Consider the following 115343-nt stretch of genomic DNA (forward strand, 5'->3'; position numbering starts at 1 on the left):
CACCGTAACCGCCACGATGGTCAACAGCGACGACAACCTGCTCGACCTGACCGTGCAAACCTCCCCCGGCCACACCTCGGTCCTCCACACCACCACCGAACACCCCTTCTGGGACGACACCACCCACGCCTGGGTCAACGCAGTGCAACTCACCCCAGGGCACGCACTCGAAACCGACAACAACGCTCACGTCGTCGTCACCGCCGTCCGCCCCGCCCCCGGCGCAGCAGACATGCACAACCTCACCGTCTCCCAACTTCACACGTACTACGTGCTGGCAGGGGTCACCCCGGTACTCGTCCATAATTCTCCTTGCCCAGTTGGACCGGGGTGGTTCCCGCATGGATCAGGAAAAATCCCCAACGAGTGGTCGGGCCCCAGTATGACCAGGAAGTTCAAGAAGAACGAGAGTAAAGAAGGTTTTGTGTGGCGTGCTCCGAAAGGACAGGACAGTGTCCGTATAGACAAGGGGGACCCCGGTTCGCAGTGGGGTAGCCAGCAGGTTGATCACGTCATAATTAACTCAGGTGGCAGGATCGTTGGCAGAGGGGGGCAGCTGCTTCCCGCTGGGGCAAGAATTCAGGATTACCCAGTGGAGGCTCATGTCCCCCTTAGTGAGTGGCAGACGTGGAGGAATTGGAATGCCCCGTAAAACCGCCAATCTGCAGACTCCCTGGATTCGTGCTCAGTTGATCGACTGGTTGATCAGGTTGAGTGACAGGGATTGGCAGGAGAAAAACTGGATGTCGAGAGATCAAAATAATTCTGGTCTCGATGATGTGCTAGATTTTTTTGATGACTCTGGCGTTCTCGCGGAACCGCGCGGGAGGCTAGGATTTGTGCTCATCGACGAGGAGGAAGTTGCAGCTATGCAAGCGTTGAATTCTGTGCTGGACCGTGCAATTTCTGTACCGTCATCGCGCGATTCGGAAATCATCCAAACGCACTTCTGGGACGATGTCGTTACCGCTGCTCATGGCGCTCTCGTCGCGATGGGCGAGGGAACTCGTTAGTTGGGTGCATGTACATCATTCTTATTTGCTAAAAGGTGAACCTATGCTGGCGACAACGCCAGCGGACGACGGCTGCCGCGAGTGGACTATCGTTGCTCTCTTCAGTGGGGTGTAGACATTGCTGGAGGCGGAGCCGGACGTGGGCATTGATGCCGACTGTGACGCCGATAAATCAGCGGGCTCAAGCGGCGAGAGGTTGTCGGCTTCCTCGTGTCGGGAGATTTTGAGGTCGGCCGCAGTGGCCGTCAGGCTCAGCGGTAGGAGCGTGGCGTAGGTGCCGGTTTGCTTGAAGCGGTCCGCAAACGGTCCGCAGGACAGTCGAAAACGGCCGTCGGAGGCCAACGCTGGCAAGCGGAGAAATGCCAGGTCAGCGCACACCTGGCGGCTTCGCCGCAGGTCAGGACGTTGTCGGATTGGTTCATCACCAACTCCGCCACGACCCTGGACCGGTCGCGGATCGACGTCTGATCTGCTGCCGGGCCGGGGGTCAGGGGGTTGTTGGGTTCTGGAGGGTGCGGCGGAGGCGGGCGGCGGGGGCGGGGCGGTCGGCGGCGGTGAGGAGTTCTATGAGGCGGGAGCCGACGCGGTGGTGGAGGGCCGGGCCGCCCTGGGGGGAGATCGCGTAGAGGTCCATGATCTCGGTGGCCTCGTCGAAGAGGGCGAGGGCTTCGTCGAGCCGGGGGTCGGCCGGGGTGACGCGGACTTCCGCGGCGATGAGCAGGGCGCCCGCGAGGCGGTGGAGGGCCAGGGGGTCCTTCTCGGTCAAGCGACGGCAAACCATGACGCACTCGTCGGCTGTGTCGGTGGCCTCGGCGAAGCGGCCCGTGACCATCAGCGCGCCGAGCAGGACGCCGAGAGCCTCGGCCAAGGTGTGCTGTTCGGCGATCGCCTCGCGGGCGCTGACGCGGCGGAGGATCGCGACGCTCTCGTAGGCCGCGGTCAGGCTCTCCTCCGGGCGTTGGGCGACGAGCAGGCGTACGGCGAGTCCGTTGAGCCCGTCGGCGAGTTCGCGCTCGTAGGCGGCGGGATTGACCCTAGCGAGGTCGCGGTAGAGCTCGACGGCCTCGTGGGCCAGCGGGACGCTGTCGGGTTCGCCGACACGTTCGAGGGCGGCGGCCAGGTGATAGAGGGCGTTGGCCAGGGACATGGCGTGGGCGGACGGGTCCTTCGCATGCAGACGGCGGCGCAGGGCGACGCTCTCCCGGCCGTGTGAGATCGCCGACCGCGGACGGTCGGTACGCAGGTGGCACACGCCGAGGGCGGCCAGGGCGGCGGAGAGGTTCGACTCGTGCTTGCCGGGCTCTTCCGCGGCCAGCGCGCGCAGGAGCGTCACGGACTCCTCCAGGGCAGCCGTCGCGTCGTCCCAGCGCTGCGCGTACGACAGATCCCGTCCGATACCGAGCAGGCCGCTCGCCAGGTCGGGACGGTACTGCTCGTCGTACGCGGCCAGCCTGCGCTGTACGGCGACGGCTTCCTCGGTGGCGGCCAGGGCCTCTGCCCGGCGTCCGACCTCGCCCAGGCGGTCCGCGTACGCCTTGAGGGCGAACGCCAGATTGCCTTCGACCACGGGGACGAGCGAGGGATTGGGGACGCCGTCACGGGCGATGGCCCGGAACTGGGCCAGGACGGCCTCGGATTCGGCCAGTGCCTCCTCCAGCCGACCGGCGTGGTGGAGGCGGACGCCGTGCTCGTGCCGCTCCGCGGCCTGGTCGTTGGGGTTTCTGGCGCGCTCCAGGCGGTGCGGGAGCAGCCGGGTGCTGACGGCGGCGATTCCGGGGTCCAGGTCGGGACTGCGCCGGTTGAACGGCGGGAAGAACATCGCGACGGCTTCGAGGAGTTCGGGGCTGATGTCGTCAAGGGCGGCGAGCGTGGCCAGCGCGGCGCTGCCCCCGACGACGGCGAGTTGAGGGGCCGTGCCGAGCAGCGGGAACAGGTGGAGGGGGCCGACGTGGGGCCAGCGCTGGGCGGCGGCGGTCAGAAAGACCACGGCGCGCGGCATCCAGCTTCCGGTGACCGCGTCGCTCACCACGTCGGTGCCGCTGAGCATGGCGCTGACGGTGCGCCCGGCCCAGTCCTGGGCCGGGTAGTCGGCCCGGTGGCCGGGAAGGGTCAGCGCCAGGAAGTCCTCGGCGAGCCGGTCCGGGTACAGCGGTTCCAGGACGGTGTCGCGGTCGGCCTCGGCCGGTGGGTAGCAGACCGCGTGATCCGCGAGGATGCGATCGGCCGGCAGCCGGACCGCGAGGTCGCTGATGGCCACCCGCCCCTCCTCCGGGCTGACCGGCCCGGTGAGCGCCGCGGTGAACACGGTGCGGTTCATGAGCGCGGGCGAGGTGCGGAACGCCGGTGCGGACGGGGCGATCTCGTGATCCGCGTCGCCGTACAGCCGCGCCCAGTGCAACTGCTCCCGGTCCAGCAGATAGCTGGACAGGCCCGCGAGGTCGGTGGGCGCGCGCAGCCCGTGGGCGTCGGCGTCCACGGCGACCAGGGCGGCCATGTGCACGGCCAGGGTCAGGCCGAAGGCCGCGTCACCGAGCGGAGCCGGTGCCGCGATGCCGCCGGGGGAGACGCCGTAACGCGCGGCGAAGCTGTCGCGGGCCACGGCGAACATCTCGGACCGCGGGGATGCGGCGGCGCCGTCACCGCCGACCTCGTCGGACAGCGGCGCGAGCCGTTGCAGCGAGGTCCTGGCCTGCTGGTTCGCGAGAGCGGCGCGCACACTCGGCCAGACCTCGTCGCCGCGGGCGATCAGCAGCACCCGGGCGCCGCGCCCGCTGTCGCGGTGCACCAGCGCGTTGCCGAACAGCCACATGAGATGGGTCAGCGGCCAGCGGTCGGCGTAGTCGACGATCAGCAGCACACCCGCGTCGCCCCGGTCGCGGAGGTCCTGACTGCCGGGAGGCGGCAGCACGCTCCCCGGTCCGTGGGTGGCGGTGACGACCTGCCAGCCCTCGGCCAGCGACTCCTGTGCGAAGCGGTCGGCGAGACGGGTCTTGCCCTGTCCGCCCGGCGCGCACAGCCACTGCACGGCGAGCGGACCGCCGCCGTCGCGCCAGCGCCGTAACGAGGTCAACTCGGCGGTGCGTCCGGTGAACTCCACGACCCGGAAACGCGCGTTGAGCATCCGGCTCGGTACATTCAGCAGAAAGCCGTCGTCCGGCAGGACCGGCGGCTGCCAGCGTTGCAGCAGGTAGACCGGGACGCCGTCGCCGAACACGTGAATGTCCGCGCCCACGACCCCGTAGGCGAAACCGCTCTCGGCGCGTACGGACTGGCTCACGCTCCCGCCTCCCCACCGTGCGGTGTCCGGCGCTCCACGTTCCGCTGGCCGAGATCCGACACGGTGCCCTCCCCGTTGTCCGACGATCCGATCGCCGGTCGCTGGAAAAGCGTACGCAGCGCCGCCCCCCGGACGCAGGGGATCCGCTCACCGGGCGGGCGCTCGGACCGATGCCGGACCGGCGCCGGAACGGCGTGGTCGCCCACAGCACGGGGGCGTTGGTGGAGGGGGCTCCACCCGGGGGTGGAGAGGGAGATTCAACCCCCGGTTTGATCCGCTGAGCTGGGGGTTTCCGTAGATTCTGAGATGTCGGCGAACCCGTCGGCCTCGTGGGAGTCGCTTTACGGAGGCGTCCGTCATGTCCGGTCTGATCGATGCGCTGGTGATCGTGGCGGTCATCGGTGTGGTGGTCACCCGCCAGCTGCGGCCGAGGAAGGTCACGGGCGGCCGGCGGTGGTGGCTGATACCGGCGGTGCTGGTGTTCATGGCGCTGCGGCAGCACGGGCTGATCGACCCGGAGCACCGGCAGACGGCGGTCGCGCTGCTGGCCGTGGAGTTGGTGGTCGCTGTGGGGATGGGGTTGGCATGGGCGTGGACCACGCGGTTGTGGACCGAGAGGGACGGGACGGTCTGGGCGCAGGGAGGGAAGGTCACCGTCGCGGTCTGGGCGGCGGGGGTCGCGGTGCGGATCGGGCTGTACGGGGTGGGTACGGCGATGGGGGTCCACCAGGACAGCGGCTCGTTCCTGATAGCGCTCGCGGCCACGCTCCTGATACGCGCCGGGGTGCTCGCCTGGCGGGCCCAGAGCGTGGCGCCGTCGTACCGTACGGCCTCATGAGCGGTTGGACGTCCTGGCCTTCGAAGGAGGCGCTGTCCCGCGAGAACCGGTCGTCCGCGCGGCGGGCGTTCGGCCGGGGAGTGCGGCTGCTCTTCGCCGCCGCGGCGCTCTGGGGGATCCTGGCCCGCACGGATCTCAACGGGTGGCTGACCGCGGCGTCCGTGCTGGGGCTGGCGGTGGCGGCCGTCGTGGTGTGGGCGTTCTTCCGGTTCACGCTCGCGCACCGGGCGGCGCCGTCCGTCGCACTGATCGCACTGATGCTGGGCGCCGCCTTCGGGCTGCACGCGGTGGGCGCCGATGTGCCCGCGACGCTGCTGTGGTGCGGCTGCGCGGTGCTCGGGATGGAGCGGCTGCCGCTGGCCGCGGCGGCACCCCTCACCGGTACGGCGCTGGCCGCCTACGCACTGGTCGGCGACTCCGGCGGCTGGCTGGTCACGTCGCTGACGGTGGCGGGGCTGGGGTTGATCGGGTACGTCGTGCGGCTGGACGCCGAGGCGCGGGGGAACACGCAGCGGCTGCTGGTCCAGGAGCGGGCGGCGCGGGCGGCGGAGGCCGAGTCGGCGGCGTTGGCTGAGCGGGCCCGGATCGCGCGGGAGATCCACGATGTGCTGGCGCACAGCCTGTCGGCGCAGACGGTGCACCTGGAGGCGACGCGGCTGCTGATCGAGCGGGGCGTCGAGCGGGACGTGGTGCTGGGGCGGGTGATCGCGGCCCGGCAGATGGCGCGGGAGGGGCTGGCCGAGACGCGGCAGGCGCTGTCGGCGCTGCGTGGGGAGATGGCATCGGTGGAGGATTTCCTGCGGGAGCTGGTCGCTTCGGAGGGGGCGGACCTGGAAGTGGAAGGGGAAGCGCGGTATCTGCCCGCGGAGGCGGGGTTGGCGGTGCGGCGGGTGGCACAGGAGGCGATGACGAATGTGCGCAAGCACGCGCCGGGAGCGAAGGTCGCGCTGCGGCTGGAGTACCGGAGTGAGGAGGTGGAGCTGGAGTTCCGGGACTTCGGGAGCAGGACGCCTGTGGATAACTCTTTGAGGGCATCCGGATCGGGCTACGGTCTTCTGGGGATGCGGGAGCGCGCGGAGCTGCTGGGCGGCGCGCTCGACGCCGGACCGGCCGAGGAGGGCTTCGTGGTGCGCTTGCGGGTGCCCGCGTGACGCGGGTGGTGGTCGCGGACGACCAGACAGTGGTGCGTGAGGGAATTGTGATGCTGCTGGGGCTGCTGCCCGACATCGAGGTGGTGGGAGCGGCGGCCGACGGGGAGGAGGCGGTACGGCTGGTGGGGGAACACCGGCCGGAGGTGGTGTTGATGGACCTGCGGATGCCGCGCTGCGACGGGGTGGAGGCTACGCGGCGGATCAGGTCGCGGTATCCGGGGACGCAGGTGGTGGTGCTGACGACGTTCGCGGACGACGGCTCGCTCTTTCCCGCGCTGCGGGCGGGGGCGCGGGGATATCTGACCAAGGACGCGGGAGGGGAGGAGATCGCGCGGGCCATCGCGGAGGTGACGGCCGGGCGGGCGGGGCTGTCGCCCGCGGTGCAGGGCAGGATGCTGGACGCGCTGACCGGGGCGGGCCCCGAGCGGCGGCCGGAGGGACGGGGGAGCGGACCGGGCGGACCGGGCGGGGCGGGAAAGCCAGGCCAAGGGGCGGCGGGACGGGGGGAGTTGCCCGACGGGCTGACGGCCCGGGAGGCGGAAGTGCTGGCCTTGGTGGCCGAAGGGCTGTCCAACGCCGAGATCGCCGCGCGGCTGCACGTGAGCATGGCGACGGTGAAGACGCACATCAACAACCTGTTCGCCAAAACCGGGGCGCGGGACCGTGCACAGGCGGTCGGATATGCCTACCGGCACGGCATCACCTGATGGGGTGAAGGTTTCTACTTGTTCGTTCTGGATCTTCCCGCTCTGTCCATGATTGGGCACATCGGCCGATCGGCCGATGGAACGAGGAGTGTTCGGTGGACAAGCACGACGGGGGCGACCCCGGGGCGCTGCGGGTGAACGACCCGTGGCAGGACGCGGCGGACGCCGGTCTCTGGGTCCCGGATCAGACGGCCCCCGACCCCGCGCCGGGGCGGACCCGGCCCGAGGGCACACCGCAGGCGGGCCAGGATGGACGGCCGGTGGACCGGTCGGCGGTGTATCTGGAGGTGCAGGGCAGCGCGGCGTTCCAGGAGGTGCGCGACCGGTACCGGAGCTTCACCTTCCCGGTGGTGGCGGGCTTCCTGGCCTGGTACCTGCTGTACGTGGTGGCGGCCACCACGGCACCGGGCCTGATGGGACATCAGGTCGCGGGTGACGTGAATGTGGCGATGGTGGCGGGGCTGGCGCAGTTCGCCACGACGTTCCTGCTGACGTGGGCCTACGCCCGGCACGCGCGGCTGCGCAGGGACCGGGCGGCGCTCGATCTGCGCTGGACGCTGGCGACCAGGACCGGGCAGGAGCGGGTGCGTTGAACAGCGGTCGGTTCAATGGCGGGTATCTGGCGGATTCGGCCGGGGAGCATCAGGGCCTCGCGATCGTGCTGTTCACGATCTTCGTGTCGGTGACGCTGGCGATCACGGCGTGGGCGGGACGGCGGCGGAGCTCGTCGGTGGAGTTCTTCGCCGGGGGACGGTTGTTCACCCCGATGGAGAACGGCCTGGCCATCGCGGGCGACTACATGTCGGCGGCGTCCTTCCTCGGCATCTCCGGGCTCATCGCGCTCTTCGGGTACGACGGCCTGCTGTATTCGGTCGGGTTCTTCGTCGCGTGGCTCGTGGTCCTCATGCTGGTCGCCGAGTTGGTGCGCAACTGCGGGCGGTACACGCTCGCCGATGTGCTCTCCGCGCGGATGAGACAGCGGCCGGTGCGGATCGCGGCGGGCACGTCGTCCGTGGTGGTGTCGATCCTGTACCTGGTGGCGCAGATGGTCGGCGCCGGGAGCCTGGTCGGGCTGCTGCTCGGCGGGCACGGCGCGGCGCGCACCTGGACGGTGGTCGGGGTCGGAGCGCTGATGGTGTTCTACGTGTCCTTCGGCGGGATGCGGGCGACGACGTGGATCCAGATCGTCAAGACGGTGCTGCTGATCGGCGGCACGGTGACGCTCACCGTGATGGTTCTGGTGCGCTTCCACGGCAATCCGGGGAGTCTGCTGCACGCCGCCGCGGCGGGCAGCGGGCACGGCAACGCCTTCCTGGCGCCTGGGCTGAAGTACGGCGGGAGTTGGGCGTCGAAGCTGGACTTCATCAGCCTCGGCCTGGCGCTGGTACTCGGGACGGCGGGCCTGCCGCACATCCTGTCCCGCTTCTACACGGTGCCCACGGCACGCTCCGCGCGGCGGTCGGTGGTCTGGGCGATCGGGCTGATCGGCGCCTTCTACCTGATGACGATCGTGCTCGGTTTCGGAGCGGCGGCGGTCGTCGGTACCGACACCGTCCGCTCGTCCAACGCCGCGGGCAACACCGCGGTGCCGCTGCTCGCCGAGATCCTGGGCGGCGGGGAGGGGACGACAGGGGGCACCGTGCTGTTCGCGGTGGTCGGCGCGGTGGCCTTCGCGACGATCCTGGCCGTGGTGGCGGGCATCACCCTGGCGTCGTCGGCCTCGGTGGCCCACGACCTCTACGCCACGCTGCGCCGCCGCCCCGTCGCGGAAACGCAGGCACGGCAGAACAGGCGCGCCAGGCGCGAGGCCGCGGCCCCCGGCACCGCGCGGGTCACCGCCGACGCGGTGGAGGAAGGGGCGATGGAGGAGGACGAGGTGCGGGTGGCCAGATTCGCGGCCGTCGGGATCGGCGCCGTCGCGATCGGGCTCAGCCTCTTCGCGCAGGACCAGAACATCGCCTTCCTGGTCGGCCTCGCCTTCGCCGTCGCCGCGTCCGCGAATCTGCCCGCCCTGCTCTACTCCCTGTTCTGGCACCGGTTCACCACCCGCGGCGCGGTCTGGTCGATCTACGGCGGCCTCGTACCGGCCCTGCTCCTGGTGGTGTTCTCGCCCGTCATCTCCGGCAGGCCCGACGCGCTCTTCCCCGGCGTCGACTTCCACCTCTTCCCGCTGGAGAACCCGGGCCTGGTCTCCATCCCGCTCGGCTTCCTCGCGGGCTGGCTCGGCACCCTGCTCTCGCCGGAGGAGGCGGACGCGGGCAAGTACGCGGAGACGGAGGTGCGTTCGCTCACCGGCGCCGGGGCCGCGTAACGGCGGTTCAGCCGGTGGCGGCCCAGGCGTAGCGGTGTTCGGGACGGCCCGTGTCGCCGTATTTGAGGGTGAGGCTCAACCGCCCCGCCTGCTCCAGGTACTTCAGGTAGCGCTGGGCGGTGGAGCGGCTGAGCCCGGCGCGTTCGGCGACCTCGTGGGCGGACAGCGGGCGGCCCGCCTCGTGCAGGACGCGGCGGATCAGGTCGGCGGTCGGCGCGGAGTGCCCCTTGGGCAGTTCGGCCGAGGACGCGCCCGCCGTACGCAGGGCGCCGAAGATCCGGTCGACCTGCTCCTGCCCGGCCTCGCCGCGCCCGCCCACCCCCTCCAGGGTGCGGCGCAGCGCCGCGTAACCGTCCAGCTTGGCCCGCAGACCGGCGAAGCTGAACGGCTTCACCAGGTACTGCAACGCGCCGAGCCGCATCGCCGCCTGCACGGTGGCGACATCACGCGCCGCCGTCACCATGATCACGTCCGCGTGGTGCCCGTGCTGCCGCATCCGGCGGACCAGCGTCAGACCCGTCTCGTCCGGCAGGTAGTGGTCGAGCAGCACCAGGTCGATCCGGGTGCGCTCCAGCACCGACAGCGCGTGCGCCGCGGTGTGGGCCCGCCCGGCCACCCGGAAGCCCGGCACCTTGCCCACATAGGCCGAGTTGATCTCCGCCACCCGGAAGTCGTCGTCCACCACCAGTACGTCGATCATCGCGCCGCCTCCCCAGCCGCGGAAAGCACTCCTCCGGCCAGCGCCCCACCGGCCAGCACTCCTTCGGCCAGCGCCTCGGGCAGCACCACCGTGAACACCGCGCCACCGCCCGCCCGCGCCGTCACCCGCGCCAGGCCCCCGTACCGCTCGGCGAGCCTGCGCACCAGCGCGAGGCCCAGACCGCGCCCCCGGTGCGGCGGACGTTCCTTCGTCGACCAGCCCTCGGTGAAGATCAGTTCGCGCGCCTCCGGCGGCACTCCCGGCCCCGTGTCCGACACCCGCAGCAGCAGGGTCGTGTCGTCCTCGGCGCGCAGTTCGACCTCCACGAAAGGCGCGGCGGACATCGCCGGGGACACGCGGTGCCCGGCGGCGGCGTCCAGCGCGTTGTCGATGAGATTGCCCAGCACCGTCACCAGATCGCGCGGGTCCACCACCCGGTCGGGCAGCAGCGTGCTCTGCGCGACCCGAAGCGACACCCCGCGCTCCGCCGCGATGGCGGCCTTGCCGACCAGCAGCGCCGACACCAGCGGATCGTGCACCCGGTCCGCGATCACCTCGGCCGACGCCCGATGGGTGTCGGCGACCTCCGCGACATAGCCCACCGCCTCCTCGTGCAGGCCCAGTTCCAGCAGGCCCAGCACGGTGTGCAGCCGGTTGGCGTGCTCGTGGTCCTGGGCGCGCAGCGCGTCCAGCAGCCCGTGGGTGGAGTCCAGTTCGCGGCCGAGCAGCTCCAGCTCCGTACGGTCCCGCAGCGTCACCACGGCCCCGCCGTCACCGGTCGGCATCCGGTTGGCGACCAGTACCCGCCCGCCGCTGACCGTCAGCAGATCCGCGCCCTCGACCCGCCCCGCCAGCACGTCCGTCGTACGGCCAGGCGGCAGCAGCTCGTCCAGCGGCCGCCCGGTGGCCGCGCCGTCACCGGCGCCGTCGAGCCCGAGCAGCCGCTGCGCCTCGTCGTTGACCAGCCGCACCCGCCCCTGCCGGTCCAGTGCGACCACGCCCTCGCGGACGCCGTGCAGCATCGCCTCCCGCTCGTCGAGCAGCGCCGATATGTCGGCGAAGGCCAGCCCGTGCGTGGCCCGCTGCAACCGCCGCGAACCCCACACCGCCGCCAGCACGCCCACGCCCAGCGCCGCGCCCGCGTACATCAGCAGACCCGGCACCAGGCCGATCGCCCGGTTGAGGATGCCGTCGTACCTGATGCCCACCGACACCGCGCCCACGATCCGGTGGGAGGAGTCGTACAGCGGCACCTTGCCGCGGGTGCTGCGCCCCAGCGTGCCGCGGTCGATCTGCATGATCTCGTCACCGGCCAGCGCCACGCTGGGATCGGTCGAGACGGGTTCGCCGATCCGCTTGGGGTCGGTGTGCGACCACCGGATGCCGTGGGTGTCCATCACCACGATGTAGAGGGCCTTCGTGGCGATCCTGACCCGTTCCGCCTCCGCCTGCACCGGGCCGTCCGGCGTCGGCCGGGACGAGACCACGGCCCGCGCGACCTCGGGATCGACGGCCACGGTCTCCGCGATGGCCAGCGCCCTGTGCATCGCCTCTTCGTCGAGCTGGTGGCTGAGCGGCGCCAGGAAGAGTCCGGTGGCGAGCGCCGTGACGCCCGCCGTGATCGCCAGTTGCACCAACAGGACCTGCGCCGAGACACGGCGCGGCCATCCGATCCGCATCGTGGGGCTCCTCCGCATTCCAACCGGTCCGCCGACAGTCGCGGCGGCCGACCCGCGTCCCCACCCCACGCGTACGTCGACAGCCCTGTCGTCAACGCAAGGTAAACCCCGCAGAGCCGGATGGGCAGACTCCGTTTCGCTTTCGTTGTGCGCGGGCGAGCAAAACGAGCAGAAGACCGGCTTGCGCGCAGAAGGCTCCTTGCGCCCACAAGACTGCCGCCGCCGTGGTGGTCGCTCCTAGCCTCCACCGCCATGAGCAGCGAAACGAGCCCCGCCATCGAGCTGCGGGGGGCGAGCAAGGCGTTCAGGACCCCGTCCGGCGCCCTGCACACCGCCGTGAGAGACCTGGACCTGACCGTGGAACGCGGTGAGTTCGTCGCGGTCGTCGGACCGACCGGCTGCGGCAAATCGACGACGCTGACCCTGGTCAGCGGCCTGGAGGAGCCCACGGAAGGCGAGGTGCTGGTCTCGGGAGAGGCCGTGAACGGCATCAACCCCGGTGTCGGCTTCGTCTTCCAGCAGGACGCCGTCTTCCCCTGGCGGACCGTGCTGTCCAATGTCATGGCCGGGCCGCGCTTCCGCGGTGTCGGCAAGGCCGAGGCCAAGGAGCGGGCCCGCGACTGGCTGGCCCGCGTGGGCCTGACCGCCTTCGAGGACCGCTATCCGCACCAGCTCTCCGGCGGCCAGCGCAAGCGCGTCGCGCTCGCCGCGACCTTCGTCAACGACCCCGACATCCTGCTGATGGACGAGCCGTTCTCCGCGCTCGACGTGCAGACCAGGGCCCTGATGTCCGACGAACTCCTGGAGCTGTGGTCCGGTACCGGGTCCTCGGTGGTGTTCGTCACCCACGACCTGGAGGAGTCCATCGCACTGGCCGACAAGGTCGTCGTGATGACCGCGGGGCCCGCCACCGTCAAGGAGGTCTTCACGATCGACCTGCCGCGGCCCCGCAAGGTCGAGGAGGTCAGGCTCCAGCCGCGCTTCGTGGAGATCTACCGCGAGATCTGGTCGTCGCTTGGCGAAGAGGTCCGCATCACCCGTGAGAGGAGCGTCGGACATGCCGCCTGAGTCCGCAGCCTCGGCCGCCCCCCGGACCGGGGCCGCCCCCGAGGACGCCGTCCCGGCCGGGCCCGGCGCCGGCACCCAGCGCACCGAGGCCCGCGCCCGCGCCGTCCGTAACCGCACCCTCCTGGTGTACGCCAGCCGCCTCGCCGTCCTCGTCCTCGTGCTCGGCCTGTGGGAGTGGTCGGCCCGCACCGGGGTCATCGACCCGTTCAACTTCTCCATGCCGTCCAAGATCTGGGACCAGATCCGGCAGTGGACGATGCACGGCACACCGCAGGGCCCCCTGGGCGAGCAGATCTGGTACACGCTCTACGAGGCGCTGTACGGCTGGGTCATCGGCGTCGCCGGCGGTGTGGTGCTGGGCATCGCGCTCGGCCGGATCCCCTTCCTCTCGGACGTCTTCGGCCCGTACGTGAAGGTGCTCAACGCGATGCCGCGCATCGTGCTGGCGCCGATCTTCCTCATCTGGTTCGGCCTCGGCCCGGCCTCCAAGGTGGCCTCCGCCGTCGTCCTGGTCTTCTTCCCGGTGTTCTTCAACGCTTTCCAGGGCGCCCGCGAGGTCGACCGCAATCTGGTCGCCAACGCCCGCGTCCTCGGCGCGAGCAACCGCCGCGTCACCCTCCAGGTGGTGATCCCGGCCGCCACGTCGTGGATCTTCACCAGCCTGCACGTCAGCTTCGGCTTCGCCCTGATCGGCGCGATCGTCGGCGAGTACATCGGCGCGACCAAGGGCATTGGCCTGCTGGTCTCCGCCTCGCAGGGCACCTTCAACGCCGCCGGTGTCTACGCGGCCATGGTGATCCTCGCCGTCGTCGCCCTCATCGCCGAGGGCCTGCTGACCTACCTGGAGAAGCGGCTCTTCCGCTGGAAGCCCGCCCAGCCCGGCGCCGAACGCTGAGCCGCGGTCGCCCTCCCCGAAATCCCGCGCCCCCCGCGCGCGCCCACCCTCCGCTCTCACAAGGACGTGACCATGCGCCAGTACGCCAAGCTCCCGGCATTCGCCCTCGCCGGGGCCCTCGCCCTCACCACACTCACCGCCTGTGCCAACGATGCCGCGTCCGGCTCCGGCTCGGATTCCACCGGGGACGCGGGCTCCACGGCCCCGGCGGCCAAGAACGCCGAGAAGGTCAAGATCATGGTCGGCGGCCTGGACAAGGTCATCTACATGCCCGCCATGCTCACCCAGAGACTCGGCTTCTTCCAGGCCGAGGGCCTCGACGTGACGCTGCTGAGCGAACCGGCCGGTGTGCAGGCCACCACGGCGCTGGTCTCCGGTGACGTGCAGGGCGCCGTCGGCTTCTACGACCACACCCTCGACCTCCAGACCAAGAACAAGATGATCGAGTCCGTCGTGCAGTTCGCACAGGCACCCGGTGAGGTCGAGGTGGTCTCAACCAAGGCCGCGGGCGACATCACCTCCGCCAAGGACTTCAAGGGCAAGAAGCTCGGTGTGACCGGCCTCGGCTCGTCCACCGACTTCCTCACCAAGTACCTCGCGGTGCACAACGGCCTCAAGGTCAGCGACTTCACGCCCGTCACCGTCGGCGCTGGCCAGACCTTCATCGCCGCCCTCCAACAGGGCTCCATCCAGGCCGGTATGACCACCGACCCGACCGTCGCGCAGATCCTCGACAAGGGCATCGGCAAGGTGCTGTACGACATGCGCACGCCCGAGGGCTCGCGGGAGGCGCTCGGCGGCCTCTACCCGTCCTCCAGCCTCTACATGAACACCGACTGGGTGAACGGCCACAAGGAGACCGTGCAGAAGCTGGCCAACGCCTTCGTGAAGACCCTCAAGTGGATGTCCACGCACACCCCCGAGGAGATCGCCGCGAAGATGCCCTCCGACTACGCGCAGGGCGGCGCCAAGCTGTACGCCGACTCCATCAAGGCCACGCTGCCGATGTTCACCACCGACGGCGTGATGCCCCCCGACGGCCCGGCCACCGTGGAGGCGGTCCTGAAGTCCTTCAACCCCAACCTCAAGGGCAAGAAGGTCGACCTGGAGAAGACCTACACCACGGAGTTCGTCAAGAACGTCAAGTAGCGCCCGGTCATGTAGCGCCCGGTCATGTAGCGCCTGCTCACATAACGCCTGCTCATGTAGCGCCTGCTCACGTAGCGCCTCGCCATGAGCGCCCGGCGAAGAGCCCTACGACGCGCGGCCCCCGGCCACCCGCTCGATCCCCGTGACCTCCATCCGGGCGGGTGTGCCGAGGGCCGCGCCGCAGCTCTCCGGGCGCGGCGGCAGCGACGCGACCTGCGCCACCGCCACCTCCCAGACGCGCCCGTCGACGTGCGCCACCCGCACCGCCCAGGCGCCGTCGCCGTCGCCCGAAGGCGCCGGGTCCGTACGCTCCACGGCCTCCACGACCACGGCCGCCGTACGGTCCTCACCGGTCAGCTCCCGTACGGCCAGATCCGCCGCCTGTCCGGGACGGTCCCACGCCGAGCGGCCCCGGCAGCCGTCCAGGACCATTCGCCCGGAGCGCGCCGCCTCCAGTACGTCCTTCGCGTGGTGCGCGTCCACCCGGCCGTACGTGTAGCCGAAGGGCAGCACGAGCATGGTCGGCGCGAAACGGTGTCCGCCGAGGTGGGTGACCTCCCAGACCTCGCTGCCGCCCGAGGCGGTCAGCTCCGCGGCGAGCGGCCGGCCGCGCACCGCGCAGCAGCGGTCCCGCTTGCCGTTGGTGCACACCAGGGCGAGGGGCGCGCCGTCGTACGCGTCGCCGAATCCGTTGTGCGCGCCCGCGCCCAGCGCGGTGAAGTCCAGCGCGGTCAGCTCCGCCGGGTCGGCGACCTCGGCGGTACGGACCCAGGAGGCGCCCGGCGCGGTGTGCGCGAGGTAGACCCGGTGCCGACGCGGAAGGTGCAGGTCGGCGTGTCTGCCGGGGCGGCGGATCAGGGCGACGCGGGTGCCGGTGCCGTCGGCGAGCCGTTCCAGTTCGCGGCCGGTCGCCGGGTCCAGCCTGCTCGCCCCCAGCGCCTTCGCCCCCCACGGGCCCGGCTGCTCGATCAGCAGCCACGTCCGTGCGGTGGCCGCGGTGGCGGCCACCGGTTCGGCGAGGGACGCCGAGGCGCTGGTGCAGGTGCTCACCCGGCTGAGCCTATTGCCTCCCGGCGGCCCCCGAATCCCGGGGCGCGGCGGCCCCCGCCACCGCGCCCGTATCCAGCGACCCGTACGACAGCCTGTACGACCGGCCGCACGACAGCCTGTACGACAAGCCGCACGCCCCCGTGCGACCGGCCCGCGTACGGCCCGGCGCTACACCGGTCCCGCCACCACCGCGACCGGCTTGACCAGCGGCACCCCCGAGCCGTCGCGGCGCGGGTCCTTCGGCGGCAGCTCGGCGGGAGTGCCGGTGGGCGTGGCGGCGCGGGCGGGCGCGGGACCCGCCCAGGCCAGCGCGAGACCGACCTCACCGCGCAGGAACCGCTGGCAGCGCACACCGCCGGTGGCGCGCCCCTTGCGCGGATACTGCTCGAACGGCGTCAGCTTCGCGGTGCCCTCGGTCGTGTCGTCCAGCGTGCCCTCGGCGCGCGCGACGGTGAACACCACCGCGTCCACGGCGGGATCGACGGCGGTGAAGGAGATTACCTTGGCGCCGTCGGCGAGCTTGACGCCCGCCATGCCGCCCGCGGGCCGCCCCTGCGGGCGTACCTGCGCGGCCGGGTAACGCAGCAGTTGCGCGTCATCGGTGATGAAGACCAGGTCCTCCTCGCCGGTGCGCAGCTCCATCGCGCCGACCACCCGGTCACCGTCCTTGAGGCCGATGACCTCCAAGTCGTCCTTGTTCGACGGGTAGTCGGGCACGACGCGCTTGACGACGCCCTGTTCGGTGCCGAGCGCGAGGCCGGGCGAGGACTCGTCGAGCGTGGTCAGGCACAGCACCCGCTCGCCGTCCTCCAGGGTGAGGAACTCCGACAGCGCGGCGCCGCCCGCCAGCGACGGCGCCCCGGCCGTGTCCGGCAGCATCGGCAGGTCGATCACGGTCAGCCGCAGCAGCCGCCCGGCGGACGTCACCGCGCCGATGTCGGCGCGCGCCGTGGTCGGCACCGCCGAGACGATCACATCGTGCTTGGCGCGCTTGGCACCGCCGTCGCTGAAGTCCTCGCCGTTGGTCGTACGGGCCAGCAGCCCGGTCGAGGAGAGCAGCACACGGCACGGGTCGTCGGCCACTTCGAGCGGCACCGAGGACAGCGGCGCGCCCGCCGACTCCAGCAGGACCGTACGGCGCTCGGTGCCGTACTGCTTGGCGACCGCGGCCAGTTCGGCCGAGACCAGCTTGCGCAGCTCCGCGTCCGAGTCGAGGATCCGGGTCAGCTCGGCGATCTCCGCGTTCAGCCGGTCGCGCTCGGACTCCAGCTCGATCCGGTCGAAGCGGGTGAGGCGGCGCAGCGGGGTGTCCAGGATGTACTGCGTCTGGATCTCGGAGAGCCCGAAGCGCTCCATCAGGCTTTCCTTGGCCGCCGACGAGTTGTCGCTGGCCCGGATGATCGCGATGACCTCGTCGATGTCGATGAGGGCCACCAGCAGACCGTCCACCAGGTGCAGCCGGTCGCGGCGCTTGGTGCGGCGGAATTCGCTGCGGCGGCGGACGACCTCGAAGCGGTGGTCGACGTACACCTGGAGCAGTTCGCGCAGGCCCAGGGTGAGCGGCTGCCCGTCCACCAGGCACACGTTGTTGATGCCGAAGGAGTCCTCCATCGGCGTCAGCTTGTAGAGCTGCTCCAGGACGGCCTCGGGGTTGAAACCGTTCTTGATCTCGATGACCAGCCGCAGGCCGTGCTCGCGGTCGGTGAGGTCCTTGACGTCCGCGATGCCCTGGAGCTTCTTCGCGTTGACCATGTCCTTGATCTTCGCGATCACCTTCTCCGGGCCGACCGTGAAGGGCAGTTCGGTGACGACCAGGCCCTTGCGGCGCGGCGTCACGTCGTCCACCGCGACCGTCGCGCGGATCTTGAAGGTGCCCCGGCCCGACTCGTACGCGTCCCGGATGCCGGTCAGTCCGATGATCCGGCCGCCGGTCGGCAGGTCGGGGCCGGGCACGAAGCGCATCAGTGTGTCGAGGTCGGCGTTCGGGTGCCTGATGAGGTGGCGCGCGGCGGCGATGACCTCGCCCAGATTGTGCGGCGGCATGCTGGTGGCCATGCCGACGGCGATCCCGGAGGCGCCGTTGACCAGCAGGTTGGGATACGCGGACGGCAGGACCGCGGGCTCCTGCTCCTGGCCGTCGTAGTTGGGGGCGAAGTCGACGGTGTCCTCGTCGATCGACTCCACCATGAGCTGGGCCGGGCCGGACATCCGGGCCTCGGTGTAACGCATCGCCGCGGGCAGGTCGTCCAGCGAGCCGAAGTTGCCGTGTCCGTCGACCAGCGGGAGCCGCTGCGAGAACGGCTGGGCCATCCGCACCATGGCGTCGTAGATCGACGCGTCCCCGTGCGGGTGAAGCTTGCCCATCACCTCGCCGACCACGCGGGCACACTTGACGAAGCCGCGGTCGGGCCGCAGCCCCATCTCGTTCATCTGGTAGACGATGCGGCGGTGTACCGGCTTCATCCCGTCACGGGCGTCGGGAAGCGCCCGCGAGTAGATCACCGAGTAGGCGTACTCGAGGTAGGAGGCCTGCATCTCGTCCACGACGTCGATGTCGAGGATGCGCTCCTCGAAATCGTCGGGCGGCGGGGTCTTCGCGGTGCGGCGGGCCATCTCGGCGGCTGCTCCTTCATCTGGACGGGCGGACAGGCGATCGGTCGGGCGGTCGGGCGGTCGGGCGGTGGCCGGTCGGACGATCGGACGGGCGATCAGCCGATCGGACGAGCGATCAGTCGAGCGATCAGTCGAGCGATCAGTCGAGCGGTCGGACGGGCACAAGGCTCGGGTGGGACGCCGACCATTGTGGACCGCACTACCGACATCGCGGACCACCACCCGGTACGAGCGTGCCGTGGACGGCACGTTCACCCACGACGCGACGGGCACGTTCACCCACGACGCGACGGGCACGTTCACCCACGGCGTGACCGGGAACTTCGCGGACGGTCGGCTCCCTTGCCTAGAGTGGCAGCACTCTACGCAGTCACGCAGCAGCGACCGGAAGGACAGCTTGCCCATGGGTCACACGGCCACGCCGGAGGCACACTCCAGCGGCCTGACAGCCACCGAGCACCGCCTGGCGAACGGCCTGCGGGTGGTGCTCTCCGAGGACCACCTCACTCCGGTCGCGGCCGTCTGCCTCTGGTACGACGTCGGTTCCCGCCACGAGGTCAAGGGCCGTACCGGCCTCGCCCACCTCTTCGAGCACCTGATGTTCCAGGGCTCCGCCAGCGTCAAGGGCAACGGGCACTTCGAACTGGTGCAGGGCGCGGGCGGCTCGCTGAACGGCACCACCAGCTTCGAGCGCACCAATTACTTCGAGACCATGCCCGCCCACCAGGTCGAACTGGCCCTGTGGCTGGAGGCCGACCGGATGGGCAGCCTGCTCACCGCGCTCGACCTGGAGAGCCTGGACAACCAGCGCGACGTGGTGAAGAACGAGCGCCGCCAGCGGTACGACAACGTCCCCTACGGCACGGCCTTCGAGCGGCTGACCGCGCTGGCCTACCCCGAGGGGCACCCGTACCACCACACGCCGATCGGCTCGATGGCCGACCTGGACGCGGCGTCGCTGGAGGACGCGCAGGCGTTCTTCCGTACGTACTACGCGCCCGGCAACGCGGTGCTGGCCGTGGTCGGCGACATCGACCCCGAGCAGACGCTGGCGTGGGTCGAGAAGTACTTCGGCAGTATCCCGGCCCACGACGGCAAGCCCGCACCGCGCGACGGCTCGCTGCCCGAGGTGATGGGCGGCCAGCTCCGCGAGGTGATCGAGGAGGACGTGCCCTCGCGCGCGCTGATGGCGGCCTACCGGCTGCCGGAGGACGGCACCGCCGACGGCGACGCGGCCGACCTGGCGCTGACCATGCTCGGCGGCGGCGAGTCGTCCCGGCTGCACAACCGGCTGGTACGGCGCGACCGCAGCGCCGTCGCCGCGGGCTTCGGCCTGCTGCGCCTCGCGGGCGCGCCGTCGCTCGGCTGGCTGGACATCAAGGCGTCCAGCGGGGTCGAACTGAGCACCATCGAGGCCGCGGTGGACGAGGAGCTGGCCCGCTTCGCCCAGGAGGGCCCCAGCCCCGAGGAGATGGAGCGCGCCCAGGCGCAGATCGAGCGCGAGTGGCTCGACCGGCTCGCCACCGTGGGCGGCCGGGCCGACGAACTGTGCCGTTACGCGGTGCTGTTCGGCGACCCGCAGCTCGCCCTCACCGCCGTTCAGCGGGTGCTGGCCGTCACCCCCGAGCAGGTGCGGGCCGTGGCCGCCGCGCGGCTGCGCCCCGACAACCGCGCGGTCCTCGTCTACGAGCCCACCGGCGGCGACGCGGCGGAGGACGCCACCGACGACGCCACCGACGAAGCCACCGACGAAGCCACCGAGCAGGAGGGCGAGCTGTGAGCGAGACCGCGGCCGTCATGACGTTCCACCCGCAGCCGCAGGCCGGGGAGCCCCGGCCGTGGGCGTTCCCCGCCCCCGACCGCGGCACCCTGGGCAACGGGCTGACGGTGCTGACCAGCCACCGCCCGGGACAGCAGGTCGTCGCCGTCGAGGTGCTGCTCGACGCGCCGCTGGACGCCGAACCCGAGGGTCTGGACGGCGTCGGCACCATCATGGCCAGGGCGCTGTCGGAGGGCACGGAGCAGCACACCGCCGAGGAGTTCGCGGCCGAGCTGGAGCGCTGCGGCGCCACGCTGGACGCGCACGCCGACCACCCCGGTGTGCGGGTCTCCCTCGAAGTGCCCGCCTCCCGGCTCGACAAGGCGCTCGCCCTGCTCGCGGAGGCGCTGCTGACCCCGGCCTTCCCCGAGGACGAGATCAAGCGCCTGGTCGCCAACCGGCTCGACGAGATCCCGCACGAGCTGGCCAACCCCGCCCGCAGGGCCGCGATGGCGCTGTCCAAGGAGCTGTTCGCACCGGAGCTGCGCTGCTCCCGGCCGCGCCAGGGCACCGAGGAGACCGTCCGCAGGATCGACGCGGCGGCCGTACGCGCCTTCTACCGGGCCCATGTCCGCCCGTCCACCGCGACCGCCGTGGTGGTCGGCGACCTCACCGGCATCGACCTGCCGCGGCTGCTCGACGACACCCTGGGCGGCTGGAGCGGCTCGGCCGCCAAGCCCCGCCCGCGCCCGGCGATCACCTCGGACGACACCGCGCGCGTGGTCATCGTGGACCGGCCGGGCGCGGTGCAGACCCAGCTCCTCATCGGCCGTACCGGCGCCGACCGGCACGACCCGGTGTGGGCGGCCCGCGTGATCGGCACCTACTGCCTGGGCGGCACCCTGACCTCCCGCCTGGACCGCGTGCTGCGCGAGGAGAAGGGCTACACCTACGGCGTACGCGCCTTCGGACAGGTGCTGCTCGGCTCCGCCGACGGTACGGGCGCCGCGCTGCTGGGCATCAGCGGCTCGGTGGCCACCGAGGTCACCGGGCCCGCGCTCGCCGACACCTGGCAGGTCATCAGGACGCTCGGCGAGGGCGGCCTGACCGACGAGGAGCGGGACGTCGCCGTACAGAATCTGGTCGGTGTGGCGCCGCTGCGCTACGAGACGTCGGCGGCCGTCGCGGCCACGCTGACCGACCAGGTCGAGCAGCAGCTCCCGGACGACTACCAGGCCAAGCTCTACGCGCGGCTGGCGGCCACGGGCACGGTGGAGGCGACCGCCGCGGTCGTCAACGCCTTCCCGCTCGACCGGCTCGTGGTGGTCCTGGTCGGGGACGCGTCCGTCATCGCCGGGCCGGTGGGCGAGTTGGGCATCGGACCGGTGAACATCATCACGTAGTACCGGACGGTCGGACCCGCGTCACGCGGGTCACGCACCACCCGGCGCGAGCGGTCGGCACCGCTCGCGCCACCCGTCCCCGGAACCCCGGCAGCCCCCTGCGGCGCCGGGGTTCCGGGCGTTCTGGAGCGCCGTGCGGGCGTTTTCGAGCGCCGTGCGGGATTTGGGGAGGGCTTGCGGGGGAGTGTCAGCGAAGTGTGGCGTACGCAACAAATCAGCTGATCTGTTTGGCGGATGGGCGAAACCGCGGTTAGCGTCTTCGCTCGTTGCCCGTCAGCAGCAGCCGCGTCCGGCGGCACGCGGGCACACATCGCCGAGTCCCCGTCAGGGGAGCCGGGGACCCAGCCCTCTCACGAGGGAGCAGTCCCTGGGGTGAATCGGGACCGACCGCCGAGCGGCGGCCGGACCCGTAGGAGACCTTCCTGCTCCGAACCCGTCAGCTAACCCGGTAGGCGAGAAGGAAGGAAAGGAGCGACGCCTCTTCATGGCGTTCACCGTTCTGCCCGCGCCCAGCGGGAAGCACCGCCGTCCCCGTCGCGGCGCCGCACGCACTGTCCGCGGTGGCGGCACGCTCGCCGGAGTCGCGGTGCTCACCGCGACCGGAGCGTTCGGGGCCACCTCGATGACCGCCACGGCCCACGCCGAGAGCGCGCACGACGCCGTCGCGAACACCGTCTTCGCCCGTACCGCCGATGTGACCGGCTCGCTCGCCGACTCCCTGGCCGCGCAGGCGGAGGCCCAGCGCAAGGCCGCCGAGGCCGCGAAGGCCACGGCGGAGGCCGACCGCAAGCAGGCGGAGGCCGCCGCCCGCGCCAAGGCGGCCAAGGCCAAGGCCGACGCGGCGGCCGCGAAGGCCACGGCGGAGGCCGCGGCCAAGGTCCGGGCCGCCCGCGAGGCCAAGGCCCGCGCCGACCGCGCCGCCGCCGAGCGCAAGCGCCTCGGCTCCTTCGTCCTGCCGGTCGACAGCTCCTACGTCTCCACCGCCTACCACTCTTCCAGCGGCCTGTGGTCCTCCGGCTACCACACCGGCATCGACTTCCACGCGGCCAGCGGCACCACCGTGCACGCGGTCGGCTCCGGCACCGTGGTCGAGGCCGGCTGGGGCGGCTCGTACGGCAACAACATCGTGATCCGGATGTCCGACGGGATGTACACCCAGTACGGCCACCTGTCCTCGATCCAGGTCTCGGTCGGCCAGAGCGTCACGCCCGGCCAGCAGATCGCCCTGTCCGGCGCGACCGGCAACGTCACCGGGCCGCACCTGCACTTCGAGGCCCGTACCGGACCCGACTACGGCTCCGACGTCGACCCCATCGCCTACCTGCGCAAGCACGGCGTCTCGGTCTGACCCCACGACCCCGCAGGGGTCCCGCCACCGCCCCCCTGGAACCACCGCACCACCCCCCTCAGCACGAAGGCCCCGGCTCCCCCCGCCGGGGCCTTCGTCCGTCTCGTGCCCGTCCCGCATCGGTCCCGTACCCGTCCCGCATCGGTCCCGCGCGCCAAAAGAAGTCCCATATTCGGGACTGTGATCGGAATCCCTGGTGTGCTGGAATAGGGTTACCGCAGAATGTGCGGAAAGAATGGGGTCCTGCGATGCGGAATCGGATGTGAACGGGACGGACGGCACGGGGCGGCGTATCTCCGCCCAGGTGGTGTGTACGGCCATCCGCGACGACATTGTCAGCGGTTTCTTCCCGCCGGGCGGCCGGCTGACGGAGGAACTGCTCGCGCAGCGGTACGGGGTGTCGCGCGTGCCGGTCCGCGAGGCGCTGCGCACCTTGGAGTCCGAGGGCTTCGTCCGCACCCGCAGGCACGCCGGCGCGTCGGTGGCCGAGCCCACCGAGCAGGAGGCGGCCGACCTTCTGGAACTGCGCGGCCTGTTGGAGCCGCTGGGCGCCGCGCGCGCCGCCCAGCGCCGTACCGACGCGCATCTGAAGGTGCTGCGCGGACTCGTACGCCTAGGTCAGGAGCGCGCGGTCCAGGGCCAGTTGTCCGACCTGCCGTCGCTCGGCGGCTGGTTCCACGAGACGCTGGCGCAGGCGTCGGGCAGTCCCACGCTGGCCGCGCTGCTCACGCAGCTGCGCCACAAGATCGCCTGGGTGTACGGCGACGACGTGCCCACCCGCGCGGTGGAGTCGTGGGAGGAGCACGCGGCGCTCGTGGACGCGGTGGCGCGCGGTGACGCCGAGCGGGCCCGCAAACTGGCCGCGGGGCACGTGGAGCGGAGCGCCGCGGTGAGGATTCTGAAACATCCCGTAAACGCGGTGCGCCGCCGCCATTAACAATCGCACCGTATACAAGTGCGTAGAATTGCGGCACCCGTAAATGCAATAAAGCGGGGCCGGTGCAATCCGGGTGGATTGTCCGGCCCCGCTGAATTCCGCTGTCCGGTGGCGGGACAAAGATCCCCGGACGTGTTCCGGCCACGCGAAGGGCGCATCGCGCGGCAGGGCGCACCGCCCGAAGGCCCGGTCGCGCGAAAGCGCGGCCGGGGAGGGCGGGCGCGCCCCGCCGCGTCTCAGACGGTCTCGGGAAGCTCTTCCAGGCCCTCGGCGACGAGCTTCGCCAGCCGGTCGAGCGCGGCGTCGGCGCCGTCGGCCTCCGAGGCGAGCACGATCTCCTCGCCGCCCTGCGCGCCGAGGCTCAGCACCGCCAGCATGGACGCGGCGTTCACCGGGCCGCCGTCGGCCTTCGCGATCGTCACGGGGACGCCCGCGGCCATGGCCGCGCGGACGAAGATGGACGCGGGGCGGGCGTGCAGGCCCTCCGCCCAGCCGACGTTGACACGGCGCTCAACCATGGTGCTGCCCTTCGGGTCGTTCCAGTTGTCTAGACCAGTTTCGCACGGCCGGAGCGCTGCTCCGGCACGTCGGCACGATCGCGGCCCCCACCAGACTGCCCCCTGCGCGTCGGCTCCGCGAGTGTGACGCGCCCGCCGGGCCACCCGCTTACGCTGGGGCCATGAGCGAGCAGACGGCGCATCCGTACCCCGTCCACTGGGAGGCGGACGTCGTACTGCGGGACGGCGGGATCGCCCACATCCGGCCGATCGGGCCCGACGACGCGGGACGGCTCGTCGACTTCTACGAGCAGGTCTCCGACGAGTCGAAGTACTACCGCTTCTTCGCGCCCTACCCCCGGCTGTCCGACCGGGACGTGCACCGCTTCACGCACCACGACTACAACGACCGCGTCGGCCTGGCCGCCACCGTCGGCGGCGACTTCATCGCCACCGTCCGCTACGACCGCACCGACGACGCGGGCCGGGCCGTCTCCGCCGACAAGGGCACCACCGGCACCCGCGCCGAGGTCGCCTTCCTCGTCCAGGACGCGCACCAGGGCCGCGGCGTCGCCTCCGCGCTGCTCGAACACATCGCCGCCGTCGCCCGCGAGCGCGGCATCCTGCACTTCACCGCCGAAGTCCTGCCCACCAACCGCAAGATGGTCAAGGTCTTCACCGACGCGGGCTTCACCCAGCAGCGCAGCTTCACCGACGGCGTCGTCCACCTCGAACTCGACCTGGAACCCACCGAGCAGTCCGTCCAGGTCATGCGGGCCCGCGAACACCGCGCCGAGGCCCGCTCCGTCCAGCGGCTGCTGCGCCCCGGCTCGGTCGCCGTCGTCGGCACCGGCCGCAGGCCGGGCGGCGTCGGCCGTACGCTGCTGCGCAACATCGTCGCGGGCGGCTTCACCGGCCACGTCTACGCCGTCAACCGCTCCTTCCCCGACGGCGGAACCGACATCGACGGCGTGCCCGGCCACCGCTCCGTCCTCGGCATCGGCGCGCCCGTCGACCTCGCCGTGATCGCCGTGCCCGCCGACCGGGTCCCCGAGGCCGTCGCCGACTGCGGCGCCGCGGGCGTCCAGGGCCTGGTGGTGGTCGCCGCCGGATACTCCGAGACCGGCGAGGAGGGCAGGGCGCGCCAGCGCGAGCTGGTCCGGCAGGCCAGGAGCCACGGCATGCGGGTGATCGGCCCGAACGCCTTCGGCGTCCTCAACACCGCCGCCGGGGTCCGGCTCAACGCCTCCCTGTCGCCCGAGATGCCGCGCAGCGGACGCCTCGGCCTGTTCACCCAGTCCGGCTCGATCGGCATCGCCCTGCTCTCCGGACTGCACCGCCGCGGCGCGGGCCCCTCCTCCTTCGTCTCCGCGGGCAACCGCGCCGACGTCTCGGGCAACGACCTCCTCCAGTACTGGCAGGACGACCCCGACACCGACGCCGTCCTGATGTACCTCGAATCCTTCGGCAACCCGCGGAAGTTCACCCGGCTCGCCCGCCGCACCGCCGCCGCCAAACCGGTGGTCGTCGTCAAGGGCGCCCTGCACTCCGGCTCCGTCCCGGCAGGACACGCCGTGCCCGCCACCCGCATCCCCGACTCCACCGTCTCCGCGCTCTTCCGGCAGGCCGGGGTGATCCGCGTGGACACCGTCACCGAACTGCTGGACGCCGGACTCTTCCTGGCCCTCCAGCCGCTGCCCGCGGGCGACCGGATCGCCGTCCTCGGCAACTCCGAATCGCTCGGCCTGCTCACCTACGACGCCGCGCTCACCGCGGGACTGCGGCCCGCCGCGCCCCTCGACCTCACCACCGCGGCCACCCCCGACGACTTCGCCGCCGCCCTCGGCGCCGCGCTCGCCGACCCCGGCAGCGACGCCGTCGTCGTCACCGCGATCCCGCGCGTCGGCTCCGAGGACGCCCCCGACCCCGAGTCCGGCGACGACCCGGCGCTCGCCGAGGCGCTGCGCCGTACGACCGCCGCCGCGGGCGGCGGCAAGCCGGTGGTGGTCGCCCACCTCGCCCTGGAGACCCTGGCCGACCGGCTCGGCGCGCCCGGCGACGAGGCCGCCTCCCGTATCCCCGCCTACTCCGCGCCCGACCGGGCCGTGCGCGCGCTCGCCGAGGCCGCCGCCTACGCGGCCTGGCGCGCCGGATCGGCGGACCCCGGCCGGATCCCGCAGTTCGACGACATCCAGGAGGCCGCGGCGGCCGACGACGTACGCCGCCTGCTGCCGCCCGGCGAGGCGCCCGAGGGCGGGATCGCGCTCGGCGACGCGGACACCGCGACGCTGCTCGGCCGGTACGGCATCCAGGTGCGCGGCGCGCTGCCCGCTCCCGACGCCGACACCGCCGTGGCCGCCGCCGCCCGGCTCGGCTACCCGGTCGCCCTCAAGACCACCGCCCCCCACCTGCGGCACCGCGCCGACCTCGGCGGCGTACGCCTGGACCTGGCGGACGAGGGCGACCTGCGGCGCGCCTACGACGAGCTGACCGCGCGGCTGGGCACCCCGCGGGAGCTGCTGCCCGTCGTGCAGGCGATGGCGCCGCGCGGGGTGGACACGGTGGTACGGGCGGGCGTCGACCCCGCCGCGGGCGCCGTGCTGTCCTTCGGCCTGGCGGGCGCGCCCTCGGAGCTGCTCGGCGACACCGCCCACCGGCTCGTCCCCGCCACCGACCGGGACGCGGCCGAACTGGTCCGCTCCATCAAGGCCGCGCCGCTGCTGTTCGGCTGGCGCGGCGCCGAGCCGGTCGACACCGACGCGCTGGAGGAGCTGCTGCTGCGCGTGTCGCTGCTGACCGCCGACCTCCCGGAGGTCGTCGCGGTCGACCTGGAACCGGTGGTGGTCTCCTCGCGCGGCCTGACCGTCCTCGGCGCGTCCGTCCGCCTGGCCAGGCCGCCCGCCCGCACCGATCTCGGGCCGCGGGCGCTGTCCTCGTTCTGACCCGGCGCCCGCTCCCGCGCCCGCCCGCACGCCGGGTCGCGCTCCGAGCACGTCGCGGTCGTACCTGGCCCTTAGGATGGTCGGCATGGCGAAGACCGGTACTACGACTCAGGGCCTGCGCACGGCCATCGAGCGCAGCGGCTACTACCCCACCCTCGTGGCGGAGGCCGTCGAGGCGGCGGTCGGACGCGAGCCGGTCTCCTCCTACCTGGTCCACCAGGAGACCAGCTTCGACGCCAACGAGGTCCGTCGTCATGTGACCGTGCTGGTGCTCACCGACAGCCGCTTCATCGTCAGCCACACCGACGAGCAGGCCGCCGACGACACCTCGCCGACGCCGTACGCCACCACGTCCACCGAATCGGTGAAGATCGGCCGGATCTCCTCGGTCGTGGTCAGCCGGGTGGTCGCGAACCCGGAGTCGTACACGCCCGGCACGCTGCCCCGCGAAGTGGTGCTCACCATCGGCTGGGGCGCGGTCTCGCGGCTCGACCTGGAGCCCGCCGCCTGCGGCGACCCCAACTGCGAGGCCGACCACGGCTACACCGGCTCCTCGACCGCCGACGACCTGTCGCTGCGGGTCAGCGAGGCGGGCGACGGCCCGGACACCGTCCGCCAGACCCTGGCCTTCGCGCAGGCGCTCTCCGAGGCGACAGCGGCCACTGACTGATGGTCCAGCCGCTGCACGGCGGGTACGGTTCCGCGCCGCTCGATCCGCGTACCGCTCCCGTACCCGACTACGGCACCGGCGCGCTCTGTGACGTCATCCCGGCCGCCGTCGCCGGATTCGCCGTCCCCGGCATGCCGGCCACCGGCCTGGAACTGGCGCCCGCCGACCGGGTCTGCGTCTTCCTGGTGGACGGCCTCGGCTGGGAGCTGATCCTCGCCCACCCCGACGAGGCGCCGTACCTCACCTCGCTGCTGCCGACCTCGCGCGGCGGCACCGGCCGCCCGCTGACCGCCGGATTCCCGGCGACGACCGCGACCTCGCTCGGCTCGGTCGGCACCGGGCTGCCGCCGTCCGCGCACGGCCTGGCGGGCTACACCACGCTCAATCCGGCCACCGGCGAGCTGATGAACCAGCTGCGCTGGCAGCCCTGGACCGCGCCGCACGTCTGGCAGCCGCACCCCACCGTCTTCCAGCTCGCCGACGCCGCCGGGATCGCCACCTGCCAGGTCTCCTCGCCGACCTTCGTCAACACCCCGCTGACCAAGGTCGCGCTGTCCGGCGGCACCTTCCACGGGCGCCTCACCGGCGAGGAGCGGATGGACCTGGCCGCCGACCGGCTCGGCGCCGCCGACCGCACGCTGGTCTACACGTACTACAGCGAGCTGGACGGCATGGGGCACCGGCACGGCGTCGACTCCGACGCCTGGCGCGGCCAGCTCATGATGGTCGACCGGCTGGCGCAGCGGCTCGCCGAGCAACTGCCGCCGCGCAGCGCCCTGTACGTCACCGCCGACCACGGCATGATCGACATCCCCTTCGACGAGCGGTCCCGGATCGACTTCGACGAGGACTGGGAACTGCGCGCCGGGGTCGCGGTGCTCGGCGGCGAGGCCCGCGCCCGGCACGTCTACGCGGTGCCCGGCGCCGCCGCCGACGTGCACGCGGTGTGGAGCGAGGTCCTCGGCGAGCAGATGTGGGTGGCGACCAGGGCCGAGGCGATCGAGGCGGGCTGGTTCGGACCGCCGCCCGACGAGCGGGTGTTCGGCCGGATCGGCGACGTCGTGGCCGTCGCCCGCGACGACATCGCGGTCGTCGCCCACCGCACGGAATCGGGGGAGTCGAAGATGGTCGGCCTGCACGGCTCGATGGCCGCCGCCGAGCAGCTCGTACCGCTGCTCGAAGTACGCTCCTGAGGCCCGCCCGCCCCCGCGCTCTCCCGCCCCGCGCTCTCCCGCCCCCGCGCTCTCCCGCCCCCCATCGAAAGGCCGTCGTCCTTCCCATGCCCGAGCTGGTCTTCTTCTCCGGAACGATGGACTGCGGCAAAAGCACCCTCGCCCTCCAGATCGTCCACAACCGCACCGCTCGCGGCCTCCAGTCGGTGATCTTCACCAGGGACGACCGCGCGGGCGAGGGCAAGCTCTCCTCGCGGCTCGGCCTGGTCACCGACGCCGTCGAGGTCGCGGACGGCATGGACCTGTACGGCCACGTGGTCGGCGTGCTCAGCCGCGGCGGCCGGGTGGACTACGTGATCGTGGACGAGGCGCAGTTCCTCGCGCCCGAGCAGATCGACCAGTTGGCGCGGGTGGTCGACGAACTCGACCTGGACGTCCACGCGTTCGGCATCACCACCGACTTCCGCACCCGGCTCTTCCCCGGCTCGCAGCGGCTGATCGAACTCGCCGACCGGGTCGAGGCCCTTCAGGTCGAGGCGCTGTGCTGGTGCGGCGAGCGCGCCACCCACAACGCCCGTACGGTCGACGGCGTGATGGTCGTCGAGGGCGCGCAGGTGGTGATCGGCGACGTCGACCGGTCCGGCGAGGTCGGCTACGAGGTGCTGTGCCGCCGTCACCACCGCCGCCGCATGACCAGCGCGACCGCGGGCGCGGGCACGCTCTCGCCCGACGTGCTGCCGGTCACCCACTCCTGACCGCGGCGGTCACCCGCTCACGACGACGGGCCCGGCCGGCCGCACGACGGCGGTCGACCGGGCCCGCCCGCCGGTCAGTTGACGCCGACCGGACCGAAACGCGCCACGACCGTACGGTCCCCGGTCACCGGCACGGTGACCGTCGGCCCGCTGTCGGGCAGTTGGGCGCCGTCGAGCGTCCAGCCCAGCAGTTGGAAGCCGGCCGCCGGTACGGCCGTCACGGTCGCGGTGTCGCCGCGCTCGAAGCGGCCCGGCTCCGTCTGGTTCCCGCCGACGGTGACCTTCCCGCCGCTCGCGGGCTCGGCCGTGGCCGTCACCGACTGCTGCACCATGTTGATCGCCATGATGCCCAGCAGCTTCGCGGGACCGGTGGACGTCGCGCCGTTGTAGCGCAGCACGTTGACCGCCGTGACGTCGGCCGAGGCGCCCGCCTTCACGGTGTAACCGCCGTCGCCGAGGTTGTCCGTGCCCAGGTTGAAGGCGCGGACGTCGCCGGAGGTGACCACCAGACCGTTGTGCATGCCGTAGCCGAAGACGTCCGAGACCGTCAGGCCGCGGGCGCCGTCGACATGCACCAGGTCGGTGTTCTTGCGGGTGAACCCGTCGATGGTCTGCGCGAACAGATCGCTGCCGAGGCCCCAGCCGGGAATGCCGAAGCCGGTGCGGTTCACCGCGTTGCCGTTGCTGAGCACACCGTCGACCAGACCGCCGCGGCCCGCGCGCGCCGTGACGCCCCGGTTGAGGAAGACCCCGGTCACCTTGTGCACCACGAAGCCGTCGTTGCCCTCGTCCACGGCGTTCCACGCGTTGGTCAGACCGACGTCGACCACATACGTGCCGCGGCCGGTGCCCCGGATGTCGTACGGGTAGGGGACGTAGCCGGTCGCGGGGTTGTTCTCCGGGTGGAAGACCCGCAGACCGCGCACGCCCGAGCCGTTTCCGGCGAGCGTGACGAAGGCGGCGTCGGTGTCGGCGTTCGCGGTGTTCCGGCCCGCGTAGGCGAACAGCACGGTGCCGCCGCTGGCGCCGTCCTCGTCGCGGTTCGGCGAGGACGAGGCGCCCCGCAGTTCGACACCGGCCGGTACCCGCAGCCGGCCCTCGACCCGGTACCAGCCCGCGGGCAGGTACACGGTGCCGCCGCCCCGCGCGCCCGCCCGGTCCAGCAGCCGCTGGATGCCCGCGGTGGCGTCGGCGGCGGGCTGGTAGCCCACCCCGTGCGGGACGGCGCCCGCCGCGTACAGCGCGTGCCCGCGAGGCGCGGGCAGGTCGGGTGCGGCGGCCTGGACCGGTACGGGACCGGGCATCGTCACGACCGTGCCGGAGGTCGCGCCGTCCAGCGCCGTGCCGGTGACCTTCACAAATCCCTTGGTGGCGTTGCGGATCGACGCGACGCTGCCCTGGAGCGTGCCCCCGGCCACCGTCATGCCCCAGCGGGTGTCGATGTCGTCCACCTGGAGGGCCACATCGGTGCGCACCACCCGGGTCTGCTGGAACGCGCCGACGAAAGCCGCCCGTTGGCCCTTCACGACCTGGATGCCGGTGCGGTAGTCGGACAGCGAGATCCGGGAGAACTGGTCCCACTCCAGGTCACCGAGGACGAGTCCCGTGCCGTTGGCCCGCGTCCACCGGTCGAGCGCCGACCGCGCGGGCGGGTCGTACGCCGAAGGCGCGTGCGCCCAGTAGGAGTTGGAGAAGGTGATGTCGCTCCAGGTGCCGACGTCCGAGCCGTTGTAACCGGTGGCCCCGGTGAACAGCACCGTCCCCTTGATGTCGGCGAGCGTCGCCGACTCGTGCACCTGGCCCTGCACCGCGGGCCTGCCGCGGTCGTCGGTCTTCGTGGAGACCCCGACACCCTTGTACGAGTTGAGCATCGTGACGTGCGCGACCGTGCTCATCATGAAATTCGCGTCGCTCTGCCAGGCCGAACCCGGAATCTCGAAGGTGTTGTTGTACGGCACCGGGTGGGCCGCGTTCTGCCGCGGGTAGTAGGTGGTCAGGCCCTGGACGGAGGCGCTGCCGCCGACCCGGAAGAGCACCGGCCCGTCGGCGCCCGGCGGCAGGTCGGCGCGGATCACCGTGCCGTAGCCGCCGGACCCGCGGTCCGGGTCGCGCCGGTCGCCGATCAGCGAGCAGAAGGCCGGGACCTCCACGGTGGTGGTGAGGCGGTAGGTGCCCGCGCCCAGCCACACCGTGCCGCCGCCCGCGTCCTGGCAGTCGTAGAGCGCGGACTGCACGGCGGCGGTCGCGTCCCTCTTCCCCGAGGTGTCGACGCCGTAGTCGCGGATGTCGAAGTCGGCGACGACCGGAGCGCCGGTCGAGTAGCGGGTGGTGACCAGCTTCGGGTGCGGTGTGACCACCCGCTGGTCGCGGACCTCGAGGACGGCGAGACCCACCTTGGTCTGGCCCGCGCTGTACCCGTGGATCGCCAGCCGGACGTACCGGGCGGTCGTCGGAGCGAAGGCGGTGGTGAACACCGAGCCGCCGACGGCCCCGGTGCGGCCCACATCCGTGAAACGCGTCCCGTCCGTGGACACCTGGACGGTGTAGTCGGAGGAGAAGGCGCCGGTCCAGCCGGCCTTGACCTGGTTGAAGCGCTTGGCCGCGCCCAGGTCCACGGTGAAGGTCTCGCCCGTCCCGCCGTCCCCGCTGACCCAGGCGCTGCCGCCGTTCCCGTCGATCGCCGCGGCCGGGGCGGACCCGGCGGCGGTGGACGAGGCGGTGGCGGTGCCCAGGTGCGCCAGGTCGGTGTTCACGGCGGCGGCGTGGAAGACGTCGAGCGCGGCGGCCAGCGCGTGGAAGGCGGTACGGGCCTGCTCGTCGGTGACGCCGGTGCCGTTCGCGACCGCGCGGGCCGCGTCGGCGGCCTGCTGGAGGGCGGCCTTCGCGCCGACCGGGTACTGCCCGTCGCGGGTGCCCTCGCGGGCCGCGAGGTAGGCCAGATCGGCCTGCGCCACAAGCTGCTTGAGGCCGGTCGTCGGGTCGAGCACGCGCGGCAGCGCGGTCACCGAGACGCGGGCGACCTTCAGTTCGGCCGGGCTGCCGCCGGTGGTGATGCGGAAGTCCGAGCCGTTCGAGCGGTTGGTGAGGATCGCGTCGTCCAGCAGGAAGGTGTGGGTCTTCCAGGTCCCCGAGTCGCCGTAGGTGAAGACCGGCGAGTTCTTGAACATCTCCGGGATCGTGTCGCCGGGGGAGTCGTACTGGAGCTGGATCGCTCCGTTGCCCCGGTCGAGGTAGTCGACGGTGACCGCGACCGGGTCGCGGTTGTCGTACAGCGCGGTGTCGTCCACGTTCATGTAGAAGAAGCCGGTCTCGGCGCCCGGGTGGCTCTGGTCGGTGCCCCAGTAGCCGCGGCCCGCCTCCGTGCCGGTCACCAGGTGCGTGTCGTTGTCGCCCGCCCGCGGCGAGATGCCGTGCGCGTCGACCGCGGTGCCGAGGTCCACGGACTGGCTCGCGGCGACCCTCACCGACGCCACCGTCACGTCGGCGGGCGCCCCGTCCTTCGTCCCCGACAGCCGCAGCTCACGGCCCGCCTCCGTCCCGAAGTCCGCCGGTACGGTGAAGGCTTCCGTCGTCCATCCGGCCGCTCCGGTGAGCGGCACGCTGCCGACGAGGTCGCTCGCGCCGCGCGTCAGCCGAAGCGTCGTCCCGTCGGGCGCGTCGTCGTACGTCACCGCCACGGTGACCTGGCCGGCGCCGCCGACGGTGTCGGTCCACTCCCGGTCCAGCGCCAGCTTGATGTAGTCCGTGCCGGCCGCCACATCGGTCTGCCAGTACGGCTTTCCGTTCTTCTCACCGGTGCGCAGGCCGTCGGCGGAGTCGCCCGCGCTCGCCGTCAGGCCCAGCGTGACCGGTTTCGGGCCGAGGTCGGCGCCGACGCCCAGCGGATACAGCGCCGCCGCGGCGGCCCGCGACGACGGAGGGAGCAGGAGGGCCGCGAGCAGCAGCAGTGCTAACGCGGCGGGGGGCCGCAGCCATCGTGCGAGGGTGGGTCTCATGTGGCTTCTCCTACGGAGGGTCGGTTTCCAGGGGGAAGGGCGGTACGCCAGGTCTTGAGAGGCGCGGGGAACGGTGCGAACAGCCACGACGGGCCTGCGGGGGCAACCGGCCCGCGTCGGGCGGACACTAAGGACGCGCCAGGCGGAGCGTCAGGATCTGGAACGGGCGCAGGTCCAGCGGGAAGGAGCCGTCCCCGGCCCGGGGGAGGGGAGCGGTGGGGCTCTCCAGGAGGTCGGTGACGTGCGCCGCGGCGACGGGGAAGCCGGTGTGCAGCGCCCCGCGCGCGCCGCCGCCGCGCGACTCGTAGAGCCGGACGACCACGTCGCCGCCGCGGTCGTCGGCGAGTTTCACCGTCTCCACGACGATGTCGGGGTTGTCGACGGTGACGAACGACGGCCCGGCGGCGGCCCCGCCGGTCGACGCCGAACTGCCCGGCCGCAGCGGCAGGTTGAAGGAGTAGCCGGAGGCGACGGCGTCGCCGACCCCGGCGCCGACCACCAGGCCGTAGGCGAAGGAGTGCCGCCCCCGGTCGGCCTGCGGGTCGGGGCTGTGCGGCGCGCGCAGCAGCGACAGCCGCAGCGTGGTGGTCGTACCGCCGTCGTCGCGGGTCAGGCGCGAGACGTCGTGGCCGTAGGTGGAGTCGTTGACGACGGCGGCTCCCCAGCCGTGCTCGCCCACGTGCACCCAGCGGTGCGCCCAGAGTTCGAAGCGGGCGGCGTCCCAGCTCGTGTTCTCGTGGGTGGGGCGCTGGACGTGCCCGAACTGGATCTCGGCGCTCTCGCGCTCCGCGTGCACGTTCAGCGGCCACGCGGCCTTGAGGAGGGTGTCCCGCTCCTGCCAGTCGATGTCGGTCCGGACGGTCAACCGGGCGCTTCCGGCGGCCAGTTGCAGGTCCTGCGTGAGGTGCGAGCCGCCGAAGGAGCGCGTGACGCGCACCGACGCGAGCAGCGGCCCGGCCTCGGTGACCTCGACGGCGTCGGCGGCGGTGAGGTCGCGGACGGTGTCCCGGTAGTAGCCGTCGATGTTCCAGGCGCTCCACCGGTTGGGGTCGTCCGGGTGGAGTTGCAGCAGATTGCCCGCCGCGCCGGGGGCGATCGCCTCGCGTCCGGCGCGCAGGTCGTACGCGGACCGCACGAGGCCGTCGGCGTCGATCCGTATCCGCAGCATCCCGTTGTCGAGGGTGATCCCGGTGGTGTCCTCGGTGACCGAGACCGGGGGCAGCGCGGAGCGCACGGCCTGACCGGTGCCGAAGGCGGGGGCCTCGACGAGGACGGCGGTACGTCCGTCGGACAGCGGCTGGCCGTCGGCGGCGGGGGTGCCCGCGGGCAGGACGGCCACCTCGCGGCGCGCGTAGGGCCCGGCGTTGTAGAAGACGGGTCCTGAGTCGGCGGGTCCTGAATCGGCGGGCCTCGAACCGGCGGGTCCCGCGCCCGTCCCCGCGCCCACCGCGGCCTCGATCACCTCGGCCAACTCGGCCTGCAACTCCCGGTGTACGGCCTCCGCCTCCCGGTGCACCCAGGCGATCGAGGAGCCCGGCAGGATGTCGTGGAACTGGTGCAGCAGCACCCGCCGCCAGATCGACTCCAGCCGCTCGTACGGGTAGGGGGCGCCGCCGCGGACCGTGGCCGCCGCCGACCACAGCTCGGCCTCGCGCAGCAGCGCCTCCGCGCGCCGGTTGCCGCGCTTGGTACGGGCCTGGCTGGTGTAGGTGCCGCGGTGATTCTCCAGGTACAGCTCGCCGCGCCAGACCGGCAGCCGCTCGTACTCCTCGCGCGCCTCGTCGAAGAAGGCCGAGGGGTCGCCGACCTCCACGCGGGTGGAGCCCTCCAGGTCGCGCAGCCGCCGCGCCTTCTCCAGCATCTCGCGGGTCGGCCCGCCGCCGCCGTCGCCGAAGCCGAAGGGGGCGAGCGAGCGGGTGGCGGCGCCCTTGTCGGCGAAGTTTTGCTCGGCGTGAGCCAGTTCGGCGCCGGTCAGGGAGGCGTTGTAGGTGTCGACCGGTGGGAAGTGGGTGAAGATCCGGGTGCCGTCGATGCCCTCCCAGTGGAAGGTGTGGTGCGGCAGCCGGTTGGTCTCGTTCCACGAGAGCTTCTGGGTGAGGAACCAGCGGGCCCCGGCCAGCGCGGCGAGCTGCGGGTACGCGGCGGTGTAGCCGAAGGAGTCGGGCAGCCACACGCCGTCCTGCGGGATGCCGAACTCCTCGGCGAAGAACCGCCGCCCGTAGACGAGTTGGCGGGCCAGCGCCTCACCGCCGGGCAGATTGCCGTCCGCCTCCACCCACATGCCGCCGACCGGCGCCCAATTGCCGTCGGACACCGCCTTCTTGATCCGCTCGAAGATCTCGGGGCGGCGCTCCTTCATCCACGCGTACTGCTGCGCGGAGGAGCAGGCGAAGACCAGCTCCGGGTACTCCTGGGCCAGCGTCGTCATATTGGTGAAGGTCCGGGCGCACTTGCGGACCGTCTCGCGGACCGGCCACAGCCACGCCGAGTCGATATGGGCGTGCCCGACCGCGGTGACGGTGTGCGCGGAGGCGTGCGCGGGCCGGGACAGCACGTCCGTCAGCCGGTCGCGGGCGGCCTGCGCGGTGGCCGCGACCGCGCGCACGTCGACCGCGTCGACCGCCCGCTGGAGCGCCCGCAGGATCTCGTGCCGCCGCGAGCCGTCTGTCGGCAGCTCGCGCATCAGCTCGTCCAGCACCTCCATGTCGTGCAGCAGGTGCCACACCGCGTCCTCGCGCACCGCGATCTCGGCGGCGCGCAGCCGGTACAGGTGTTCCTCGCCCGCGGTGTCCCGCGAGCCGTAGTGCGTGCCGACCGCGAGCGCGCCCTCGATCATCGGGTTCGCGGCCAACTCCACCAGCAGCTCGACCGGTTCGCCGCCCGCGGCGGGCTCCGCGAGCAGCACCGAGCGGTGGTGCGGGTGCAGGCCCTGCACGGGTGCGCCCGCCGCGTCGTGGACGAAGCCCTCGGCCTGGCCGCCGGGGCCCTTCGTCGGGTCGAAACCCAGGTCGAAGACGGCCTCCACCCGGCGGCCCGCCCAGGCCGCCGGTATCCGGCCGGTCGCCCGCAGCCAGGTCGTCGACCACGGACCGCCCCAGGTGTCGCCGATCGCGGCGGGCGCGTACGTCGCGGCCAGCGCGTCGGCCACCGGTACGGGTTCGCCCGGCACCTGCCAGGCGGCGAGATCGAGGGTCAGCGCGTCACTGTAGAGGGCGGGACGGACCACCTGAGCGAGGAATTTGGTGATCCGCTCTTCGACGATGTGCCGGTCGTCATGCACAGTTGCGTTTCCTTCTGCCGTGGGCGGGCGGGTGCCGGAAGGGCGGGCGGATGCGGGAGGGCGAGTGCTCGCGGGAAAGCCGTGGGGGACGTGGGGGAGGGGTCAGGTACGGCGCTCCGCTCCGGCCGTACGCCAGGTGCGCCGGGGCGTGAAGCCCAGCAGTTCCGTGCAGGCGGCCGTGTCGAAGAGCGAGGCGTGGTCCGGGAGGCCGCTGCGCAGCGGCACCCCCGGATGGTGACGGGCCATCAGTTCCGCGGACGGCAGCGCGGATGTCGTGTCGGCGGCCGTGACGTTGACGACGTGACAGCCGGTCAGCTCGGTCTCCAGCGCGCGCCGTACCGCCTCGGCCGCGTCCAGGGTGTGCAGCCAGCCCCACAGGTCGTGCCGCTGACCGGCCGGGTCGGCGGCGCAGGCGTCCAGGAAGTGGCCGAGCCGGTCGCCGGTCCCGGTGAAGGGCAGCCGCAGACAGACCGCGTCCAGGCCCCAGCGCCGGTGTGCGGTGCGTGCCACCTCCTCCAGCGCGGCCTTCGACAGGCCGTACGGGTCGCGCAGCACGCTCGGATGGGCCTCGTCCAGCGGGACGTAGGACGGCGAGACCGGCACCGGTGACCAGGCCAGGCCCACCGCGGCCATGCTGGAGGCGGCCACCACCCGGCGCACCCCGGCCCGGCCCGCCTCCTCGAACACCCGGTGCGCCGTCAGGCAGTTGTGCGCGAACAGCGTGCTCGGGTCGGTGTCGTTCGGGTGCGGGATCGCCCCGAGGTGCACCACCGCCTCCGCGCCCGCCATGGCCTCGCGGACCAGTTCCGGGTCCTGGAGGTCGCCGGTGTGCACGCGCGCGGCGCGCGGCTCGGTCACCGGCAGCAGGTCGGTGAGCACCAGGTCGTGCCCGGCGGCCAGCAGCGCCGCGGTGACATGGCCGCCGATGTGTCCGGCGGCCCCCGTGATCAGGACGCGCATCAGCCCTTCACCGCCCCGACCAGGCCGTTGACGAAGTAGCGCTGGAGGCTCAGGAACAGCAGCGCCACCGGGATGACGACGATCAGCGCGCCCGCCATCAGGTTGTTGTAGTGCGGCACGTTCGACGAGGCGAGCGTCTGGAGCCCGAGCGGCAGCGTGTACGTGCTCTCGTCGTTGAGCGACACCCGCGTCAGCAGGTACTCGTTCCAGGTGGGGATCGCGGTGAGCAGCGCCACCGTGATCAGCGCGGGCCTGGCCAGCGGCAGATAGATCCGGGTGAAGATGTGGAACTCGTTGGCGCCGTCGACCCGCGCCGACTCCCGCAACTCCCGTGGCACGGCGCTGAAGGCGCCGGTCATCAGCAGCACCGACAGCGGCGCGCCGCCGTTGACGAAGGGCAGCACCAGACCGATGTGCGTGCCCAGGATGCCCATCTTGTTCTCCAGCAGCACGATCGGCAGCATCACCGTGATGCCGGGCACGAACAGCAGCGCGACGAAGAGCTTCTGGAGCAGGCCGCGGCCGGGGAAGTCCAGCACCGCGAAGGCGTATCCGGCCGCCGCGTACACCCCGAGCGTCAGCACCACGGTGAGCGCGGTGACCTGAAGGCTGTTCAGGAAGTAGTGGAAGAAGTGCAGTTGGTTCCAGGTGTGGGTCAGCGTGTCCAGCGTCGGGTGGTGCGGGATCAGATGGCCGCCGCGTACCACCTCGACCTGGTCCTTGAAGGCGGCCGAGATCATCCACAGGAAGGGGTAGACGCTGACCAGGCCGTAGAGCGTCAGCAGGATGCCGACGGTCCAGCGCGCGGCGGCGCGCGAGACGGCGGCCCTGGCCGGCGAGGCGGGTCCTGTGGTGCGCGAGGGGCCCGCGCCGGAGATGTTCGTCGTCATGTTCTGCTCCGCATGACTCGCAGGTTGATCAGGGCGAGCACCACGGCGGCGGCGAACAGCAGCCAGCCGAGGGCGCTCGCCAGGCCGAGCGTCGGCGCCAGGTCCTTGAGGAAGGCCAGCCGGTACGCCTCGAGGCCGAGGACGTTGGTGTGGTCTCCGGGACCGCCGTTGGTCATCACCAGGAAGGTCTGGAAGCCCTGGAGGGAGTCGCGGAGATTGAGCAGCACGACGATCGAGGTGATCGGCCGGACCAGCGGCCACACCACCGACATGTTCGTCCGCCACCATCCGGCGCCGTCGAGCTGCGCGGCCTCCATCACGCTGCGGTCGATGGTCTGAAGACCGGTGAGGTACATCAGCATCGCGACCGGCACCGCCCCCCACACGGTGACCACGATCATCGTGGGCAGCGCGGTGTGCGGGTTGCCGAGCCAGCCCTGCGGCTGCGCGAGCGACCCCATGCCGACGCTGCTGAGCAGGGTGTTGACCGCGCCGTCCGGCTGGAGGATGTACTGCCAGGCGAAGAAGACGGCGATGCCGCTGGTGACGTACGGCACGAAGTACACCGAACGCAGCACGCCCTGCATCCGCTTGGCGGAGTTGAGCAGGATCGCCAGTGGGAAGGACACCGCCACGGTCAGCAGCGGGACGGCGATCATCACGTACAGGGTGTGGAGCGCCGCGTGGTGCAGCCGGGGCGCGTAGGCCGGATTCTGCCAGAGCAGGTCCTTGTAGTTCTGGAGGCCGACCCAGTCCCAGTGCGGCGCGAAGCCGTTCCAGCGGGCGAAGCTCAGCAGGAAGCCGTAGCCGACGGTGTACAGGCCCATGACCGCGAAGAGCACGACGGCGGGGGCGACGAACAGGTAACCGGAGACGGCCTCGTAGCCGCGGCGGCGCGGGGGGCGCGCGCCGCGGCCGGCGGCGGCGCGCGCGGCCGGCCGGGGATCGCCTCCCCGGCCGGCGCCGGCCGTCTCCGTGAGCGTGGGACGGGGTGCGGTGGTCACTTGGACGTCGCCCAGAAGGAGTTGTTGAGCTTGGCCATCGCCTTGCCGGTCTGGTCCACGGTCTTCTGCTTCAGCGGCGTCAGGTCGGCCAGCACCTCACCCATCGAGTCCTGGTCGTACGTCGGCGGCCGGAAGGTGTTGTCGCTCGGGTCGTAGGTGGTCTCCGGCGTGCCGACGAAGGTCTTCAGCATGTCGGCGAGCGTCGGGCCCATCACCGAGGCGGCGTCCGCGCCGAGTTCGGTGGCGGGCACGTCGGTGGCGTCCTTGGCGAACTTCGAGGCGATGTCGGGCCGCGCCAGGAACTTCATCCACTTCTCGGCGTTGTCCGGGTGCTTGCTGGTGGAGGTGACCGTCAGACCGGTGAGCGCCAGCGGGCCGAGCGCCCGGTGGGGCACCGCGCCGTCGCCCGGCGAGGGCAGGCCGAAGGCCATCACGTCGTCGGGGTTCATGCCGTTCTGCTGGAGGAAGGCCAGCGTGAAGGTGCCGCCGATGTCGAAGGCCGACTTGCCCTGGGCGAACGCCTGGTCGGCCGCGTCGATGTCGAGGGTCTGGGTGCCCGGCATCCAGTACGGCTGGAGCTGCGCGTACTGCGTGAGGACCTTGGTGCCGTCGGCGGAGGAGAAGTCCGCGCCGGCGTCCTTGCCGAACAGCGCCTGGTACTTCTCCTTGCCCAACTGGGCGAAGGCCAGCGGCTGGAGGACCCAGGTCAGACCGGTGGCCTTGACCTTCAGACCGAGGCTGACCCCGCCGTTCTTCGGGTCCTTGGCGGTGGTGGCCTTCAGGTCGGCCAGGAACTCGTCCCAGTTCGCGGGGGCCTTGGTGATCCCGGCGGCGGCCAGCATCTTCTTGTTGGCCATGACGATGCCGAAGGTCCCGGAGGTGAAGGGCACGCTGAAGCGCTGGCCCTTGCTCACGCCGTGCGTCTTGGAGTCGGCGGGCTTGGACTCGGTGTACTTCGCGTCGGTGACGGTGCCCGAGACCTGGACGCCCTTCTGGTACAGGCCGCTCCAGGCGGCGTCGACGTCGCCCGCGATGTCCTTGGCTATGCCGGTGGCGCCGAGCACCAGGTCCTCGCCGTCGGAGTGCGTCTCCAGCACATCGGGCAGGTCGTGGGTCTTGGCGGCGGCCTGGAGCTTGGTGCTGTACGCGTCGTCCGGTCCGTACGCCTCGATCTTGACGGTGATGCCGGTCTGCTTCTTGAACTCGGCCGCCGCGTTGCGCAGTCCGGCGACGTGCGACTGCTTGAAGGTCCACATCTCCAGCGACTTGCTGTCCCCCGATCCGGAGGAGCCGCCGCCGCAGGCGGCCAGCGGGCTCAGCGAGAGGACGGTGGCCACAGCGGCTGCGGCGAGTCTCGTCTTCGGGGTAAAACGTGCGAATGGTGTGTTCATGGGCCCCTACCTAGGATTCGACCGTTCAGAAGACCGAATGACGTTGGAGTGACTGAACTTAGGGTCGTGTTTGATATAGCGTCAAGACGCACGCCGCGATGGGAGTGGGCACTCTTATGCGTCGTGCATCGGCGGCGGGGAGCGGAGGATCGGTGGAATCGGTGGCAGAAGCGGCGCGCGGGCGGAAGCCCGAAGAGGTGAAGTCCGCAGCTCGGGTACTGGAAGTGCTCGAACTGCTCGGCGCGGACGGCGCCCGGCTCTCGCTGGCGGAGATGGCGACGGCGATGGCGGTGCCGAAGAGCAGCCTGCACGCCATCCTGCGCACGATGCAGGCGCGCCGGTGGGTGGATCTCGACCCGTCAGGGACGCGCTACAGCCTCGGTCTCAAGGCGCTGTTGACGGGCACCGCCTACCTGGAGGGCGACGACGTCACCAGCCTGGCGGGGCCGGTGCTCGACGCGCTGGCCGAGGAGACCGGCGAGGCCGTGCACCTGGGCAGGCTCGACGGCACGCACGTCGTCTACCTGGCCAAACGCGAGTCGCGGCACGCGCTGCGGATGTACTCCGCGGTCGGCCGCAGGCTCCCCGCGCACGCCACGGCGCTCGGCAAGGCGGTCCTCTCGCAGTACGACCACGCCGAGGTGCAGCGGCGGCTGGACTGGCCGCTGGAGCGGATGACCCCGACCACGGTGGTCGATCCCGACGCGTTCCTGGCCCAGTTGGCCGAGGCGCGGCTGCGCGGCTGGGCGGCGGACGACGGCGAGAATTCCGTCGACATCCGCTGCGTCGCGGTCGCGCTCGGCGGCGGCCAGGGCGAGGACGCGATCAGTTGCTCGGCGCCCAAGAGCCGGATGGACGACGCGCGGGTCGAGGAGGTCGCGCAGGCGGTCACCGAGGCCGCGCAGTCGCTGAGCACCCTGCTCAAACGGCTGGGCCAGCACTGACCGGCCGCCGCCACCGCGCCGACCGGCCGCGGGCCGGCCGCTGAACCGGCACGGGCCGCCCGCCGGCTCGCCACCGGCCCGCCGCCCGCCTGCCGCCGGGCCCGACGTGCCGTCGGGCCCGGCCTGACGGGCCGCCCGGCCGACCGGGGCGTGCCGACCCCTTGTGTGTCCCGCGTGGCGGGGGTTACGGTCGTTCCGAGTTTGTCAAAGTGATTGACAAACTCGGAATGCCCTCTCTACGTTCGGATACCGGTACGTCATTCCGTTACCTGTACGTGGGAGTTCGTATGGCATTGCCTGATGCCGGCCCCGCACCGCTCGCCCCGGCCCCCTGGGTCGACGAGCGCGGCGCCAAGATCCGCATCACGGCCGTTCGCACCTTTCTGACCGCCCCCCACGGGTGCCCCCATCTCATCGTCCGCGTCGAGACCGGCGAACCGGGCCTCTACGGCCTCGGCTGTGCCAGCGATCCCCAGCGGACGCTGGCCGTCCGCTCGGTGCTCGACGACTACCTCGCCCCGCTGCTCACCGGGCGGGACCCCGACGACATCGAGGACATCCACCGGCTGATCCTCAATAGCGCCTACTGGCGAGGCGGTTCGGTCACCGGCAACGCGCTCGGCGGCATCGACGTCGCCTTGTGGGACCTCAAGGCCAAGCGCCTCGGCGCGCCCCTGCACTCGCTGTTCGGCGGCAAGGTCCGCGCCTTCGCCGAGGCGTACACGCACGTCGACGGCCGCGACGCCGCCGAGATCGCCGACAAGGTCCAGGCCGCGAGGGAACACGGCTACCGGCACGTCCGGATCCAGGCCGCCGTGCCGGGCGCCGACACCTACGGCGCCTCCGGCGGCGGCACCGCGGACGCCGACGCGGTACGCGAGCGGCGCGCGCCCTGGGACAGTGCGGGCTATCTGCGGCACGTGCCGGGCGTTCTCACCCGTGTGCGCGAACTCGTCGGCGACGACGTCGAGTTGCTGCACGACGTGCACGAACGGCTCGACCCCCGGCAGGCCAGGGACTTCCTGCGCAGGGTCGAGGACGCCGGACTGTACTTCGTGGAAGACCTGCTCGCGCCCGAGGACACCCGGCACTTCAAGCGGCTGCACGACGCCTCACCCGTACCGCTCGCGGTCGGCGAACTCTTCCACGACACCGCCCAGTTCACCGCGCTGCTGGACGGCCCCGACATCGACTTCGCGCGGATCCGCGTCCCCACCCTCGGCGGCCTCACCCCCGCCCGCAAGATCGCGGCTTTCTGCGAACTGCGCGGTGTCCGGCTCGCGCCGCACGGCCCCGCCGACGTCAGCCCGATCGCCCAGGCCGCCACCTTGGCCATGGACATCTCCAGCCACGCCTTCGGCGTCCAGGAGGCCGCGGTCTTCAAGCCGCCCGTCCACGAGGTGTTCCCCGGCACGGTCACCGCGACCGCGGGCGGCCTCGTACCCCATGACACCCCGGGCCACGGAGTGGACTTCGACGAGGCCGCCGCCCGCCGTCACCCCGTGCCCGAACCCCTGGCCCACGACCGCTGGGCCCTGCTGCGCAACACCGATGGGAGCGTGCAACGCCCGTGACGAATCCGATCAGAGCCGGTGAACCCGGAGCCGGAGCCGACCAGGACGGGGCCGGCCGGGAGCGGTCCGCACGACGGGCGTTGGTGGTACGCGGCGGCTGGGAGGGCCACGCGCCGATCGCGATCACCGACCTCTTCCTGCCCTTCCTCAAGGACGAGGGCTTCACCGTCGAGACCGCGCAGTCGCTCGACGTCTACGCCGACCGGGACTTGATGGCCGCCACCGACCTCGTCGTCCAGTGCTGGACGATGGGCGAGATCAGCGGCGAGCAGACCAGGGGCCTGGCCGAGGCGGTCAGGGCGGGTACCGGCTTCGCGGGCTGGCACGGCGGGATCGTCGACTCCTTCCGCGGCGACGTCGACTACCAGTTCCTGACCGGCGGTCAGTTCCTCATGCACCCGGCGGGATTCCTCGACTACCGGGTCCATGTGCGGCCCGAGCGCGCCGACCACCCGGTGATCGCCGGGATCGGCGACTTCGACGTGCACACCGAGCAGTACTGGCTGGCCACCGACCCCGACATCGACGTGCTGGCCACCACGACCTTCCCGCCGGACGGCGAGCGCGCGCACCCGGTCGTGATGCCCGCGGTGTGGACCAGGAGGCAGGGCGCGGGACGGGTGTTCGTGTCCGCCATCGGGCACAAGGCCGACGACTTCGATGTGCCCGAGGTGCGGGCGCTGACCGAGAGGGGACTGCTGTGGGCGAGCCGTTGAGGATCGGCATGGTCGGCGCGGGCAAGATCAGCGGCCAGTACCTGGACACCATCGCCGGGCTCGAAGGGCTGCGGCTGACCGCTGTCACCGACCTCGACCCCGGCCGGGCCAAGGAGGCCGCCGAGCGCGCGGGCGCCGAAGTGGCGTCGAGCGTCGCGGAGTTGGTGGCGCGCGACGACGTGGACGCCGTCCTGAACCTCACCGTCCCCGCCGTGCACGCCGAAGTGGCGCTGGCCGCGGTCGCCGCGGGCAAGCACGTCTACGGCGAGAAGCCGCTCGCCGCCACCCGCGAGGAGGCCGCCGCCGTGCTCGCCGCCGCGCGCGCCGCGGGCGTCCGGGTCGGCAGCGCGCCCGACACCGTACTCGGCACCGGCACCCAGACCGCCCGCAAGGCCGTGGACGACGGGCTGATCGGCACGCCCGTCGCCGCGACCGCCTTCATGACCACCGCGGGCCACGAAGCCTGGCACCCGGACCCGGAGTTCTACTACCGGCCCGGCGGCGGCCCGCTGCTCGACATGGGCCCGTACTACCTGTCCGCGCTGGTCCACCTGCTGGGCCCGGTCGTCAAGGTCACCGGCGCCGTCGCCACCCCGCGCGCCGAACGCGCCATCGGCAGCGGCCCGCGCGCCGGGGCGCGCTTCCCCGTCGAGGTCGACACCCACGTCACCGGCGTCCTCCAGCACGAAGGCGGCGCCCTCACCACGCTGATCATGAGCTTCGACATCCACGCCGCCCGGCTGCCGCGGATCGAGGTGTACGGCACCGAGGGCTCGCTGTCCGTCCCCGACCCCAACGGCTTCGACGGCCAGGTCGAGTTGTTCACCGACGGTACGTGGCAGCCGCTGCCGGTCTCGGCCGGATACCGCGGCGCGGGGCGCGGCACCGGCCTCGCGGACCTCGCCGCCGCCGTCGCCTCCGGACGCCCACACCTGGCGTCGGCCGAACTCGCCCAGCACGTACTGGACGTGATGCTGACACTGCTGGACGCCGCGCACGACGGGACGGCGCTGCCGGTCACCAGCGGCTGCGAGCGGCCCGCGCGGGTGGATTCCGTGACACCGTAATTCCACCGAGGGCGGCAGGAAGGGCCACGGCCCTTCCTGCCGCCTTTTGCCGTTCCCGGTGTCAGGCGAATTAACTGACGACTGACTCCCTTTTCGGTTCCAAATTAGCCTGACAATTTGATAGTTGCAGGTCACGACCTGCGAGAAGAAGGAATTCGCGCGAGGCGTTGACTTGATAACACACATGGTTTTACATGGCGGTTACTGGCTGGACAGGAAGGGCTGCCGATGCATGACCGGATGAAGTCCGGCGAAGAGCGCATAGCCGCATTCCTCGCCGAACGGCTGCGCCCCGCGCTCTACCCGCAGAAGCTGCCCATGGACGTCGGCGCCTGGCACATCGCGGGCGAGCCCGTCCCCGCCGAGGTCGCGCTGCGCGCCGACTACGCGCCGTTCGCCGTCGGCGAGGCGTGGGGGCGCCCCTGGGCGACCACCTGGTTCAGCGTCCACGCCACCGTGCCGGAGCGCTGGGCCGGGCGGCGTGTCGAGGCGCTGTTCGACCTCGGCTCGGGACCCGACGACGGGACGGGAGAGGGAACCGGGGCCTGGACCGGGGCCTCCGGCGGCCCGGCCGAGGGCCTGGTGCACGACGCGCACGGCATCCCGCTCCAGGGCCTGCACCCCGGCCTCGGCGCCGTCCTGATCGCCGGCTCCGCCACCGCCGGCTCGTCCGTACGGCTGCTGGTCGAGGCCGCCGCCAACCCGCGGATCGCGGCGGGCAGCGGCGCGGGCACCCGGTACGGCGACCCGGCCACCGCGGGCGACACCCTCCTGTACCGGCTGCGCCGCGCCGACCTCGCCGTGCGCGACGAGGACGTCTGGCAGCTCGTCCACGACGTGCAGACCCTCGAAGGGCTGATGCGCGCGCTGCCCGAACAGCAGCCGCGCAGGCACGAGATCCGGCTCGCGCTGGAACGCGCCCTGGACGCCGTCGACCCGCGGGCCGTGGGCCGCACCGCCGGATACGCCCGTACGCTGCTGACCGACGTGCTCGCCCGGCGCGCCCACGAGTCCGCGCACACCGTGATCGCCGTCGGCCACGCGCACCTCGACTCCGCCCGGCTGTGGCCGGTGCGCGAGACGGTCCGCGAACGCGCCCGCGCCTTCAGCACGATGGCCGCGCTCGCCGACGAGTACCCCGAACTGGTCGTGGCCGCCTCCAGCGCGCAGCACTACGCCTGGATGAAGGACCACCAGCCGCATGTCTTCGAGCGGATACGCAAGGCGGTCGCGGACGGCAACTGGACCCCGGTCGGCGGCATGTGGGTGGAGGCCGACACCGAACTGCCCGGCGGCGAGGCGCTGGTGCGCCAGCTCGTGCACGGACGGCGCTTCTTCCGCGACGAGTTGGGCACCGAGACCGACGGCGTGTGGCTGCCCGGCGCCTCCGGCGCGTCCGCGGCCTTCCCCCAGCTCGCCGCGCTCGCGGGCGCCCGCTGGTTCCTCGGCCGCCGCCCGGAGCCCGGCCGCGGCTCCGCGCTGCCGCACCACACCTTCCGCTGGGAGGGCCTGGACGGCACGAGGCTCTTCGCGCACCTCGCTCCGGTCGGGACCGACGGCGAACGCGGAACCGAGGCCCCTGCGCTGACCGGCGGCGACCTCGTACGGTCCGTGGACGACTTCGCCGACAAGGGTGACGCGACCCGCTCCCTGCTGCCCTTCGGCCGCGGCGACGGCGGCCCCGACCGGTCGATGCTGGAGCGCGCCCGCCGCCTGGCCGACCTCGACGGCGCGCCGCGCGTCACCCTCGGCGCCCCGGCCCGCTTCTTCCGCGACGCCCAGGCCGAGCATCCGGCCGCCCCCGTGTGGCGCGGCGAACTCGACCTCGCGCCGCACCTGGGCACGTACACCAGCCAGGCGCGCACCAAGCGCGGCAACCGGCGCAGCGAGGCACTGCTGCACGAGGCCGAGCTGTGGTCGGCGACCGCCGCCGTACGGCACGGAATCCCGTACCCCTACGACGAGTTGGACCGGCTGTGGAAGAAGGTGCTGCTCCAGCAGTGCCACGACATCCTGCCCGGCACGTCGATCGCCTGGGTGCACGAGGAGGCCGAGCAGACCCACCGGGACGTAGGGCGCAGGCTGGAACGGCTGATCCGGCGGGCGGTCGGTGACCCGGACGGCGCGACCGTGCTCAACGCGGGGCCGCGGGCCCGCCGCGAGGTCGTCGTCCTCGAACCGGAGGACGGCCCGGTGCCCGGCACGCCCCTGACCGGCACTCTTCCCCTCGACGCCGCACAGCCTCGCACCGCACAGCCTGGCACCGCACAGCCTGGCACCGCACAGCCTGGCACCGCCCGACCCGGCACCGTACAGCCTCGTGCGGCGCGGCCCGGCACCGTACAGCCGCTGTCCGACGGCCGGTTCGCGGTCCTCGCGCAGGCCCCGGCGCACGGCTCAGGACCCGCGGGCATCGCGCTCGGCGACCTCGCCCCGGTCACCGTGACGGCGGGCGCGGACGGCGGCCACGTCCTGGACAACGGGCTGCTGCGCATACGGGTCGACGCGGCCGGTCTGGTGCGGTCCGCCGCCGACCTCGGCACCGGACGCGAGGCCATCGCGCCCGGCGCGGCGGGCAATCTGCTCCAGCTGCACCGCGACGAGCCCGGCGGCTGGAGCGCGGCGCGCTACGCCCCGGCGGCCGGGTCCCGCGATCTGGACCGGGCCGACCGGGTGGAGGTCACCGCCGCGGGACCGCTGCTGGCCCGGCTGCGGATACTGCGCGGCACCGGACGCTCCACCGTCGTACAGGAGTTGACGCTCACCGCGGGCAGCCACGCGCTGACCGTCGACACCGAGGTCGACTGGCGCGAGCAGGACACCGTGCTCAAGGCCGCCTGGCCGCTGGACGTACACGCGGAACACAGCCGCGCGGAAACGCAGTTCGGCCACGTCGCGCGCCCCACCCACGGGAACACCGACGGGGACGCGGCCCGCCGCGAGTCGGTCGCGCACCGCTGGATCCACGTCGGCGAGCACGGCTGGGGCGTCGCGCTCGCCGGGGACTCGACGTACGGCTACGACGTGACACGGCACACCCGCGAGGACGGCGGCACCACCACCGTCGTGCGCAGCACGCTGCTGCGCGCCCCGCGCAGCCCCGACCCGCACGCCGACCGCGGACTCCAGCGCTTCCGGCACCGGCTGCGGCCCGGCGCCGACGTGGACGACGCCGTCTCCGAGGGCTACGCGCTGCACCTGCCGCTGCGCCCCGGCCCGGACACCGGCGCCGTCACCCGATCCGATTCCCCTCCCGGCAACGCTTCTGACGCGGCGTCACCGCCCCCGCTGGTCGCCGTCGACCACCCCGACGTCGTGGTCGAGACGGTCAAACTCGCCGACGACCGCAGCGGCGACGTCGTGGTCCGGCTGTACGAGTCGCGCGGCGGGCGGGCCCGCACCGTGCTGACCGCGGGCTTCCCCGCGACGGCCGTCCAGGAGACGGATCTGCTGGAGGAACGGCTCGCCGACCACCCGCACGACGACGGACGCACCCCGCTGACGCTCCGCCCGTTCCAGGTCCTCACCCTGCGGCTGATCCGCCCCCGCGAAGGCCAGGAGGGCCGCGTTGCCTGAAACACCCCACTCGCCGCTCCCCGAAGTGCCGTCGCAGGACAGGGCGTTGCCCACCTTCCCCGACGAGCGGCGCCCGCCGGGACCGCCGGACGCGCGGACGCGGGACCTGCTGCGCCAGTGGGCCGCGGGCGACGGTCCGCTGGGCACCCGCGCCAGGGTCGTCCTGCTCGCCGCCGAAGGACTGCGGGACGCCGAGATCTCCCGGCGGCTCGGCGTCTCCCGGCAGACCGTGGGCAGTTGGCGGCACCGCTGGCAGAGCGCGGGGCTGCGCGGCCTCGAACAGCGGCCCCGCACCGGCAGACCCGCCACCGTGGACGAGGCCGAGGTGGTCACCCGGGCACTGCTCGCGCCCGGCGGCAGCGGCGCCAGCCGGGCCATCGCCCGCGAACTGGGCCTGTCCCACGCCACGGTGGCCGCGATCAGACGCCGCTGGCAGCTCACCGCGGACGAGACGACACCCGCCCCGCACGTACCGACCAGACCGCCGCTGCCCGGCACCGACGTGTGGGTGATGGGCCTGTACGCCGACGCGCGCGGCGCCGTCCTGCTCGCCGGGACCCGCGCCGCGGCCCCGGCGCCGGGACCCGCGGCGACCGTCATCGGCGAGGACGTCCTAGCCGGACTCGGCCGGGCCCTCGACGGGATGCGCCTGGCCGTGGCCCCGGACCCCGGCGGCCCGCCGCCGCTCGGGCTCACCGGCTACCTCGCGGCGGCGGCCGAACACCACCCGGACATCGCCCTGCACGCGATCACCCTCTGGGAGACCGGCCGGATCTCCGCGCCCCCGCCCGGCACCACGCCGGTGACCTTCCACCAGCTCCCGGCCCGCTCCACCTGGCGCGGCTTCCTGCGCGCCATGATCGCCCTGGACAGCACCAGCCACCCCGAGTCCTCCCGGCGGGTCTACCTCGACCTGGTCGCCGCGCTGGAACGGCAGACCGCGGGCGCGCCGGGCCCGGTCCGCTGGCTGCGCGAGAACGTCGCGGGCCACCTGCGCGCCCCGCACACCCCCGAGGCCGTCGCGCACCCGCCCTCGTTCAGCGGCGTCAACCAGATCGACCTCGGCTCCTTCAACGAGTGCGTGGTGATCGAGACCGTCCGGCTGTCCGGCACCATCACCCGCGGCGAGATCGCCCACCGCACCGGACTCACCCAGCAGTCGGTCTCCCGGATCGCCCGCTCGCTGCTCGACCGCGGCATCCTCGTCGAGGACGCGCAGCGGCGCGCCACCTCGGGCAAGCCCCGCACCCCGGTGCGGCTCAGCGGCACCGCCGCGCACGCGCTCGGCCTGCACATCGACCCCGAGGTGCTGACCGCCGTCGTCATCGACCTCGACGGCGCGATCGTCTGCACCCGCACCCGGCCGGTGAGCGCCGACATCGACCCGGCCGAATTCGTCGCGCAGGTGGTTGAGTTGGGCCGCGAGACGCTGCAAAAGGCGGGCGGCGCGGTCCGCGAGGACGGCTTCCTCGGCATCGGCGTCGCGGTGCCGGGCCCGGTCGACATCGCCTCCGGTACGGTGCTCGGCCCGCCGCTGCTGTCGGCCTGGAACGACCTGCCGCTGCTCTACCTGCTCAAGGACCACTTCCCGTGCCCGGTGATCATCGAGAAGGACTCGCTGGCCGCGGCGGCGGGGGAGCGGTGGATCGGCCGCGACCGCAGGGCCCGCGACTTCGCGTACCTCTACCTCGGTACGGGCGTCGGCTCCGGGCTCTACCTCAACGGCGACCTCTACCGGGGCGTCAGCGCCAACGCCGGTGAGTTCGGGCAGCTCTGCGCCATCGCGCTGGGCCGGGTGGACGCCGACGGGCGGCCCGAGCTGCTGCCCGAGTGCAATCCGCCGGTCTCCGTGACCGACTTCGCGGTCCGCCGCGGCCTGCCCGCCGCCGACGCCGCCCGCGGCAGCACCGCCGCCTACCGGGAGGTCGGCCGGGCCGCGGCGGCCGGTGACCCGGCCGCGACGGCCGCGCTGCGCGAGGTGGCGGGCGCCGTCGGACGCGGCGCGCTCGGCCTGGTGGACCTGCTGGACATCGACCTCATCGTGCTCGGCGGCCCGTTCTTCACCGACGACGTCGCCGACTTCTACCTGGACGAGATCGGCCGCGCCGTCAACGAATTCCCCACCGCCCGCAGGCTGCGCCGGGTCGAGGTGGAGCGCTCGGTGCTGAGCGCCGAGGCCGCCGCCGTCGGCGCCGCGTCGACCATCTTCCACGCCACGTTCACCCCGCGGCTGCGCGGGCGCGAGCGGCCCTGACCGCGACCCGAGCCCGGACCGGCTCCGGGCACAGGCCGGTGAGCAGCCCGCTTCCAGCTTTTTGCATCGAGAAGTCAAAAAATGCCGGTCCGATCGCGTTCTTTGTCTTGACGCTGCGTCAAAGATGGCAACACACTGCCCAACTGATGACGCGAGACCCGGACTTCCTTCGGACTTGCACCGAAGTCGGTACCGGCATCTGCTCGATGCTGCTCGATGACGACGGAGGCAGGATGGACGAGCGAAAGCGCCGACGCGCGGGACTGGCCGCGGTCTGCGCCATGGCGTGTGCGATCGGTCTGACGGCGGGCTTCGGCCCGAGCGCGGCCGCGAACACCCCACAGGAGGCGGTCGCCGCCACCCCGGTCTACCTCGACACCCACTACTCCTTCCAGGAGCGGGCCGCCGACCTGGTGTCGAGGATGACCTTGCAGGAGAAGGTCCAGCAGCTCAGCACCAACAGCGGCCCCGCCATCCCCCGGCTGGGCGTCCAGCAGTACACGTACTGGAGCGAGGGCCAGCACGGCGTCAACACCCTCGGGGCCAACCAGAACAACGGCGGGGCGCAGGGCGGCGTCCACGCCACCAGCTTCCCGACCAACTTCGCCTCGTCCATGTCCTGGGACCCGGCGCTGCTCTACCAGGAGAGCACCGCGATCTCCGACGAGGTGCGCGGCTTCGTCGACAAGTCGCTCTTCGGCACCGGCCAGAACAACCTCGGCCCGTCCGCCGACGACTACGGCTCGCTGACCTACTGGGCGCCGACGGTCAACCTCGACCGCGACCCGCGCTGGGGCAGGACCGACGAGGCGTTCGGCGAGGACCCGTACTTCGTCGGGCAGATGGCCGGCCAGTTCGTCGACGGCTACCAGGGCAACAACCCCGACGGCACCTCGAAGACCGGCTATCTGAAGGTCGCCTCCACCGCCAAGCACTACGCGCTCAACAATGTCGAGGACAACCGCACCGGCATCAGCTCCGACGTCAACGACACGGACCTGCGCGACTACTACACCGCGCAGTTCCGCTCGCTGATCGAGGACGCGCACGTGTCCGGGCTCATGACGTCGTACAACGCGATCAACGGCACCCCGTCGGTCTCCGACACCTACACCACCAACCAACTCGCCCAGCGCACCTACGGGTTCAACGGGTACATCACCTCCGACTGCGGCGCGGTCAGCACCAACTGGCGGCAGTTCCCCGGCGGTCACGACTGGGCGCCGCCCGGCTGGACCACCGACCACAAGGACAACCCGACGTGGACCGAGACCGCCACCGGCACGACGATGTCCGGGCAGGCCGGCGGCCAGGCGTACGCGCTGCGGGCCGGTACCGACCTCAACTGCACGGGTGACGAGGCGACCACCGCCAACATCCAGGAGGCCATCGAGGCGGGCGCGCTCAGCGAGGGCGTGGTCGACACCGCCCTGGTGAAGGTCTTCACCATCCGCATGGAGACCGGCGAGTTCGACCCGGCGAGCGCGGTGTCGTACACGAACATCACCAAGGACCAGATCGAGAGCCCGGCCCACCAGGCGCTCGCCACCACGGTCGCCGACAACTCCCTGGTGCTGCTGAAGAACGACAAGCGGGCCTCGGGCGGCGGCAAACTGCTGCCCGCCGACCCCGCCACCACCAAGAAGGTCGTCGTCCTCGGCGACCTCGCCAACACCGCGACGCTCGGCCTGTACTCGGGTGACCCGACCTACCGGACCAGCCCGCTGCGCGGCATCCAGAACGAGATCCACGCGATCGACCCCACGGCGTCCGTGGTCTACGACGCGGCGGGCACCTCGTCCACCGGCACCGGCGCCGCGGTGCTCTCCGACAAGACCAAGGCCGACATCAAGGCCGCCGACCTCGTGGTGCTGTTCGTCGGCACCACCCAGGCCAACGGCGACGAGGGCAACGACCGCGACAACCTGAACATGCCCGGCAACTACCAGTCGCTGATCGACCAGACGTCGGCGCTCGGCACCGACAAGCTCGCCCTGGTCATCCAGTCCGACGGCCCGGTCGACATCCAGAAGGAGGCCGCCGCCGGCTCACCGGTCTCCTCGATCGTCTTCAGCGGCTACAACGGCCAGTCGCAGGGCACCGCGCTCGCCCATGTGCTCTTCGGCGACGTCAACCCGTCCGGGCACCTCAACTTCACCTGGTACAAGGACGATTCACAGCTCCCCGACAAGCAGAACTACGGGCTGACCCCGAGCGCCACCGGCGGCCTCGGCCGTACATACCAGTACTTCACCGGCGCCCCCACGTACCCCTTCGGCTACGGACTCAGCTACAGCTCCTTCTCCTTCACCTCGGTCAGCGCCAACAAGACGCAGATCACGCCGGACGGCACCGTGAAGATCGGCGTGGACGTCACCAACACCGGCAAGACGGCGGGCGCCACGGTCGCGCAGCTCTACGCGGCGACCCCCTTCACCGTCCCCGGCGTGGAACTGCCCGCCAAGCGGCTGGCGGGCTTCGCCAAGACCAAGGTGCTGGGGCCCGGCAAGAGCCAGCACCTGACCATCACCGTCAAGGCCGCCGACCTGTCCTTCTGGGACGCCAAGAGCTCCCGGCAGACCGTCTACAACGGCACCTACGCGTTCCGGCTCGGCCCGGACTCCGCGCACCCGGCGGGCACCGCGAACGTGAGGATCAGCGGCACTCTGACGCCCAAGGTGCGCTACGTCACCGTGCAGCCCGAGAGCGTCGTCCACGACGCGGGCCAGACCTTCTCGCTCACCGGCAAGAACAAGTGGATCAAGGACGACACCAACCCGGCGAAGGAACAGCGCGACCTGTCCGTCACCGCGGACGACGTCGTGGAGGCCGTCAACAACGACCAGTCCTTCGTCGACCTGTCCACCGCCAAGGTCACGTACCGCAGCAGTGACCCGGCGGTCGCCACCGTCGACAAGAACGGCCTGGTGCACGCCGTGGCCGACGGCGTCGCCACCGTCTCGGCGACCGTGGGCGGCGTCACCGGCTCCACCCCGGTCGTGGTCCGCGGCACCCTCACGCTCAAGGCGCTGCCGATCGCCAAGGCGGGCAGCACCCTGACCGCGACCACCACCTACACCAACGGCGCCGCGTCCGCGGTGCGGAACGTGTCGGTCACGCTCGCCACCCCGGCGGGCTGGACGGCCACGGCCACCAGCCCGGCGACCTTCGACACCGTCGGCGCGGGCCAGAAGGCCACCACCACCTGGCAGGTGACCGTCCCGGCCGGTGCGGACCCCGACAGCTTCACCCTGGACGCCACCGTCATCACCCCCTCCGGGGAGGAGAGCGCCCAGGCCCCCGTCACCGTGCCGTACGCGTCACTGACCGCCGCCTACAACAACTCCGGCATCAGCGACGACGCCCACACCACGACCGGCAGCCTGGACGGCGAGGGCGCCAGCTTCTCGCTCCAGGCGCTGGCCGCCCTGGGCTGGCACGCGGGCCAGAACACCGACCACGACGGGGTGTCCTTCCCCTGGCCCGCCACCGCGGGCACCGGGGACCCCGACAACGCCGTGGCCGGCGGCCAGGCCGTCGAGATCACCGGCACCGGAACCAAGCTGGGCTTTGTCGGCACCAGCGCCTTCGGCGCCACCTCCGGCACCGGCACCATCGTCTACACCGACGGGACCACGCAGACCTACGCGCTGGCCCTGTCCGACTGGTGGGCCGGATCACCGTCGCAGGGCAGCGACTTCGCCGCCAGCACGCCCTACCTCAACAACGGCGGCGGACAGCAGCAGCAGACCGTGCACATCTCCGCGGCCACCGTGGACCTGCTGCCCGGAAAGACCGTCCAGGCGATCACCCTGCCCAACGTGAGCAAGACGCAGGTCGACCACCAGGTCGCCATGCACCTGTTCTCGATCGCGATCGGCGGCTGACACGCAGCGGCGCGCCGTCCCCCCGCGGCGGGGGACGGCGCGCCGAGCGCCGCCCGGCCGGCCAGCCTGTCAGGACCGGGCCCGCCGGGAGGAGCCGCAGGACGTCAGCGACGATCCCAGACGTTCATGAGGACGAGCTGAACGCGGAGTCGAAGGAGGCCGCGGGCGGCTCGATCGCGGCCAGCGCCCGTACGTGCGCGAGCGCGGCGGGCGCGCCCGTCATCCGGTCCATCCCCGCGTCCTCCCACTCCACCGAGATCGGCCCCTCGTACCCGATGCTGTTGAGCATCCGGAAGACCGGCTCCCACGGCACGTCGCCGTGCCCGGTCGACACGAAGTCCCAGCCGCGCCGCGGGTCGCCCCACGGCAGATGCGAACCGAGCCGCCCGTTGCGGCCGTTGAACTGCTTGACCGACTCCTTGCAGTCCACGTGGTAGATACGGTCGCGGAAGTCGTACAGGAAGCCGACCGGGTCCAGGTCCTGCCACACGAAGTGGCTGGGGTCGAAGTTGAGCCCGAAGGCCGGGCGGTGGCCGATCGCCTCCAGGGTCCTCACGGTCGTCCAGTAGTCGTACGCGATCTCGCCCGGGTGCACCTCGTGCGCGTACCGGACCCCGACCTCGTCGAAGACGTCCAGGATCGGATTCCAGCGGTCGGCGAAGTCCGCGAATCCGCGGTCGACCATCTCCTCCGGCACCGGCGGGAACATCGCCACCGTGTGCCAGATCGACGAACCGGTGAAGCCGACCACGGTGTCCACGCCGAAGGCCGCGGCGGCCCGCGCGGTGTTCTTGATCTCCTCCGCCGCCCGCTCCCGCACCCCCTCGGGCGAGCCGTCGCCCCAGATACGGGCGGGCAGGATGCCGCGGTGCCGCTCGTCGATCGGATGGTCGCAGACCGCCTGGCTGGTCAGATGGCAGGAGATGGTCCAGCTCTTGAGTCCGTGCTTGTCCAGGGTGTCGCGCAGCCGCGGCAGATACGCGTCGTCGCTGAGCGTCGCCTCCACGTCGAAGTGGTCACCCCAGCAGGCGATCTCCAGGCCGTCGTACCCCCACCGCGAGGCGAGCGCGCACACCTCGGTGAAGGGCAGGTCGGCGAACTGGCCGGTGAAGAGCGTGACGGGTCGGGCCATGTGCGTCCTCCAGGGATCGGGGCTTCAGGACTGAGGAGCGGGCACCGGGATGTGCACGCCGAGGGCCGCCGCACTGGTCTCCACGGCCGCCAGCACCCGCTGCACCTGGAGCCCGTCGGCGAACGACGGCCGCGGATCCGTACCGCCCGCCACCGCCTCGGCGAAATCGCGCACCTGGTGCGTGAAGGAGTGCTCGTAGCCGATCAGATGGCCTGGCGGCCACCACGCGTCAAGGTAGGGGTGGGTGGGCTCGGTGACCAGAACGCGGCGGAAACCGGCGGTGTCCGGGTCCTCGGAACGGTCGTGGAAGGCCAGCTCGTTCATCGACTCGGCGTCGAAGGCGAGCGTGCCGCGCGAGCCGCTGACCTCGATCCGCATGGCGTTCTTGTGCCCGGTGGCGAAACGGGTCGCCTCGAACACGCCGATCGCGCCGCCGTCGAACCGCGCGGTGAACAGCGCCGCGTCGTCCACCGTGACCCGGCCGCGCTCGGAACCGCCCTTGCCCGACAGGCCGCTCGCCGACTCCGGCAGCGGCCGTTCGGTCACGAAGGTCTCCAGCAGCGCGCCGACCGAGCTGATCCGCTGACCCGTCAGATACTGCGCCGCGTCGATGCTGTGCGCGCCGAGATCGCCCAACGCCCCTGACCCGGCACGGTCCTTGCGCAGCCGCCAGGCCAGCGGGAACTCCGGGTCGACCAGCCAGTCCTGGAGGTACTGCGCCCGCACCTGGTGGATCGTGCCCAGCCTGCCCTCCTCGATCAGCCGCCGCGCCAGCACCAGCGCGGGCACCCGGCGGTAGTTGAAGGCCACCATCGAACGCACTCCGGCCTGCCGGGCCTTGTGCGCCGCGTCGACCATCGCCTCGGCCTCCGCCACCGAATTGGCCAGCGGCTTCTCGCACATCACGTGCTTGCCCGCCGCGAGCGCCGCCTCCGCGATCCGCGCGTGGCTGTCGCCCGGCGTGCAGATGTCCACCACGTCGATGTCCGGCCGCGCGACCAGCGCCCGCCAGTCCGTCTCGTACGACCCCCAGCCGTACCGCTCGGCGGCCGACGCCGCCCGCTGGGCCGACCGGCCGCAGACGGCGGTGAGTTCGAGCCGTACCGGCAGGTCGAAGAAGCGGCCCGCGGTGCGCCAGGCGTGGGAGTGCGCCGCGCCCATGAAGGCATGGCCGACCATGCCGATCCGCAGCGCGGGGACCGGGGGTGGTGTCGTCGTCACGTACGTCCTCCTGGCGGAATGCCGCTCCTGGTACGGGCCGTGAATCGTTATTCATCCGGCATCGACTGAAACTCACGGCACCGGATAGAACAGTTCGGCAGTTTCTGCCTGAACTTCGGCATAAGTCAAGGCTCTTGACGTCGGTGACGGCAACAGGGCACCGTGCGGTTGCCGAGACGTCACACATCCGGGGGGCAGTGATCGACACTCCAGTCAATCTCCGCGAGGTCGGCAGGCTCCGGGTCCTCGAGGCCCTGCACACCACCGCACGCAGCAGCAGGCCCGAACTCGTCCGTGTCACCGGCCTGTCCAGGGCCACCGTCTCCTCGCTGATCGCCGACCTCATCACCGTCGGCCTGGTCACCGAGGACGAGGGCCCCGAGGAGCCGGAGCCCCGCCGCACCGGACGGCCCGCCCAGTCCCTCTCGCTGGTCCCCAGCTCGGGCTACGCCATCGGCGCGGACATCGGCCACCAGCACGTACGCGTCATCCTCTGCGACCTGTTCGGCGCCGTCCTGTGGGAGCACTGGGTCGCCAAGGACGTGGACCGCGCCCCGCAGGAGACCCTCGACCTGGTCGCCGTCCTCGTCGGCCGCGCTCTCCAGGAGACCGGCGTCGCCCGCGAACGCGTCCTCGGCATCGGCGCCGGAATCGCCTCACCGGTCGAGAAGGGCAGCGGCGCCCTCGGCGCCGAGGGCATCATGCCCGGCTGGGTCGGCCTGCGCCTCACCGACGAACTGCGCCACCGCACCTCGCTGCCGGTCCGCGTCACCAACGACGCCAACGCCGGCGCCCTCGCCGAGCGCATGTACGGCGCCGGACGGCAGGCGGGCGACATGGTCTACGTCCGGCTCTCCGCCGGTATCGGCGCGGGCATCGTCAGCGACGGCCGCCTCCTGCTCGGCTCACGGGGCCTCGCCGGGGAGATCGGCCATCTCCCGCTCATCACCGACGGCCTCATCTGCCGCTGCGGGAACCGCGGTTGCCTGGAGACCGTCGCCAGCCCGGTCGCCATCGCCCGCCTGCTGTCCGACAGTTGGGGCGAGACCGTCGCACCCCGCGACCTCCCCGCCCTCATCCGGGACCGCAACACCGGCGCCCTGCGCGCCGTCCGCGACGCGGGAGACGCCGTCGGCCGCGCGCTCGCCACGCTCGTCACCCTCCTCAACCCGCGCCTGATCGTGGTCGGCGGCGACCTCGCCGCCGCGGGCGCCGACATCCTCGAACCCATGCGGGCCGGTGTCCGCCGCCACACCCTTCCCTCCGCCGCGGAGGGCCTGGAGATCGTCACCGGCGGCCTCGGGGACGGCGCCGAGGTCCGCGGGGCGGCCGGTCTCGTCCTCGCCGACGCCGCCTCACTGCTCGCCGGAGCGGCCTGACCGGAAAGCGGCCTGTCCCGGAGCTGTCTCACCCGGAAAGCGGCCTGATCCGTACCGGCCTGACCCGCGTCAGGCCGCTCAGTCCGTGGTCTGGACGATCTGCCCGTCGCGCAGTTCCAGGACGCGGTCGGCCAGGGCGAGGAGCTGCGTGTCGTGGGTGGCGACGAGGGCGGTGACGGACTCGCTGCGGACGACCGCGCGCAGCAACTCCATGACGGCCAGGCCCGTGTCGGCGTCGAGCTGCCCGGTGGGCTCGTCCGCGATGAGCAGGACGGGGCGGTTGGCGAGGGCGCGGGCGATGGCCACGCGTTGCTGCTGGCCGCCGGAGAGTTCGCCGGGGCGCTGGGCGGCGTGGTCGGCGAGGCCGACGAGGGCCAGGAGGAGTTCGACGCGCTCCTCGCGCTCACGCGGCGGGGTCTTGCGCAGCCGCATGGGGACCCCCACGTTCTCGGCGGCGCTGAGGATGGGGAGCAGCCCGAAGGACTGGAAGACGAAGCCGATACGGTCCCGGCGCAGGGCGAGCAGTTCGTCGTCGCCGAGCGAGGCCAGATCGGTGCCGTCGAGCATGATCCGGCCGCCGTCGGGGCTGTCGAGACCGCCCACGAGGTTGAGGATGGTGGTCTTGCCCGAGCCCGAACGGCCCTTGAGCGCGACGAGTTCGCCGCGCGGGACGGAGAACGAGACACCGCGCAGGGCGTGCACGGCGGTGTCGCCGCTGCCGTAGGTGCGGCGCAGATCCTCGACGACGACCATGTCCCCGGACGGCGGACCGTCCGCGACCGCCGTCGCCGCACGTCCCGTGGACCCCTCGCTCATGCGTCCTCCCCGTCCTGGCCGCATCCCCTGCCGGCCCCCGCCCGCGGCGCGCCGGCCACCGTACGGCCGTCGCGTATCCGTACGGTACGCGCAAACGCCGTGGACGGTACGCGCAAACGCCGTGGCCCGGACCCGTGGGAACGGATCCGGGCCACGAGGGGCCACGAAGGCCGCGAACGGCGCGTACGCGGAGCGACGCCTCAGTGCAGCTCGGTGATCTCCGGGCCGCGGCGCAGCGGGTCGATGCCGTCGCCGAACTTCGACGGCTCGCCCTGCTCGGTCGGCGCGGCGCCGTCCGGCACCATCTGCGCGTCGTTCGGCAGCTTCAGCACGATCGGGTCGCGCGGCGCCATCGGGGTGTCGCCGCGCAGCACCACGGTGTCGCGGAAGACGGACTCCAGCACACCGGCGGCGGCGGGCTGCACCGCGCCCTGGCCGGAGATCACCCCGCGCAGGAACCAGCGCGGGCCGTCGCAGCCGATGAACCGCACGAGCTGCACGCCATTGGTGCCGTCGGGGAGCTGGACGGGCACCTGGGCCCGCAGCTCCCAGCCGAGCGGGCCCTCCAGCTCGTCGACGATGCCGCCCTGCTGGGTGATACCGGCGGCGATCTCCTCGCGGACCTCGCCCCAGATGCCCTCGGACTTGGGGGCGGCGAACGCCTGGAGCTGCACGGCGCTGTCCCGCAGCACCACGGTCGCGGCGACGATGGACTCGCCCGCGACCTCGACCCGCAGCTCCATGCCCTCGACTCCGGGCACGAACAGTCCGCCGAGGTCGACGCGGCCCTCGCCGGGCTCACTGACCTCGCTCAGGTCCCACGGGCCGTCGGGCCTCGGGGCGGGCGGAAGGTTGTACCGGAGGGACTCACCGGAGTCGTCCGACTCCTCGGCGTCCTCGACCTGCTCGTCAGGGCCTGCGGCCTCGTCGAGCTCGTCGAGGTCGTCTTCGCGCTCCTTGCGACGACGGAACACGGTCACTGTCCTTCCCGGTCTGCAACGACCGATGCGAATCCGACTCTGGACGTGTCGGCCGACGGCGTCTCCACCGCGGCATGACCCCCCGTGGAGCCGAAGCCCCCCGCGGCCCTGGCAGAGCCGGGCAGCTCCGCCACCTCATGGAAACGGACCCGCTCGACCTGCTGGACGACCAGTTGGGCGATCCGGTCACCTTTTTCGAACCGCACGGTCTCGCGCGGATCGAGGTTGACGACGATCACCTTGATCTCTCCACGGTACCCGGCATCCACCGTTCCCGGGGCATCCACCAGGGCCACACCGCAGCGCGCTGCCAGCCCCGAGCGGGGATGCACGAAGGCCGCGTACCCGTCGGGCAGGGCGATCGACACCCCGGTGGGCAGGACCGCGCGCTCACCGGGCGCGAGGTCCGCCGCCAGCGTGGTCGTCAGGTCCGCGCCCGCGTCACCGGGATGCCCGTAGGACGGTACGGGCACGGACTCGTCGAGCCGGTGCAGCAGTACGTCCACCGGCTGTCGCTCTGTGCTCACGGGTTCACCTCGCTGACGAGGCGCAGCGGCTCACGGCTCATGGGTTCACCTCGAAGGCGCGGGCGACCTTCACCTGGTCGGGGTCCGACATCGCCGCGCGGATCTCCTCCGCGCGGCCGTTCTGCGTGAAGTGGTCGAGCTTGACCTCGACGAACAGCGCCTCCGCGCGGACCGCGACCGGCCCGTCGTGGCCGCCGATCCGGCCCTCGGCCGAGCTGTAGATCTTGCGTCCGGCGACCGCGGTGCAGCGCGCCGACAGATACAGCGTGGCGCCGACCGGGACCGGCAGCAGGAAGTCCGACTCCAGCCGACCGGTGACGGCGATGGCGCGCAGCATCCAGTTGACCGAGCCCAGCGTCTCGTCCAGCGCGGTGGCCAGGACCCCGCCGTGGGCGAGGCCCGGCGCGCCCTGGTGGGCGGGCTTGACGGTGAACTCGGCGGTGACGCTGACGCCCTCGCCCGCCCGCGCCGCCAGGTGCAGCCCGTGCGGCAGACCCTCGCCGCAGCCGAAGCACTGGTCGTAGTGCGCCCCGAGCAGCTCGCCCGGCGCCGGGGCGTCCGGGTGCCGCGTGGGCGCGGTGGCGTCGGGCGGCGGCGTCAACGACGACCGTCCGGCGCTTCTGGGTGTGTTCGCTCCACTCACGCCCGAGACCCTACCCTTCCGCGGGATCCTTTCCCTGCCGGTGTCCGTTGGTCCCGGGGGAGCCGCCCGGCGGCCGGCGGAAACCGCCCCCTGTACCACCCTCGTACCGCCCCCGCAGTCCCCCCGTTGTCATCTGGTAGCACCGGAGCGCGCGCATGTCCCCAGGAGTAGGCCAGTCCGTCGTCGTCACCGGAGCCGGACGCGGCATCGGCCGTGCCATCACGCTGGAGCTGGCGCACTGCGGCTTCGACGTGATCGGCACGGTCCGCAACGACCGGGACGCGCGGGCCCTGCGCGCGGCGGTCGACCGTACGGGCGCGGCGGTGCGCACCGCGGTGCTCGACGTGGCCGACGCGACGTCCTGCGTCCGGGCGTTCACCGAGATCGCCACGATGACCGACGGCGGGCCGTGGGCGGTGGTCAACAACGCGGGGTTCGCGCAGCCGGGCGCGGTGGAGGACGTGGACGACGAGCAGGTACGGCGCCAGCTGGAGACCAATCTGGTGGCGCCCGCGCGGATCGCCCGCCTGGTGCTGCCCGCGATGCGGGACCGGCGGGCGGGCCGGATCGTCAACGTGTCGTCGATCGCCGGGCGGGTGTCGCTGCCGATGCTCGGCTGGTACTGCGCGAGCAAGCGCGGCCTGGAGTCGGTGACGGACGCGCTGCGGATGGAGACCGCGCCGTTCGGCGTGCAGGTCTCGCTGATCGAGCCGGGCTCCTACGGCACCGGGATCTGGGAGACCGGCGCCGGGCTGCTGCCCGACGAGCGGGCGTCGGCGTACCAGGAGCAGTACGCGGCGGCCGGGGACGTGCTGCGCGGCAGCCGCGACCTGCCGGGGCCGCGCCCGGTGGCGCTCGCGGTGCGCAAGGCGCTGACCGCCCGGCACCCGCTGCCGCGCTATCTGGTGGGCGGCGGCGCCCGCTCGACCGCGGTGCTGGACGCGGTGGCGCCGACGGCGGCCTCCGACTGGGCGAAGCAGCTCGCCACCGGGCTGCGGCAGGCACCGCCCAGGGTCACCCGTGCGCTGGCGCGCCTTCGCGGCAGATAGCACAGGACCGCATGGCAGTCTGGTGCCATGCAGCCTTACGACGAACGTCTCACCGTGCCGCGCTCCTGGTGGTTCCTGGCCGCCGGGGTGGGTGTGGCGATGGCGCTGATCCTCTTCCCGTTCGGCCCGCTGCCGATGCTGGCCGGGCTCGCGGCCGGCGCGGCCGTCGCCATGATGGCGGTCAGCTCGTACGGGTCCGCGCGGATCCGCGTGGTGGCGGGTTCGCTGGTGGCGGGCAAGGCCCGGATCCCGCTGGCGGCACTGGGCGAGGCGACCGTGCTCGACGCGGCGGAGACGGTGGCCTGGCGCTCCCACAAGGCCGACCCGCGGGCGTACATGCTGCTGCGCTCGTACGTGCCGACGGCGCTGAAGGTCGACGTGACCGATCCGGACGACCCGACGCCGTACGTCTATCTGTCGACGCGTTCGCCGAAGCGGCTCGCGGAGGCGCTGAAAGCCGTGAAGGCGACCCAGTAGGACCGGCCGGGCCGCACGGTGCCGGGCGGCCCCCGCGGGGGCGCCCGCGGCCGGTCAGGGCTCGATGGCGGGCGGCTGCCACAGCGTGCCGGTCAGGGCCGCGTCGGCCGGTGCGCCGACGGCGGGCAGCTCGGGCCACGGGAGCTGCGCGGCGCGCAGGTCGTGGCGGATCCGCTGGGCGAGCTTGCGGGTGTCGCGGCGGTTCATCACCGCGCCGACGGCCGCGCCGATCATGAACGGCGTCAGCGTCGGCATATTGCGCAGCGTGCGGCGCAGCAGCCGCTGGCGCATCTCCTTCTTCATGCTGCTGCCCAGGGCCACGTTGACGGTGGAGAGTTTCAGCACATCGATACCGCGCTGTTCGGTCCAGGACCACAGATACGCGGTCGCGCGCTCCCGGGAGTTGCCCGGGACACGCAGTCCGTAGACCTCGTGCAGTTCCGCGATGAGTTTGAACTCGACCGCGGCGACGCCGAGCGTCTCGGCGGTCAGTTCGGCCGGCATCGCCGGCGGGGTGGGCAGCATCGCGGCGGCGCCCACACCGGCGCCGACGGTCATGGTGCCCTTCACCGCGGTGGCGATCAGCCGGTCCGCGATGTCCTCGGGGCCGAGACCGGGAAACTGCCCCCGCAGCGTCGCCAGGTCGCGCACCGGGATGCGCGGGGCGACCTCGATCAGCCGCTCGGCGACCGAGCCCATGCCCGCCATCGCCTTCCTGCCGCCGTAGCGCGCCCCGCTGCGTATTCCGCGCGCCCCGCGCGCGGTCGTGGCCGCGAGCGAGGCCCTGCGGCCCCGCTCGTCGCCTTCTCGGCCTTCCACCCGGCCTTCCGTCGGACCCTCCACCGGGCCTTGTACCCGGTCCTGGTCCTGGTCCTGGTCCTGCGCCCGGCCGGCGTCGTCCGCCCGGCCGTCCCGCCGTGAGCCCGTCACCGCGCCCGCGGATCAGGCCGCGCAGTCGCGGCAGATCGGGTTGCCGTTCTTCTCCGCCGCGAGCTGGCTCCTGTGGTGGACCAGGAAGCAGCTCATGCAGGTGAACTCGTCGGCCTGCCTGGGCAGTACGCGAACCGACAGTTCCTCATTGGAGAGGTCGGCGCCCGGCAGCTCCAGGGACTCCGCCTGGTCGAACTCGTCGACGTCCACCGCGGAGGTGGACTTCTCGTTCCGCCGGGCCTTCAGTTCCTCGATGCTGTCCTCGTTGACGTCATCGTCGGTCTTGCGTGGGGTGTCGTAATCCGTAGCCATTTTTCGCTCTCCCCCTGTGGGTGTCTGCGGTGTCTCCAGCGCACGTAACGCGCGGGAGGCCGGACTTGTGCCCGACCCGAGGCGGAGATTTTGCCTCACATCAAGGCCTGTTACTCAATCGACACCCAAGGTCGCCCCCGAAGGGGTGATCGCACGGGTGGCCGATCGTCACTCGCGACAGTCTGAAAGTCGTATGTCGCGGGCGCCATCACGTGTACTTCCCGTGATCATGACCTGGGGAAACATGGATTTTCCGGTCTTTTTCCCCAATGTCTTGATCACTGTGTGTAGGTGTCCCTCCAATAGCATGTGCTGTCGATCACAACGGTTCCCGGCGGGGAACAGACCGCGAAATTTCTCGCATAGCGAACACTCGTCGGTGCTGTCGTCGCCGGTGGCCGTCCTGGGCGTGACGCGGTTCACAACGGGATCGCGACCCGCATGACCAGGCCGCCTCCCTCGCGCGGCTCGGCCACGATGACGCCTCCGTGCGCCCGTGCCACCGACCGCGCGATGGACAGTCCCAGTCCCACCCCCTTGTCACTTCCCGTCCGCTCGGTACGCAGACGCCGGAACGGCTCGAAAAGGTTGTCGATCTCGTACGCCGGAACGACCGGTCCGGTGTTCGCGACCACGAGCAGCCCCTGGCCGCCCTCCACGGCCGTGGAGACGTCGACCCAGCCGTTCTCCGCCACGTTGTACCGCACCGCGTTCTGTACCAGGTTCAGGGCGATCCTTTCCAGCAGCACGCCGTTTCCCTGGACGACCGCGCCGTCGAGCCGGGAGCGCAGCTCCACGCCCTTGCCCTGTGCCTCGGCGCGGGTCTGGTCGAGCGCCCGGGAGGCGGCCTCCGCCAGGTCCACCGGCTTGCGGTCCACGATCTCGTTGTCACTGCGGGCGAGCAGCAGCAGGCCCTCGACCAGCTGCTCACTGCGCTCGTTGGTGGACAGCAGGGTCTTGCCGAGCTGCAACAGGTCGGCCGAGGCGTCCGGATCGGAGAGCTGGACCTCCAGCAGCGTCCGGTTGATCGCCAGCGGTGTGCGCAGCTCGTGCGAGGCGTTGGCCACGAAGCGGCGCTGGGCGTCGAAGGATCTCTCCAGCCGGTCGAGCATCTCGTCGAAGGTGTCGGCCAGCTCCTTCAGCTCGTCGTCCGGGCCGTCCAGCTCGATCCGGCGCTTGAGGTCGGAGCCGACCACGACCCGCGCGGTCCTGGTGATCCGCCCGAGCGGCGCGAGCACCCGCCCGGCCATCACGTAGCCGAAGACCAGCGCGACCACGGCCAGGCCGATCAGCGCCAGCAGCGAGCGCTTGAGCAGCACATTGAGCGCCGCCTCGCGCTGGACGGCCATGCACTGCGCCAGGGCGGAGTTGAAGCGCCCCGAATCCGTCTCGTTGATCAGGCTCGGGCAGGTGTTGCTGACGATGTTGACCCGGCCGCTGTTGACGGTGAACAGCGGCTCGCTGCCCTGGTGCAGGGCCTGGGCCGCCAGCAGATAGATGATCCACAGCAGCAGCACACCGGCGATCAGGAACATGCCGCCGTACAGCACGGTCAGCCGTATCCGGATGGTCGGGCGCAGCCAGGGCAGCGGGCTCTCGCCCGGCAGCGGGTCCCAGGGGGGCCTGGGCGGGGTCGGCGGGGCCGAGGGCGGTGCGGGCGCGGGGGAGCCGGCGGAGGGGGACGCCACGCGGATCAGATCCGGTAACCGGAACCGGGGACCGTCACGATCACCGGAGGCTCACCGAGCTTGCGGCGCAGTGTCATGACGGTCACCCGCACCACATTGGTGAACGGGTCGGTGTTCTCGTCCCACGCCTTCTCCAGCAACTGCTCGGCGGAGACCACCGAGCCCTCGCTGCGCATCAGCACTTCGAGGACCGCGAACTCCTTGGGCGCCAGATGCACCTCCGCGCCGTCCCTGAAGACCTCGCGGCGGTTGGGGTCGAGCCTGATGCCGGAGCGCTCCAGGACCGGCGGCAGGGCCGCGGTCGTACGACGGCCCAGCGCGCGGACCCGCGCGGTCAGCTCGGTGAAGGCGAAGGGCTTGGGCAGATAGTCGTCCGCGCCCAGTTCAAGACCCTCCACCCGGTCGCTGACGTCACCGGCGGCGGTGAGCATCAGCACCCGGGTGGGCAGGCCGAGATCGACGATCTCGCGGCACACCTGGTCGCCGTGGACGACCGGGAGGTCGCGGTCGAGGACGACCACGTCGTAGTCGTTGACCCCGATCCGCTCCAGGGCGGCGCCGCCGTCGTAGACCACGTCGACGGCCATCGCCTCGCGGCGCAGCCCGGTGGCAACCGCATCGGCGAGCAGTTGCTCGTCCTCGACGACCAGTACGCGCAAGGCGCTGTTCCTTCCAGAGCGGGGGGACATGAGCGGTCCTGCGGCGGCGCGGAGCCGCGGCAGGAACGGCATGAGCTGTGCGAATGCTCCACCATCCTGCACCTGAGGACCGTAAATCGGCGGTAAGGGACCGACGACGGAATATTCCTCCGGCCGACGGAGGTTTCCGCTCCGAAGCGGGTGGGCAAGACGACTGCACACCCACCCACCACGCCTCGCCACGCGTTTCCCTCGCGTGGTACCTGGCTTGACACACCCCGTGTCAACGACGACGACGAGGGGGCGCCTAATGGACGCGTTCACCACCGGAATCCTCCAGCGCATACACAGCACGGAGACCGATTTGCGCCGGGCCCGGGAGACAGGCGACGACTTCCTCGCCGACGTCGAGCAGGCGGAACTGGAAGACCTCCGCCGACTCGCGTCGGAGAACGGCGTGGACGTACGGCCGAAGGTCGCCTGATCCACACCGGCTGACCCCGAGCCGCACGCCCCGGACACCTCACAGGTGCCGGGGCGTTCGCATGTCTACGCGCGAATATCAGCCGCTCGTCGGACGGTCGGCGTGACACGCGCTGGGAGCGCTGCGAGCCCCGCGGGGTCCTACGAACGCGGCGAGCGCCACGGTTCGGCCCGCCGCCCCCGCCGCCCCCGCCGGCCCCGCCGCCCGCGCCGGCCCGCCGGCCCCGCCGCCCCCGCCGCCGTGCCGACGCTCTAGTCGTGCCAGGCGCCCAAGCCGTCCAGCAGCTCCTGGAGCGGTTCGAAGAGGCCGCCGGGGGCCGCGACCGTCAGCTCGCCCGAGGCGGCCTCTCCCGGCCGTCCACCGGTCAGCGCGCCCGCCTCGCGGGCGAAGAGCGCCCCGGCCGCGAAGTCCCAGGGGTTCAGGCCGCGCTCGAAGTACGCGTCCAGTCGCCCGCAGCCCACGTCCGCGAGGTCGATCGCGGCCGAGCCGCCGCGCCGGATGTCCCGGACCCGCGGCAGCAGGGCGCTCACCACCGTCGCCTGCGCCGCCCGGCGCTCGGACAGGTAGCCGAAGCCGGTGCCGACCAGCGCGTGCGAGAAGGCCGGGGCCGGACGGCAGCGGGCCCGCTCGCCGTTGACGAACGCGCCGCCGCCGCGTACCGCCTGGTACGTCTCGCCGCGCATCGGGGCGGCCACCACACCGGCCACCGCCTCGCCGTCCACCTCCGCGGCGATGCTCACCGCCCAGGACGGCAAACCGTAGAGGTAGTTCACCGTGCCGTCGAGCGGGTCGATCACCCAGCGCACCCCGCTGGTGCCCTCGCTGCTCGCGCCCTCCTCGCCGAGGACGCCGTCGTCGGGGCGCAGACCGCTGATGTAGGACGTGATCAGCTTCTCGGCCGCGATGTCCATCTCGGTGACGACGTCGATCGGGCTGGACTTGGTGGCGGCCACGCCCAGATCGGCGGGGCGGCCGTCGCGCAGCAGCTCACCGGCCCTGCGCGCGGCTTCCAGGGCGATCTCCAGCAGCGCGGCGGGCTCGGTCGACGACGCGTCGGGGGTGGGGCTCAACGGGGGGCTCCTTAGTCGGTTCCGGTCACAGCCGGTCTCCGGGCGGGGTCGGTACCTGCCGGTCGTGTCCCGCCGCCCGGCTCCGGTCGGTACCGGTCAGTCGGTTCCGGCGGCGGCGGGCAGCGGGGTCCTGGCCGGGCAGCAGCCCGCGGGACAGATGTCGTGGCTGGGGCCGAGCGCGCCCAGCGCGCAGCGCGCCGGGGCCGCTCCCCGCTCGGTCGCGGCCCGCTCCAGCACCAGGTCGCGCACCGCGACGGCGAAGCGCGGGTCGGCGCCGACGGTCGCGGCGCGGCTGACCGGCAGCCCCAGCTCCGCGGCCTTCGCGACGGCCTCGGTGTCCAGGTCGTACTTCACCTCCATGTGGTCGGAGACGAAGCCGATCGGCACCATGACGACCGCGGGCGCGCCCTGCGCGTGCGCCTGCTCGAGGTGGTCGCAGATGTCCGGCTCCAGCCACGGGATCTGCGGGGAGCCGCTGCGCGACTGGTAGACGAGCTGCCACGGCCGGTCGACGCCGGTCGCGGCGCGTACCGCGTCGGCGATCACCCGGGCGGTGTCCAGGTGCTGCGCGACGTACGCGCCGCCGTCGCCGTGGCCCTCGACGGGTCCCGAGGTGTCGGCGGCCGAGGTGGGGATCGAGTGCGTGGTGAAGGCGAGCCGGGCGCCGTCGCGTACGTCCGCGGGCAGCGCGTCCAGCGCGGCCAGCGTCGCCTCGGTCATCGGCTCGACGAAGCCGGGGTGGTTGAAGTAGTGCCGCAACTTGTCCACCCGCGGCACCGGGAGGCCCTCCCGGGCCAGCACGGCCAGCGAGGCGGCCAGATTCTCGCGGTACTGCCGGCAGCCGGAGTACGAGGCGTAGGCGCTGGTGGCCAGCACCAGGACCCGGCGGTGGCCCGCCCGCGCGATCTCCCGCAGGGCGTCGGTCAGATACGGCGCCCAGTTACGGTTGCCCCAGTAGACCGGCAGGTCGAGGCCGTGCCCGGCGAAGTCCTTGCGGAGCACGTCGAGCAGTTCGCGGTTCTGCGCGTTGATCGGGCTGACGCCGTCGAAGAGGAAGTAGTGCCGCCCGACCTCCTTCAGCCGCTCTTTGGGGATGCCCCGGCCGTGGGTGACGTTCTCCAGGAAGGGCACGACGTCGTCGGGTCCCTCGGGGCCGCCGAAGGAGAGCAGCAGCAGGGCGTCGTACGGCCCGGCGTCGTGGGGGTCGCGCTGAGGCGGCTGATCGGACATGTCATCGATCCTGCCACCCCGCGACGATCTCGCCGCGCTCCGCCTCCCCTGACGGGTGCGCCCGGTCACGCGGTGGCTCGCGGTGGCCGCCGCGGGCGCCCTCCGCGCGGTGGAATCCGCGCGGTGGAATCCGGGGCGCCGCGCGGCACAATTCGGTTGCGCGGACTCGTAAGCTGTACGCGCCAGCTACGTTCCTTACCGAGAATTCGGCGACGCCGCCGGGAGCGCCCTTGTCCAGCCCCTATCGCGCGATCTTCACCGCTCCCGGCACCAAGGCGTTCTCCGCCGCCGGGCTGATCGGGCGGATGCCACTGTCCATGCTGGGCATCGGCATCGTGACGATGATCTCCCAGGTCACCGGGAGGTACGGGCTCGCGGGCGCGCTCGCCGCCGCGCTGGCCCTGTCGGGGGCGGCGATCGGACCGCAGATCTCCCGGCTGGTCGACCGGTACGGACAGCGGCGGGTGCTGCGTCCCGCGAGCGCCGTGACGGTGCTGTCGGTGGCGGCCCTGCTGATCGCGGTGCGGGCCGGTTCGCCGGACTGGGTGTACTTCGTGTGCGCGGTCGGCGCGGGCTGCACGCCGAGCATGGGCGCCATGGTGCGCGCCCGCTGGTCGCGGATCCACCGCGGCTCTCCCGAACTCCTGCACACCGCCTACTCCTTCGAGTCGGTGGTGGACGAGATCGTCTTCATCCTCGGGCCGATCCTGTCGATCGGGCTGTGCACGGCCTGGTTCGCGGAGGCGGGCCCGCTGCTGGCCGCGGTCTTCCTGGGCACCGGCGTACTGCTGCTGACCGCGCAGCACGCCACCGAGCCGCCGCCGCATCCGCGCGACCGCCTCTCGGACCGGTCGGTGCTGCGCGAGCCGGGGCTGCTGGTGGTCACCGGCGTCTTCGTCGGCACCGGGGCGCTGTTCGGCGCGGTCGACGTGGCCACCGTGGCCTTCGCTGACGAGCGCGGGCACAAGGCGCTGGCCAGTCTGGTGCTGGCGACGTACGCCCTGGGATCGTGTCTGGCCGGGCTGGTCTTCGGGCTGATGACCCCGCGCGGGACGCCCACCGGGAGGTTCCTGCTGGGCATCGCGTTGATGACTGTGAGTATGATCCCGCCACTACTGGTCGGAAACTTGCCGTTTCTGGCCGTGGCGCTGTTCTTCTCGGGCCTGACCATCGCTCCGACGATGGTGACCGCGATGGGCCTGATCGAAGGGTTGGTACCGCGGACGAAACTGACCGAGGGCATCACGTGGACCTCCACGGGGATGGCGGTCGGGGTCGCCGCAGGGGCCTCGGTGGCGGGTCGGGTGATCGACTCGCACGGGGCGTCGGCGGCTTTCGCGGTGCCCGCCGCCTCGGCGGTCCTCGCCGTGGCGGTGGCGTTTCTCGGGTATCGCCGGCTCAAGCCGGCGCCGGAGCGGGAGGGGCCGCGCGATGAGCACGACGGGCAGTACGGCACGCACGACAAGCAGGGCCGAACAGAAGGCGTGGCGTAACTGGGCGGGGAACGTCTCCGCCCGGCCGGCGCGGGCCGTGGCGCCCGCCTCCGTGGGCGAACTGGCGGCCGTGCTGCGGCGGGCTGCCGAGGACGGCCTGCCGGTGAAGGCGGTCGGCTCCGGGCACTCCTTCACCGCCGCGGCGGCCACCGACGGGGTGCTGATCCGCCCCGAGGGGCTGACCGCGATCCGCGCCATCGACCGCGCGGCGGGCACCGTCACCGTCGAGTCGGGCGTCCAGCTCAAGCAGTTGAACGCGGCGCTGGCCGCCGAGGGCCTGTCGCTCACGAACATGGGCGACATCATGGAGCAGACGGTGGCGGGCGCCACCAGCACCGGCACGCACGGCACCGGCCGTGACTCCGGTTCGATCGCCGCCCAGATCACCGCGCTCGAACTGGTCACCGCCGACGGCTCGGTGCTGACCTGCTCGGCCGAGGAGAACCCCGACGTCTTCGCCGCCGCCCGGATCGGGCTCGGCGCGCTCGGCGTGGTCAGCGCCGTCACCTTCGCCGTCGAGCCGGTCTTCCTGCTGACCGCGCGCGAGGAGCCGATGGCGTTCGACCGGGTGATGGCGGAGTTCGAGCAGCACGCCACGGAGAACGAGCACTTCGAGTTCTACTGGTTCCCGCACACCGACAGTTGCAACACCAAGCGGAACAACCGCAGCCAGGGCCCGGCCGCGCCCGTCCCCGCCGTACGCGGCTGGATCGACGACGAGCTGCTGTCCAACGGCGTCTTCCAGGCCGCCTGCGTGGTCGGCAGGGCCGCGCCCGCCGTCATCCCCGGCATTGCCAAGCTCTCCAGCCGCGCCCTGTCGGCCCGTTCGTACACCGACATCCCGTACAAGGTCTTCACCAGCCCGCGCCGGGTGCGCTTCGTGGAGATGGAGTACGCGGTGCCGCGCGAGGCGGCGGTCGACGCGATCCGCGAGCTGAAGGCGATGGTCGAGCGGTCCGATTTGCGGATCAGTTTCCCGGTGGAGGTACGGGTCGCGCCCGCGGACGACATCGCGCTGTCGACGGCGTCCGGCCGGGACAGCGCGTACATCGCGGTGCACATGTACCGGGGCAGCCGCTACCAGGAGTACTTCACCGCGGTCGAGAGGATCATGACCGCGCGCGGCGGGCGTCCGCACTGGGGCAAGATGCACACCCGCGACGCGGAATACCTCGCCTCGGCCTATCCGCGCTTCGGCGAATTCACGGCGCTGCGGGACCGGTTGGACCCGGACCGGCGGTTCACGAACGACTACCTCCGGCGGGTGCTGGGCTCGTAGTCGCTTCATACGGGAAAGTCCGCATTTGCACTCGGCGCGCAACCCTTTCGTGTGAGCCGTGCCACTCAACTCCCGCGCTCCTGGCCCAGATTCGACGGCGCGGCAGCCCACCCCGCTGGCCCAAATGGAGTACCGTGGCGAATCCTGGCTCCCGGTTGCCCGTCCGGGTGGTCGGTAGCTGGTCCGGAACGGCGGGAGGGGAGCCCGACGGCACTCGTCCCGGGGTGCCGCGATCGGTCACGCTGAGTGGCCAATCGACCACCGTCCCATAACGGCGTGTCACCGTGTCACCCCGACACGCCGGGTAACTCTGCAAGGTTGTGGCACGCTGCACCCGGGCAGGCCACACTCGTCCAACGGGAGCAGCGACGCACGTGACGTCGGCAGGCACCACCCGGGAGGTAACCGTGCCCGAACTGCGGGTTGTGGCCGTCAGCAATGACGGCACACGACTGGTGCTCAAGGCTGCCGACAGCACGGAATACACACTCCCCATCGACGAACGGCTGCGCGCCGCCGTCCGCAACGACCGGGCCCGTCTCGGACAGATCGAGATCGAGGTCGAGAGCCATCTGCGGCCCCGCGACATCCAGGCACGTATACGTGCGGGTGCGTCGGCGGAAGAGGTCGCGTCGATGGCCGGCATCCCGGTCGAGCGCGTACGGCGCTTCGAGGGTCCCGTCCTGGCCGAGCGCGCCTTCATGGCCGAGCGGGCCAGGAAGACGCCCGTACGCCGCCAGGGCGAGAGCACCGGGCCCCAGCTCGGCGAGGCCGTCGCCGAGCGGCTGTTGCTGCGCGGCGCGGAGAAGGACACCGTCCTGTGGGACTCCTGGCGCCGCGACGACGGCACGTGGGAAGTCCTCCTGGTCTACCGGGTGGCCGGTGAACCGCACTCCGCGAGCTGGACCTACGACCCGCCGCGCCGCCTGGTCGCGGCCGTCGACGACGAGGCCAGGGCGCTGATCGGTGAGAACGCCGCGCAGCAGGAGAGCACGAAGGAACCGAGCTTCCCCTTCGTGCCCAGGATCGCCCGCCTGCCGCGCGACCGGCCTCTCGACCGCGCCCTCGACCGGCAGTTGGAACGGCCCGACCGGCCGGACCGCGCCGACCGCGAGGCCCGTGCCGAGGACCGGCCGGAGCCGGAGGAGCGCGACTCGCTGACCAGCCTGCTCGAAGCGGTGCCCAACTTCCGCGGCGACATGGTCGTGCCCGCGCCTCCGCCGGGCCCGCCGGGTCCTCCGGACGTCGTGCCCGCCGTGGAGCCGGAGGAGGAGACCGAGGAAGAGGCGGCTCCGGCCGCCAGCGCCGGGTCCGCCTACGCCGACGTCCTGATGCCGCGCGCCGTCGCCGGTCACCGCGACCGTCTGGTCGGTACCACCGACCGCCAGGCCGAGGCCGACGGGGTCCGCCCCGGACGCCGGGCCACGGTGCCGAGTTGGGACGAGATCGTGTTCGGGAGCAGGCGCAAGAAGCAGGAGTAGCGCGGGTGGCGCGCGGCTTGGACAGACCGGGAGCCGACGGCCGTCAGGGGCAGCCACCTTGGTGGCTGCCCCTGACGCGTTGTGCGGCGGCTCGCGCGTTACCGGGTCGCGTGCGGCCGGTACGGGGCCCTGCCCGGGCCTGGTAGGGGGTGTCGCTGGGGTCAGCCCGGCTGGGGGCCGGTGGCGACCGGGTTGGCCGGGTCGGCGGACCATTCGCTCCAGGAGCCGACGTAGAGCGCGGCCGGGATCCCGGCCGCGGCGAGGGCGAGGACTTCGTGGGCGCCGGAGACCCCCGAGCCGCAGTAGACGCCCACTTCGGTGTCCGGCCCTGCGCCCAACCCGGTGAAGCGGTCGGTGAGTTCGGCGGCGGGCAGGAACCGGCCGTCGGCGCCGGTGTTCTGCGTGGTGGGTGCGTTGACGGCGCCGGGGATGTGGCCGCCGACGCGGTCGATCGGCTCCGAGTCGCCGCGGTAGCGCTCGGGCGCGCGGGCGTCGAGGAGCACCCCGCGGCGGGCGAGGTCGGCCGCCCCGGCCGCGTCGAGCAGCGGCAGGGCGCCGGTCGCGGGCACGAAGTCCCCCGCGCCCCCCGCGGGTTCGTCCCGGCTCAGCGGGTGTCCGGCCGCGGTCCAGGCCGCGAGGCCGCCGTCGAGGACGCGTACGCGGGTGTGCCCGGCCCAGCGCAGCAGCCACCAGGCGCGGGCCGCGCCCCAGCCCTGCCAGTTGTCGTACACGACGACGTCCCGGTCGCCGCTCACCCCGGCCCGGCGCATGGCGGCGCCGAATTCCTCGGGGTCGGGCAGCGGGTGCCGTCCGCGGGCCCCGGCGGGCCCGGCCAGTTCGGCGTCCAGGTCGACGTACCTTGCGCCGGGTACGTGGCCTTCGAGGTAGGCGGGGTGGCCGGGAGGGCCGCCGAGCTGCCAGCGCACATCGAGGACGGTGACGCCGTCCCGCTCTGCGGCGGAAGCGAGTTCGGTCACGGAGATGAGGGGTTCCATACGCACATTGTGGTCGACCGGTCGTAGCCGCCGTACGGCGGGACACCGTACGGCAACGGCCGCGAAACGGAAGCGACATGACATTTCGGTTGCCGCGCGGCACCAGGGGGATGAATGCGGCGCGGTCACGGCGCGCGCCGCTCCGGGTGGTGCGACGATCGGCTGTGCCACACCATTCCCGACCGGCGGGGCACGCCGTGCCGGCTGCCCGCCAGGAGACCGTAGCCATGACCGAGGTACCGAACCGTCGCCCACCTGGCACCCCTTGCTGGGTCAGCCTCATGGCGCACCGGGCCGACCTTGCGCGCAGTTTCTACGGCGCGCTGTTCGGCTGGGAGTTCGTACCGGGACCGCCCCAACTGGGCACGTACGCCCTCGCCGAGCTGGACGGCCGCCGCATCGCGGGTATCGGCGAGGGGGCGCTGGAGCCGCACCGGCCGGTCGCCTGGACCACGATGCTCGCCTCCGACGACGTGGACGAGACCGCGGAACTGGTCCGCGAATGCGGGGGCACCGTCGGCATCGGCCCCCTCCAGGTCAACGACGAAGGACGGCTCGCCCTCGCCGTCGACCCCTCGGGCGCCGTCTTCGGCGTCTGGCAGGGCGGACTCCTCGGCGGCGCCGAGGCCACCGGCGAGCCCGGCACCCTCGCCTGGAGCGAGTTGGTGACGCGGGACGCCTCGCTCGTCGGCAAGTTCTACGAGGCCGTCTTCGGTCTCGAGGCCGAAGACGCCGCTTCCGACTCCGACGACATCCTGCTCCGCGTCGGCGGCCACCCCGTCGCCGCGATCCACGGCGTCGGCTCCCGCGTCCCGCGCGACCGAGGGGCCCACTGGACGACCCACTTCGCCGTGGCGGACGTCGATGACGCCGCCGCCCGCGTCACGGCCCTCGGCGGCCACGTCATCCACCCCGCCCACCCGTCCCCCCACGGCCGCACCGCCACCCTCACCGACCCCGAAGGCGCCCCCTTCACCCTCCAGAGCCCGCCGTAGCCCCCGTCCCCCTCGCAACGCGCCGCGGCCCGCCCCTGCACCTGCCGGGGCGGGCCGCGCTGTGTGCGCCGTGAGGGCGCGTCGACCGTCAGAACATGGCCGACGAACCGCCTATGACGGACGGGATGCAAATGGAGGCGAAGGCCGCGAAGGCGACCACACCGCACACAACGCCGACGACCTTGGCGGCAAGTGACTGCTTCATGTCTCTTTGTTCCTCGTTCTGTTGAAGAAATGAGGGTGCTGAGGTACAGCGGGAGAGACTGCCCGAACGATCATCAACCGCGCAAGCTAGGGCCAATGCGCTGATCTTGGACATATGTCACTGGCACCTGCTTCAGGCATATGCAAAACTGCACGCGATGCGTGAACCCGTCGCGGCCCGGCCGCGCTTAGCAGAAGGCACCGTCGCGCGAGCGAACCTTCGGGGATTTCCCGCGTGCGTGAGCGCGGAGGTGGTATGGCCCCGTGACGCACCGTCGTGTCATGCTCACTCTTCAGAGCGTGCCCATCGGCCGGAGGGGCAACGATGGAGGTTCATCTTCTTGGCGCGGTCGAGTTATCGGCGCGAGGCTCGGTCGTACGGCTCGGTTCGGACAGAGAACGCTGTCTGCTCGCGTCGCTCGCTCTCGACGTCGGCCGCCCGGTCAGTCAGGACGTCCTCGTCGGGCGGCTGTGGGACGACGAACCGCCCAAGACGGCCCGCGCCAACCTCCACACGTACATCTCGCGGCTGCGGCACGCCCTGCGCACGGTCGGCGCGGCGACGGCCCAGCGCTCCAAGCCGCCCGCGGTGATCACCCTGCGGGCGCACACGTACACGCTGGAAGCGGAGTCGGAGAGCGTCGACTGGCACCGGTTCGTGCGGCTGTCGCGGGAGGCGGCGGTCGCCGCGCGAGCGGGGGAGGACACACGGGCGCTGGACGGCCTGGACGCGGCCGAGGGGCTGTGGATCGGTGAGGCGCTGGCGGGACTGCCGGGAATCTGGCCGCAGTCGGCGCGGGACATGATGGCCGAGCGGCGGCTCGCCACGGTGCACACCCGGCTGGCGCTGCGCTTACGGCTCGGGCACTTCGCCGATGTCGTCTCCGAGGCATCGGAGCTGACGGGCCGTCATCCACTGGACGAGACCCTGGCACGGCAGTTGATGGTCGCCCTCTACGCGGTCGGGCGGCATGCCGAGTCGCTGGCCGTCTACCAGCGGGCCCGCACCCTCTTCCGCGCCCAGCTCGGCAGCGAGCCGGGCGAGCCCCTGGCACGGGTGCACGGACAGATCCTCCGCCGGACCGCGCTCCCCGACCTCATCCCCGGCCTGCGCCCGCCCGCGCCGCGGCCCTCGGCGCCGCCGACGGCCGAGCCCGTCGAGGTGACCGCACCGCCGGTACGGGCCGCGCCGCGCCATCTGCCCAGCCGCAGGCAGGAGTTGGTCGGCCGGGAACAGGAGATCAGCCGTCTCTTACGGGCCGGGCACCGGTCGGGCGGCTCGGGCTGGGTCATCGCCATCGAGGCCATATCCGGCATGGCGGGCGTCGGCAAGAGCACCCTCGCCCTGCACGCGGCCCACCGGCTCGGCGACAGCTTCCCCGACGGCTCGGTCTTCGTGGACCTTCGCGGACACTCCGTCGCCCAGTCGCCGTTGACCACCGAGGAGGCGCTGGCCGCGCTGCTGCGGGGCTTCGAGGTACCGCCGCAGGAGATCCGCCCCGACCTCCAGGCGCGCACCGCGCAGTGGCAGACGCTCGTGGCGGGAAAGCGCGCGGTCATCGTGCTGGACGACGCCGCCGGCACACGGCAGGTGCTCCCGCTGCTGCCCGACGGCTCACCCTCGCTCGTGCTGATCACCAGCAGGCACCGGCTGGTCGAACTGCCCGCCGCCCACCCGCTGTTCGTGGACGTGCTGCCGCTCGACGACGCCGTCGGCCTCTTCCAGCGGCTGGTCGGGCCGGAGCGCGCCACGGACACCGACCGGATCGCCGACATCGTGACCCGCTGCGGTCTGCTCCCGCTGGCCGTCGAGATCACGGCCAGCAGATTCAAGGCCAGACCCTCCTGGGACCTGGACCATCTGATGGAGCGGCTGTCCCGCAGCCCCGGCAGACTTCAGGAACTGCGCGACGGATACCGCGAAGTGGCCGTCGCCTTCGAGATGTCGTACCACGCGCTCACCCCCGAGCAGCGCTCCGCCTTCCGCAGGCTCAGCCTGCACCCCGGGCCCGACTTCGGCCTGTACGCCGCCGCCGCGGTCATCGGCGAACCGCTGGACCGCACCGAACGCCTCATCGAGGACCTGCTCGAGTACTGCCTGCTCCAGGAGCCCCGGACGGAGCGGTACCGCTTCCACGACCTGCTCGGCGAATTCGCCGCCACGCTGGCGGGGCTGGAGGAGCCGGCGGAGGAACGTGACGCGGCCCTGCGGCGGTTGGGCGGCTACGCGCTACGGGCCGCCGACCGCGCCGACCGGCTGCTGCACCCGCACCGCAACCGGCTGGGACAACTCGCACCGCAGGGACGGGTGAGCGTCCCCCGTATGGCGGACGCCGCCGCGGCCCGCACCTGGCTCGGCGCCGAACTCGAAGGCGCGCTGACGGTCGAACGCGGCCTCCGCCAGCAGGGACACGTCCGGCAGGCGGCTCAACTGGCCCACGCGTTGGGCGAACTGGCGGACTCCGAGGGCTACTGGCGGGAAGGCGTGACCATGCACGAGGCCGCCGCCGCGCACTGGCGGGCCGCCGACCAGCCGCGGGCGGAGGCCCGCGCGCTGCTCGACCTGGCCACCGCCCACGCCCGCGTGAGCCGCTACCCGCAGTCGGCCGAGGCCGTCGAGCGCGCCCTCGCCCTGGCCCGCGGCTGCGAGGACGACGTCGTGACGGCGGAGGCGCTCGGGCAACTCGGCGTCCTGCAATGGCATGTCGGTGAATACGACGCGGGCCTGGTGCTGCACCAGGAGTGCCTGGAGCTGCGGCGCCGCTCCGGTGACATCCGCGGCTGCGGCAGGAGTCTGAACAACGTCGGCATCGTGCACCTCTCCATGGGCGACTATCGCGGCGCTCTGGAGAACTTCACCGCCGCGCTGGCGGCGGTGCGCGAGGCCGGTGACGTCGAACTCCAGGCGACCTTCGTGAACAACCTGGCCGAATTCCACCTCAGGACCGGGGACACGGACTCGGCCCGTGCCTGCTTCAAGGAGGCCCTGGTGATCGGGGCGGTCGTGCTCAGCGAGACCGACCGGGCGGTGATCAGGACCAATCTGGCCGTCGCGCTGGGGGAGTTGGGCGACCCGGAAGCGGCCCTGGAACTGGGCAGGACGGCCCTCACCACCTTCCGCCGCACCGGGGGCGTACGGCACGAGGCGCACGCCCTCAATGTGCTCGGCAAGGTGCTGCTGGGCGCGGGCCTGTGGCAGGAGGCGAAGGCCCACCACGAGGACGCGCTGCGTCTGGCCCGGGGGATCGGCGCCAGTCACGAAGAGGCCGCGGCCCTGCGCGGCACCGGAACCGTGGAGCGCGTCCTCGGTGAATTCCCCGAGGCCCGGATGCATTTGGAGGCCGCGGCGGCCCTCGCCCGGCGCATTCAGGCACCCGAGGAGGAGGCGCTGGCCACCGACGTACTGGCCCGGCTGCTGTGGGACGAGGGACGGGCGGAGGAGGCCCGCGCGTTGTGGCGGCACGCCCTGGCCCTTTTCGAACCGCTGAATCCGCTGGAGGCGGACCGGATCAGGCGCTCCCTGGCCCGCGACGACCAGGACGGCTCCGGCTGGTGGCCGAAGGAGGCGTAGGCGCACGGAGTACCGAGCACGGGCATCGGACGGCGGGACAGCAGGGCCGCGTTTGCGCGCGGCCCGACGGCAGAGCGGGGGAGAGCGGCTGTGGAGGCGATCGGTCGCGGGGACGTCGAGGCCGCGCTGCGGCGGGCGGACGCGGCGGGGCGGACGACGGCGGAGGAACTGCTGCGGGAGGCCGTTGACCTGCTCGCGGCGGAGAGCGCCACCGCGCTCGACGGGACGTCCCCGGCCGACCCCGCCGATCCGGCGCGGACGCTGAGCGCCGCCGCGGCCGTCAGCGACACGCTCCGCCGACGCCTGGCGCGGTGGATCGCGTCGACGGCCGCCGACAGCACCGGCACCGCCGGCCCCCGGCACCCCGGTCCCCCAGCGGTCGACGCGCCGCACGCCCCGCCCGCCGACCGCCTGGTCAACACTGTCACCGGCGGCGACCACCGGGGAGGCGTCGTCCAGGGACACACCATCGGCGACGTCCACTGGCACGCCGCTCCGGCGCCCGTGGCGTTGCCGACTCCGCGGCAGTTGATCCCCGCCCCTCGCCGTCTGTCCGGCAGGACAAGGGAGTTGGCGGATCTCGACGCCATGCTGCGCGGCGAATTCCGCGCGGGTCCCCTGGTCGCCGTCGTCAACGGGCCTGCGGGAGTGGGCAAGACGGCCCTGGCCGCGTACTGGCTGCGCAGCGTCGCCGCGGACTTCCCCGACGGGCAGATCTACGTCGACCTGCGGGGGCACGCCCCCGAGGGCCCGGCGGCGCCTCCCGAGGCACTGGGCATGTTCCTGCGCGCCTTCGGGATGACGGCGATCCCCGGCGACCCGGCCGAACTCGCCTCCCTGTGGCGGTCCGTCACCGCGAGCCGCCGCCTGCTCCTCATGCTCGACAACGCCATCTCCGCCGCCCAGGTCAGGCCGCTGCTGCCGGGCTCCGAGCAGAGCGTCGTGGTCGTGACCAGCAGGCGGAGGCTGACCGGTCTCGGTTTGGAGGGCGCGGTCTTCCACCCGGTCGGGGTGCTGGACGCCGAGGCGTCCGCGGACATCCTCGCCCAGCGGGTGGGCGTCCTGCGGACCGAGGCGGAGCCCGCGGCCGTGCGCCGGGTGATCGACTCCTGCGGCGGCCTGGCCCTGGCCGTCTGCGTCGCCGCCGCGCGGATGGCGGCCCGCCCCGGCCAGCCGCTGGCGGCGACGGCCGAAGCCCTCGACCGCGGGGAGCAGAGCCTCGCGGAACTGCGGATCGGAGAAGAAGCCGCTGTGCAGAGCGCCCTCGACGCGTCCTACCGCCTGCTGCCGGAGGACGCCGCCGCGTTGTACCGGCTGCTGGGCGTACTGCCCTTCGCCGACGTGGGCCTGCCGCTGGCCGCCGCCGCGACCGGCCGCGGCGAGGCCGTCGCCGACCGGCTGCTGGAAACGCTGGCCGAGGCCAGCCTGTTGGAGGAGGCGGCGGGCGGACGGCACCGCTTCCACGACCTGGTGCGCCTGCACGCCCGCGGCCTCGCGGAGGCGCGCGACCCGGAGCCGGTCCGTACGGCCGCCGTACGCCGGGCGCTGGAGTGGTACCTGGCGACGGCGACGGCCGCGGAGGAGCTGATCAGCCCGTCCCACCGCACCTTGGACCGCGACTACCCGGCACTGTCCCCCGACCGGGCCCACGCCTTCACCGAGGAGAAGCGGGCGCTCGCCTGGCTGGCGGCCGAGCAGCACCACCTCATGACGGCGGTGCGGCTGTCCGCCGCGCGCGGCTGGGACGGCCTGTGCTGGCAACTGGTGGACGCCCTGTGGCCGCTGTGGCTGCGGCTCAGGCCCTACGCGCTGTGGGTCGAGGCGCACCGACTCGGCCTGGAGGCGGCCCGCCGCGCCGGGCACACGCCGGGCGAACTGCGGATGCTGACCTCCGGTGCCACCGGTCTGTGCGACTGCGGCGCCACGGACGAGGCGATCGTGTGGTTCGGCCAGGCGCTCGACCTGGCGCGGTCGGCGGGGGACCGGCTCGGCGAGGCCCAGGCACTCCACGGCCTCGGCCAGTCCCACCACTACGCCCGGCGGCTCGACGAAGCGGCGGACTGGTTCGGCCGGGCCCTGCGGCTGCGCGAGGAGATCGGCTACGTCCGCGGCGCCGCGCTCTCCCGGATGTCCCTCGGCGACACCGCCCGGCTGGCCGGCCGTCCGGAAGCCGCCGTCGCGGCGCTGCGCCAGGCGCGGGCCGACCTGCTGGCACTGCCCGACGCGTACGAGGCGAACCGGGCGCTGGCGCTGCTCGGCCGCGCGCTCGGGGAGGCGGGCAGGACCGGTGAGGCCGAGACCTGTCTGCGGCAGGCAGCCGCGGAATTCGAGGCGCGCGGTTCGGTGCACTGGGAGGCGTACAGCCTGGACATGCTCGGTGTGGTCCTCCAGCGGGCCGACCGCCCGGACGACGCGAGGCGTGCGTACGAGCGGTCGGTCGCGCTCTACGAGAGCGTCGGGGCCTCCGACACGGACCGGGTCACGGCCCGGATCGCGGAGCTGGACGCCGGACCGGGTACGGCACCCGAGCCGGATCCGCCCGTCGGCTCCGGCACGAGGTGAACGGCCCACCGGCCGGCCCCGCCGGGACCTCGTGAGGCCGCCGCGACCAGCAGTGGACGGTTCAGCGGCAGCCGGGCAGCGGCGCACGCGTGCAGGAGCGACCCGACGGCGGCCGTGGCGGCGCCCCCGCGGACCGTCCCGCACCCGCCCGGGGGCCCGGACGCGTACACCGTCAGCGGGGGAGCGCCGGTGACGGCGGCGAGCCACGCGGAGCCCCCGCCGCCGTATCCCGCGCAGACCGCCAGGACGCCGGGATGACGGCGGAACACCCGCCGCGTCCAGGCGAGCGCGACGGCCCGGGAAGGCAGCGGCAGACCGTGCCACAGCACGTCGGCGCTGTCCCGCCAGGGCACGCAACGGGCGTCGTCCCAGCGGACGCTCAGGTGCTCGTCGGCGAAGGCGCCCCCGAACGGCGCCCCGTCACCGCCCACCAGCAGTTCCACCCGGACCTCGCGGCACCCCGGCACGGCGTGCCCGGAATCCCGGCTCACGGTGACCCGCCGCCCTCGGCCGATGCCACGGGCGGCGGCAGCGGGTCGGGGAGATCCAGTTCCCGCGTCTCCGGCTCGTGGGCGGGCTCGCCCAGCTCCAGCAGCCGGTACATCAACCGCCGCATCCGGCCGTTGAAGCGGCCCGGCTCCGAGGAGATCCGCGCGGCGATCCTGCGGTACGCGCGCCGGTCGTAGTGGTCGCGCGCGTAACGGAGCTGCCGCGACAGCGAATGCGTCAGGGAGATCGCCGGCGCGAGGGCCGCCAGCGCCGCTCCCGGCGAGTGCGGATTGACGTCCTGACCGGGAAAGCGGGCCATCACGATCGGGACGTCGCACATCGCCGCGTACAGCGTCAGCGAGCCGTGGTCGCCGATCACCGCGTCCGCCGCGACCAGCAGCGGACGCCAGTCGACATCGGGCGCGATCGGCTGAACGGCCTGCCGGCCGTCGCCCGCCAGCCACGCGCGCACCTGCCATCCGCCGTGGCCCGCCCAGGCGTTGGGGTGCAGCAGCAGATACGTACGGAAGCCGTCCGCCGGGTCCAGGTCGGCGAGCACCCGCGGCAGCAGTGCCTCCAGCCGGTTGAAGCTCGACCCGAGGCCCCAGGTGGAACAGACCAGCACCAGCTTCTCCCCGTCCCGCAGGCCCAGCGCCCTGCGGTACTCGTCCCGGCGCCCCAGGCTGCGCGCGATCCGGTCGTACGAGGCGTCCCCGACCACCTCGGCGATGGGCAGCGCCTCGGGGCAGGACCGCGACAGCAGCGCCAGGTCGTCGCGGTGGGCGAGCGCGTACGCGGCCGGGACCACGCGGTCGCCGATCATCAGGAAGTCCCTGGCCAGACCGCTGACGCCGCGCCGAGCCGCGCCGGACGGCCCGGACAGCTTCATGTGACCCGCGCCGTGCGGGATCCGCAGCAGGGGGCCGCGCAACTGTTCAAGGCCCTGGGAGCCCGCGGCCAGCACCAGGTCGTACTCCTCGGTCACCGCCTCGGACCAGGGCAGCACCTGGGCGTCCAGCGCCGTCAGGAAGGCGCCGACACCCGGGTTGAAGGCGTGCGGGGCGATGGTGAAGCGTACGTGGATCCGCAGATCGGAGCGGAGCAGTTCGAACACGTCCTTGAGCCGCTGCCCGTACACCACGGTGTGCACCACGACCAGGACTCGCTTGCAGTCGGACAGTGTGGACCACCGTCCGGGATCGCGTATGGCCGGGCCGGTAAGCCCGTCTACCGCTGACATGGGTGAAACCCCCCGAAGTGAGTCTTCTCTCCTGCGACCGGTGCCCGGCCGCAGGAAGCGGCTTGCCCGGGGCGTCTGGCGGAAGGCTTGCCAAACCCTTGCCGAAACCTTGCCCGGCAGGCCGGGGGACGGGCGGTCTTGGGACCCGGGGGGAGCGAACGGGCCGCGACGGCGCGAAGTCCGCGCCCGGCGCAGCGTTCTCCGGGTCACGCTCGCGGCAACGGCCCGGTCCCGCTCGGGGCGTCAAGACGCCGTCAAGGTCGCCCCGGGGGTGGCCGCGCGCCCGGAATATCCCGTTGCGCGGTTCTAGAGTCGGAGGGTGCGCCTGCCGGGCCGTCCGGGCGAAGAGGGCGGCGGAGCGGGACGATGGAGACATGGCACGCGGGAAGCTGCGCATTTATCTGGGGGCGGCGCCTGGTGTGGGGAAGACCTACGCCATGTTGTCGGAGGCGCATCGGCGTGCGGAGCGCGGTACGGACGTGGTGGTCGGGTACGTGGAGCACCACAGGAGGCCGCGGACCGAGGTGATGCTGGCGGGCCTGGAGGAGATCCGGCGCAAGGAGATCGACTACCGGGGGACCGTGTTCACGGAGATGGACGTGGACGCGGTGCTGGAGCGGGCGCCCGAGGTGGTGCTGGTCGACGAGCTGGCGCACACCAATGTGCCGGGGTCGCGGAACGCGAAGCGGTGGCAGGACGTCGAGGAGCTGCTGAAGGCCGGGATCCACGTCGTCTCGAACGTCAACATCCAGCACCTGGAGTCACTCGGTGACGTGGTGGAGTCCATCACCGGGGTGAAGCAGCGCGAGACGGTGCCGGACGAGGTGGTGCGCAGGGCCGACCAGATAGAGCTGGTCGACATGTCGCCCCAGGCGCTGCGCCGCCGGATGGCGCACGGCAACATCTACGCCCCCGACCGGGTCGACGCGGCGCTGTCCAACTACTTCCGCCCCGGCAATCTGACCGCGCTGCGCGAGCTGGCGCTGCTGTGGACCGCGGACCGGGTCGACGAATACCTCCAGCAGTACCGGGCCGACCACCGGATATCGGCCGCGTGGCAGGCCAGGGAGCGGATCGTGGTCGGCCTGACCGGCGGCCCCGAGGGCCGCACGCTGCTGCGGCGGGCGGCCAGGATGGCCGCCAAGGGCTCGGGCAGCGAGATCCTGGCCGTGCACATCGTGCGCAGCGACGGCCTGGTGTCCGGCTCGGCCAAGGAACTGGCCGTCCAGCGGGCCCTGGTCGAGGACCTGGGCGGATCCTTCCACCACGTCATCGGCGACGACGTGCCGGACGCGCTGCTGGACTTCGCGCGCGGCGTCGACGCCACCCAGATCGTGCTCGGCACGAGCCGCCGCAAGGCGTGGCAGTACGTGTTCGGGCCGGGCGTCGGCAGCACCGTGGCCCGCGACTCCGGCGACATCGACGTCCACATCGTCACCCACGAGCACGCCGCCAAGGGCCGCGGGCTGCCCTCCGCGCGGGGCGCGAAACTCGGCCGCTCCAGGGTCGTGGCGGGCTGGCTGACCGGCGTCGCGGGCCCCGTACTGCTCGCGGTGCTGCTCACCCGCTGGCACCCCGGCATGAGCCAGGCCACCGAGATGCTGGTCTTCCTGACCATGACGGTCGCCGCGGCCCTGATCGGCGGACTGCTGCCCGCGCTGGCCGCGGCCCTGGTCGGCTCGCTGCTGCTCAACTACTACTTCACGCCGCCGACGCACTCCTTCACCATCGCCCAGCCAGAGAACATCATCGCCATCGCGATCTTCATCGTCGTCGGCGCCGCCGTCGCCTCCGTGGTGGACCTGGCCGCCCGCCGCACCCAGCAGGCCGCGCGGCTGCGCGCGGAGGCCGAGATCCTGTCGTACCTGGCGGGCAGCGTCCTGCGCGGCGAGAGCTCGCTCGAAGCGCTGCTGGAACGGGTCAGGGAGACCTTCGGCATGGACGCCGTGGTGCTGCTGGAACGGGACGACGAGCACGCGGCCTGGCACTGCGCCGCGAGCGTCGGCAGCACCCCCTGCGTACGGCCCGAGGACGCCGACGTGGAGGTGCCCGTCAACGACCGGCTCACCCTCGCGCTCACCGGCCGCGTCCTGCCCGCCTCCGACCGCCGCGTGCTGTCGGCGTTCGCCGCGCAGGCCGCCGTGGTGCTGGACCGCAAGCGGCTGACCGACGAGGCGGCCAAAGCCAGGGAGCTGGCCGAGGGCAACCGGATACGTACGGCCCTGCTGGCCGCCGTCTCGCACGACCTGCGCACCCCGCTCGCCGGGATCAAGGCGTCGGTGTCCTCGCTGCGCTCCGCGGACGTCGCCTGGTCGCCGGAGGACGAGGCGGAACTGCTGGCCGGGATCGAGGACGGCGCCGACCGCCTGGACCACCTGGTGGGCAACCTCCTGGACATGTCACGGCTCCAGACCGGCACCGTCTCCCCGCTGATCCGCGAACTCGACCTGGACGAGGTGGTGCCGATGGCGCTCGGCGGCGTCCCCGAGCAGAGCGTCGCCCTCGACATCCCCGAAACGCTCCCGATGGTCGCCGTCGACCCCGGCCTGCTGGAGCGCAGCGTCGCCAACGTCGTCGAGAACGCCGTCAAGTACAGCCCGGAGAACGAGAAGGTGCTGGTCGCCGCCAGCGCGCTCGGCCACCGCGTCGAACTGCGCGTGGTCGACCGCGGCCCCGGCGTCCCCGAGAGCGCCAGGGACCACATCTTCGAGCCGTTCCAGCGGTACGGGGACGCGCCGCGCGGCAACGGCGTCGGCCTCGGCCTCGCGGTGGCGCGCGGCTTCGTCGAGGCGATGGGCGGGACACTGGTCGCCGAGGACACACCCGGCGGCGGCCTCACGATGGTGCTGACGCTGCCCGCCGCGCACGGGGCCCCCGCAGCGCCCGGCGTTCCCGACCGGCCCGCCACGGCCGTCTCATGACCGAACAGAAGAGCGCACAGAAGATCGAACAGAAGAGCGAACAGAAGAGGACGCACATGTACCGGGTGCTCGTGGTGGACGACGAGCCGCAGATCGTCCGCGCCCTCGTCATCAATCTGCGGGCCCGCGCCTACGAGGTCGACGCCGCGCACGACGGCGCCACCGCGCTGCGGGTCGCCGCCGCCCGCCATCCCGACGTGGTCGTCCTCGACCTCGGGCTGCCCGACATGGACGGCGTCGAGGTGATCCGCGGCCTGCGCGGCTGGACCCGCGTGCCGATCATCGTGCTGTCCGCCCGGCAGGCGTCCGACGAGAAGGTGGAGGCGCTGGACGCGGGCGCCGACGACTACGTCACCAAGCCGTTCGGCATGGACGAGCTGCTGGCCCGGCTGCGCGCCGCGGTCCGCCGCGCCACGCCCACCGGACCCGACGACGACGCCGCCGTCATCGAGACCGAGTCCTTCACCGTCGACCTGGCGGCGAAGAAGGTCAACAGGGACGGCGCGGACGTACGCCTCACCCCGACCGAGTGGCACCTGCTGGAGGTGCTGGTACGCAGCCCCGGCCGGCTGGTCAGCCAGAAGCAGCTCCTCCAGGAGGTCTGGGGGCCCGCCTACGGCACCGAGAGCAACTACCTGCGGGTCTACATGGCGCAGCTGCGCCGCAAGCTGGAGGCCGACCCGGCCCGCCCCCGGCACTTCATCACCGAACCGGGCATGGGGTACCGCTTCGAGCAGTGACCGGGCTTCCGGTGGCGACCCGGTCCGGTGGCGACCCGGTCCGGCAGTGACCCGGCTCTCCCGGAGCCGCCCCTTCGGGGCAATGACCGGGCTCTGACTGGCCGGTACCCTGGGGAATATGAGTGGTGCCATCCGTTCGGACCGACCCGCGGGACGTTTCCGCCGCATGCTCGACCGCCTGTCCTCCTCGCAGGAGGAGCTGCACTCCGAGGAGCTGCAGAAGGACGCCCTGGCCGTCGGCTGCACGAGGATCTGCGACTGCTCCGACCGCCAGATAGTGTCCGTCACCGGTACGCTGCGTACGGTCACCCTCCGTCCCCGGGCCGGTGTGCCCGCGCTGGAGGCGGAACTCTTCGACGGGTCCGCCGCGCTGGACGTGGTCTGGCTCGGCCGCCGCAGTATCAGCGGTATCGAACCCGGCCGTCGGATCATCGCCTCCGGCCGGATCTCCATGAACCGGGGTCGTCCGGTGCTGTTCAACCCCAAGTACGAACTGCGTCCGGTCGGACAGGAGTAACAGGTGGCGTCGATCGACAACACGGATCAGACGGTCCGCGCGGATTCCCGGCCGCCCGGCGGGAGCACGGACGGTACAGGGACCGACGAGGTCACCGGCGAGGCCGCGGGCGGGATCACCGACGAGTCGCGGGCGGTCACCGAGGCCGCGCTCTTCGACGCCTTCGGCGGGCTGCGCGGCATGGTGGAGACCACCGTGCCCGGCCTGGTCTTCGTCGCGATCTACACGGTCAACAAGGACCTCAAGAGCTCGGCCATCGCCGCCCTCGCGCTGTCGGTGCTGATGGGCGTGGCGCGGCTGGCCCGCAAGGACACCCTCAAGCACGCCTTCAGCGGGGTCTTCGGCGTCGCCTTCGGCGCGGTCTTCGCCATGATGTCGGGCAACGCGAAGAACTTCTATCTGCCCGGCATGCTCTACACGCTCGGCCTGGCCGTCGCGTATCTGGTCTCCGCCGCCGCGGGCTTCCCGCTGCTCGGCCTGATCCTCGGGCCGATCTTCAAGGAGAACCTGTCCTGGCGGAAGCGGAATCCCGGACGGCTGCGCGCGTACACCAAGGCGAGCTGGGCCTGGGGCCTGATCCTGCTGGCCAAGTCCGCGATCCTCTTCCCGCTGTACTGGTGGGGCAACGCGACGCAGCTCGGCTGGGTCAAGGTCGCGCTCGGCATCCCGCCGTTCCTGCTGTCGGTGTACCTGACCTGGATCTTCCTGGTGAAGGCGCCGCCGCCGATCGACGTGATCGCGGAGATGGAGGCGGCCGAGGCCGCGGAGAAGGCCGAAAAAGCCGAAAAGGCCGGAACGACCGGAACGGCGGAAAGCACGGAACAGGCCGAGCGGACGGGCACGACGGGGAAGTCCGCCAAGCACGCCAGGCCCTGACCCGCGCGTCCGTACGGCATGCGGAAGGGGGCGGGCCCGGACCTCACCGAGGTCCGGGCCCGCCCCCTTTTCGCGGGTCGTCAAGGAGCGACTACTCCGTGGCGGTGCCACCGTCGCCCTGGAGCGACAGCAGATCCTCCAACTGCTCCTCCCGGTGCGGCGCGGCCACGAACAGCAGCTCGTCACCGGCCTCCAACGCGTCGTCCTTGGACGGCGTCAGCACCCGGTTGCCGCGGATGATCGTGACCAGCGAGGTGTCCTGCGGCCACTCCACGTCGCCGACCCTGGTGCCGACCAGCGCGGCCTCCTCCGGCAGCGTCAGCTCCACCAGATTCGCGTCGCCCTGACTGAAGCGCAGCAGCCGTACGAGATCGCCGACGCTCACGGCCTCCTCGACCAGCGCCGACATCAGCCGCGGGGTGGAGACGGCGACGTCCACGCCCCACGACTCGTTGAACAGCCATTCGTTCTTGGGGTTGTTGACCCGGGCGACCACCCGGGGGACCCCGTACTCGGTCTTCGCCAGCAGCGAGACCACCAGATTGACCTTGTCGTCACCGGTGGCGGCGATGACCACGTTGCAGCGCTGGAGCGCGGCCTCGTCCAGCGAGGTGATCTCGCAGGCGTCGGCCAGCAGCCACTCCGCCTGCGGGACCCGCTCCACGGAGATGGAGGTGGGGTTCTTGTCGACGAGCAGCACCTCGTGCCCGTTCTCCAGCAGCTCGCCGGCGATGGACCGGCCGACGGCCCCCGCCCCGGCAATGGCGACCCTCATCAGCGCGCCTCCTCGGGACCCTTGGCGAATGCCGCCTCGACCTCGGCGACCCCGTCGGTCCGCATCATCACGTGCACCAGGTCGCCCTCCTGGAGGACGGTCTGGGACGTCGGCACCATCGCCTCGCCCAGCCTGGTGAGGAACGCCACACGGACGCCGGTCTCCTCCTGGAGTGTGCTGATCTTGTGCCCGATCCACGCGACCGACGTGTGCACCTCGGCGAGCTGTACGCCGCCGCTCGGGTCGCGCCACAGCGGCTCGGCACCGGACGGCAGCAGCCGCCGCATCATCTGGTCGGACGTCCACCGCACGGTGGCCACGGTGGGGATGCCCAGGCGCTGGTACACCTCGGCACGGCGCGGGTCGTAGATCCGGGCCGCCACGTTCTCGATGCCGAACATCTCACGGGCCACCCGGGCCGCGATGATGTTGGAGTTGTCGCCGCTGCTGACCGCCGCGAAGGCTCCCGCCTCCTCGATTCCGGCTTCGCGCAGCGTGTCCTGGTCGAACCCGACTCCGGTCACCCGGCGCCCGCCGAACCCGGAGCCCAGGCGGCGGAAGGCCGTCGGGTCCTGGTCGATCACCGCGACCGTATGACCTTGCTGTTCGAGGGAGTGCGCGAGAGTGGAGCCCACTCGCCCGCATCCCATAATCACGACGTGCACGACCGTCCTTCCGGCTGTCAAACGTTTGTGGCCGGGCCCTTGTGGAGCCCCGCGGAGCACTGTTGGTCAGCACAAGCGTCTCAGACCGCGGCCAAAGCTACACACGCGTGCGGCGGGCGAGAAGGTTGCGCCGACCGGACGCACAACTTCCCCACCGAAGCCGTACCCCGCCCGTCACCAAGTCCCCCACAGTCCTTAGGGCAGTGGGGGGAGCGCCCGTATTGACGATCCCTTAACATCGCGGGGTGTCCAAACTGACCGACCTGCCGAAACGGATCCTGATCGGCCGGGCGCTACGCAGCGACAAGCTGGGGGAAACGCTCCTCCCCAAGCGGCTCGCGCTACCCGTCTTCGCCTCCGACCCGTTGTCCTCCGTCGCGTACGCGCCGGGCGAGGTCCTGCTCGTCCTGTCCATCGCGGGGGCCTCGGCCTACCACTTCAGCCCGTGGATCGCCGTCGCGGTCGTCGTGCTCATGTTCACAGTGGTGGCCTCCTACCGGCAGAACGTCCACGCCTACCCCTCCGGCGGCGGCGACTACGAGGTCGCCACCACCAACCTGGGGCCCAAGGCCGGACTCACCGTCGCCAGCGCGCTGCTCGTCGACTACGTCCTGACCGTCGCCGTCTCCGTCGCCTCCGGAATCGAGAACCTCGGTTCCGCCGTCCCCTTCTTCGCCGACCACAAGGTGCTCGGCGCGGTCGGCATGATCTTCCTGCTGATGGTCATGAACCTTCGCGGGGTGCGCGAGTCCGGGAGCATCTTCGCCATCCCGACGTACGCGTTCGTCGTCGGCGTCTTCTGCATGATCGCCTGGGGCACCTTCAAGATCGCCACCGGACACGACATGCAGGCGCCCACCGCGCACTACACCATCCACGCCGAGACCTCGGGCATCGGCGGCTTCGCGCTGATCTTCCTGCTGCTCCGTGCCTTCTCCTCCGGCTGCGCCGCGCTCACCGGCGTCGAGGCGATCAGCAACGGCGTCCCGGCGTTCAAGAAGCCCAAGTCCAAGAACGCCGCGACCACGCTCGCCGCGATGGGCCTGCTGGCCGTCACCATGTTCTGCGGCATCATCGCGCTGGCCATGAACACCAAGGTGCACATGGCCTCCAACCCGGCGACCGACCTGCTGAACAACGGCGTCCCGGTCGGCTCCGGCTATACGCAGGACCCGGTGATCGCGCAGGTCGCCGAGGCGGTCTTCGGCCACAATTCGATCCCGTTCATCTTCCTGGCCGCCGTCACCGCGCTCGTGCTCTTCCTCGCGGCGAACACCGCGTACAACGGCTTCCCGGTCCTCGGCTCGATCCTCGCCCAGGACCGCTACCTGCCGCGCCAGCTCCACACCCGCGGCGACCGGCTCGCCTTCTCCAACGGCATCGTGCTGCTCGCGGGCTTCGCCGCCGTCCTCGTCTACATCTACGGCGCGGACTCCACCCGGCTGATCCAGCTCTACATCGTCGGCGTCTTCGTCTCCTTCACGCTCAGCCAGACCGGCATGGTCCGGCACTGGAACCGGCACCTGCGCACCGAGACCGACCCGGCCAAGCGCCGCCACATGCACCGCTCCCGCGCCATCAACACCTTCGGCGCCTTCCTCACCGGCCTGGTGCTCGTCATCGTGCTGCTGACGAAGTTCACCCACGGCGCCTGGGTCGCGGTGCTCGGCATGATCGCCTTCTACGCGCTGATGACCGCGATCCGCGGCCATTACACGCGGGTCGCGGACGAGATCGCCGCCGAGGACGAGCCGGGCGACGACTACGTGCGCCCGTCGCGCGTGCACTCCATCGTGCTGGTCTCCAAGCTGCACAAGCCCACCCTGCGGGCGCTGTCCTACGCCAAGCTGATGCGCTCCGACACCCTGGAGGCGCTCAGCATCAACGTCGACCCCGACGACACCAAGGCGCTCCAGACCGAATGGCAGCGCCGCGGCATCGACGTACCGCTGAAGGTCCTCGACTCGCCGTACCGCGAGATCACCCGGCCGATCATCGAGTACGTACGGGGCCTGCGCCGCAGCAGTCCGCGCGATGTGGTCAGCATCTACATCCCGGAGTACGTGGTCGGCCACTGGTACGAGCACGTGCTGCACAACCAGAGCGCGCTGCGGCTCAAGGGGCGGCTGCTGTTCACCCCCGGTGTGATGGTCACCTCGGTGCCCTGGCAACTGGAGTCCTCCGAGGTCGCCAAGGCGCGTGCCAGGCGCCGCGCGGACTGGAACGCGCCCGGTGCGATCCGCCGCGGTCCGGTCGGTCCGCCGCGCCGCGACAGGGAGCACACCGGCAACGGCGGACGCCAGAAGTGACGCCCGGCCCGCGGCCCCGGTCCCGGCCGGGACCGGGGCCGCGGGCCGGGACCGGGATTCCGGCCGGGCGCGGGCACGTAGACTGGAGGGCTTGTCCCCTCGGACACCCCGGCACGCGCGGGGCCCGTCCCCGCGCACCCCACCTTGAAGCTCAGGAGCACCGCCCCCATGCAGACCGAATCCGCACCGTCACTGGTCGGCCAGGAGTACGAGGTCGAGGTCGGCCAGGTGGCGCACGGCGGCCACTGCGTCGCGCGCACCGACGCCGGGCAGGTGCTCTTCGTCCGGCACGCGCTGCCCGGCGAGCGGGTCGTCGCGCGGGTCACGGAGGGCGAGGAGGGCGCGCGGTTCATCCGGGCCGACGCCGTGAAGGTGCTGACCGCGTCCAAGGACCGGGTCGAGCCGCCGTGCCCCTTCTCCGGGCCCGGCCGCTGCGGCGGGTGCGACTGGCAGCACGCGGCGCCGGGCGCGCAGCGCCGCCTCAAGGCGACGGTCGTCGCGGAACAGCTCGAACGGCTCGCCGGGCTCACCCCGGAGCAGGCCGGCTGGGACGGCACCGTGATGCCCGCCCCCGGCGACAAGGTCGCCAAGGGCGAGGTGCCCGCGTGGCGGACCCGCGTGCAGTACGCGGTGGACGCCGAGGGCCGCGCCGGACTGCGCAAGCACCGCTCCCACGAGGTCGAGGTGGTCGACCACTGCCTGATCGCCGCCCCCGGCGTCAGCGACCTCGGCGTCGAGGACCGTACGTGGCCGCAGATCGCCACCGTCGAGGCCATCGCCGCCACCGGTTCGAACGACCGTCAGGTGATCCTCACCCCGCGCCCCGGCGGGCGGCTGCCGATCGTCGAGCTGGACCAGCCGGTGTCGGTGCAGCGGATCGGCGAACGCGACCACGCCGTGCACCGCGTCCACGGCCGCCCCTTCGTCCGTGAGCGCGCCGCGGGCCGCACCTGGCGCGTCGGCGACGGCGGCTTCTGGCAGGTCCACCCGAAGGCCGCCGACCTGCTGGTGGAGGCCGTCATGCAGGGCCTGATGCCGCGCAAGGGCGACATGGCGCTCGACCTCTACTGCGGGGTCGGCCTCTTCGCGGGCGCGCTGGCCGAACGCGTCGGCGACCAGGGCGCCGTCCTCGGCATCGAGTCGGGCAAGCGCGCCGTCGAGGACGCCCGGCACAATCTCCAGGACTTCGACCGCGTCCGCATCGAGCACGGCAAGGTCGAGCAGGTCCTGCCCAAGACGCGGATCGACGAGGCCGACCTCATCGTCCTCGACCCGCCGCGCGCGGGCGCGGGCAAGCAGACCGTCCGCCGGCTCGCCGCCCTCGGCGCCCGCCGCATCGCCTACGTGGCCTGCGACCCCGCCGCCCTCGCCCGCGACCTCTCCTACTTCGCCGAAGCCGGCTACCGCCCCACCACCCTGCGGGCCTTCGACCTCTTCCCGGTCACCCACCACGTGGAGTGCGTCGCGATCCTCGTGCCGGAGAAGCCGGAGAAGCCGGAGAAGCCGGAGAAGCCGGAGAAGAAGGACGCCTGACGCCGGAATGACGCGCGGGGCGTCCGGCTCGCCCTAGTCGCCACGGCCGCCGAACACGAGCGGCTGATGGACCGGCTGTCCGAAGCGCTCTGCCCCGACCCGGACCACGAGGGCCCCTGCCCGGTCCCCTGGACGATGCACAGCAGCAACGAGGAACGAGGGCTCCCTCCTGCTCCGACAGTCAGTCCGTGAAGTAGTCGGGGTACTGCTCGCGCAGGGCGACGCCGTAGCGGCGGACGCGGCTCACGTGGTCGCTGAGCAGGCGACGGCCGCCGGTGACGTCGGCGGCTTCGAGGGCGTCGACGATGGCCGTGTGCTCGGCGACCAGGGCGCGGACGGTGTCGGGGTCGGGGAGGCTGAGGCGGCGCAGCCGGTCGAGCTGGAGCTTCATCGGCTGCATGACGGTCCAGACGCCGTGGTAGCCGCTGATCACGAAGATCTGCTCGTGCAGGGCCTCGTCGGCGTCGAAGAATCCGGCGAGGTCCTGTTCCGCCTCGCAGCGGACCTGTTCCGCCAGCAGGGCGCGGCATACGCCCAGGCGGCGGTCCGGAGCGGCGCACGCGACGGCGAAGGCGGAGATCTCCAGGCTTTCGCGGACGAACCGCGCTTCCTCGACGTCGCGCAGGCTGATCTTCGCCACGGTGGTGCCGACTTGGGGGATGACGGTCACCAGTCCGTTGTCCACCAGGCGGGCGATGGCCTCGCGCACCGGGGTCCTGCTCACCTGGAGCCTGGCCGACAGGTCGGTCTCGGACAGCGAGGCGCCGGGCGCGATGCGCAACGTCCTGATCGCCGAGACCAGCTCTTCGTAGACGCGGTCGGAGGTGCGGGCGCGACCGCGGACGACCGGACGCAGCGGGGAGCCGCCGCCGCGCGCTTCCGCTGGGGGGCTGTTCAACGATCGTTCCACCCTCGCAAGATTTTCGGGCCAAACTCCTCGTCAGGATATCGGGATTCGTCCGTCGGGCAGCGGGTCCCGCGCACACCGCGGCCGGCCGGGTCCCGCGACCCGGCCGGCCGTGTGTCTCATCGATGCGACGCGGCGGTCAGCGCTTCGCGCTCTGTGTGCCGGGCGTCACCGTCCACTGGTCGAAGTCGTACGCGACCGACTCGTCGCCGACGGTCGCGGTGAACGTCGAGCCGAGCTTGTCCTGCTGGAGCCACGGCGTGTCGAACAGCTTGAAGCTGTCGTAACCGATCGCCTGGCCGTTGACCAGGCGGGTCGCGCCGGGCGCCTGGGACGCCTTGTCGTAGGTGAGGTCGAGGTCGTCCCCGGCCAGGCTGTGGTAGACGACGCGCGGGGTGGCGTCGTTCACGTGGCTGGTGTCCAGGGCGGTCTGCGTGGTCAGCGCCGTCGCGAAGGCGTCGAGGTCGGCGTACGCGGAGGCGTCGGCCGTCTCCAGCACCCACGCGTTGGTGTCGGCCTGGCTGCGCAGGATGTCGTAGGTGTAGCCGAGCGTCGCGGTCGGGTGGATCTGCGTCGTCGTCTTCACCTTGTTCGACGGGTCGTTGGGCGTCTGGTGGTACCAGGTGCCGGGCTTCGCCAGCTTGAACGCGAAGTACATCGGGCCGGTGCTGACGACCGTCCAGCCGTCCACCTGCTTGCGCTCCACGATCGAACCGTTGTCGGGGAACATCGCGTTGATGTAGTTCGACGTCTGGTCACCCGACGACTTGTAGATGCCCAGCGCCGTCGGACCGTCCTGCATCACCCGGTGGTTGTCGGGCTGGTCGTACGACCCGATCTGCGCGGTGCCCTGGTCGAGCGAGATCCGGAACAGCGGATTCGCCGCGTTGGACTGCCAGCGCAGCACCATCGGCATGTCCTCGATCCAGTTGTCGACCCTGCGGTACTGCGTCTCGGTGGCCAGTCCCCAGGTGGGCCGCACATAGCTGGTGCGGTAGACGTCCATCGCGTTGCCGCTGGAGTTCTGCAGATTCGACTTGTACGCGCTGTACGACTTGTCGGTCATCTGACCGATCTTCACCGCGAGCGGCGGCGGCGTGTAGGACGTGCCGGACCAGGCCAGCATGCCCACGTACTCCAGGTCGGGCCGGTACGCAGACGGCGCGGTGTTGTCCGACTCGCCCACGCCCTGCTGCGCCCGGTGCTCCCCGAAGTACGTCCAGGCGAGGGTCGTGTGGTCCGCGGACCGCCAGGTCGGGTCGTTGGCGGAGGCCAGGTCGCCCTTGGCGCGGCTCTCCGACGAGATCAGGTAGCCGTTGTCCCAGTCGTTCGCCCACTCGAACCACATGACGTCCATGGCCATCTTGACCTCGGAGCGCAACTGCTGGTCGTCGGACCACTGGTAGATCGCGTTCAGACCGACATACGTCATGATCGTGTACTCGGGGCTCTCGTACTCGGCCCAGCCGCGCCGCACCCCGGCCTTGACCATCTCCTCGATGTTGGCCTTGCTGCTCGCCTTGAGCGCCGCCCCGGAGCTGCCGTTGAGGTCGGCCACGTCCGGGAAGTACTGCCCGACCAGATAGCCGGTGACGTACGTGCTCATCCGCAGGTTCTCGGTCTGCGGGAGCTTCTGGTAGCCGTACTTGGCGAAGTACGCGCGCACGTCCTGGAGCATCGCGGGGCTGAACTGGTCACCCGCCATCAGGTACGTGTACATCTTCGCCATGATCTTGTACTGCTCGTAGTCGTAGCCCTGGTAGAGCTTGTCCAGCTTGCCGAGGTTGGCCGCCACGTTCTGGTGGTCCACCACCTGCGCGGTGTACTGCGCCACGTTGATGGGGCCGTCCTCCTCCTTCATGGCCTTCGTCCGGTCCCACAGCCACTGCGTCCGGGTCTGCTGGGTGCCGGGGAACGGGGCGGGAGCCGCGGGTACGTACGTGGCGGTCGTGACGTGCACGGGGGCGCTCAGCGCGCTGACGTGGCCGAACGCGTCCTTCGCGCGCACCGCGAAGTCGTAACCCGTGCTCGGCATCAGGCCGGTGACGACCGCGGAGGTGCTGGAGCCGCTGACCGAGGAGGCCAGGTAGCCGTCGCGGTAGATGTCGTAGCCGCTGACCCCGGTGTCGTCGGTCGAGGCGTTCCACAGCAGCGGGACGCTGTCCGAGGAGGCCGTCCCGGCGTGCAGGGACGTCGGCGTGGTGGGCGGCGCGCTGTCGGACACCGCGCCGGCGTCGTACACACCGACGTTGTCGACGTCGATCGCCTCGTCGGTGCCGCCGGTGTCGACGCGTACCTGGAAGCCGAGTTCGACGGTCGTCACGAGCCGCTGGCCGCCGTTGGGCACCACGGTGAAGCGGTACTCGGGGATGTCGCTGTCGTCGACCGTCGCCAGGGCGCCCGACGTGCTCTTGTACGCGGCGGTGCCGGTCAGGCTCACGGCCGGTACGGCGAACCGCGGCACCAGGACGTTGTCGGCGTTGCCGAACTGGATCTCCGCGTAGATGTCCTTGGCGACGGGCTTGCTGCTGGCCGCGGCGCGCTTGAGGTCGAACTTCAGCACGAACTGCTCGGCCGGGCTGCCGACCGGCGCCCCGTAGACGGCGTTGACGCGGCTCACCAGCGAGCCGGTGGAGAACCGGTGGTAGAAGTAGCTGGCGAGGTTGGTCCCCTGGGAGGCGTCGCGCAGTTCGAGCGCGTTGTTCCCGCCGACGCTCACGATCTGCTGGCTGCCCCCGCCCGAGGCGGTGGACATGGTCAGCGGACTGGTGCCGCTGTCCATCGTGGTGTCCATGTCCGCTGCGAGCAGGTTGACCTGTGGGTCGTCGGCGGCGACGGCACCTTGGGACGGTGCCGCGAGGAGCACGATGACGCACGCGGACGCCATGGCTCCGTACAGGACTCTCATTGATCATCCTTTCGTTGGCACTGGTTGACTTGCCGACCGTTGAACCGACCGGTTACTTGACCGACCCCGCGACCAGGCCCTTGCTCCAGAAGGACTGCAAGGACACGAACATGGCGACGACGGGCACGACCGATAGCAGCGCGCCCGTGACGACGGTCGCGTAACCGATCGGATAGCCCTGCATCTCACGCCAGCCGACGAGCCCCACGGTCACGGGCTGGAGCGATCTGTCGGCGAGCATGAGCGAGGGGAGCAGGAAGTTCGTCCAGATCGCGACGAACTGGAACAGGAAGATCGTCACCATCGCGGGCGCCATGATCCGCATCCCCATCACGAAGATGCGGAACTCGCCCGCCCCGTCGATCCGTCCGGCCTCGATCAGCGCGTCCGGGATCGACGACGCGGCGTAGATCCGGCTCAGATACACGCCGAAGGGGCTGACGATGCTGGGGATGAACACCGACCAGAAGGTGTTGATCACGCCGGTGTGGCTGAAGAGCAGATACAGCGGGACGGCGAGTACGGGGGCGGGCAGCAGGACGGCGGCGAGCACCGTGCCGAAGACCGCCTCACGACCGGGGAAGGGGAACTTCGCCAGCGCGTAACCGCACATCGTGGCCAGCAGCGTGGAGACGACGCCGCCGCCGACCGCGTACAGCAGCGAGTTCAGCAACCAGCGGGAGTAGATGCCGCCTTGGGCCTCGAACAGCGTCTGGACGTTGTCCCAGAGGGCGAAGTGCGCGCCGAACCAGAAGCCGTTGCCGGAGAAGAGCTCCCCGCTGCCCTTGGTGGCGGAGACGATCAGCCACCACACCGGGAGCAGGAAGTAGAGGGCGAACAGGCCCATGACGGCCAGCACGAACATCCGCGAGGCCGGGTTCACGGTCGTCAGCGGGCTTCCCGAGGCGCGCTTGGGCCCCGGTCGCGGCTTCGGGGGAGCCGGCGTGGCGGGCGCGGGTGATTCCACGGTGGCGGTCATCAGTCGGTCCTCTTGGCCGACGCGCGGAAGACGGCGACGGAGAGCACACAGATCAGCGCACCGAGCACCACCGACTGCGTGGCCGCGTAGTTGAAGTTGTTGGAGGAGACCGACCGCAGCGTGGCCATGATCGGCGTGTAGGTGGAGGACAGGTTCGGCGCCACGGACTTCATGGTCGCGGGCTCGTTGTAGAGCTGGAACGTGCCGATGATCGAGAAGACCAGGGTCATCAGCAGGGCGGGGCGGATCTGCGGGACCTTGATCAGCCACGCGGCCCGCCACCCCGTGCAGCCGTCCATCGCGGCGGCCTCCATGGTCTCCTCGGGGATCGCCTGGAGCGCCGCGTACAGCAGGATCGTGTTGTAGCCGGTCCACGCCCAGGTGAGGATGTTCGCGATCGAGAACGGGAGCGCGGCGTCGGTGACGAAGCTGGCGTGGACGCCGATCGAGTCGAGCGCGCGGGTGATCGGGCTCAGCGACGGCGCGTACAGGAACGACCAGACCAGTCCCGCGATCACACCGGGCAGCCCGTACGGGACGAAGTAGGCGAGCCGGAAGAACCGGCCGCCCTTGATCGCCGCGGAGTCCAGGAGAAGGGCGAGTACGAGCGCGATGCCGAGCATCACCGGCACCTGGATCACGCCGATGAACGCCACCCGTCCCAGCGAGGCGAGGAAGTCCGCGTCGTGGAACACCTCGACGTAGTTGTCGAAGCCCGCGAAGACGGTCTTCGAGCCGCCGAGCCCGAGGCCGGAGCGCTTCACCGAGAACAGGCTCTGCTCCAGTGAGTACGCGGTGGGGATCAGGTAGACGACGACGAAGAGCAGGAGGAAGGGCAGGACGAACGGCGCGGCCCGGCGGAGCTCGCGTAGTCGGCGCCGTTGAGTCGTCACGGAGGACACGGTCACCTTCTCTCTGAAGGAACGTGGGTGCTGGGGGACTTGTCGGGGCGAGGGCGAGGGCGAGGGCGAGTCGGGGGCGGGGGCGAGGGCAGGGCAGGGGCAGGGCGGCGGCGGGGGCGGCGGATTCGCGGCCCCCGCGCGGCCCTTCTTCCTGGCCCCGGCTAATTGACCGAGAAGCCCTGGGACTTCAGCGCCTTGAGCGTGTCCTTCTGGGCGTTGCCGAGCGCGTTCTCGTACGTGGCCTTCTTCGTGTGCACCTTGCCGAGGCCGTCACCGAGCGTCGTGGCCGAGATCGACATGATCGGCCCCCACATCCAGCCGGAGTTGACCTTGGCCGACTCGGTGCGGAACAACTGGTAGACGGGCTGGCCGCCGTAGTAGCTCTGCGGGGCGTCCAGCGCGGGGTTGGTGAGCCCGGACTTGGACGCGGGCAGGATGGCCGCGGAGGCGATGAGGTTCGACACCGACTCCTTGTCCGTCGACATCCAGGTGGCGAATTCGGTCGCCTCCTTCGGGTGCGAGCAGTCCTTCATCACGGCCGTGGCCGATCCGCCGGAGTTCCCGACCGTGTCCGTACCGGCCCATCGGGGCATCGGCGCGACGGCCCACTTGCCCGCGGAGCCCGAGGCGTTGTCCCGGATCAGGGACGCCGACCAGACGGGACCGACCTCGGCCCAGACCGTCCCCTTGCTCCACGCGGAGTACAGCGCCGCGTCGAAGGCGGGGTACGAGGCGAGCAGCCCCTTGTCGTACAGGCCCTGCCAGTAGTCGCCGACCTTGCGGTTGGCGGCGCTGTCGAACGACACGGACCACGCGTCGTTCTTCACCCCGAACCAGGGGGCGCCGCCCTGCCACGCGAACCCGGCGTAGAGGTAGGGGTCGGTGGGCAGGTTCATGATCCGCGACGCCGGGTCCGCGGCCTTCACCGCGGCGGCGGCGGCCGTGAACTCGTCCCAGGTCCTGGGCAGCGCGATGTGCGCCTTCTTGAACAGGTCGGCCCGGTAGAACATCGCCATCGGCGCGGTGTCCACCGGTACGCCGTACGCCTTGCCGTCGACGCCGACGTTGCCCCACACCCAGTCGGGGAACTCGCTCCTGCCGTCCTTGACGTACGTGCTGACGTCCTGGAGCACGCCCGCCGCGAGGAAGCTGGAGAACGTCTCGTACCCGACCTGGGCCAGACAGGGCGCCTTGCCCGCCTTGGCGGCGGTGAGCATCTTGTCGTAGCCGCCGGCGCCGCCGTTGGTGATGGCCTCGTACTTCACGTGGACGTCGGGGTGCGTCTTGTTCCAGAGCGCGACGGACTTCTCGTAGCCCGCGGCCCAGCCCCAGAAAGTGATGTCCGCCGGGCCGCCGGTGTCCGCCTTGGCGCTGCCGCTGCCGCTGCCGTTGCCGCCGCCGCATCCGGTCAGCGCGAGGCTGAGCGCGGCGAGGACCGCGGCGGTGGTGAGTCTTGCCCTGCGCATGATCATGGCGACCTCTCGGTTTGCTGCTGTACAGCGCGGTTCGTGTCTTCGTGCCGTGGTGATGGGGGGCGTTGGCGGGGGCGATGAGGGGGCGATGGGGGAGCGGACATACCGCCGCGGACGACACCGGGCAGGCGACCGGGATACTTGCATACAAGAATACTGGCATGCAAGGATTCGGACGTGAATCCTCCCCGACCAGCACGCATCCAGGAGCAGGCACCCCCCGGCCCCGCCGGAGGGCTGTCGCCGATCACCCGGGACCGCACGCGGAACCGCGCCTCCGACCACGTCTACGACGAGTTGGTCTCCGCGATCCGCAGACTGCGGCTCGCCCCCGGCTCCTCCCTGTCGGAGACGGACATCGCGGAACGGCTGCACGTCAGCCGTACGCCCGTCCGGGAGGCCATCGCCCGGCTCGCCGACACCGGCCTCGTCCACGTCGTGCCGCAGGTCGGCACGCAGGTCGGGCTGATCCGGCTACGCGACGTCGAGGAAGCGCGCTTCGTCCGCGAGAGCCTGGAGGTCTCGGCCTTCGAGGCGGCCTGCGGCAATCCGGGACTGGACGTCGGCATCCTCCGCGACTTGCTCGAACAGCAGGAGCACGCCTACCGCACCGCCGACTACGACACGTTCTTCCAGGCCGACGAGGCCCTGCACAGTGCGATCTTCACCCTCAGCGGCCACCCCGGCGCCTGGCAGGTCGTCCAGCGGATGAAGCTGCAACTCGACAGAGTGCGCCGGCTCGCCCAACCCGACACCGCCACGATGCGTGACCTGATCGACGAACACCGGCTGATCGTCGACGCGTTGGAGTCCCGCGACATCGCGGGCGGGCGCGCCCTGATCAGCCGTCACGCCAGACGCGCGCTCGAACGCGTGCCAGGGCTGCGCGCGCAGTATCCGCACTACTTCACGGCGTGACCGCGCGCGGCGGCGTACGACCGGGCGCGGGGGCGTATGACCACGCGCGGCAGCGTCGTACGACCGGGCGGGGCAGCGTCGTACGACCGCCCCATAACGTGCACGACCGCGCACGACCGCGCATGACCGCCAGGTGCACCGAATCACCGCGACGAAAGGACAACCCCACGTGAACAGGTTCGCCGGACGGACGGTTCTCGTCACAGGCGCCGGTTCCGGCATCGGCCGCGAGATGACGCGCCAGTTCGTGGCGGAGGGGGCGACCGTCTACGCGGCGGACCTCGACCCCGCCGACGTGCCCGACGGCGGCGTCCCGCTCACCGTCGACGTCACCGACCCCGACTCCTTCGCCGCGGCCGTCTCCCGGGCGGTGTCGGAGACCGGCGCGCTGCACGTGCTCTGCAACAACGCGGGCCTGGCCTCCAGCACCGACACCCTGGCGTGCAGCGTCGAGGAGTGGGACGCGACCTTCGCGGTCAACACCCGCGGGGTGTTCCTCGGCACCAAACTCGCCCTGCCGCACATGCTCGCCCAGGGCGACGGCGCCATCGTCAACACCGCCTCCGCCGCCGGACTCGTCGGACTGAAGGACCGCGCCGCGTACTGCGCCAGCAAAGGCGCCGTGATCGCCTACAGCCGCCAGGTCGCCGTGCAGTACGCGGGCACCGGCGTGCGCTGCAACTCCGTCTGCCCCGGCACCGTCGACTCCCCGTGGGTGGGCCGCCTGCTCGCCGCGGCCGACGACCCCGGGCAGGCCCGCGCCCAACTCGTCGCCCGGCAGCCGATGGGCCGCCTCGGCACCCCGGCCGAGGTCGCCGCCGCCGCCCTCTACCTCGCCTCCGACGCCGCCGCGTTCATCACCGGCACCGAGCTGGTCATCGACGGCGGGCTGCTCGCCGGCTGACCATCCCTACCACCGAACGGATCACCGTGAAGCTCATGCGTGTCGGCCCACCCGGGGCCGAACGGCCCGTCGCCCTGCTTCCCGACGGCCGCCACCTCGACCTGTCCGCGCTCACCGACGACATCGACGGCGCCTTCCTCGCGGGCGACGGACCCGACCGGCTGCGCGACGCGATCGAGGCGGGCGGCCTGCCGGCCGTCGACGTCACCGGGCAGCGCGTCGGCCCGCCCGTCGCCCGCCCCGGCGTCGTGCTCTGCGTCGGCATGAACTACGCGGCGCACGCGGCGGAATCGGGCGCCGCACCGCCCCAGGCGCCGGTCGTGTTCTACAAGTCACCGCACTGCGTCGTGGGACCGGACGACGACGTCCTGCTGCCGCGCGGCTCCGCCAAGACGGACTGGGAGGTCGAGCTCGCGATCGTCATCGGACGCCGGGCCCGCTACCTCGACTCGCCCGCCGACGCCCTGGCCCACGTGGCGGGTTACACGATCTCCAACGACGTGTCCGAGCGGGCCCTGCAACTGGAGACCAGCGGCGGCCAGTGGTCGAAGGGCAAGAGCTGCGAGACGTTCAACCCGCTGGGTCCCTGGCTGGTCACCCCGGACGAGATCACGTCCCCCCAGGCCCTCGGCCTGCGCTCCTGGGTCAACGGCGAACCCCGCCAGGCGTCCGGCACCAAGGACATGATCTTCGACGTCGCCACGCTGATCCACGAGCTGAGCCAGTTCACCGTCCTCGAACCGGGCGACGTCATCAACACCGGCACGCCCGAAGGCGTCGCGCTGTCGGGCCGCTTCCCCTACCTCAAGGAGGGCGACACCATGGAGTTGGAGATCGACGGGCTGGGCCGTCAGCGGCAGCGGGTCGGCCGGGCATGACCATACGACTCTCGCTCGGACACATCGACACCTACGACGCGCGGGTGGCGACCTTCGCGCGCCAACTCGGCCTCACCGGCGTCCAGCTCCACACCCCCGACCTGCTGCCCGGCGAGGACGGCTTCTGGAGCGAGTCCGAACTGCGGGCCCTCAAGGACCGTTGCGAGGCCGACGGCCTCGCGATCGACGGCCTGGAGAACGTACCGCTCGCGCACTTCTGGAAGATCCAGCGCGGACTGCCGGGCCGCGACGAGCAGATCGAGAACTACCTCAGAACCATCCGCAACCTCGCCGCCGTGGGCATCGACCTGCTCGGCTACAACTTCCTCGCCACGTACGTCTGGCGCACGGACATGGCGGCGGCGGGCCGCGGCGGCGCCAAGGTCAGCGCCTTCGACCTGGCGGACGTCTTCCGCGGCAACGCGCTCGCCGGATACCGGCTCACCCCCGACCACCCCGTCGACGAGCCGGCCACCGCCGACCGGATGTGGGCCAACCACCAGTACTTCCTCGACGCCGTCCTGCCCGTCGCCGAGGAGGTCGGCGTACGGCTGGCCCTGCACCCCGACGACCCGCCCGTCGACGTGCCGTTGGGCGGCATCGCCCGGATCTTCACCTCGCCCGCCGCCATCGGACGGGCCCGCGACCAGGCGGGCGGCAGCCCGTCCTGGGGCCTGAACCTCTGCCTGGGCACGGTGTCGGAGATGGCGGGCGAGGAGAGCGTCAACGAGGTCATCGACCTGCTGGGGCCGTCCATCTTCTACGTCCACTTCCGGGACGTCCGCGGCACCGTGCCCCGCTTCAGCGAGTGCTTCCTCGGCGAGGGCAACTTCAACCCGGCGCGGGTCATCCGCCGTCTTGAGGACTCCGGATTCGACGGGTTCCTCATCGACGACCACGTCCCGGCGATGATCGGCGACCTCGACACCTGGGGCGACATCTCCTCCGAGGCGTACTGCAGCCGCGGCCGGGCCCACGCGATCGGCTACCTGCAAGGCGTCCTCAACGGCCTCGGGCTCGACCAGCCGGAGGCCCGCCCGCGGGCCGGCCGCTCGGCGACGGTCGGCCGGCAGCCTCAGGCCAGCCAGTAGTACGGCAGGCGCAGGAGGTCGGCGACGCGTGCGGCGACCTCCCGCGCGTGCGGCGGGACGCCCTCGTCGGCGATGCCGCGTATCAGGTGCAGATGGAGCGACTGGAGGGTGGCGAAGGTGTTGAACGCCCAGACCGGGACCGCGCCGGGTCCGCCGCCCTCCAGGGCCTTGTGAACGACGGTCAGCCAGTCGGTGGCCTCCTCGACGGTCAGTCCGGGGGCCTGGAGGACACGGGTGAGCGCGCGGGCCAGCCGCGCGTCCTCCAACTGCGCGTAGCGGTAGTCGGTCTGCTCGACCGTCATCCTGCGGGCGCACAGCTCCAGCAGGCCGGTGCGGCGCTCCGGCAGGGCCTTCGCGAACGCCGCGGCGGCGTCGGCGCCGTGTGCCACGGCGTGCAGCCAGCCCAGCGCGTCGTCCCAGCCGCGGGTGTCGCGCTCGGCCGGATACCAGGCCGAGAACCGCGCGTACCAGCGCTCCGCCGCCTCTCGCGGCACGAGCCCGGGCACGGCGTCGCCCCGCGTCAGCACGGAGCAGATGATCAGCGGTGCGAAGGCCCTGGCCTGAACCTCCGGGTGGGTGAGACGGCCGGCCGCGTCGTCCCCGAGCGTTTCGAGGACGGCGTCGAGACGCCCCTCCCTGATCCAGCGGGCGGCGCCGGTATAGGCGTGGTCGTCGCGTGTCCCGGGGTCCGGGGACGTCAGCATGACGGACAGCTCGGCGGCGAGCCGCGGCGCGGGGACGCCCTCGGGGAAGGGGAATCCGTCGGCCGCGACCGACGTCCAGTCGACACGATCGGCGTTCATGGCATCAGGCTATTCCTCGCTCATCGCCACCAGTTTGGTGACCGTGTTCCAGTTGCGGGTGGACGCCGTCAGGCCGAGGCGGCGGTCGGAGAACTGGGCGGCCAGTTTGGAATTGTGCACACCGCCGGGGAAGTGGCCGTAGATCTCGCTCTGCCCGGGACGGAATTCGTCCGGCGCGTACGCCGCCGCGTCGATCGCCGCCAGCTTGTCGAGGGGGACGGGCCCCGACAGGAACGTCACCATGAAGCGCGACGGATTCACCCCGTCCATCGGGAACGGGTTGGCGTCCACGACCCGCCGGAGGTCCGCGCCGGTACGGATCAGGCAGGCGACGGTCAGCCCCAATTCGTCGCTGATCCGCTGCTCCAAATCCGCCGCCAGCCGCCCCGGATCGGCCTGCGCGTGGGTGAAGACGGCGTTGCCGCTCTGGAGGTGGGTGCGGATGTCGGCGGCGCCGATGGAGGCCAGCAGGTCCCTGAGGGTCCGCATGGGCAGCTTGTTCTTGCCGCCGACGTTGATTCCGCGCAGCAGCGCGACGTAGCGGGTATCCGTGTCCGTATCCGTATCCGGGGTCGTGCTCTTACTAGTGCGGGTGCTGGTCCTGGTGTTGGTTTCGGCGCCGGTGGCCTTGGTCGTCACGATCGCCACGCTAGCGGCCGGCACTGACAATCGGTCGATTCCGGGTGGTGCCGGGGCAAGCGCGGCGTCGCGCGAATCATGCGCGATGTCCCTCGTTCGGAGGACGGTACGGTCGCTGGAACGGTTCGGCAGGCCGGGGCCTGGTTACGTTCGCGCATATGACCAGCATCCATGACAGGCCCGTCGTCACCGAACTGCGGCTGTCGGCCTTCAAATCGCACCGGGGCGCGTCGTTCGGACTCGGGCCGCTCACCCTGCTCTGCGGGGGCAGCGGCACCGGCAAGTCGAGCGTGCTGGAGGCGCTGGCCGCGCTCGGTCGGCTGGCCTGCGGGGACGGGCTCGACGAGGTCTTCGAGTCCGTGGTGCGCGGTGGCGCGGCGGCGTGCGTACCGCAGGACGCGCAGCCCGACCCGCAGGGACGGCGCGGCTTCCGGATCGGCTGCACGGTCACCGGCCCGGTGGGTCCCGTGCGGCTCGACGTCGCCGTCCAGGCGGAGCCCACGCTGCGGATCGTCGGCGAGCGGCTGACCGGCGCGGGCGAGACGCTGCTGACGACGGCGCTGCGCGACCCGGAACGCCCCACGGTGCAGGCCGCCTGGCACACCGCGGGCCTGGTCGCCGTCACCCGCGCGCCGCTGCCCGACGACCGCCTCGCCACGGCCCTGTTGCCGCTGCGCGTCGCCGGACGCACCGACGGGCAGCGCCTGGTGCTGGCCGCCGCGGAACAGGTCGTCGTGGCGCTGCGCGGGGTCTTCCCGATCGCACCGCGCCCCGAGCTGATGCGCGGCCCCGTCCCGGTCGGCGACGGACGGCTGCGCGCCTCCTGCGACAATCTGTCCGCCGTCCTGGCCAGGACGGAAGGCGAGTGCGGCACCCGGCACGCGGCGCTGGTCAACGCGGTGCGCGCGGTGTGCAGTCCGCCGGTGGAGGGGATCACGGCGCTGGCTGCGGGCGCCGCCGCGAGCACGGGCGCAGGCGGGCGTACGTGCGCCGGTCCGCGTACCGGTGCCGGTACGGCGGAGGGCGCCCGCGCGGGCGGCGGGTCGGTGGCGGAAACGGCGCGTGCGGTGGACGCCGTGATCGCCGCGGTGGACCGAGGCCCGCTCGGCCTGGTCCCGGTGGACCGCCTCGGCGACGGCGAACTCCGCTTCCTCGCGCTGGCGTTGGTGCTGCTCACCGGCCCCGGAGTGCTGGACGTCGACACGAGTACGGAGCTGCTGCCCGCCAGTCAGGTGCTGACCGTGCTGGGCGACGGCCTCGACCACGGCCTGGACCGTCGTCAACTGAGCGAACTGCTGCGGCTGGCGGGCCCGGCCGCGGAACGCGGGCACATCCGGCTGCTGGGCACCGTCCAGGACGCGAGCTTCGCGGAGGGGATCGGCGGTGTCTCGGTCACCGCGCTCGGGGTCCCGAGGCCACGCCGCCGCGAGGATGCGGTAGACCAGTCGGGGTGACCGAAGAAACCGACGCACCCGATCTCGCGGCGCTCCAGCGCCGCCTCGCCTCCTTCGCCGCGGCCCGGAACTGGCAGCCGTTCCACACGCCCAAGAACCTCGCCGCCGCGCTGAGCGTCGAGGCCGCGGAGCTGCTGGAGATCTTCCAGTGGCTCACCCCGGAACAGGCGGCGGAGGTGATGGCGGACGACGGGACCGCGCACCGGGTCCGCGACGAGGTCGCGGACGTGCTGGCGTATCTGCTGCAATTCTGCGAAGTGCTCGGCATCGATGTGCTGGCCACGCTGGCGGCGAAGATCGACCGCAACGAGCTGCGGTTCCCGCGGGCCGATCCCTCGTCCGGGTGACGAGGTTTTCCACAGGCGCGGAGTTGTCCACAGATCTCCCGAGGGGCCTTTCCGCACCCGCGAAACTCTGTCACTCTGAGTAACGGCGAAGGGATCGCCGCAGGACAGAGGGGGTGCGGGACATGGACGCAGCGCGACTGGTGGCCCAGGCGGAGCGCGTGATGAGCCGGTCGCCGCAGCCGGACGACGTCATCGCGGAGGCATGGCAGGCGTTCGAGCTGACCGAGGCCGTGGGACGGCTGCTCACCGCCGATCACGAGCGGCCGGTGGTCCGCGCCGGGCCGGGACCGGTGGTGGGCGCGTCAGGCGGCGACCCGCCGCGGGCCGCACGGCTGACCGGGGTGCGCGACCCGCACGGCACGCTGGGGGCCCTGCGCACGCTGCTCGGCGAGATCGGCCTGTCGCTGGTCGCCATCACCTGCACGGCGGAGGACGAGGCGGCGTACTGGAACTGCATCGAAGCGCTGGACGCGGTGGACGAGGCCAAGGACCGCGTGCGCGCGCTGACCCGGGAGGTGGACCGTTGACGGAGATCGCCGTGATGGGGGCAGGATGGAGGAATGGATCTGCGAATCTTCACCGAGCCCCAGCAAGGTGCCGAGTACGACACCCTGCTCACCGTCGCGAAGGCGACCGAAGACCTGGAATTCGACGCCTTCTTCCGCTCCGACCATTACCTGAAGATGGGCGACGGGACCGGACTGCCGGGACCCACGGACGCGTGGATCACCCTGGCCGGACTCGCCCGCGAGACCAGCCGGATCAGGCTCGGCACCCTGATGACGGCCGGCACCTTCCGGCTCCCCGGTGTGCTGGCGATCCAGGTCGCCCAGGTCGACCGGATGTCGGGCGGACGGGTCGAGTTCGGCCTCGGCGCGGGCTGGTTCGAGGAGGAGCACACGGCGTACGGCATCCCCTTCCCGAAGGAGAAGTTCGCCCGCCTTGAGGAGCAACTGGCCATCGTCACCGGCCTGTGGGAGACCCCGGTCGGCAAGACCTTCGACTACGACGGGACGTTCTACCAGCTCAAGGACTCGCCCGCGCTGCCCAAGCCCGCGCAGGCGAAGGTCCCGGTGCTGATCGGCGGCATGGGCGCCAAGCGGACACCGGAACTGGCGGCGCGCTACGCGACCGAGTTCAACATCCCGTTCGCCTCGGTCGAGGACAGCGGGCTCCAGATCGGCCGGGTGCGCGCGGCGGCGGAGGCGGCCGGGCGCGGCCCCGACGACCTGGTGTACTCCAACGCCCTGGTGGCCTGTGTCGGCAAGGACGACGCCGAGGTGGCCCGCCGGGCCGCCGCGATCGGCCGGGAGGTGGACGAACTGAAGGCGAACGGGCTGGCGGGCACGCCCGCCGAGGTCGTCGACCGGATCGGGCAGTTCGCGGAACAGGGCTCCACCCGCTTCTACCTCCAGATTCTCGACCTGTCCGACCTCGACCACCTGGAGCTGATCTCGTCCCAGGTCAGGACCCAGGTGGGCTGAGGCCGCGATGCCCACCACCCCGCCCGCACCGCTCTTCCCGGCCGCCGCCGGGAGGGCACTGGTCCTGGACGGCGGGCTGTCCAACCAACTCGCCGACCAGGGCTGCGACCTGTCGGACCCGCTCTGGTCCGCCCGGCTGCTCGCCGACGCCCCGGAGCAGATCGAGGCCGCGCACACCGCCTATGTGCGGGCGGGCGCCCGGGTGCTGATCACCTCCAGCTACCAGGCCACCTACGAGGGGTTCGCCCGGCGCGGCATCGGGCGGGCCGAGGCGTCCGCGCTGCTGACCCGCAGCGTGGAGCTGGCCCGGCGGGCGGGCGCGGGCCGGACCGACGTGCGGGTGGCGGCGTCGGTCGGGCCGTACGGGGCGATGCTCGCGGACGGCAGCGAGTACCGCGGGCGGTACGGGCTGAGCGTGCGGGAGCTGGAGCGCTTCCACCGGCCGCGGATCGAGACCCTGGCGGCGGCCGGTCCCGACGTCCTGGCCCTGGAGACGGTGCCGGACACCGACGAGGCCGAGGCCATGCTGCGGGCGGCCGAGGGGACCGGCGTGCCGGTCTGGCTCTCCTACACCGTCGACGGCGACCGCACCCGGGCCGGGCAGCCCCTGGCGGACGCCTTCGCGGTGGCCGCGGGCCGCGACGAGGTGATCGCGGTGGGCGTCAACTGCTGCGCGCCCGCCGACGCGGACCATGCGGTGGAGGCGGCGGCGACGGTCACCGGCAAGCCCGTCGTCGTCTACCCCAACAGCGGCGAGCACTGGGACGCCGGCCTCCGCCGCTGGGACGGCGCCGCCACCTTCTCCCCGGCCCGCGTGACCTCCTGGGAACGGTCGGGCGCCCGCCTGATCGGCGGCTGCTGCCGAGTGGGCCCGGCCCGGATCAGCGCCCTGTCGAAGGTGCTGGGCGGCGGCTAGGGCCGGGAAAATCCCCTGGTCGGGGGGCGGCCGGAAGAGAATACTCGGTGAGGTGTTCCTGACGATCTCCACCACCGGCACCGCGGCTGCCCCGGCTACTGACCTGGGGTTTCTGCTGCACAAGCACCCGGAGAAGGCGCAGACCTTCTCCACCTCCTACGGCAACGCGCACGTCTTCTATCCCGAGGCGTCGGTCGAGCGGACCACCGCCGCGCTGCTGTTGGAGATCGATCCGCCCGCGCTGGCGCGCCGGGGGAAGGGCAAGGGCAAAGGCCGGGGCGGCGCGCCCGACTCCGCGCTCGCGCAGTATGTGAACGACCGGCCCTACGCGGCCTCGTCGCTGCTCGCGGTGGCGCTGCGTACCGTCTTCTCCAGCGCGCTGCGCGGCGAGTGCCGCACGATGCCGGAGCGGGCGGCGGCGCCGCTGCCGCTGCGGATCGAGGTGCCGGTGCTGCCCGCCCGCGGCGGCCCCGCGCTGGTGGCCGGGCTGTTCGAGCCGCTGGGCTGGCGGGTCGAGGCCGAGCCGGTGGCGCTGGACACGCGGTTTCCCGAGTGGGGCGACTCGCGGTACGTACGGCTGGTGCTCGAAGGGGAGTTGCGGCTGGCGGACGCGCTGCGGCAGATCTATGTGCTGCTGCCGGTGCTCGACGACGCCAAGCACTACTGGGTGTCGGCGGACGAGGTGGACAAGCTGCTGCGGTTCGGCGAGGGGTGGCTGGAGGAGCACCCGGAGCAGAAGCTGATCACCAGCCGCTATCTGGCGCGGCGCTGGGCGCTGACCCGGCAGGCGATGGAGCGGCTTGAGCTGGCCCGGCTGGCGGACGCCGACGACATCGAGGTCGAGGCCATCGACAACGCGGTCGAGGACACCGTGGGCCCGGACGGCGAGGAGGCGCAGGAGCGGCCGACGCCGCTGGCCGTCCAGCGGCGCGAGGCGATCCTCGGGGCGCTGCGCGACGCCGGGGCCACGCGCGTGCTCGACCTGGGCTGCGGGCAGGGCCAGTTGGTGGGCGCGCTGCTGAAGGACGTGCGGTACACGGAGATCGTCGGCGTCGACGTATCGGTGCGGGCGCTCGGCAGCGCGGCGCGGCGGCTGCGCCTGGACCGGTTGAGCGAACGGCAGGCGGCGCGGGTCACGCTGTTCCAGGGCTCGTTGGCGTACACCGACGCGCGGCTCAAGGGTTACGACGCGGCCGTGCTCAGCGAGGTCGTCGAACACCTCGACCTGCCGCGGCTGCCCGCCCTGGAGTACGCGGTGTTCGGCTCCGCCCGGCCGCGGACCGTGGTCGTGACGACGCCGAACGTCGAGTACAACGTGCGGTGGGAGTCGCTGCCCGCGGGCCATGTCCGGCACGCCGACCACCGTTTCGAGTGGAGCCGCGAGGAGTTCCGCGGCTGGGCGACGACGGTCGCCGCCCGGCACGGCTACGACGTCGCCTTCACCCCCGTCGGCCCCGACGACCCCGAGGTCGGTCCGCCCACCCAGATGGCGGTCTTCACGATCGCCGCGCCCACGACCGACACCCGTCACACGACCACTTCCACGAACACCAACACCGGCACGACCACGAACACGAACACGACCACCGGCAAGGAGGCGGCGGCATGACCGCACCGCGCACGCTGCCCGTCACCGACCTGTCCCTCGTCGTCCTGATCGGCGCCACCGGCTCCGGCAAGTCCACCTTCGCCGCACGGCACTTCAAGCCCACCGAGGTCATCTCCTCCGACTTCTGCCGCGGCCTGGTCAGCGACGACGAGAACGACCAGAGCGTCAGCGCCGACGCCTTCGACGTCCTGCACTACATCGCGGGCAAGCGGCTCGCGGCGGGCCGCCGCACCGTCGTGGACGCCACGAACGTGCAGGCCGAGAGCCGCAGGGAGTTGATCAAGCTGGCCCGCGAGTACGACGTGCTGCCGATCGCCGTCGTCCTCGACGTACCCGAGCAGGTCTGCGTCGCGCGCAACGCCGAGCGCCCCGACCGGGCCTCGCTGCCGCGCCACGTCGTGCAGCGGCACCAGCGCGAACTGCGCCGCTCGCTGCGGGGCCTGGAGCGCGAGGGCTTCCGCAAGGTGCACGTCCTGCGCGGCACCGAGGAGATCGACTCCGCCGAGATCGTCACCGAGCGCCGTTACAACGACCTGACGCACCTCACCGGACCGTTCGACATCATCGGCGACATCCACGGGTGCAGTTCCGAACTGGAGACGCTGCTGGCCGAGTTGGGCTACACCGACGGCACGCACCCCGAGGGGCGCACCGCCGTCTTCGTCGGCGACCTCGTCGACCGCGGCCCGGACAGCCCCGGTGTGCTGCGCCGCGTCATGGGCATGGTCGAGGCCGGCACCGCGCTGTGCGTGCCCGGCAACCACGAGAACAAGCTCGGCCGCTACCTCAAGGGCCGCCAGGTGCAGCAGACCCACGGACTGGCCGAGACCATCGAGCAGTTGGAGCGCGAGGACGCCCGCGACCCGGAGTTCCGCAAGCGGGTCGCGGCCTTCATCGACGGTCTGATCAGCCACTACGTGCTGGACGGCGGCAAGCTGGTGGTCTGCCACGCGGGTCTGCCCGAGAAGTACCACGGCCGCACCTCGGGCCGGGTCCGCTCGCACGCGCTGTACGGCGACACGACCGGCGAGACCGACGAGTTCGGCCTGCCCGTGCGCTACCCGTGGGCCGAGGACTACCGCGGGCGCGCCGCCGTGGTCTACGGCCACACCCCGGTCCCGAACACGTCCTGGATCAACAACACCATCTGCCTCGACACCGGGGCGGTCTTCGGCGGCAAGATGACCGCGCTGCGCTGGCCCGAGCGCGAGATCGTGGACGTACCGGCCGAGCGGGTCTGGTACGAGCCGGCCAAGCCGCTCGTGGTCGAGGCGCCCGGTGGCCATGACGGGCGCCCGCTCGACCTCGCCGACGTCACCGGGCGGCGGATCGTGGAGACCGGGCAGATGGGACGGCTCGCCGTCCGCGAGGAGAACGCGGCGGCGGCCCTTGAGGTGATGAGCCGCTTCGCCGTCGACCCGCGCCTGCTCGCCTACCTGCCGCCGACGATGTCGCCCTGCGCGACCTCGCGGCAGGAGGGCTGGCTGGAGCACCCGGCGGACGCCTTCGCCGACTACCGCGAGAGCGGTGTCGCCCAGGTCGTCTGCGAGGAGAAGCACATGGGCTCCCGCGCGGTCGTCCTGGTCTGCCGTGACGAGGCCGCCGCGCGGAGGCGCTTCGACGTGCCCGAGGGCACGACCGGCGCGGTGCACACCCGTACCGGGCGGCCGTTCTTCGACGACGGGGCCGTCACCGAGGAGGTGCTGGCCCGGCTGCGCGCGGCCGTCACGGCGGCCGGACTGTGGGACGAGCTGTCCACGGACTGGCTGCTGCTCGACGCCGAACTGCTGCCCTGGTCGCTGAAGGCGTCCGGCCTGCTGCGCAAGCAGTACGCGGCCGTCGGCGCCGCGGGCGGCGCGGTCTTCCCCGCCGCCCTGAGCGCGCTCGAAGCCGCGGCGGCTCGCGGCACCGATGTCGCGGACCTGCTGGGCAGACAGCGCGAACGGGCGTCGGACGCGGCGGCGTTCACCGACGCCTACCGCCGGTACTGCTGGACCACCGACGGGCTCGACGGCGTACGGCTGGCGCCGTTCCAGCTCCTCGCCGTCCAGGGCCGCAGCCTCGCCGCGCTCCCGCACGACGAGCAGTTGGCGCTCATCGACCGGTTGGTCGAGGCCGACCCCACCGGGCTGCTCAGGACCACCGGGCGGCTGCTGGTCGACACCACGGACGAGGAGTCGGTCGCGGCCGGAGTGCGCTGGTGGCTCGAACTGACCGGCGCGGGCGGCGAAGGCATGGTCGTCAAGCCGCTCGCCGCGCTGGTCCGCACCGAGAAGGGGCGGCTGGTGCAGCCGGGCATCAAGTGCCGCGGCCGGGAGTATCTGCGGATCATCTACGGTCCCGAGTACACCCGTCCGGAGCACCTGGAGCGGCTGCGGTCCCGTTTCCTCGGCCACAAGCGCTCGCTCGCCCTGCGCGAGTACGCGCTCGGCCTGGAGG

Annotated in this window: 88 protein-coding genes and 1 riboswitch (2 of these 89 running past the window's edge); of the genes, 52 read left to right on the plus strand and 36 right to left on the minus strand. The window is 72.1% G+C overall.

The features are described 5' to 3' along the window. Together ACIP4Z_RS25945 and ACIP4Z_RS25950 are read left to right on the plus strand one after the other, a co-directional pair. Positions 1-652, plus strand: partial view of a polymorphic toxin-type HINT domain-containing protein gene (locus ACIP4Z_RS25945; RefSeq protein WP_401311964.1) — the final stretch only. Its footprint begins 6359 nt before the window's first position; 652 of the gene's 7011 nt are visible here — the last part of the coding sequence; its start codon lies beyond the left edge, outside the window; it ends in the stop codon at positions 650-652. Beyond that, positions 642-1013, plus strand: coding sequence for a hypothetical protein (locus ACIP4Z_RS25950; protein WP_355338343.1), 372 nt, complete (start codon positions 642-644; stop codon positions 1011-1013). Before ACIP4Z_RS25945 ends, ACIP4Z_RS25950 begins: the two co-directional genes overlap by 11 nt. A gap of 487 nt (positions 1014-1500) precedes the next feature. Here the strand turns inward: ACIP4Z_RS25950 and ACIP4Z_RS25955 are convergent, their stop codons facing one another. Then, positions 1501-4290: a hypothetical protein gene (locus ACIP4Z_RS25955; RefSeq protein WP_401311967.1), complete on the minus strand. Its 2790-nt coding sequence runs from the start codon at positions 4288-4290 to the stop codon at positions 1501-1503. 358 nt (positions 4291-4648) lie between these two features. On the opposite strand from ACIP4Z_RS25955, the gene ACIP4Z_RS25960 reads away from it, so the two are divergent. The 5 genes from ACIP4Z_RS25960 (at position 4649) to ACIP4Z_RS25980 (ending at position 9297) form a co-directional block, all read left to right on the plus strand. Further along, complete coding sequence (locus ACIP4Z_RS25960) at positions 4649-5128, plus strand: DUF1453 domain-containing protein (protein WP_355338349.1); 480 nt, start codon at positions 4649-4651, stop codon at positions 5126-5128. Continuing rightward, positions 5125-6279 carry a sensor histidine kinase gene (locus ACIP4Z_RS25965; protein WP_401311971.1) on the plus strand — a complete coding sequence of 385 codons (1155 nt, stop codon included), beginning with the start codon at positions 5125-5127 and terminating at the stop codon, positions 6277-6279. Before ACIP4Z_RS25960 ends, ACIP4Z_RS25965 begins: the two co-directional genes overlap by 4 nt. A 50-nt stretch (positions 6280-6329) precedes the next feature. Continuing rightward, positions 6330-6986: a response regulator gene (locus ACIP4Z_RS25970; RefSeq protein WP_401312248.1), complete on the plus strand. Its 657-nt coding sequence runs from the start codon at positions 6330-6332 to the stop codon at positions 6984-6986. Between the two features lie 95 nt (positions 6987-7081). Continuing rightward, positions 7082-7579 (plus strand): DUF485 domain-containing protein, encoded by a 498-nt coding sequence (locus ACIP4Z_RS25975; RefSeq protein ID WP_355338358.1) that lies wholly within the window; start codon positions 7082-7084, stop codon positions 7577-7579. Beyond that, a complete protein-coding gene (locus tag ACIP4Z_RS25980; RefSeq protein ID WP_401311974.1) occupies positions 7576-9297 on the plus strand; it encodes a cation acetate symporter in 1722 nt (573 codons plus the stop codon). Before ACIP4Z_RS25975 ends, ACIP4Z_RS25980 begins: the two co-directional genes overlap by 4 nt. A gap of 7 nt (positions 9298-9304) precedes the next feature. On the opposite strand, the gene ACIP4Z_RS25985 is transcribed toward ACIP4Z_RS25980, so the two are convergent. Together ACIP4Z_RS25985 and ACIP4Z_RS25990 are read right to left on the minus strand one after the other, a co-directional pair. After that, positions 9305-9997, minus strand: coding sequence for a response regulator (locus tag ACIP4Z_RS25985; protein WP_355338364.1), 693 nt, complete (start codon positions 9995-9997; stop codon positions 9305-9307). Next, the gene (locus ACIP4Z_RS25990; protein WP_355338367.1) at positions 9994-11676 is read right to left on the minus strand and encodes a sensor histidine kinase; all 1683 of its coding nucleotides are present in this window, start codon (positions 11674-11676) and stop codon (positions 9994-9996) included. The genes ACIP4Z_RS25985 and ACIP4Z_RS25990 overlap by 4 nt, the downstream gene beginning before the upstream one ends. Before the next feature lie 252 nt (positions 11677-11928). On the opposite strand from ACIP4Z_RS25990, the gene ACIP4Z_RS25995 reads away from it, so the two are divergent. The 3 genes from ACIP4Z_RS25995 (at position 11929) to ACIP4Z_RS26005 (ending at position 14788) form a co-directional block, all read left to right on the plus strand. After that, positions 11929-12744, plus strand: a complete 816-nt coding sequence (locus ACIP4Z_RS25995; RefSeq protein WP_355338370.1) for an ABC transporter ATP-binding protein — start codon at positions 11929-11931, stop codon at positions 12742-12744. After that, positions 12734-13639 carry an ABC transporter permease gene (locus tag ACIP4Z_RS26000; RefSeq protein ID WP_401311979.1) on the plus strand — a complete coding sequence of 302 codons (906 nt, stop codon included), beginning with the start codon at positions 12734-12736 and terminating at the stop codon, positions 13637-13639. The genes ACIP4Z_RS25995 and ACIP4Z_RS26000 overlap by 11 nt, the downstream gene beginning before the upstream one ends. Before the next feature lie 72 nt (positions 13640-13711). Further along, positions 13712-14788: an ABC transporter substrate-binding protein gene (locus ACIP4Z_RS26005; protein WP_391163831.1), complete on the plus strand. Its 1077-nt coding sequence runs from the start codon at positions 13712-13714 to the stop codon at positions 14786-14788. 105 nt (positions 14789-14893) lie between these two features. Here the strand turns inward: ACIP4Z_RS26005 and ACIP4Z_RS26010 are convergent, their stop codons facing one another. Both ACIP4Z_RS26010 and ACIP4Z_RS26015 read right to left on the minus strand, forming a co-directional pair. Next, positions 14894-15838, minus strand: coding sequence for a sucrase ferredoxin (locus ACIP4Z_RS26010; protein ID WP_401311983.1), 945 nt, complete (start codon positions 15836-15838; stop codon positions 14894-14896). Between the two features lie 168 nt (positions 15839-16006). Then, positions 16007-18451 (minus strand): DNA topoisomerase (ATP-hydrolyzing) subunit A, encoded by a 2445-nt coding sequence (locus ACIP4Z_RS26015; RefSeq protein ID WP_401311986.1) that lies wholly within the window; start codon positions 18449-18451, stop codon positions 16007-16009. 403 nt (positions 18452-18854) lie between these two features. Between ACIP4Z_RS26015 and ACIP4Z_RS26020 the strand changes: the two genes are divergently transcribed. The 4 genes from ACIP4Z_RS26020 to ACIP4Z_RS26035 all read left to right on the plus strand — a co-directional run bounded on the left by ACIP4Z_RS26020 (position 18855) and on the right by ACIP4Z_RS26035 (position 23898). Beyond that, positions 18855-20231: a M16 family metallopeptidase gene (locus ACIP4Z_RS26020; RefSeq protein ID WP_401311989.1), complete on the plus strand. Its 1377-nt coding sequence runs from the start codon at positions 18855-18857 to the stop codon at positions 20229-20231. Then, positions 20228-21613 (plus strand): M16 family metallopeptidase, encoded by a 1386-nt coding sequence (locus tag ACIP4Z_RS26025; protein ID WP_401311992.1) that lies wholly within the window; start codon positions 20228-20230, stop codon positions 21611-21613. The genes ACIP4Z_RS26020 and ACIP4Z_RS26025 overlap by 4 nt, the downstream gene beginning before the upstream one ends. A 301-nt stretch (positions 21614-21914) precedes the next feature. Further along, positions 21915-22082, plus strand: a riboswitch (cyclic di-AMP (ydaO/yuaA leader). A gap of 15 nt (positions 22083-22097) precedes the next feature. Then, a complete protein-coding gene (locus ACIP4Z_RS26030; protein ID WP_401311995.1) occupies positions 22098-22961 on the plus strand; it encodes a M23 family metallopeptidase in 864 nt (287 codons plus the stop codon). 235 nt (positions 22962-23196) lie between these two features. Next, positions 23197-23898 (plus strand): GntR family transcriptional regulator, encoded by a 702-nt coding sequence (locus ACIP4Z_RS26035; protein WP_355338392.1) that lies wholly within the window; start codon positions 23197-23199, stop codon positions 23896-23898. 236 nt (positions 23899-24134) lie between these two features. On the opposite strand, the gene ACIP4Z_RS26040 is transcribed toward ACIP4Z_RS26035, so the two are convergent. Then, positions 24135-24416 carry an HPr family phosphocarrier protein gene (locus tag ACIP4Z_RS26040; RefSeq protein ID WP_355338395.1) on the minus strand — a complete coding sequence of 94 codons (282 nt, stop codon included), beginning with the start codon at positions 24414-24416 and terminating at the stop codon, positions 24135-24137. 161 nt (positions 24417-24577) lie between these two features. Between ACIP4Z_RS26040 and ACIP4Z_RS26045 the strand changes: the two genes are divergently transcribed. The 4 genes from ACIP4Z_RS26045 to ACIP4Z_RS26060 all read left to right on the plus strand — a co-directional run bounded on the left by ACIP4Z_RS26045 (position 24578) and on the right by ACIP4Z_RS26060 (position 29934). Further along, a complete protein-coding gene (locus ACIP4Z_RS26045) occupies positions 24578-27337 on the plus strand; it encodes a GNAT family N-acetyltransferase (protein WP_391163834.1) in 2760 nt (919 codons plus the stop codon). A 76-nt stretch (positions 27338-27413) separates the two neighbouring features. Then, positions 27414-28007, plus strand: coding sequence for a DUF5998 family protein (locus tag ACIP4Z_RS26050; RefSeq protein WP_188286046.1), 594 nt, complete (start codon positions 27414-27416; stop codon positions 28005-28007). Then, positions 28007-29200 (plus strand): alkaline phosphatase family protein, encoded by a 1194-nt coding sequence (locus tag ACIP4Z_RS26055; RefSeq protein ID WP_391048945.1) that lies wholly within the window; start codon positions 28007-28009, stop codon positions 29198-29200. Before ACIP4Z_RS26050 ends, ACIP4Z_RS26055 begins: the two co-directional genes overlap by 1 nt. A gap of 86 nt (positions 29201-29286) precedes the next feature. After that, entirely contained in the window at positions 29287-29934 is a 648-nt protein-coding gene (locus ACIP4Z_RS26060) for a thymidine kinase (protein WP_355338403.1), read from the plus strand. 74 nt (positions 29935-30008) lie between these two features. Here the strand turns inward: ACIP4Z_RS26060 and ACIP4Z_RS26065 are convergent, their stop codons facing one another. The 6 genes from ACIP4Z_RS26065 to ACIP4Z_RS26090 all read right to left on the minus strand — a co-directional run bounded on the left by ACIP4Z_RS26065 (position 30009) and on the right by ACIP4Z_RS26090 (position 41400). Continuing rightward, entirely contained in the window at positions 30009-33929 is a 3921-nt protein-coding gene (locus tag ACIP4Z_RS26065) for a discoidin domain-containing protein (RefSeq protein ID WP_401312001.1), read from the minus strand. 127 nt (positions 33930-34056) lie between these two features. After that, entirely contained in the window at positions 34057-37209 is a 3153-nt protein-coding gene (locus ACIP4Z_RS26070) for an alpha-mannosidase (protein WP_401312004.1), read from the minus strand. A 102-nt stretch (positions 37210-37311) separates the two neighbouring features. Continuing rightward, positions 37312-38169: an NAD(P)-dependent oxidoreductase gene (locus ACIP4Z_RS26075; protein WP_355338412.1), complete on the minus strand. Its 858-nt coding sequence runs from the start codon at positions 38167-38169 to the stop codon at positions 37312-37314. Beyond that, positions 38169-39059, minus strand: coding sequence for a carbohydrate ABC transporter permease (locus tag ACIP4Z_RS26080; RefSeq protein ID WP_401312007.1), 891 nt, complete (start codon positions 39057-39059; stop codon positions 38169-38171). The genes ACIP4Z_RS26075 and ACIP4Z_RS26080 overlap by 1 nt, the downstream gene beginning before the upstream one ends. Continuing rightward, the gene (locus ACIP4Z_RS26085) at positions 39056-40063 is read right to left on the minus strand and encodes an ABC transporter permease subunit (RefSeq protein ID WP_391163838.1); all 1008 of its coding nucleotides are present in this window, start codon (positions 40061-40063) and stop codon (positions 39056-39058) included. The genes ACIP4Z_RS26080 and ACIP4Z_RS26085 overlap by 4 nt, the downstream gene beginning before the upstream one ends. After that, positions 40060-41400, minus strand: a complete 1341-nt coding sequence (locus ACIP4Z_RS26090; RefSeq protein ID WP_401312009.1) for an ABC transporter substrate-binding protein — start codon at positions 41398-41400, stop codon at positions 40060-40062. The genes ACIP4Z_RS26085 and ACIP4Z_RS26090 overlap by 4 nt, the downstream gene beginning before the upstream one ends. 251 nt (positions 41401-41651) lie before the next feature. On the opposite strand from ACIP4Z_RS26090, the gene ACIP4Z_RS26095 reads away from it, so the two are divergent. The 7 genes from ACIP4Z_RS26095 (at position 41652) to ACIP4Z_RS26125 (ending at position 55472) form a co-directional block, all read left to right on the plus strand. Continuing rightward, complete coding sequence (locus ACIP4Z_RS26095) at positions 41652-42398, plus strand: IclR family transcriptional regulator (RefSeq protein WP_355338424.1); 747 nt, start codon at positions 41652-41654, stop codon at positions 42396-42398. Positions 42399-42685: 287 nt separating this feature from the next. Beyond that, entirely contained in the window at positions 42686-43972 is a 1287-nt protein-coding gene (locus tag ACIP4Z_RS26100; RefSeq protein ID WP_401312013.1) for an enolase C-terminal domain-like protein, read from the plus strand. 80 nt (positions 43973-44052) lie between these two features. Continuing rightward, entirely contained in the window at positions 44053-44688 is a 636-nt protein-coding gene (locus ACIP4Z_RS26105) for a ThuA domain-containing protein (RefSeq protein WP_355338792.1), read from the plus strand. After that, a complete protein-coding gene (locus ACIP4Z_RS26110; protein WP_401312016.1) occupies positions 44673-45755 on the plus strand; it encodes a Gfo/Idh/MocA family protein in 1083 nt (360 codons plus the stop codon). Before ACIP4Z_RS26105 ends, ACIP4Z_RS26110 begins: the two co-directional genes overlap by 16 nt. A 240-nt stretch (positions 45756-45995) precedes the next feature. After that, entirely contained in the window at positions 45996-49331 is a 3336-nt protein-coding gene (locus tag ACIP4Z_RS26115) for an alpha-mannosidase (protein ID WP_401312018.1), read from the plus strand. Next, complete coding sequence (locus ACIP4Z_RS26120; RefSeq protein WP_401312020.1) at positions 49324-51585, plus strand: ROK family protein; 2262 nt, start codon at positions 49324-49326, stop codon at positions 51583-51585. The genes ACIP4Z_RS26115 and ACIP4Z_RS26120 overlap by 8 nt, the downstream gene beginning before the upstream one ends. A 233-nt stretch (positions 51586-51818) precedes the next feature. Beyond that, complete coding sequence (locus tag ACIP4Z_RS26125) at positions 51819-55472, plus strand: glycoside hydrolase family 3 C-terminal domain-containing protein (protein ID WP_355338439.1); 3654 nt, start codon at positions 51819-51821, stop codon at positions 55470-55472. Between the two features lie 124 nt (positions 55473-55596). Here ACIP4Z_RS26125 and ACIP4Z_RS26130 read toward each other — a convergent pair whose 3' ends face one another. Both ACIP4Z_RS26130 and ACIP4Z_RS26135 read right to left on the minus strand, forming a co-directional pair. Further along, the gene (locus tag ACIP4Z_RS26130) at positions 55597-56604 is read right to left on the minus strand and encodes a sugar phosphate isomerase/epimerase family protein (RefSeq protein WP_401312024.1); all 1008 of its coding nucleotides are present in this window, start codon (positions 56602-56604) and stop codon (positions 55597-55599) included. 24 nt (positions 56605-56628) lie between these two features. Next, positions 56629-57783: a Gfo/Idh/MocA family oxidoreductase gene (locus ACIP4Z_RS26135; protein WP_355338795.1), complete on the minus strand. Its 1155-nt coding sequence runs from the start codon at positions 57781-57783 to the stop codon at positions 56629-56631. 239 nt (positions 57784-58022) lie between these two features. Between ACIP4Z_RS26135 and ACIP4Z_RS26140 the strand changes: the two genes are divergently transcribed. Then, on the plus strand, positions 58023-59204 hold the full coding sequence (locus tag ACIP4Z_RS26140) for an ROK family protein (protein WP_355338445.1): 1182 nt from the start codon (positions 58023-58025) through the stop codon (positions 59202-59204). Positions 59205-59282: 78 nt separating this feature from the next. Here ACIP4Z_RS26140 and ACIP4Z_RS26145 read toward each other — a convergent pair whose 3' ends face one another. The 4 genes from ACIP4Z_RS26145 to ACIP4Z_RS26160 form a co-directional block, all read right to left on the minus strand. Beyond that, positions 59283-60020, minus strand: a complete 738-nt coding sequence (locus ACIP4Z_RS26145) for an ABC transporter ATP-binding protein (RefSeq protein WP_355338448.1) — start codon at positions 60018-60020, stop codon at positions 59283-59285. A gap of 200 nt (positions 60021-60220) precedes the next feature. Further along, the gene (locus ACIP4Z_RS26150; protein ID WP_355338451.1) at positions 60221-60994 is read right to left on the minus strand and encodes a DUF3710 domain-containing protein; all 774 of its coding nucleotides are present in this window, start codon (positions 60992-60994) and stop codon (positions 60221-60223) included. A 2-nt stretch (positions 60995-60996) separates the two neighbouring features. Further along, positions 60997-61527, minus strand: coding sequence for a dUTP diphosphatase (gene dut, locus ACIP4Z_RS26155; protein WP_401312028.1), 531 nt, complete (start codon positions 61525-61527; stop codon positions 60997-60999). Positions 61528-61564: 37 nt separating this feature from the next. Beyond that, the gene (locus ACIP4Z_RS26160) at positions 61565-62170 is read right to left on the minus strand and encodes a PaaI family thioesterase (RefSeq protein ID WP_355338454.1); all 606 of its coding nucleotides are present in this window, start codon (positions 62168-62170) and stop codon (positions 61565-61567) included. Between the two features lie 155 nt (positions 62171-62325). Here ACIP4Z_RS26160 and ACIP4Z_RS26165 point away from each other — a divergent pair, with 155 nt between their 5' ends. Continuing rightward, entirely contained in the window at positions 62326-63219 is an 894-nt protein-coding gene (locus tag ACIP4Z_RS26165; RefSeq protein ID WP_355338457.1) for an SDR family oxidoreductase, read from the plus strand. Between the two features lie 27 nt (positions 63220-63246). Next, positions 63247-63696, plus strand: a complete 450-nt coding sequence (locus ACIP4Z_RS26170) for a DUF3093 domain-containing protein (RefSeq protein WP_401312033.1) — start codon at positions 63247-63249, stop codon at positions 63694-63696. Positions 63697-63750: 54 nt separating this feature from the next. Here the strand turns inward: ACIP4Z_RS26170 and ACIP4Z_RS26175 are convergent, their stop codons facing one another. The 4 genes from ACIP4Z_RS26175 to ACIP4Z_RS26190 all read right to left on the minus strand — a co-directional run bounded on the left by ACIP4Z_RS26175 (position 63751) and on the right by ACIP4Z_RS26190 (position 67285). After that, positions 63751-64515: a hypothetical protein gene (locus tag ACIP4Z_RS26175; RefSeq protein ID WP_355338463.1), complete on the minus strand. Its 765-nt coding sequence runs from the start codon at positions 64513-64515 to the stop codon at positions 63751-63753. A gap of 123 nt (positions 64516-64638) precedes the next feature. Then, positions 64639-64938, minus strand: coding sequence for a DUF4193 domain-containing protein (locus tag ACIP4Z_RS26180; RefSeq protein WP_103884889.1), 300 nt, complete (start codon positions 64936-64938; stop codon positions 64639-64641). A gap of 419 nt (positions 64939-65357) precedes the next feature. Continuing rightward, the gene (locus ACIP4Z_RS26185; protein ID WP_355338466.1) at positions 65358-66626 is read right to left on the minus strand and encodes a HAMP domain-containing sensor histidine kinase; all 1269 of its coding nucleotides are present in this window, start codon (positions 66624-66626) and stop codon (positions 65358-65360) included. Between the two features lie 5 nt (positions 66627-66631). Continuing rightward, a complete protein-coding gene (locus tag ACIP4Z_RS26190) occupies positions 66632-67285 on the minus strand; it encodes a response regulator (protein ID WP_391163844.1) in 654 nt (217 codons plus the stop codon). Positions 67286-67574: 289 nt separating this feature from the next. On the opposite strand from ACIP4Z_RS26190, the gene ACIP4Z_RS26195 reads away from it, so the two are divergent. Further along, entirely contained in the window at positions 67575-67748 is a 174-nt protein-coding gene (locus ACIP4Z_RS26195) for a hypothetical protein (RefSeq protein WP_188282026.1), read from the plus strand. A 251-nt stretch (positions 67749-67999) separates the two neighbouring features. Here the strand turns inward: ACIP4Z_RS26195 and ACIP4Z_RS26200 are convergent, their stop codons facing one another. Then, complete coding sequence (locus tag ACIP4Z_RS26200) at positions 68000-68818, minus strand: inositol monophosphatase family protein (RefSeq protein WP_355338470.1); 819 nt, start codon at positions 68816-68818, stop codon at positions 68000-68002. A gap of 96 nt (positions 68819-68914) precedes the next feature. Further along, the gene (locus ACIP4Z_RS26205; protein ID WP_401312040.1) at positions 68915-70048 is read right to left on the minus strand and encodes a ferrochelatase; all 1134 of its coding nucleotides are present in this window, start codon (positions 70046-70048) and stop codon (positions 68915-68917) included. Positions 70049-70278: 230 nt separating this feature from the next. On the opposite strand from ACIP4Z_RS26205, the gene ACIP4Z_RS26210 reads away from it, so the two are divergent. The 3 genes from ACIP4Z_RS26210 (at position 70279) to sepH (ending at position 74301) form a co-directional block, all read left to right on the plus strand. Continuing rightward, entirely contained in the window at positions 70279-71541 is a 1263-nt protein-coding gene (locus ACIP4Z_RS26210; RefSeq protein ID WP_391048896.1) for an MFS transporter, read from the plus strand. Continuing rightward, entirely contained in the window at positions 71480-72820 is a 1341-nt protein-coding gene (locus ACIP4Z_RS26215; RefSeq protein ID WP_355338479.1) for a D-arabinono-1,4-lactone oxidase, read from the plus strand. Before ACIP4Z_RS26210 ends, ACIP4Z_RS26215 begins: the two co-directional genes overlap by 62 nt. A gap of 374 nt (positions 72821-73194) precedes the next feature. Next, on the plus strand, positions 73195-74301 hold the full coding sequence (gene sepH / locus ACIP4Z_RS26220) for a septation protein SepH (RefSeq protein ID WP_355338482.1): 1107 nt from the start codon (positions 73195-73197) through the stop codon (positions 74299-74301). 161 nt (positions 74302-74462) lie between these two features. On the opposite strand, the gene ACIP4Z_RS26225 is transcribed toward sepH, so the two are convergent. Then, positions 74463-75296, minus strand: a complete 834-nt coding sequence (locus ACIP4Z_RS26225) for a sulfurtransferase (RefSeq protein ID WP_401312045.1) — start codon at positions 75294-75296, stop codon at positions 74463-74465. 227 nt (positions 75297-75523) lie between these two features. On the opposite strand from ACIP4Z_RS26225, the gene ACIP4Z_RS26230 reads away from it, so the two are divergent. The 3 genes from ACIP4Z_RS26230 to ACIP4Z_RS26240 all read left to right on the plus strand — a co-directional run bounded on the left by ACIP4Z_RS26230 (position 75524) and on the right by ACIP4Z_RS26240 (position 82628). Then, complete coding sequence (locus ACIP4Z_RS26230) at positions 75524-76291, plus strand: VOC family protein (protein ID WP_401312048.1); 768 nt, start codon at positions 75524-75526, stop codon at positions 76289-76291. Positions 76292-76820: 529 nt separating this feature from the next. Beyond that, positions 76821-80066, plus strand: coding sequence for an AfsR/SARP family transcriptional regulator (locus tag ACIP4Z_RS26235; RefSeq protein WP_401312051.1), 3246 nt, complete (start codon positions 76821-76823; stop codon positions 80064-80066). 90 nt (positions 80067-80156) lie between these two features. After that, complete coding sequence (locus ACIP4Z_RS26240; RefSeq protein WP_401312054.1) at positions 80157-82628, plus strand: ATP-binding protein; 2472 nt, start codon at positions 80157-80159, stop codon at positions 82626-82628. Here ACIP4Z_RS26240 and ACIP4Z_RS26245 read toward each other — a convergent pair. Both ACIP4Z_RS26245 and ACIP4Z_RS26250 read right to left on the minus strand, forming a co-directional pair. Continuing rightward, positions 82511-83119, minus strand: a complete 609-nt coding sequence (locus ACIP4Z_RS26245) for a hypothetical protein (RefSeq protein WP_401312057.1) — start codon at positions 83117-83119, stop codon at positions 82511-82513. The genes ACIP4Z_RS26240 and ACIP4Z_RS26245 overlap by 118 nt on opposite strands. Further along, positions 83116-84357 (minus strand): hypothetical protein, encoded by a 1242-nt coding sequence (locus ACIP4Z_RS26250; RefSeq protein WP_355338500.1) that lies wholly within the window; start codon positions 84355-84357, stop codon positions 83116-83118. The genes ACIP4Z_RS26245 and ACIP4Z_RS26250 overlap by 4 nt, the downstream gene beginning before the upstream one ends. A 374-nt stretch (positions 84358-84731) precedes the next feature. Here ACIP4Z_RS26250 and ACIP4Z_RS26255 point away from each other — a divergent pair, with 374 nt between their 5' ends. The 4 genes from ACIP4Z_RS26255 to ACIP4Z_RS26270 all read left to right on the plus strand — a co-directional run bounded on the left by ACIP4Z_RS26255 (position 84732) and on the right by ACIP4Z_RS26270 (position 89411). Beyond that, entirely contained in the window at positions 84732-87278 is a 2547-nt protein-coding gene (locus tag ACIP4Z_RS26255; protein WP_355338503.1) for a sensor histidine kinase KdpD, read from the plus strand. Between the two features lie 56 nt (positions 87279-87334). Continuing rightward, entirely contained in the window at positions 87335-88018 is a 684-nt protein-coding gene (locus tag ACIP4Z_RS26260; RefSeq protein WP_188282663.1) for a response regulator, read from the plus strand. 118 nt (positions 88019-88136) lie between these two features. After that, on the plus strand, positions 88137-88535 hold the full coding sequence (locus ACIP4Z_RS26265) for an OB-fold nucleic acid binding domain-containing protein (protein ID WP_188282613.1): 399 nt from the start codon (positions 88137-88139) through the stop codon (positions 88533-88535). 114 nt (positions 88536-88649) lie between these two features. Continuing rightward, positions 88650-89411 (plus strand): DUF3159 domain-containing protein, encoded by a 762-nt coding sequence (locus ACIP4Z_RS26270; protein ID WP_401312252.1) that lies wholly within the window; start codon positions 88650-88652, stop codon positions 89409-89411. A gap of 91 nt (positions 89412-89502) precedes the next feature. On the opposite strand, the gene ACIP4Z_RS26275 is transcribed toward ACIP4Z_RS26270, so the two are convergent. Then, positions 89503-90186, minus strand: coding sequence for a TrkA family potassium uptake protein (locus ACIP4Z_RS26275; RefSeq protein WP_355338506.1), 684 nt, complete (start codon positions 90184-90186; stop codon positions 89503-89505). Next, positions 90186-90851, minus strand: a complete 666-nt coding sequence (locus ACIP4Z_RS26280; RefSeq protein WP_355338509.1) for a TrkA family potassium uptake protein — start codon at positions 90849-90851, stop codon at positions 90186-90188. The genes ACIP4Z_RS26275 and ACIP4Z_RS26280 overlap by 1 nt, the downstream gene beginning before the upstream one ends. 245 nt (positions 90852-91096) lie before the next feature. Here ACIP4Z_RS26280 and ACIP4Z_RS26285 point away from each other — a divergent pair, with 245 nt between their 5' ends. Both ACIP4Z_RS26285 and ACIP4Z_RS26290 read left to right on the plus strand, forming a co-directional pair. Next, on the plus strand, positions 91097-93160 hold the full coding sequence (locus tag ACIP4Z_RS26285) for an APC family permease (protein WP_355338512.1): 2064 nt from the start codon (positions 91097-91099) through the stop codon (positions 93158-93160). Positions 93161-93328: 168 nt separating this feature from the next. Beyond that, complete coding sequence (locus tag ACIP4Z_RS26290) at positions 93329-94693, plus strand: class I SAM-dependent RNA methyltransferase (protein ID WP_401312064.1); 1365 nt, start codon at positions 93329-93331, stop codon at positions 94691-94693. 181 nt (positions 94694-94874) lie between these two features. Here the strand turns inward: ACIP4Z_RS26290 and ACIP4Z_RS26295 are convergent, their stop codons facing one another. The 5 genes from ACIP4Z_RS26295 to ACIP4Z_RS26315 form a co-directional block, all read right to left on the minus strand. Then, positions 94875-95591, minus strand: a complete 717-nt coding sequence (locus tag ACIP4Z_RS26295; protein ID WP_391048870.1) for an FCD domain-containing protein — start codon at positions 95589-95591, stop codon at positions 94875-94877. Positions 95592-95739: 148 nt separating this feature from the next. Beyond that, the gene (locus ACIP4Z_RS26300) at positions 95740-98508 is read right to left on the minus strand and encodes a fibronectin type III domain-containing protein (protein ID WP_391048868.1); all 2769 of its coding nucleotides are present in this window, start codon (positions 98506-98508) and stop codon (positions 95740-95742) included. 52 nt (positions 98509-98560) lie between these two features. Continuing rightward, complete coding sequence (locus tag ACIP4Z_RS26305; protein ID WP_355338524.1) at positions 98561-99487, minus strand: carbohydrate ABC transporter permease; 927 nt, start codon at positions 99485-99487, stop codon at positions 98561-98563. Then, a complete protein-coding gene (locus ACIP4Z_RS26310) occupies positions 99487-100380 on the minus strand; it encodes a sugar ABC transporter permease (protein WP_355338527.1) in 894 nt (297 codons plus the stop codon). Before ACIP4Z_RS26310 ends, ACIP4Z_RS26305 begins: the two co-directional genes overlap by 1 nt. A gap of 170 nt (positions 100381-100550) precedes the next feature. Continuing rightward, on the minus strand, positions 100551-101855 hold the full coding sequence (locus ACIP4Z_RS26315; protein WP_401312070.1) for an extracellular solute-binding protein: 1305 nt from the start codon (positions 101853-101855) through the stop codon (positions 100551-100553). 183 nt (positions 101856-102038) lie between these two features. On the opposite strand from ACIP4Z_RS26315, the gene ACIP4Z_RS26320 reads away from it, so the two are divergent. The 4 genes from ACIP4Z_RS26320 (at position 102039) to ACIP4Z_RS26335 (ending at position 105652) form a co-directional block, all read left to right on the plus strand. Next, positions 102039-102779, plus strand: coding sequence for a GntR family transcriptional regulator (locus ACIP4Z_RS26320; RefSeq protein ID WP_401312073.1), 741 nt, complete (start codon positions 102039-102041; stop codon positions 102777-102779). A gap of 169 nt (positions 102780-102948) precedes the next feature. Beyond that, entirely contained in the window at positions 102949-103683 is a 735-nt protein-coding gene (locus ACIP4Z_RS26325; protein WP_401312076.1) for an SDR family NAD(P)-dependent oxidoreductase, read from the plus strand. A gap of 26 nt (positions 103684-103709) precedes the next feature. Then, on the plus strand, positions 103710-104561 hold the full coding sequence (locus ACIP4Z_RS26330) for a fumarylacetoacetate hydrolase family protein (RefSeq protein ID WP_401312079.1): 852 nt from the start codon (positions 103710-103712) through the stop codon (positions 104559-104561). Next, entirely contained in the window at positions 104558-105652 is a 1095-nt protein-coding gene (locus ACIP4Z_RS26335) for a mannonate dehydratase (RefSeq protein WP_401312082.1), read from the plus strand. Before ACIP4Z_RS26330 ends, ACIP4Z_RS26335 begins: the two co-directional genes overlap by 4 nt. Here ACIP4Z_RS26335 and ACIP4Z_RS26340 read toward each other — a convergent pair. Both ACIP4Z_RS26340 and ACIP4Z_RS26345 read right to left on the minus strand, forming a co-directional pair. Further along, positions 105637-106455 carry a DUF2785 domain-containing protein gene (locus ACIP4Z_RS26340; RefSeq protein ID WP_401312085.1) on the minus strand — a complete coding sequence of 273 codons (819 nt, stop codon included), beginning with the start codon at positions 106453-106455 and terminating at the stop codon, positions 105637-105639. The genes ACIP4Z_RS26335 and ACIP4Z_RS26340 overlap by 16 nt on opposite strands. A gap of 9 nt (positions 106456-106464) precedes the next feature. Continuing rightward, positions 106465-107094 (minus strand): DUF1697 domain-containing protein, encoded by a 630-nt coding sequence (locus tag ACIP4Z_RS26345; RefSeq protein WP_401312088.1) that lies wholly within the window; start codon positions 107092-107094, stop codon positions 106465-106467. Between the two features lie 158 nt (positions 107095-107252). On the opposite strand from ACIP4Z_RS26345, the gene ACIP4Z_RS26350 reads away from it, so the two are divergent. From ACIP4Z_RS26350 to ACIP4Z_RS26380, 7 genes are all read left to right on the plus strand, one after another. Next, positions 107253-108548 carry an ATP-binding protein gene (locus ACIP4Z_RS26350; RefSeq protein WP_355338550.1) on the plus strand — a complete coding sequence of 432 codons (1296 nt, stop codon included), beginning with the start codon at positions 107253-107255 and terminating at the stop codon, positions 108546-108548. Then, entirely contained in the window at positions 108545-108895 is a 351-nt protein-coding gene (locus ACIP4Z_RS26355) for a nucleotide pyrophosphohydrolase (RefSeq protein WP_401312091.1), read from the plus strand. Before ACIP4Z_RS26350 ends, ACIP4Z_RS26355 begins: the two co-directional genes overlap by 4 nt. Positions 108896-109017: 122 nt before the next feature. After that, positions 109018-109422 carry a DUF6099 family protein gene (locus ACIP4Z_RS26360; protein WP_401312094.1) on the plus strand — a complete coding sequence of 135 codons (405 nt, stop codon included), beginning with the start codon at positions 109018-109020 and terminating at the stop codon, positions 109420-109422. Between the two features lie 33 nt (positions 109423-109455). After that, complete coding sequence (locus ACIP4Z_RS26365) at positions 109456-110379, plus strand: TIGR03560 family F420-dependent LLM class oxidoreductase (protein WP_391048848.1); 924 nt, start codon at positions 109456-109458, stop codon at positions 110377-110379. A 7-nt stretch (positions 110380-110386) separates the two neighbouring features. Then, positions 110387-111295: a homocysteine S-methyltransferase gene (gene mmuM / locus ACIP4Z_RS26370; RefSeq protein WP_401312097.1), complete on the plus strand. Its 909-nt coding sequence runs from the start codon at positions 110387-110389 to the stop codon at positions 111293-111295. 52 nt (positions 111296-111347) lie between these two features. Then, the gene (locus tag ACIP4Z_RS26375; protein WP_401312100.1) at positions 111348-112904 is read left to right on the plus strand and encodes a 3' terminal RNA ribose 2'-O-methyltransferase Hen1; all 1557 of its coding nucleotides are present in this window, start codon (positions 111348-111350) and stop codon (positions 112902-112904) included. Next, on the plus strand, positions 112901-115343 hold the 5' portion of the coding sequence (locus ACIP4Z_RS26380; RefSeq protein WP_401312102.1) for a polynucleotide kinase-phosphatase. It continues 101 nt past the right edge of the window; 2443 of the gene's 2544 nt are visible here — the first part of the coding sequence; its start codon is at positions 112901-112903; its stop codon lies beyond the right edge, outside the window. Before ACIP4Z_RS26375 ends, ACIP4Z_RS26380 begins: the two co-directional genes overlap by 4 nt.

It is taken from the genome of Streptomyces sp. NPDC088910 (genome assembly GCF_044749865.1).
In the GTDB taxonomy this organism is placed as follows: Bacteria; Actinomycetota; Actinomycetes; order Streptomycetales; family Streptomycetaceae; genus Actinacidiphila.

Bases quoted from the DNA above. Each gene is read 5' to 3' on its own strand.
- ACIP4Z_RS25950 (WP_355338343.1), top strand. From the start codon at position 642: ATGCCCCGTAAAACCGCCAATCTGCAGACTCCCTGGATTCGTGCTCAG.
- ACIP4Z_RS25960 (WP_355338349.1), top strand. From the start codon at position 4,649: ATGTCCGGTCTGATCGATGCGCTGGTGATCGTGGCGGTCATCGGTGTG.
- ACIP4Z_RS25965 (WP_401311971.1), top strand. From the start codon at position 5,125: ATGAGCGGTTGGACGTCCTGGCCTTCGAAGGAGGCGCTGTCCCGCGAG.
- ACIP4Z_RS25970 (WP_401312248.1), top strand. From the start codon at position 6,330: ATGCTGCTGGGGCTGCTGCCCGACATCGAGGTGGTGGGAGCGGCGGCC.
- ACIP4Z_RS25985 (WP_355338364.1), bottom strand. From the start codon at position 9,997: ATGATCGACGTACTGGTGGTGGACGACGACTTCCGGGTGGCGGAGATC.
- ACIP4Z_RS25990 (WP_355338367.1), bottom strand. From the start codon at position 11,676: ATGCGGATCGGATGGCCGCGCCGTGTCTCGGCGCAGGTCCTGTTGGTG.
- ACIP4Z_RS25995 (WP_355338370.1), top strand. From the start codon at position 11,929: ATGAGCAGCGAAACGAGCCCCGCCATCGAGCTGCGGGGGGCGAGCAAG.
- ACIP4Z_RS26000 (WP_401311979.1), top strand. From the start codon at position 12,734: ATGCCGCCTGAGTCCGCAGCCTCGGCCGCCCCCCGGACCGGGGCCGCC.
- ACIP4Z_RS26005 (WP_391163831.1), top strand. From the start codon at position 13,712: ATGCGCCAGTACGCCAAGCTCCCGGCATTCGCCCTCGCCGGGGCCCTC.
- ACIP4Z_RS26015 (WP_401311986.1), bottom strand. From the start codon at position 18,451: ATGGCCCGCCGCACCGCGAAGACCCCGCCGCCCGACGATTTCGAGGAG.
- ACIP4Z_RS26020 (WP_401311989.1), top strand. From the start codon at position 18,855: ATGGGTCACACGGCCACGCCGGAGGCACACTCCAGCGGCCTGACAGCC.
- ACIP4Z_RS26030 (WP_401311995.1), top strand. From the start codon at position 22,098: ATGGCGTTCACCGTTCTGCCCGCGCCCAGCGGGAAGCACCGCCGTCCC.
- ACIP4Z_RS26035 (WP_355338392.1), top strand. From the start codon at position 23,197: ATGGGGTCCTGCGATGCGGAATCGGATGTGAACGGGACGGACGGCACG.
- ACIP4Z_RS26040 (WP_355338395.1), bottom strand. From the start codon at position 24,416: ATGGTTGAGCGCCGTGTCAACGTCGGCTGGGCGGAGGGCCTGCACGCC.
- ACIP4Z_RS26045 (WP_391163834.1), top strand. From the start codon at position 24,578: ATGAGCGAGCAGACGGCGCATCCGTACCCCGTCCACTGGGAGGCGGAC.
- ACIP4Z_RS26050 (WP_188286046.1), top strand. From the start codon at position 27,414: ATGGTCGGCATGGCGAAGACCGGTACTACGACTCAGGGCCTGCGCACG.
- ACIP4Z_RS26055 (WP_391048945.1), top strand. From the start codon at position 28,007: ATGGTCCAGCCGCTGCACGGCGGGTACGGTTCCGCGCCGCTCGATCCG.
- ACIP4Z_RS26060 (WP_355338403.1), top strand. From the start codon at position 29,287: ATGCCCGAGCTGGTCTTCTTCTCCGGAACGATGGACTGCGGCAAAAGC.
- ACIP4Z_RS26065 (WP_401312001.1), bottom strand. From the start codon at position 33,929: ATGAGACCCACCCTCGCACGATGGCTGCGGCCCCCCGCCGCGTTAGCA.
- ACIP4Z_RS26075 (WP_355338412.1), bottom strand. From the start codon at position 38,169: ATGCGCGTCCTGATCACGGGGGCCGCCGGACACATCGGCGGCCATGTC.
- ACIP4Z_RS26080 (WP_401312007.1), bottom strand. From the start codon at position 39,059: ATGACGACGAACATCTCCGGCGCGGGCCCCTCGCGCACCACAGGACCC.
- ACIP4Z_RS26100 (WP_401312013.1), top strand. From the start codon at position 42,686: ATGGCATTGCCTGATGCCGGCCCCGCACCGCTCGCCCCGGCCCCCTGG.
- ACIP4Z_RS26115 (WP_401312018.1), top strand. From the start codon at position 45,996: ATGAAGTCCGGCGAAGAGCGCATAGCCGCATTCCTCGCCGAACGGCTG.
- ACIP4Z_RS26125 (WP_355338439.1), top strand. From the start codon at position 51,819: ATGGACGAGCGAAAGCGCCGACGCGCGGGACTGGCCGCGGTCTGCGCC.
- ACIP4Z_RS26130 (WP_401312024.1), bottom strand. From the start codon at position 56,604: ATGGCCCGACCCGTCACGCTCTTCACCGGCCAGTTCGCCGACCTGCCC.
- ACIP4Z_RS26135 (WP_355338795.1), bottom strand. From the start codon at position 57,783: ATGGTCGGCCATGCCTTCATGGGCGCGGCGCACTCCCACGCCTGGCGC.
- ACIP4Z_RS26145 (WP_355338448.1), bottom strand. From the start codon at position 60,020: ATGAGCGAGGGGTCCACGGGACGTGCGGCGACGGCGGTCGCGGACGGT.
- ACIP4Z_RS26165 (WP_355338457.1), top strand. From the start codon at position 62,326: ATGTCCCCAGGAGTAGGCCAGTCCGTCGTCGTCACCGGAGCCGGACGC.
- ACIP4Z_RS26170 (WP_401312033.1), top strand. From the start codon at position 63,247: ATGCAGCCTTACGACGAACGTCTCACCGTGCCGCGCTCCTGGTGGTTC.
- ACIP4Z_RS26180 (WP_103884889.1), bottom strand. From the start codon at position 64,938: ATGGCTACGGATTACGACACCCCACGCAAGACCGACGATGACGTCAAC.
- ACIP4Z_RS26195 (WP_188282026.1), top strand. From the start codon at position 67,575: ATGGACGCGTTCACCACCGGAATCCTCCAGCGCATACACAGCACGGAG.
- ACIP4Z_RS26205 (WP_401312040.1), bottom strand. From the start codon at position 70,048: ATGTCCGATCAGCCGCCTCAGCGCGACCCCCACGACGCCGGGCCGTAC.
- ACIP4Z_RS26215 (WP_355338479.1), top strand. From the start codon at position 71,480: ATGAGCACGACGGGCAGTACGGCACGCACGACAAGCAGGGCCGAACAG.
- ACIP4Z_RS26225 (WP_401312045.1), bottom strand. From the start codon at position 75,296: ATGGAACCCCTCATCTCCGTGACCGAACTCGCTTCCGCCGCAGAGCGG.
- ACIP4Z_RS26230 (WP_401312048.1), top strand. From the start codon at position 75,524: ATGACCGAGGTACCGAACCGTCGCCCACCTGGCACCCCTTGCTGGGTC.
- ACIP4Z_RS26235 (WP_401312051.1), top strand. From the start codon at position 76,821: ATGGAGGTTCATCTTCTTGGCGCGGTCGAGTTATCGGCGCGAGGCTCG.
- ACIP4Z_RS26250 (WP_355338500.1), bottom strand. From the start codon at position 84,357: ATGTCAGCGGTAGACGGGCTTACCGGCCCGGCCATACGCGATCCCGGA.
- ACIP4Z_RS26255 (WP_355338503.1), top strand. From the start codon at position 84,732: ATGGCACGCGGGAAGCTGCGCATTTATCTGGGGGCGGCGCCTGGTGTG.
- ACIP4Z_RS26260 (WP_188282663.1), top strand. From the start codon at position 87,335: ATGTACCGGGTGCTCGTGGTGGACGACGAGCCGCAGATCGTCCGCGCC.
- ACIP4Z_RS26265 (WP_188282613.1), top strand. From the start codon at position 88,137: ATGAGTGGTGCCATCCGTTCGGACCGACCCGCGGGACGTTTCCGCCGC.
- ACIP4Z_RS26275 (WP_355338506.1), bottom strand. From the start codon at position 90,186: ATGAGGGTCGCCATTGCCGGGGCGGGGGCCGTCGGCCGGTCCATCGCC.
- ACIP4Z_RS26290 (WP_401312064.1), top strand. From the start codon at position 93,329: ATGCAGACCGAATCCGCACCGTCACTGGTCGGCCAGGAGTACGAGGTC.
- ACIP4Z_RS26300 (WP_391048868.1), bottom strand. From the start codon at position 98,508: ATGAGAGTCCTGTACGGAGCCATGGCGTCCGCGTGCGTCATCGTGCTC.
- ACIP4Z_RS26305 (WP_355338524.1), bottom strand. From the start codon at position 99,487: ATGACCGCCACCGTGGAATCACCCGCGCCCGCCACGCCGGCTCCCCCG.
- ACIP4Z_RS26315 (WP_401312070.1), bottom strand. From the start codon at position 101,855: ATGCGCAGGGCAAGACTCACCACCGCCGCGGTCCTCGCCGCGCTCAGC.
- ACIP4Z_RS26335 (WP_401312082.1), top strand. From the start codon at position 104,558: ATGACCATACGACTCTCGCTCGGACACATCGACACCTACGACGCGCGG.
- ACIP4Z_RS26340 (WP_401312085.1), bottom strand. From the start codon at position 106,455: ATGAACGCCGATCGTGTCGACTGGACGTCGGTCGCGGCCGACGGATTC.
- ACIP4Z_RS26350 (WP_355338550.1), top strand. From the start codon at position 107,253: ATGACCAGCATCCATGACAGGCCCGTCGTCACCGAACTGCGGCTGTCG.
- ACIP4Z_RS26360 (WP_401312094.1), top strand. From the start codon at position 109,018: ATGGACGCAGCGCGACTGGTGGCCCAGGCGGAGCGCGTGATGAGCCGG.
- ACIP4Z_RS26365 (WP_391048848.1), top strand. From the start codon at position 109,456: ATGGATCTGCGAATCTTCACCGAGCCCCAGCAAGGTGCCGAGTACGAC.
- mmuM (WP_401312097.1), top strand. From the start codon at position 110,387: ATGCCCACCACCCCGCCCGCACCGCTCTTCCCGGCCGCCGCCGGGAGG.